The organism is Algoriphagus halophilus, from assembly GCF_041729275.1.
Lineage (GTDB): Bacteria > Bacteroidota > Bacteroidia > Cytophagales > Cyclobacteriaceae > Algoriphagus > Algoriphagus halophilus_A.
On sequence record NZ_CP146486.1, the window covers coordinates 3,772,501 to 3,887,843 of the forward strand.

A 115,343-nucleotide genomic window follows, 5' to 3' on the forward strand; every position below is an offset into this window, starting at 1 on the left:
AACTAGTACCGTGAGGGAAAGGTGAAAAGTACTCCGAATAGGAGGTGAAATAGAACCTGAAACCGTGCGCTTACAAGCGGTCGGAGCCACGCGATGTGGTGACGGCGTGCCTTTGCATAATGAGCCTGGTGCTCTCATCAGCGAGGTAAGGTATTCAGTACCGTACCGGGCAGAAAACGAGTCTGAAAGGGCGCTTGAGTCGGTGGGGGTAGACGCGAAACTTAGTGATCTACCCATGGCCGGGTTGAAGTTGTGGTAACACACAATACGGGGGACCGAACCGATAAACGTTGAAAAGTTTCGGATGGGCTGTGGGTAGGGGTGAAAGGCTTAATCAAACTGAGAAATAGCTCGTACTCCCCGAAATGTTTTTAGGACAGCGTCGGGAATTGTATGACGGAGGTAGAGCCACCGATAGGACTAGGGGAAGTCAAATCCTACCAAATCCTGACGAACTCCGAATGCCGTCATACAGAACCGGCAGTGAGGGCTGGGGTGCTGAGTCCCAGTCCGGGAAAGAACCAGACCTTCCGCTAAGGTCCCAAATCTATGTTAAGTTGAACAAAGGTGGTCCAGTTGCAGAGACAGCCAGGAGGTTAGCTTGGAAGCAGCTATTCCTTTAAAGAGTGCGTAACAGCTCTACTGGTCGACGACAGAGCGTCGATAATAATCGGGCATCAAACATAGTACCGAAGAAGCGAAGGATTGTCCGCCACCGGCGGACGGTGGTGAGGCATTCAACGGCGGTGAAGCTACAGCGTCAGCTGGTGAGGCACCCGGAAAAGCAAATGTAGGCATAAGTAACGATAATGCGGGCGAGAAACCCGCACACCGTAGGAGCCAAGAGTTTCCTGATCAACGCTAATCGGATCAGGGTTAGTCGGGGACCTAAAGGCCAGACCCGAAGGGGTAGTCGATGGCAAATGGGTTAATATTCGCCCTTTATTATACAGGTGATGGAGCGACAGGTGATGAAAGATCCCGCGCGGTGACGGAATACCGCGTTAAAGGTAGTAGGTATTGGACCCATAGTTAAATGCGTGGGTTTAGCCGAAGCTGATAGTACCGAGCGTTTACGGACAATCGGATAGTGATCCTAAGGGCAGAAAAACTGGCGATGGCGGTAACCGTTACCCGTACCGCAAACCGACACAGGTGGTCGAGGAGAGTATCCTAAAGGTGCTCGGCGATGAATCATATTCAGAACTCGGCAAAATAGCCCTGTAACTTCGGGAGAAGGGGCGCCCCGACAATCGGGGCCGCAGTGAAAGGCGGCGACTGTTTAACAAAAACACATGGCTTTGCAAAGGTTAACGACTAAGTATAAGGCCTGACACCTGCCGGTGCTGGAAGGGTTAAGAGGGGGAGTTATCGCAGAGAGAAGCTCCTGAGATGAAGCCCCAGTAAACGGCAGCCCGTAACTTTATAACGGTCCTAAGGTAGCGAAATTCCTTGTCGGGTAAGTTCCGACCTGCACGAATGGTGTAACGATCTGGGCACTGTCTCAGCCATGAGCTCGGTGAAATTGTAGTCGCGGTGAAGATGCCGCGTACCGCAACGCGGGACGGAAAGACCCCATGCACTGCACGCTGCAGCTTAGCATTGGTACTGGACAAATGATGTGTAGGATAGGTGGGAGACTATGAAGCGGGTTCGCCAGGATTCGTGGAGTCACTGTTGAAATACCACCCTTTGTTTGTTTGGTATCTAACCCCGAATGGGGACATTGCTTGGTGGGTAGTTTGACTGGGGTGGTCGCCTCCAAAAGGATAACGGAGGCTTCCAAAGGTTCCCCTCAGTACGCTTGGTAACCGCGAGGTGCAATAGCATAAGGGAGCTTGACTGTAAGGCCGACAAGCCAGGCAGGGTGGAAACACGGGTATAGTGATCGGCGGTTCTGAATGGAAGGGCCGTCGCTCAAAGGATAAAAGGTACGCTGGGGATAACAGGCTGATCTCCCCCAAAGGCTCATATCGACGGGGAGGTTTGGCACCTCGATGTCGGCTCGTCGCATCCTGGGGCTGGAGGTCCCGGGGTTGGGCTGTTCGCCCATTGAAGTGGCACGCGAGCTGGGTTCAGAACGTCGTGAGACAGTTCAGTCCCTATCTGTTGCGGGCGTGGGAAGTTTGCGAGGACCTGACCTTGGTACGAGAGGACCGGGTTGGACTGACCCGCTGGTGCGGTTGTGATGCCAGATGGGGGGGGGGGGGGGGGGGGGGGGGGGGGGGGGGGGGTAGCTACGTCGGGAAGAGATAAGCGCTGAAAGCATCTAAGTGCGGAAACTCCCTCAAGATGAGACTTCCAAATAGGGCCGTCAGGAAGACATTGGCGTTGATAGGCTACAGGTGTAAAGGCAGTAATGTCATAGCTGAGTAGTACTAATTGCCCAAAAATACACTGTTTGTTACAGTTTCTGCCAAGACATGTTATTAAAGTCAGAAGTAGGAAGTATCAAGTATGAATTACCTACTACCGAAGAAGAACTTAAGATATTAGATACAGGAAAAGCTGATCACAGATCACTGATGACTGTATACTTACAGATTAGGCGGCCTAGCGCAGGAGTCCCCTCTTCCCATCCCGAACAGAGAAGTTAAGCCCTGCAGCGCCGATGGTACTGGGGTTACACCCGGGAGAGTAGGTCACCGCCACATTATTCAAGCCCTTTGGATCACTCCGAAGGGCTTTTGTGTTTTCAGGGGTTTTCAACTCCTGCACAGAGCCATGAATGTGCATAGGCATCAGGTATCAGGAGCAATGAATCAAGAGCTGAATATAGTAGAAGCAACGGGATCAGGACTGAAGCCTGACCACTGACCACTGCATACTTGCAAATAAGGATTACCTCTTCCCATCCCGATCGCCTTGTCGGGTTAGCTCTGCTACACCAAGGATACCACACCCGGGAGAGAAGCCCACGATAACAATCGGGGGCCGCCACATTATTCAAGCCCTTTGGATCTGTCCGAAGGGCTTTTGTGTTTTTAGGCCCCCAAGAAACAAAACCGATCCTAAGGTCCCCTGTCTTCTTGCCAGCCAGATTGCTGGCTTTTTAGTTTATGCCCAGGCCTTCTGTCATGGATTCTTTCTATCCAATGACCTTATTTAAATAATAGTGAATGGATCCGGATCGCAGACCATTTTTAGAAGTGTTTTCGACTTGTTTAAGAAGTTTACCTAGGAGGATGGACTCTCTTTCTTACCAACAATTAAATTGGCCTAAGTGGTGCTTAAAATGCTTCGGGTGAAATAATTCCCATTCCTGGTGATTCATCATTCCAAAACGGGGATGATTCGTCAATCCATCAGGGTTTTCTTCAAAAAATGTATTGTATTCCCTGATCGCTTTGAACAACTGGATTTTTGCTTCCTGTAAGGAGGGATACTTTAAAGGCATTAATTCATGTGTTTTAATTCCAGGTGCCTTAATCCCCTTTGGAAATTCCATGGGAGTAAACAATAAAGCTTGCTTCCATTCCAATTGTTGTTCACTGGGAGTGAAAGGAGGATAGGCAATTCTTCCAGATGCCAATTTAAGAGTGATCGTGAGGTGCTCTACCATATGCTGGGCAGTCATCATTCCAAATTCTGCTTGACTTTCCTCATTCAATGAGGTAAGCTTTTGTTCTATAAGAGATAGGTCCATTTCTTTAATTTTAATTGGGAATAAAAAAAGCGTTTGATATAATCAAACGCATTTTATCATTTAACGAACTCTAAATATTTTAACTTCCACACATTTCGCATCCTTCCGGATCATCTAATGAACAAGAAATAGCATCTTGTTTTTGTGTTTTTGAATCAATTTCTACCTGCTGTGCTTTTTCTGCTTTTGGTTCCAAATTCGTTTTATCCAAGGTGAACTTAATAGCACTTGCTGCAGCTTGAGATCTCAAATAGTACATACCGGTTTTTAGACCTTTCTTCCAAGCATAGAAATGCATGGATGTAAGTTTCCCAAAATTCGGATCCTGAAGGAAGACATTCATACTTTGAGATTGACAGATATATGCTCCTCTATCAGCTGCCATATCAATCACCACTTTCTGAGAAATCTCCCAAACGGTTTTATAAAGATCTTTGATATTCTGAGGTACTCCAGGAAGAGATTGAACAGAACCATTGGTAGAAATCAATCTGTTTCTCATGGTGTCATTCCATAGACCCAATTGAATCAAATCTTTCATTAAGTGCTTGTTTACCACGATGAATTCTCCGGAAAGGGTTCTTCTTGTGTAAATATTGGTAGTGTACGGCTCAAAGCATTCGTTATTACCTAATATTTGAGAGGTAGAAGCAGTTGGCATTGGAGCTACTAACAAGGAATTTCTCATCCCGTTTTTCTTTACTTTCTCCTTCAACGAATCCCAATTCCAACGGCCTGATTTTGGAGTTACCCCCCACATATCAAACTGTAGAATTCCTTTAGAAGCTGGTGATCCTTCATATGTTTCATAGGTTCCTTCTACGGTAGCTAGTTCCATGGAAGTTTCTACTGCTGCATAATAGATCGTTTCGAAGATGTCTTCGTTTAGACCTTTAGCTTCCGCTGATTCAAATGGCATTCTCAACATGATGAATGCATCCGCTAAACCTTGCACACCTAAACCAATTGGTCTATGTCTAAAATTAGATCGTCTTGCTTCTTCAACAGGGTAATAGTTTACATCAATTACCTTGTTTAGGTTTCTGGTAGCGACCTTTGTAATTTCATACAATTTCTGATGGTCAAAGAATAGTTTTCCATCAGGTCCTGTCCTTACAAATTTTGGAAGAGCCAAAGAAGCCAAATTACAAACTGCTACTTCATCTGGAGCAGTATATTCAATGATTTCAGTACAAAGGTTGGAAGACTTGATAGTTCCTAGATTCTTCTGGTTTGATTTTCCATTGGCAGCATCTTTATAAAGCATGTATGGGGTTCCAGTCTCAATTTGTGATTCTAGGATTTCGAACCAAAGTTCCTGAGCCTTGATGGTCTCACGAGCTCTACCTTCTTTTTCATACTTTTCGTAAAGTCTTTCGAACTCTTCACCATGGCACTCAGATAATCCCGGTGCTTCATTTGGACAGAATAGAGACCAGCTTTCATTTTGCTCTACTCTTTTCATGAATAAATCTGGAATCCAAAGCGCATAGAATAAATCTCTCGCTCTCATTTCCTCTTTACCATGGTTTCTTTTCAATTCTAAGAAATCCTTTACATCAGCATGCCAAGGCTCCAAATAAATAGCAAAGCTACCTTTTCTCTTTCCTCCACCTTGATCTACATATCGGGCAGTCATGTCAAAGTTTCTTAGCATAGGGACAATTCCATTGGAAACCCCATTGGTTCCTTTGATATAGGAGCCTTTTGCTCTTACATGGTGAATAGATAGACCAATTCCACCTGCCGACTGGGAGATTTTAGCACATTGCTTTAAGGTATCATAAATACCATCAATGCTATCATCCTTCATTGTCAATAAGAAACAAGAAGAGAGTTGAGGCTTAGGTGTACCTGCATTGAAAAGAGTAGGGGTCGCATGCGTAAACCACTTTTCAGAAAGTAGGTTATAGGTTTCCAATACAGAATCCATATCCCCTTTATGAATACCTACAGCCACTCTCATCAGCATATGTTGAGGTCTTTCTACCACTTTGCCATCTAGACGGATCAGATAACTTCTCTCCAAAGTTTTATATCCGAAATAATCATACCCGAAATCCCTTTTGTAGTCAATGGCTGCATCTAGTTTTGCTGCATTCTTTTTAATAATACCGTAAACTTCCGGATCAATTAAAGATGCGTTTTCACCAGTCTTTGGATTGATATAAGTGTACAATCTCTTCATGGTATTAGAGAAAGACTGACTGGTGGTTTTATGAAGGTTTGAAATAGCAATTCTAGCCGCTAGAATTGCATAATCAGGGTGCTTAACGGTTAGAGATGCACAAACTTCTGCTGCAAGGTTATCTAGCTCAGTAGTGGTTACGCCATCGTACAATCCATCAATTACTTTTTTTGCTACCTCAATTGGCTGTATGAATTTTGGGTCTAATTCATAACATAGGTTTTCGATCCGAGTCGTGATTTTGTCAAATCTAACGGACTCTCTTCTTCCGTCTCTTTTAATTACTAACATATACTTTGGAGATTTAGGGTAGGTAGATTGATATTATTAAAAGTCCTCACCAATGGAGAATCTTGGGGATGAATCTGGTGCTTCAGTGGATTTCATCACCCCGGCTTTTTGGTAATCTCCAACCCTCTTCTCAAAGAAATTGGTTTTACCTTGAAGGGAAATCATGTCCATAAAGTCAAACGGATTAGTACTGTTCCAAACTTTTTCACAGCCTAGTTCCATTAATAATCTATCAGCAACAAACTCTATATATTGACACATTAAGTCCGCATTCATACCGATTAGTCTTACCGGGAGCGCATCGGTTACAAATTCTTTTTCGATGGTCACTGCATCAATGATGATTTCTTTTACTGTCTCTTTTGGCAATTGATTTACCACATGCTCCGTGTAGAGGTGACAAGCAAAATCGCAGTGTAGTCCTTCATCTCTTGAGATCAATTCATTGGAAAAAGTAAGGCCTGGCATCAAACCTCTTTTTTTCAACCAGAATATAGAGCAGAAAGAGCCTGAGAAGAAAATACCTTCCACAGCGGCAAAGGCAATCAGTCTTTCCTGGAAGGATCCATTATCAATCCATCGAAGAGCCCAGTCTGCTTTTTCTTCACACAATCTATATGTTCGATTGCATTCAAAAGTTTATCTCTTTCAGCGGCATCTTTAATATAGGTATCAATAAGGAGACTATAAGTTTCAGAGTGGATGTTTTCCATGGCGATTTGAAATCCATAGAAAAACTTAGCTTCAGTATATTGTACTTCAGCTACAAAGTGTTCGGCCAAATTCTCATTGACAATTCCATCACTCGCGGCAAAGAATGCAAGTACATGGGAGATGAAATGTCTTTCACCATCATTCAGACTTTTCCAGTCTACCATATCTTGGCCTAAATCAATTTCTTCTGCTGTCCAAAAACTTGCTTCAGCTTTTTTATAAAACTGCCAGATGTCGGCATGCTGAATTGGAAATAACACGAATCGGTTTTTGTTCTCTGATAAAATTGGTTCTTGCTGCATCGTTCTCTGTAAATTTGAATCCCTAATTAAGCTGTTTGGGTTTTCTATGTATTAGTTAAAACTCCCTTTTGATAGGAAAAGCTGCCCTTTCAGTACAGCCCATGAACAAATATGTGAACCAAATCGGACAAATAAAACCCCTAAAGACCTACTTAAAGGTTAATATTGACCGTTGGTCAAAAACTGTTTAAAATACAGTGTAACAATGAAATATAATTAGGTATATAAAGTAAAAGATAAGCTATAATGGCCGAAAATGGCGCTTTAAAATTTTTTGAGAAAGTTTAAAAAGTTTTTTTTACCAAAATTCAAGCTTGATTTTGAACGTTGGTCAAAAAATATTCTTTTCAAAAAAGAAAAATAATCAATTGATAATCAATCAATAGCCCGAGAGTCAGTTCAATTTTATGTCAAATGGGAAAGAAAATTTAGAAGGAATTTTTTATTCAAAATAGATCAGTTTATTTTAAGCGAATCCTACTTGACAAGACGAAGGTACAAGACTTTAGATATTTTTCTGCATTGTTTTTTTGTTCCAATCATCTTCCTTATATTTGCACTCCGATTTCGACTAAGAATTCAAAATACTCATGTACGCAATTGTAAACATCGCAGGAAAGCAGTTCAAAGTAACAAAAGATCAGTTCGTCTTCGCTCCAAAGCTGGAAGGTGAAGCTGGCGCTTCCGTGGAATTTGACCAAGTCTTGTTAGCAGAAGCTGACGGCTCTGTGTCTGTAGGAGCTCCCTTATTAGAAGGAGCCAAGGTATCTGGGAAAATCCTAGATCATGTAAAAGGTGATAAAGTCATCGTCTTCAAAAAGAAGCGTCGTAAAGGCTACAAAAGAAAGAACGGTCACAGACAAGACTTCACTAAAGTTTTGATCGAAAATATTGTACTATAAGTTTTCTCTCTGAAAACATAAAAGAATAAAACCATGGCACACAAAAAAGGCGTCGGTAGTTCCAAAAACGGTAGAGAGTCACATTCCAAAAGATTGGGTGTGAAGAAATTTGGTGGTGAGCAAGTAATTGCTGGAAACATCATTATTAGACAAAGAGGTACAAAGCATCATGCTGGAGAGAATGTTGGTGTTGGTAAAGACCATACCTTGTTCGCTCTTTCTGATGGAGTTGTAACATTCAAGAAAAAGTTTGATGGTAAGTCTTATGTAAGTGTATTACCTGCAGAAGCTTAAAATCATCTAATAGATAATGAAAGCCCCTTCGAAAGTTGGGGCTTTTTTTATGCCTTCATTTTTTTATTCTGCCGACAGTCATTTTTTTGAATGTTGTTCCAAAGACTTTTCCTATTTTTTGACTTGAAACCACCAAATTAATTCTTATGATTAAACTAATACGTTACGGAATACTATGTATTCTGATGGGAATAGCAGCAGTTTCTTCTGCTCAGGAAATCCCTAAAACCGAAATATACGAGGCCTTAGAATGGAGGCTGGTTGGACCTCATCGAGGAGGCAGATCTGACGGGGTTACCGGAGTAGAAGGGAGCGACCACACTTATTATTTCGCATCCACAGGAGGAGGTATTTGGAAGACTGTAGACTCAGGTGCTACTTGGAAGCCTGTATCTGATGGTTTCTTTGGAGGATCTATGGGAGCTGTAGCAGTTTCAAAAAGTGATACAAGTGTGGTTTACGCAGGCGGTGGTGAAAAAACCGTACGTGGAAATGTTTCTTTTGGCTATGGAGTTTGGAAAAGTGTTGATGCAGGAAAAACCTGGGAAAGAGCAGGGTTGGATAAAAGCAGATTTATCTCTCGAATGCGAATTCATCCAGAAAATCCAGATGTAGTTTATGCTGTAGTGCTGGGAGATATTTTTAAGCCTGATGCCACTCGCGGAGTCTATAAAACGACGGATGGAGGTAAAACCTGGAACCAGGTTCTTTTCGCTTCGGATGTAGCAGGAGCTGTAGATTTGGTGATGGATCCCAATAATCCTGAAGTCCTTTTTGCGACTACTTGGGACATTAAAAGAACTCCATATAGTTTAGAAAGCGGTGGGCCAAACTCTAAAATGTTTAAATCAACAGATGGAGGTCAGACTTGGGAAGACATGACCAAGAAAGAAGGCTTTCCAGAAGAAGATTACTTGGAATTATGGGGGTATCTATTTCCCCCGTCAATTCAGATAGAATCTACGCCATTATTGAAAATGAAAATGGGGGTGTCTTTGTTTCCAAAGATGGAGGAGAGTCTTGGGAGAAAACTAATGAAGATCGAAACCTAAGACAAAGAGCTTGGTATTACACCAGAATTTTTGCTGACCCTCAAGACGAGGAAACAGTTTATGTGTTGAATGTGAGCTACCATAAATCTACAGATGGAGGTAAGACTTTTGAAAGTGCCAATGCTCCTCATGGTGATCACCATGATCTTTGGATAGATTCGGAAAATAATCAACGGATGATTATAGCGGATGATGGAGGTGCTCAAGTTACAGAAGATGGAGGGACTACCTGGTCATCCTTGATGAATCAGCCTACTTCACAGTTCTATCGAGTGACAACGGACAATAGTTTTCCATACAGAATCTATGGAGCACAGCAAGATAATTCGACAGTAAGGATTGCACATAGAAATGATGGAAGAGCCATTACGGAAGCAGATTGGGAGCCTACTGCTGGAGGTGAAAGTGGTTGGATTGCACCTGATCCTTTGAACAATGATATTGTATATGGTGGATCTTATGGTGGTTATTTGACTAGGGAGAATCATGACAATGGTACCTCCAGAACTGTCAATGTGTATCCAAATAACCCAATGGGACATGGAGCTGAAGATATGAAGTACCGCTTCCAATGGAATTTTCCTATTTTCTTTTCTCCTCATAATCCTAAACTGCTTTACACAACCAGTAACCAATTCCATCGATCCACTAATGAGGGGCAAAGTTGGGAAGTGTTCTCGCCGGATTTAACTAGAAATGATAAAAGTAAGTTAGGTCCTTCGGGAGGACCAATTACGAAGGATAATACTTCTGTAGAATATTATGCAACCATCTTTACGGCTGCAGAATCTCCAGTAAAAGAAGGAGTTCTATGGGCTGGTTCTGATGATGGGTTGGTACACGTTACTCAAGATAATGGTGTTACTTGGCAGAATGTAACTCCATCAGAAATGCCAGAGTGGTTGCAAATTAATAGTATTGAAGCGAGTCCTTATGATCCTGCTGAAGCTTATTTTGCAGCTACTGGTTACAAGAGTGGAAATTATGAACCATACCTTTATAAGACCAAGGATTATGGTAAGACCTGGACAAAAATCACCAATGGAATTGATCCTGAGCATTTCACCAGAGTAGTAAGAGCAGATCCTGTAAAAAGAGGTATGCTCTACGCAGGTACAGAAACAGGCATGTATTACTCCAAAGATGATGGGGCCTCTTGGCATTCACTACAATTAAATCTTCCGATTGTTCCGATTACAGATTTGGCGATCAAAGAGAATAATTTGATTGCTGCTACCCAGGGTCGTTCGTTTTGGATTATTGATGATTTGACCGTGCTGCATCAAGCTGAGCCAGGAATGGAAAACAGTTCCTTGACTTTATTCAAGCCACAGGATTCTTATAGAATAGATGGTGTGAGTAGAAAAAGCGCCACTGCGGGAACGAATAGAGCAGGAGGGGTACTGGTTTATTACTACATCAAGGAAGAACCAAAAGAAGAGTTAAAAATCGAATTCTTTGACGCGAATGATATTCCTTTGAGAGCATTCTCTACAAAAGGAATTAATGGTGATACCTTGAAAGTCAAAGCCGGTAGCAATGAATTTAACTGGAACCTTCGTGTAGAAGATGCGGAAGGATTTGAAGGATTGATTATGTGGGGTGGAAATTTAAGAGGCCCAAAAGTTGTTCCTGGTACCTATAAAGTAAAAATGACCTTGGACGGGGAATCCCAAGAAAAGACATTCAAAGTGCTCGCTGATCCAAGATATGAATCTTCACAGCAGGATTTGGTCGCACAATATGACTATTTATTGGATGTCAGAGATAAACTGACAGAGACCCATCGAGTAATTAAATTGATCCGTCAATACAGAACTGAAATGGATAGCTTAGAGACGAAACCTGCCAACTTAGAATTGATCAAGGAGGAAATGGATGAAATTGAAAAAACCTTGTATCAGACTCAAAATCAAAGTCGTCAGGATCCCTTGAACTTCCCGATCAGATTGAATAACAAACTGGCTCATTTGAGCTCGGTAGTTGGAAATGGAGATTGGGCCCCTACGGACCAGTCGTATGAGGTGAAGGAAGAATTGACTGAGAAAATCAATGTTCAGTTAGCTCGCTTCAAGGAATTGGAACAAAACCAAATCTCCAAAATTTTCAATATTGATGAAATGAGGACCAAACTGGATATCAAGAAATAAATGAAAAAGCTCCCGATTTTTATCGGGAGCTTTTTTAAAATGGTCTATACGACTTGATTTGTGCTATAAATTGTAAAAGACTCTCGGGTGAAATAATTAATATAAATAAGATCCCGAAAATAGCTCCATACAGGTGGGCGTCATGATTGATCGCATCATCTGAATTTTTTCCTTTCACGTAGGAGTAGATTAAGAAGATTCCACCTAGAATAAACCCAGGAAGACATAAAATCCCAAACAAACAGATGTCTGCTAAAGGCATAATGATGATACTTGCAAACACCGTGGCCGCAGTCCCTCCAGAAGCTCCCAGAGCCCTATAGTAGCTGTTGTCTTGATTTTTTAAATAGGTAGGGATGTCAGAAACAATGATTCCTATTAAATAGAAAAGGACAAATATAATTCCACCTGTCATGCCACCAAATTGATAGGCCAGAAACTGTTCCACAAAACCTCCAAAAAATAAGAAAGTGAACATATTGAATAGTAGGTGCATGTAATCCTTATGGATAAATCCAGAAGTGATAAATCGGTCCCATTGTTTTCTGTTCTTTATCAAATAGGGGACAAACATCCATCGGTTGATAAACTCTGGTTTATTAAAACCAATCATGCTGGTTGCAACCGTGATCATAATCAGGACCACTGTGATAGATAAATTCATGCTTATTTTTCTCTGTGAATTAGATCTTCGGTGATCTGCTTGAGTTCTTCAAAGTAGGAGGAATGATTGCATTTGATGGAATCAAATAAATCAAACCCAGCTTGGAAATAACGATTCATTTCATCCTCTGCGATGGACTTAATTCCAAGTTGATGGTAAATGCCTTTCACTGCCTTTACTTTCTCTTCTTTATCAAACTCCTCCAGAGACAACCAATAAGCCAATTCCTTGGCATCTTTACCAGAAGCCAATTCCAAGGCTTTGATGAGTAAAAAGTCTTTTTGTTGGAGATGATATCTCCTCCTACCTGCTTGCCAAATTTGGCTTGGTCGGCGTACACATCCAGTAAGTCATCTTTGAGTTGGAAGCCTATCCCGATATTCACTCCGAAATCATACAGTTTATTGGCTTCTGACTCATTTGCTCCACCTAACAATGCTCCCATTTTCAAGGCACATCCCAAAAGTACTGCGGTTTTAAGGCGGATCATATTGATGTATTCCGCAACCTTTACGTTTGAAATACTTTCGAAATTCATATCGAATTGCTGTCCTTCACAAACTTCCGCTGCGGTCTTATTAAACAGCTGAATTACTTCGTGTAAAAGGCTAGGAGGGGTTTCCAAAGCAAGTCATATGCTCTTACCAACATGACATCTCCAGAAAGAATCGCGGTATTGGCATTCCATTTTTCATGGACCGTATCCTTTCCTCTTCGGAGCGGGGCTTGGTCCATGATGTCGTCATGCATCAGGGTGAAGTTATGGAAAACTTCAATGGCAGAAGCTTGTTTCAGGATCGATCCAGGATCATTTTTATACATCCCATAGGCCATCAGACTTAATAAAGGCCTAATTCTCTTTCCTCCAAGGCTTAAGATGTATTCTAAAGGTTCGTAAAGCTCTTTGGGTGATTCTCCAAAACGTTGTGACTTTAAAAAAGTCTCTAATTTATCTAATAGCTCGGCCGCGTGGCTTTTTTCCTTCATTGTCTGCAAATTCCAAATCTATTGTTCTACGGTCTATATCCGTGTTCACTACTCTGACCTTCACTTTGTCACCCAGAGTGATCATTTTCTTTGTTTTTGATCCGATCAATCTCATATTTTTCTGATCGAAATCATAATAGTCATCATCCATGTCTTGTACACGAATCATCCCTTCACATTTCGTTTCCGAAATCTCCACAAAACCCCCATTCAGTCACTCCACTCACGATTCCTTCATAATCCTTTTCTTCAGCAAGGGACATATACTCTACTTGCTTGTACTTGATAGATGCTCTTTCAGCATCTGCTGCCCTCTTTTCTCTTTCGGAAGAGTGAACGCATTTTTGCTCCCATTCTTCTGCATCTGGAGACTTCCTCCCTGAAGATAATGATCCAATAATCGGTGGACCATCATGTCGGGATATCTCCTTATGGGTGAGGTGAAGTGTGTATAATGTGCAAACGCTAACCCAAAGTGCCCTTTTGGCTCAGTGGTATATTTTGCTTTTGCCATGCTTCTTATAGCAAGTTGTTCGAGTACATTTTGCTCAGGCTTACCTTGAATCTCATCCATTAACTTATTCAATGCCGTGGAGATTTTTCGCTCGTTCTCAATGTCGAATTCATGCCCAAATCGTTTGGCAAATCCTGAGAAAGTATCCAAGCGCTCCATGTCCGGGAATCATGGGTCCGGTAAACAAAGGTATCAGTTCCTTTACCTTTTTTAAAGATAAATTCTGCTACATATTTATTTGCCAACAACATGAATTCCTCAATCAGTTTGTGAATATCTTTCCGCTCTTTGACAATCAGGCCTAAAGGGGTTCCTTTTTCATCCAGTTTAAATTTCACTTCAACGGTTTCAAAATTCACAGCGCCGTGATCAAACCTTCTTTTACGAACTTTTTTTGCCAAGTTGTTTAAGAGCGTCAATTCATTAAAGAAATCACCGGATTGAGAGTCGATATTTTCTTGTGCCTCTTCGTAAGCAAATCTTCGATCGGAATGAATAACTGTTCTACCTATCCAATGTTTAATAACATTGGCATCTCTGTCCATTTCAAATACACAAGAGAAGGTAAGTTTATCTTCGTTGGGTCTTAAAGAGCACAAGCCATTACTTAGTCTTTCAGGAAGCATTGGAATCGTTCTGTCTACCAAATAAACAGAAGTAGCTCTATTGTATGCCTCTTTTTCCAAAGCAGTTTTGGGGCGAACATAATGCGTGACATCAGCGATATGCACTCCTACTTCTAAATTGCCATTAGGGAGCACTTGATAAGATATGGCATCATCGAAATCTTTGGCATCGGCTGGGTCAATGGTGAAAGTGGGAATATCCCTAAAATCCTTTCTTGCTTTGATTTCCTTTGCTGTGATTTTATCTGATATGGCATTAGCCTCTGCATCTGGCTCCTGAGGGTATTCAAAGGGAAGACCAAATTCTGCCATTATGGAATGGATTTCCACTTCGTGCAAGCCTGCCTGTCCTAAAACTCTTGTAACTTTACCGGTTGGGTTTTTGTCACCATCTCTCCATTCGGTGAGTTTGACAACTACCTTTTGATTATGTTCTGCTCCTAAAAGATCCCCTCTGTGCACAAAAATGTCTTTGTGCATTTTTTTCCGAAATCCGGAACCACAAAAGCGAATCGAGGAGATATTTCTACTCTACCCACAAATTCATCCCGGTCTCTCTCAATGATCTCTAATATTTTACCCTCGGATTTTCCGAATTTCCCTTTTAGGGGCTTGACCATGACTCTCACTTTGTCTCCATCAAGAGCTTGCTTCATATCAGCTTCTTTGACTAGAATGTCTCCCTCGTTTTGAGTGGGATCATCTGGAATTACAAAGGCAAATCTCGGGTTGACATAATCAACTGTGCCTATTATAAAGTTTGGGTCTTTGGTAGAGGAATAATAGTTACGAGGGTTTTTTGAGACATGACCACTCTCTAACAGTTTGGAAAGCACAGAATCTACCGCTCCCTTACTGAGGGAATCCCGTATTTCTAATTTTTTGATAATCTGTTTCGAGTTGAACTCTTCTCCATAATTGGAGTCTAAAAATTGGACGATACGTCTCGTTAAATTTGCCGTATCGTTGCTATGTCCTCTTTTCTTATTTTTTGATTTTTTCTGTCTGATTTTCTTCCCATGTGTCGGGGTTGTTGTGTTAATCCAATGTATAAAGATTATCATGCCTTTTTGCATTAATCTTTATGATCTTTTGGTGAATCTTCTAAGTGTACCATTTCTAGCTCCATCTCGTCTAATTGTGGATGCATGGCTAAATAAACGCGGGCAGTAACTTCAACGTCTTTGCGACAGTACTTCTTGATTCGGTTAATGTCTTTTTCTAAATGAAAAGTGGTGTTGACCTGGCTGCCATCCAAGTCTTCTTTGGAAGTGGGGATGCCAAAAACTGCAGCTAAAAGTTCCAGTCGGGTGTAATGTTTGTAATCACCAAACTTCCAAAGTTCTAAAGTATCCAAATGCCTAATTTCCCAGGGCTTTTTTCCTGCTATTTGTAAGGGTTCAGGCAAGGAAACTCCTTGTACCAGCATTCTCCTGCAAAGGTAAGGGTAATCAAACTCTTTACCATTATGTGCACAAAGAATCCATTTTTCTTCCCTAATAAGCTATTAAATGACAAAAGAAGTTCCCGTTCGTCAGGATTTGCAAAAACTTTAGATCTAAAAATGAGCTTCTTGTCCTTTTTTTCCACTGAAAATACCCTACTCCTATACATATCACCTGGCCAAATTCAGCATGAATTCCAGCTTTATCAAAGTATAAGGCTCCTGGCTCTACTTTTCCATGTTCGTTCTGGATTAGTTTTTCTTTCTTGATCCATTCGTCCTGCAACCTCGAACTCAGGTCTTCAAATTTTTCTGTAAGAGATGCAGTTTCTATGTCTAGAAATAGGATGTCCCCTAATTGATCAAAAAAGTTAGCCATAAACGTTGGAGTTATGCGTGAAGAATCCCTTCTAAACCTAACTCAGGGATCATTTGAATGTTGGCAGGATCAAAGCTACCTGGAGTAAATATAAACTTTTTATCAAAAATTTGATCAAGGATGTAATAACTCACCCAAAATTCATTGGTCAACGAAAAGACTGCGGGATCAATCGGTTCAATCTTGGCCATTTCTTCTGGCCCCAACTCCTCAATTATATGACGCAAAGTAGAAGTTTGTCTTTTCTCTCCATCTAATATCCCATATCCTTTGGATGTAATCATGATGGTTTTCAATTCTATCAAATTCAGATTGAAAATATAAACGCCCCATTCTACCCCATTAGGGGTCTCTTGTTTAGCAATAGCAAGTTTTACCCCTGTAACCGGATGAAAATCGATATCCTTTTTCATGTATTAATCTACTAATTCCATCTCAAAAAGATTAATGAGATGATTTTTAACTTTTTCTTTTACTTCTTGAAGATTAACCTCTCTTCCTAATTCTTGGCTCAAAGAGGTTACTGCTTTATCATCAATCCCACAAGGAATGATGTTTCCAAAATAACTTAGATCTGGGTTGACATTGAAAGCGAACCCATGCATTGTCACCCATCGACTGGACTTTACTCCCAAGGCACATATCTTTCTTGGATTCTTTTGTTCTATATAGTCAATCCAGACTCCCGTTAATCCTTCAATTCTTCCTGCCTCTATTTGGTATTCTTTCAGAGTCAGAATGATGGCTTCTTCTAACAGCCTCAAGTATTTATGGATGTCAGTAAAAAAATTATCCAAGTCCAGAATAGGGTATCCTACAAGCTGCCCCGGGCCATGGTAGGTGATATCTCCACCTCGATTGATCTTATAATAGGTAGCTTTTTTTCTTCAAGACCTTTCTGATCTAATAATAAATTTTCCTCTTTACCACTTTTTCCTAATGTATAGACATGAGGATGTTCAACAAAAAACACATAGTTTTCTGTGGGTGTCTGTTGATCTACTGAAGATTTCCGGTTTTCAATTTTTTGGGCAACCGTTTTTGCAAATATTGATTCTTGAAAATCCCAGGCCTCCTGGTAATCCATCAACCCTAAGTCTCGGAATTTTACCTTTTTATTAATAATTTCGTTCATCTAGTAGTTTAATTGGTTTTCCTTAAAACCATTTTTGAACCTGTCTTTCAATATTTTTTCAAAATTAAGCAATTATTCAAGATGGCAGAACACAATAAATCAGGGAGAATGGCGGAGGAGCTCGCAGCTCAATGGCTCATTTCAAAAGGATATGAATTGAAAGAGATGAATTTCCGCCATGGTTATGCAGAAATAGATTTAATTCTTTCTTATCAAAAGCTGTTGGTTTTTGTAGAAGTGAAATATCGCTCTGGCACTGGTTTTGGTTATGCAGAGGAGTTTGTAGACTACACCAAAAGGAAGTTAATCATCAAGGCTGCGGATCAGTATATACATGATAATAATTGGAATTTTGATATCCGATTTGACATTATTGGCGTTTACAGGAACAAATCAGGCGAAATAAACTTCAAGCATTTTGAAGATGCCTTTTATTGAAAACAAACCATCTATTAGTTAGAAAAATGAAAAAGTTAGTATTCACCCTCAGTATGTCATTTTTAGCATGTGTTGCTTTTGCCCAAAATGACAAAGACAAGAAGATTATTGAAGATAGTGAAGAAGCAAAAGCTGCCTTTTTAAAAGATGATCCCGACATGCAGGAATTTTTCGATCAATCTTATGCCTATATTATTTTGCCAAATGTGGGTAAAGGGGGACTAGGAGTAGGAGGAGCTGCAGGAAACGGGGTTGCTTTTGAACAGGGAGAAATGATCGGATATGCTAGAATGACTCAGGTGACTATTGGATTTCAAGCAGGTGGGCAGGCTTATAGTGAAGTAGTTTTTTTTGAATCTGAGGAAGAGTTTGATCGATTTAAAGAAGGTAAGATTGAAATGGCGGCACAGGTTTCTGCTGTGGCAGCTGCATCCGGTGCTTCTTTAAATGCAGAATACATTGATGGTGTGGCGGTATTTACCAGAGCCAAAGGAGGGTTAATGTATGAAGCTTCTGTAGGTGGTCAGCAATTTAGATATAGAGAAAAATAAGGGATTACATCTCTTTTCTATAAACCAAGTTTCCGTCCTTATCCCATTCTGCACGAATATAAGGGCGGAAATTTTTTGTATAGGGCTCCTCCTGATATTGGATTTCTCGCTTTCGAATCGCTTTCGTATTTCCAGTGTCCCAATATTCTGTCCAAAGTCCCACTTTTTCTCCGTATTGATATTCCCCAGTTACGGCAACTTGTTTGTCGTCGTAGAAATAGAAATAATTTCCTTCCTCCAAGCCATACTGAATCGGGATGATTTCTTCGACGGTTCTTGAGCTGGATTCATAATAAGAGATTCTAGATTCTTTTGGCCAGCCTTCCGTATAATGGTTTTTGTCTTGAAGCACATTGTTAGAGTCGAATAGCATCCAGGTTTTATGCTTTGTCCCATAGTAGAACATGCCACTTTCTACCACCGTCTCATTGATGGTTCGCTCGTAAGGTCCATGCAATAAATAACCTTTTCCTTCCTCATATCCAGAAGTACGGATGCTTCTTTCTTGGGTATCGAACCAATATACATCTCGGATATAAGGGTCCGGTCTTCTAAAGTCTTCGGTGTAATTGAAGTACTCATAAATTTCCTGGCCTCTAATTTCTCTCTTGGCATACCCTCTTCTGGTTTTAATTCCAAACCAGATGTTTTTACGTTCCTTTTTCTTCTTTTCCTTTTTCTCTTCTTTTTCTTTGTTTTCATCAAATAGAAGAAGAGGCATCGTGGTAGGCAATAGACTGGAGTTGACTACGCCTGAAGAGTCAGGATCTGTGATGGAATCATTATTTTGAGTCCAGGCTACTTTACTGAGTAAAAGGAAGAATAGAAGAAGAAAAGAAAACTTGCTCATTATATGCAGAAAACGGAATTTCCTCCCGAGTATTTCATTTCAAAAATAACATTTCATTATCAAAAGCAGACAATTGTTTAGATTTTATAATCTTCTCTCTATTTTTGAGGGATTTTGAATAAACCACAGAAAATAATGAATTCTATTCTATCAGATCGGATTATTAATATGGAAGAATCAGCTACACTGGCAATGGCAAAGAAAGCCAGAGAGCTGAAGTCCCAAGGCATTGACATCATTGGATTGAGCCTCGGTGAACCAGATTTTAAAACACCTAAGCACATCCAAGAAGCAGCCAAAGATGCGATCGATGAGGGAAAATATTTCTCCTATCCTCCTGTGGCAGGTTATCAGGATTTGAGAGAGGCTATCGCAAAGAAATTAAGAGAAGAGAATGAAATCTCTCAAGCAAAAGCAGAAAATATAGTAGTATCTACCGGTGCGAAGCACTCTATTGCTAATGTCTTCATGTGTATGATCAATGAAGGAGATGAAGTAGTGATTTTTTCTCCTTATTGGGTAAGTTATGCAGAGATTATCAAATTGGCTGGTGGTGTTCCGGTATTGATTGAAGGAACTCTTGAAAACAATTTTAAGGCTACTGCCGCACAATTAGAAGAAGCGATCACTCCAAAAACCAAGGCAGTGATTTACTCTTCTCCTTGTAATCCAACTGGATCAGTATTCAGTAAAGAAGAATTAGAAGCAATTTCTGAAGTGATTTTGAAGCATGATAATATCATGGTGATCGCTGACGAAATTTATGAATTGATCAACTTCGTGGGTAGAAATTACAGTATTGCTTCTTTCCCTGGAATGTTTGAAAGAACAATCACAGTGAATGGTTTCTCCAAGGGATATGCAATGACAGGCTGGAGAGTGGGGTATATCTGCGCTCCTCTGTTTATGGCAAAAGCTGTCGAAAAAATCCAAGGTCAGTTTACCTCAGGAGGAACTGGTATCGCTCAAAGAGCTGCTTTGGCGGGAATCGCTGGGGATCAGACTCCATCAAAAGAAATGGCGGAAGCTTATTTCAAAAGAAGAGAATTGGTGATGGGATTATTGAAAGAGATTCCAGGAATCAAAACACATGTACCTGAAGGCGCATTCTATTTCTTCCCTGATGTTACAGCCTTCTTTGGTAAATCCGCTCATGGTAAAACCATCAATAATGCAGATGACCTTTGTTTGTATTTATTGGAGGTAGCCAATGTATCATTGGTAACTGGCGCTGCTTTCGGTGCACCTTCCTGCGTAAGATTGTCCTATGCTGCTTCAGAAGAGGAGTTAAAAGAGGCCTTGGGAAGAATGAAAAAGGCTCTGGGAGAACTAGCTTAAGAATTTGAATCTAGAAATATTAACCCTGAAGAATTTCAGGGTTATTTTTTTGCCTTGTCAGAAAGCCGTAATTTTGAACAAATCTTTTTTATGGTCAACGCGATTGTCATCACCCCCGTTAAAAATTCCATTGAAACCACATTGGATACTGCAAGAGCTATTGCAGCTTCATCTGTTCCTGTAAAGCATGTGATTTTTAATGATTTCAGTACCGAAGAAACGAAAATGAAACTCGAGGAGGAACGAGCTGAAATTGGTTATGATTTGATCCACATAGAAGACCTCACCGATCATCCTTCTCCGAATTACAAGTTGGTTTTGCAAATGGCCCAAAAGATGGGGCTTGAGGAGGAATTACCAGTGTTAGTGATAGAATCGGATGTGGTGGTAAAACCAACTACCATTGAAAGTTTATTGAGATTTCAAGCGACTCATCCGAAATCCGGTTTGGTAGGTTCCGTGACTGTAGATGAACAAGGGATTGTGAATTTCCCTTATTTGAAATTCAAAGGGGTGAAAGAGCAGGTTATTTCAACTCATCGAAGCCTAAGTTTTTGTTGTACTCTTTTTTCACTTCCTTTTTTGGAAGCGTTTGATTTTACTGAATTGGATGAGGCCAAAGATTGGTATGATACCTTTATATCAAAAAATCTATTGAGCTGGATTTTGAGAATTACGTCCTGATGGATTCTCCTGTATGGCATAGACCTCATGCGAGCAGGCCTTGGAAACAATTGAAATATACCAATCCTTTGAAGTACTACTTTTTGAAATTCTGGAAAGGCTTGGATAAGATCTGATTAAAGTTTTCCAAAGAATTTTAAAAGGGTGTTGTAGGGTTTTGACCAGGTCCTTTGAAAACGTAATGGGCCATTTAATTCCCGCTCAAAGAATTCAGGGTATTTGGCATTGAGATATGCGATTCTTTTCCTTTTTGCTTCATCAGAACCGGTACGCTTTCTCAGGCTATTTATTCCTCCCGTGAGTCGATAATAGAAGCCAATGAATGGCAGTTGGACAACTTCCCCTCCATCTTTAAGCATGTTGATCCAAAACTCCCAATCGGCCCTTCCGAGATTATAATCCTCTGCATATCCTCCAATCAATTCCCAGTCTTTTCTTCTATATAGTGCGGAAACAAAAATCATATTGTCTCTTGCTAGAGCATTGATGTCAAATGATTTCAGTTTCCAATATTTTTGCCCTTTGGGCCGAATTTCATTGCTTCACAATACACTACTTTTACTTGAGGATTGTTTTCTAAAACTTTTACTGCTTCACTGATGTAATTGGTTGAAATTAGGTCATCTCCATCTAAGGGTAGAATATACGTTCCAGAGGAAGCTTTGATACCGGTATTTCTAGCTATCTCAACTCCTTGATTTTTTTGATGAATATAACTTACCAATTCATGTTTTGAAGCTAGGTTTTTGGCGATTTCCTCACTTCCATCCGTTGATCCGTCATTAATAATAATTATTTCTAAAGGAGAATAATCTGACGCCAGGGCTGATAAAACTGTCTCTTTCAAATATTCAGCTTGGTTGTAGCAAGGGATAATAATTGAAACAAGAGGGGATGGGGTACTCATAGGGCTTTGATTGTAGTAAAAGAGAAAGGTTGGCGTTCAGTAAAATCAAATTGTTAATTATGCTATTAATCAAAGTTAAAGCCTTTTTTTATTTGAATAAACTAAAAAATCCAAACAATAATTTGTTTAATTAAATGAATATGATAAATTTATAGCGGTGATTAAACAACTTTTCTCTATTATTTGATTTTTTAAGACTTTGAATTCGAATAGAATTCCATTTTCAGAACTCTATCAGTTTTCAAAAATCCGGATTACGATCTGGATTTTTTTTTCAAAATTAAATAGAACTTTTAGGAATAATTCATTTGGATGGTTCGATTTCCTAAATACTTCATTTACTTATTTTTCAGTCTTGTTCCTGTTTTAGCTGTCACCGCTCAGGAAAAGAAACCTGGTTATGATTCTAGCTATGTAGAGCGTGCGTCTAAGAAAATGCTCTTTCGGCTTTATACCTCCCAAAAATATACTGACTTGGTGGTGAATGTTCCCGGAGGGATCGAGGTTATCGCTATAAGCCTAATTCAGGATTAAATTTGGGGTTGGGATTCACCTACCAAGGAGTCACCATTAATGTAGCAGCACCATTAGGTTTCATGAATCCTAACCGATATAAGAATTGGCCTAAATACCTGGATTTACAAGCACATACCTATCCTAAAAATTTCATTATTGATTTTTTAGGTCAGTTTTATAAAGGGTATTCAATAGACCCGGAATTCCTTCAAAATTCAACGGAACCTTATCCAAGGAGAGATATGAGGTTAATCACGGTTGGGCTAAATGTAAATTACCTGTTTTTTGGAGAGAAGTTGTCTCTTCAAGCATCTTTTACCCAAGAGGATATCCAAAAAAGATCAGCTTTTTCTCCATTTGTAGGTTTTGAAGCTTACGGCGGGTCAATTGAAGGAGATTCTCTTTTGATCCCTACCACTGAGCAGATAGACGCGAAATACAATTTTGGAAAATCCAGGTATTTCCAAGGAGGACCAAATGCAGGCTTAGCAGGAACCTTGGTTTTCGGAGGAGGTTTCTTTCTTACGGGAGTGGCTTCAGCAAACCTAAGTTTGGGATTCTCTGAATGGGAAAATCAAGATAAGGCAAAAAGTTGGGGGCTAGTCCCAACCTATTATTTGAGAGGGTTTTTCGGATATAATAATGACAGGTTTTCCATCAATGCAAACTATGTTTACAAGCAGTCCGATTTAGTGAAAGTGGCTGACTATAATAATTCAATCAATACTGGGAACTATCGAATCAATCTCATTTATAAAATTAATACTAGCGATAAATTTGATAGAGGGTTCAGAAAAATCAACCTCCTGTCCATCTTGGGGCTGAATTAAAGAGCAGGTTCGATAATGATTCCTTCAAATATTTTTAGCTTTGAAAGCATTAAATAAACAACCCAAATTATGACTGATCATTTTGGAATCCAAGAATCTTTAAAGAAGCTAGGGATTCAACCCAAAAATCTTGGTGCATCTACAGGTGTAAATTGGCTGGATTCAGGAGAAAAGTATATTTCTTCATATTCACCCGCTGACGGTAAATTGATTGCCGAAGTTCAATTGGCAAATAAGGATAGTTATGATTCTCTGATTGAAGAAGCGCAAAAGGCTTTTATCCAATGGAGGAAAGTTCCTGCCCCGCAAAGAGGGGAAATTGTTAGGGAGATTGGAAATGCATTAAGAGAGGTAAAGGCCGATCTGGGAAAATTGGTATCATACGAAATGGGGAAATCCTACCAGGAAGGGTTAGGAGAGGTTCAGGAGATGATTGATATCTGCGATTTTGCGGTAGGACTTTCCAGACAACTTTATGGATTGACCATGCACTCTGAACGTCCAGGTCATCGCATGTATGAACAATGGCATCCACTAGGGATTGTAGGGATTATTTCCGCCTTCAATTTCCCGGTAGCTGTTTGGTCCTGGAATGCTGCATTGGCATGGGTTTGCGGGGATGTATGTCTTTGGAAGCCTTCTGAAAAAGCACCTTTGTCAGGAATTGCCTGTCAAAAAATCGCCTCTGCTGTATTTGCAAAACATGGAATGCCTGAAGGAATTTGTTCCTTGATTATAGGGGATTACAAAGTTGGAGAAATGATCTCTCATGATCCTAGGGTTCCTTTGGTTTCCGCGACTGGTTCTACCCGAATGGGGAAATTGGTTGGTCAAGCTGTAGGGAGCAGATTAGGAAGGTCTTTGTTGGAATTAGGAGGTAATAATGCGATCATCATTACCGCGGAAGCTGATATTGATATGGCGATCAGAGGAGCCTTGTTTGGGGCCGTTGGGACAGCTGGGCAACGTTGTACTTCTACCCGAAGATTAATCATACATTCCTCTGTATTTGAGGAGGTAAAAAACAGGTTAGCAAGTGCCTATTCAAAACTAGTAATTGGAAACCCCTGGATGAAAAAAATCATGTGGGTCCATTAATTGATCAGGATGCTGTTAATATGTATCTGGCAGCAACCAAAAAAGTGATGGAAGAAGGAGGGAAGGTTGTGGTAGAAGGTGGTGTGCTGAAAGGGGAAGGCTATGAGTCTGGATGCTATGTGAAACCTGCAATCTATGAAGCTGAAAATCATTACCAGATTGTGCAACATGAGACTTTTGCTCCAATTCTATATTTAATCAAATATGAAACCATTGAGGAGGCAATTGCCATCCAAAATGGGGTGCCGCAAGGCTTGTCCTCAGCAATCATGACTTTAAATATGCGGGAAGCTGAAGCCTTCTTGTCTGTGGCTGGATCTGATTGCGGGATAGCTAATGTCAATATAGGTACTTCAGGAGCGGAAATAGGCGGAGCTTTTGGAGGTGAAAAAGAGACTGGTGGAGGGAGAGAATCTGGTTCAGATGCATGGAAGGCCTATATGCGAAGACAAACCAATACGATTAATTATTCTTCGGAACTTCCTTTAGCACAAGGGATAAAATTTGATATTTAAGAATCTGGAAAAAGGTCAATGGAGCAATTCATTGACCTTTTTTATTTAATTCTTTTCTACTTTTTCATAGTGTGTTTTGAATCTACCTAGGGTTTGGTCTCTATTAAGGTAGACTAGGACGAGTTCTTTATCGTTGATTTTCATGATTTTTGCCTGAAGAACTTTAGGGGCAAATTTTGATTGCCAAGTAATTACAGAGTCTGCTTCACGAATATTCCAGATAGACTTTTCCTGGATGATTTCGGTTCGATCCAAAATAGTGTTGGTCATAGAATCTCTGGCGTAAAAATTTTTGTAGCTCTGATCGTGAAGTCTGTCCATGAGCTCGTAAAACTTTTCCATTTCGTCTTCTGGTCTGGATTGAGCGTCTGGTGAGTTAATGAAGAACAAGTAGCCTTCGTCTTTGGTGAGTTTCCATTTTCCTAATAATTGATCCTGTATGTCTTGCGCATTTGATTTACTTGCAATTATTAAAATTAGAAAGATGAGGAGTCCTGTATACTGCTTCATTTAAAAAAAGAGGTTGGTTTAGTTAGTCAGATATATTGGTATTTATATGACAAAAAAAGTATTAGAAATTTAGTCTCCTAGGCAAAAGGAGGGGTTATAATAAGATGAAAAAGGCTTTTTGATACTAAGACAGTAATGGGTTAGAACAAAAAAAGCCCCAGAAAACTCTGAGGCTAATGTGGGAGTTGAGGGCCCCGTAACTATCGAGGGCGAACCCCGACCCATTAAATGAACTCTCATTTTCTAGTAAATATTTTATGTTCTTAGTGCGAGAGTGTATTGTAAACTAGTTTATAGAAAGGTAAGGCAATAGGATTTATTGATCCCTGAAAAAGGCTTTTTGATACTAAGACAGTAATGGGTTAGAACAAAAAAAAGCCCCAGAAAACTCTGAGGCTAATGTGGGAGTTGAGGGCCCCGATAACTATCGAGGGCGAACCCCGACCCATTAAATGAACTCTCATTTTCTAGTAAATATTTTATGTTCTTAGTGCGAGAGTGTATTGTAAACTAGTTTATAGAAAGGTAAGGCAATAGGATTTATTGATCCCTGAAAAAGGCATTTTAATACTGATACGGTATTGGGTTAGAACAAAAAAAAGCCCCAGAAAACTCTGAGGCTAATGTGGGAGTTGAGGGATTCGAACCCCCGACCCTCTGCTTGTAAGGCAGATGCTCTGAACCAACTGAGCTAAACTCCCAAGAAATGAACAATGCTTTATTTGAGCTGAATTTAAGATGTGGGAGTTGAGGGATTCGAACCCCCGACCCTCTGCTTGTAAGGCAGATGCTCTGAACCAACTGAGCTAAACTCCCATCTTTGTATTCCTTTCCTTTCGAAAGGGAATGCAAAGGTAGTTTGAAATTTATTTGTAGCAAATATTGGGTTGCTTTTTTTTAAGCTCTCTAAATAATTGCTTGATAATGAGAGCAAAAATTATTTTTGTAGACAACCCTTAATTGCCAGAGTCCAAATTCAACATAAACCCGGCTCGAAACCATCTTCCCGGCATTTGTATGGTGGCTGCTTCGATGTATTCGGTGTTTGTTAGATTAGATGCTTCGGCAAATAGCCCTATTTTTCCAATCCGATTATAGTCTACCCTCATGTCCATCAAGAAGTAAGGATCCTGATTCATCCTTTCTATGTATCGCATTTTGGTGTTCCATTCCAGTTTTTTTCCTATTCCTACCAATACCCCTCCGATCAATTGATTCTTTAAAGCAGTAAAGGCATACCTGGTTTCTACACCAGGCTGCTGGATTAAATCTGCATGGATATAGTTGTATGAAAAGTTGAATTCCTTTACCTGAATAGTGGTAGCACTAGGATTGACGCGATAGTATAAAGAAGCTTCTATACCATTAAATTTCACCTTATTAAAATTTTGTGGCTGCCATGGGGTTGCTTCATCCGGCCTGGTCCATTCGATCAAATTGTCGGTATTTCTTAAGAAATATACCAGTTCAGCTCTGAATCCAGACTTTGCCCATTTTGCCCCGATTTCAAAGTTTTGTGCTTCCTCGGGAGTAAGTTGCTCATTTCCGATATTCGTAGGTCCAACATAATAGAGGTCTGTGAATGTAGGAATCCTATAGCTAATTCCGTATCCAGTATAGAAACAGATTTCTTGGTTGGCCTGAAAACCAATTTCTGCCCCAGGGAAGTGTTTCCATCCATATCCTGTGTTATAATTGGAGTATATGCCCGCTCTAACATCTACTTTAGAACCCAGGTTGATTAATTGTTCCAAGAAAATTCCGCTCAAAGTTCTTTCACGATTACCTAGGTTATTGCTTTCTAGTTTTTCTGTTCTAGTCTCAATCCCAAATCCAGTAGTCCCGAACTTTGTTTGAAAATTGCCATTGGCTTCCAAGGCAAAAACGTCGGAGGTATGATTGTTTTGATAAAATTCAGGTTCATTTCTTCTCAATCTATATTCATCCGCATTGTATCGGTAGTACGCTCTTGTATTCAAATAGAAGTTAGATAGACTAAGGGTATGACTTAAGGAAGCCAAAGTAGTTTGGATACTTTCCCATTGATCTGGAAAAGAACTGGAGTAAAAACTATTTGCCCCAAATGTCCTGTCAGTATAGGCAATCATTCCTCTCAGGGCGTTTCGATTGTTTATCTCAATTCCACCCTCGTAAAAGACATTGCTGACTTGATAGTCTGTGTTGTATTGATATCCATTGGAGTCATCATAGGAGATAGAAAGGTTTTGCTTGTAGTTGCCAGTCGGCAAAGAACCCGCAAAATTGATCCCTTTCATACCAAAATCACCTGCGTAACCTTTCACTCTCAGATAACGCTCATCAGTTAGGCTGGTAATTACATTGATTGCACCGGCATAGGCATTTTGTCCAAAGATTCTTGATCCTGGCCCTTTCAATACTTCCACACGATCTATATTCACCAAAGGGACGGGGATATTCATCATATGATGCCCAGTTTGAGGGTCGGATAATTTAATCCCGTTCAACAGCATAAGGGTTTGTGCGAAAGAACCGCCCCGAATGCCAATGTCCGCTTGTACTCCAGTTACGCCTCTTTGCCTCACGTCTACCCCTGGTACAAACGATAAAATTTCTTGCAAACTCCTGGCAGGAGTAGTTTCTATCGCTTGCTTATCAACCAACGCTATGTTTCTACTCTGCTTAGAAAAGGGAATTTGAATACGATTTTCTTGAATGATAACTGTTTCAAGATTTTGGGTTGTGGTGTCAGTTTGGGCTTTTAATTGGAAGAACAAGCCAAAACTAGTAATACATAATAGTGTTTTTTTCATATGAATTTTTAAAAATCCAGCCCAAAGAAATGGTTAAAAAAGTCTAAATCCAACCCTAGAATAATTGTGAAATTTAGTTAATGCTGAAATGCTAGTGTAAAAGAAACTGGGTGTTCCAAAGGATATCCTTATTTTTGGTGCCTATTATTTGACAAGTAGTATGAAAAGAAAACTAATATTATCACTTCTTCTGGCCGGAATCGGTTTTGCAGAAGTGTCCAATTCATTTGCCCAAGAGGTAAAAGAAAATAATCAACGTGTTTTTGGAGAGTTTATGGACCGAAGAGGAACCTACTCAAGAACGGCATCTGGCAAACCAGGCGTTGGGTACTGGCAAAATGCGGCTGATTACCAAATTGAGGCTACTTTGGATGATCAGGCTCATACCCTTACAGGGCAAGTAACCCTGACCTATACCAACAATAGCCCAGAGAACCTGGATTTTATCTGGATGCAATTGGAGCAAAATCGGTTTAGGGAAGATTCAAGAGGAACCTTGACTACACCGATTCAGGGAAATAGGTACAATGGAGATACTGATGGAGGATTTGATATCAGCAATGTGTCCGCTAAAGTGGGTTCCAAAGGAGCAGTTTCCAATAAGCACATTATTTCTGATACCAGAATGCAAGTTTGGTTTGCGGAGCCTATTCCAGCAAAAGGAGGAAAAGCTACCGTTTCAATGAATTTTTCTTTCAAAATCCCTGAGAAGGGAATGGATAGAATGGGGAGATTGGATGTGGAGGATGGAACCATCTACGCATTGGCTCAATGGTATCCTAAAGTTGCTGTATTTGATCAAATCGAAGGATGGAATGTAGAGCCTTATCTTGGAGCAGGTGAGTTCTATTTGGAATATGGTGCTTTTGACTATAAAATCACCGTGCCTTATGACCACATTGTGGTTGGATCTGGGGAGTTGTTGAATCCAAAAGAGGTATTGAGTAAGGAGCTTCAGGATCGTTATGCAAAAGCAAAAGAAAGCGATGAAACAGTATATTTGGTTTCTCCCGAAGAAATCGGAAATACCGAACTAACAAGACCTAAGCAAGAAGGAATGGTGACTTGGCATTTTGCTATTGAAAACAGCAGAGACATAGCCTTTGCTTCTTCTAAAGCCTTTATCTGGGACGCAGCCAAGATCAACCTCCCAAGCGGGAAAAAGATATTGGCACAATCAGTTTATCCAAAAGAATCGGATGGAATAGAGGCTTGGTCAAGATCTACTGAGTATTCCAAGGCCTCCATTGAATACTATTCTGAAACTTGGTTTGAGTTCCCTTACGCTACGGCCACCAATGTAGCTGCAGAAATTGGAGGAATGGAATACCCTGGCTTGAATTTCTGTCATTTTAGATCCAAAGGTAGAGGTCTTTGGGGCGTGACTGACCACGAATTTGGTCATAACTGGTTCCCAATGATCGTAGGTTCAAATGAAAGACGATATGCTTGGATGGATGAGGGTTTCAATACCTTTATCAACCACTACAGTACCTTGGCTTTCAACAATGGAGAATATCCTTCTAGATTACAGCAAACCAGAAGGTCGTTGAATTATTTCAATAGCGAAACCAGAGAAGGAATTGATACCTACCCAGATGTAGCAAATACTTCCAATTTAGGAATGGTGGCCTATAATAAGCCTGCTATTGGCTTGATCGTGTTAAGAGAATATATTTTGGGTCCAGAGCGATTTGACAATGCGTTCAAATCCTATATTAAAACTTGGGCTTATAAACACCCACAACCTTCTGATTTCTTTAATCACATGGAAAATGTAGGTGGTGAAAACCTTTCTTGGTTCTGGCAAGGCTGGTTTTATGGAAACGGAAATATTGATTTAGGAATCAATGGTGTGTTCCCTTATTCAGGAAATTATTTGTTGAGCATTTCCAACAAAGGAGATATTCCTATGCCTGTTTTGTTTGAGGTGACCTATGAAGATGACTCAACAGAGCGGTTTACTTTACCAGTGGAGATTTGGCAAAGAGGTGACACTTGGAACCATATCATCAAAACAGATAAGAAAGTGAAATCTGTAATATTGGATCCTGATAAGATTCTTCCAGATGTCAACTTGGGCAATGATAGCTGGCCTCAGGAGATTTACGATAACTAAAAAAATAGCCCGATTATGATGAATCGGGCTATTTTTTTGCTTTCCTCTTTGGATCAATAATCATCGTTGATCTCCAACCACATTCCATCAGGATCCTGAATATAAATTTGTCTGATTCCATCCACTCGGATCGTTACCTTCCCTTTTTCGCCAACCCAGCTTTCAAAGGGGTAATTCGTGTCTTTCAACGTTTGAATAAAAGAATCCATGTCTTCCATACTGAAACAAAGATGATTGACTTTGGAGATTTCCGTAGGAGTATTTGGAGCTTCAATGATGTGAAGTGCGGCTCCACTGCCGATGTCATACCAAGCGTGAAGACCATCTTTAAAAGGTTCTTCAATTTCTTTGAGACCAACGATGTTTTCATAAAATTTTTTGCTGGCCTCTAACTCTGAAACATGAACCGCAATATGATTGACTTTGATCTGCGAATGTGAGGTCAGGATGATTCCAGAAAATAATAGGAAGGTTAAAAGGGCTTTCATTAGCTTATTGATTAGTTGAGGCTAAAATGTTTAAAGTGATACTGAAATTCAATGTCATACATTTATGAAAGGTTTGAAAGGAAAATTTGATATAAAAAAAGAGCAACCCTTTCGAATTGCTCTTTAATTGGCTGGATAGGCCCTTATTCTTCTACATTGCTTAAGTCTTTGGCCAAGGCTATTTTTTCTGCTTGGTCAAAAAGCTTTAAGGCTTGCATATAAACTTCATTGATATCGTTGACAACCATATAGAAGGCGCTATCATCATACAACTGTCTTCCTAAGTGAGCTTTTACCAAAATCTTCAAATAGTCTTTTGATTTATTAAAGTCTTCTTGGTCAAACTTAACTTTGTTTTTCTCTCCGATAGAAATAAGGTCTTTCAACATGGAATCACTCACTTCGAATTCATTTCTGTATTCTTCTACCGACATGTTTGCAAATTGATCCTTATGGTCATTGGCATATTCCAGCACAAATTCTCTATTGGAGTCTGAGTTGAATAATCTATTGATGTAAATACTGTTTTGAGTAGTGTCCAACGGAACAAAATAATCAGGCATGATTCCTCCGCCCCCGTAAACAGTTCTACCTTTGGCAGTTTCATATTTCAAACTATCGTTGAACGTAATACTATCTGCAGAGAAGAATTCTCCGTGTTCGAACCTCTTTACGAAGTCTTTTTCATAGTCTTCGTAATTGGCGCCATAAGGCTTTTGGATGGATCGACCAGAAGGGGTATAATACCTAGCAATGGTCAGTCTCAATTCAGCTCCATCTGAAAGATCTATTGGCAATTGGACTAATCCTTTACCGAAGGATCTTCTACCCACGATCAGACCTCTATCATTATCCTGAATTGCTCCGGCAAGAATTTCAGATGCAGAAGCACTTCCTTCGTTGATTAAGACGATGACTGGGCCTTCTTCAAAGAGACCTGGTTTGTATGCGAAGGCTTTTTGGCTGTATTGATCTACTTTTCCTTCTTGAGATACGATCAAGGCTCTTTGGCCTAGTAACTCGTCGGCCATGTTAATAGCAGCTCCCATATAACCTCCAGGGTTACCTTGAAGGTCAATGATCAATTTTTGCATTCCTTTAGACTTTAGATCTTCGATAGAAGTTCTGAACTCATCATAGGTAGTAGCTGCAAATCGTGTTACTTTGATATAGCCCACTTCATCATTGACCATGTAAGAAGCATTGATGCTGTACTGTGGGATTTTATCTCGAGTGATTTCATAAGGAATTAATTCACTCTGATTTTTTCTTTTGATATCAATGGTGACTTTTGACCCTTTTGGTCCTCTAAGAAGGTCAAAAACATCTCGATTGGTTACTCCAATACCTGCAACTGTTTTACCATCCACATTTATAATCTGATCTCCAGATTGGATGCCAAGTGCCTCTGAAGGACCACCGGTCAAAGGAGCGACCACATAAATAGTATCTCTAATGATCCCGAATTCAACTCCAATCCCATCAAATTCTCCATCCAATTGGGATTGAGCCAAAGATGCGTCTCGGGCAGGGATGTAGCTTGAATGGGGATCCAGGTTTTCAAGCATCTTTGTAATCCCATACTCTACCAGCTCATTGGTGTTTACACTATCTACATAATCTCGATTGATATATGTCATGATCTCCTGAAGCTTATATAGGGCAGCTCTCAGGTCATTTTGATTACTCTTGGGTTCGGCAAAAGTGGCCCCAATCCAGATTCCAGCCGAAATAGCCAGTGCCAATATGATTGGAAGTCTTATTTGCGCTTTCGTGTTTTTAGTATCGCTCACGTCTATGCCTTTCTTTAATTTATTGCTATTGATTTATAAACTAGCATAATAAGCTAGTGTTTTGAAAGTGACTTTTGATAAAGTTAACGAATGTTTATACGAGGGGGGATGATAATGATCCAAATTATTCCCCTTTTTTCTGTTAAAAAAAATTATTTTTGTGACATGGGAGCTGAAAATGGATTTAATAAAGCTTTAGTAGGTGATTTGGTCTCTGAAAACTATGTTTTTGCAGCTGTGTTGCATTATTTCGGGATTAGCTTCTATCAGTATCAAACACAGTCATTAGAGGCGGTCTGCAAAAAGCATAGAGTACATCCAAACCAATTAATTACGGAATTGGAGGAATGGGCTTTGAGAAAGGAGCCTACCAATGAAGAATTATACCTCAACCCAATTGAAGTTCTTGTCGCCTATTTGAAGCGAAAGCATTACTTTTGTAAGACAGGAGTTGCCTTTTTTGGCCAATATCATTTCAGGGATTACTCCTGAACCTGAATATTCCTCTCTGATTGCCGATTTGAGAATTATGTTCCCCTTATTTGTAGAAGACTTCATTCATCATATTCATGAAGAAGAGAGCGGTTTATTTAACCGGATCAAGCTTTTACAGGATGTAGAGGAAGGTAATTACAGTATTGTGGATGCAATCAAAGTGTTGGAGAAGGATCCGATCCATTTACTAGCAGAAATGCATGAGGTTCATGATGATGAAATGAAGGGGATCAGGAAATTAACCCAAGATTATTCGTTACCTGAAAATGCGCCCCTAACCATGAAGGTATTGTATCACGAGCTTCAAAATTTTGAGCGAGAGCTTACCATTCATGCCCAAATTGAAGATGAGTTACTGTTTCCAAAAGCCATTCAATTAGAAAGAGAGGCACTTAGAAAAATCCGAAATAAAATAAGGACCAACTGATGCCAAGAATTCTAGCAATTGATTTAGGAACCAAACGAACTGGTTTGGCTGTTACAGATCCGCTTAAGATGTTAGCAAACCCCTTGGAAACCATAGAGACCTCCAAGTTGTTGGACTATATCAAAACCTATATTACCAAAGAGGAAGTGGATACTTTGGTGTTAGGTTTGCCTACCCGCTTAAATGGGCAGGATAATGAGATGACACCTAGGGTGTTGGCAATGAAAGAACAATTGGAAAAAAGCTTTCCAAACCAAAAAATTGAATTAATGGACGAGCGATTTACTTCTAAAATGGCCATGCAAAGTATGATAGCCATGGGAAGTAAAAAGAAAGATCGTCGTGAAAAAGCTGGCAACCTGGATAAGGTGAGTGCAGCGATTATTTTACAATCGTATTTAGAAAGACAATGATTTACCCAATAGTTGCATACGGGAATCCCATTTTGAAGAAAGAGGCGGAAGAAATTAATGAGGGAACAGAGCTTGATTCCTTGATCAAGGATATGTTTGCTACTATGGATAATGCCAGTGGTGTAGGATTAGCAGCTCCACAGATTAATCAAGGAGTCCGACTCTTTGTGATTGATAGTTCTCTGATGCTCGACGAAGAAGATGAGGAAGTTGGGATTAGAAGAGCGTTTATCAATCCCATTATTTTAGATGAATATGGTGATGATTATAGTTTTGAAGAGGGCTGCTTGAGTATTCCCGAAGTTAGGGCTGAAATCACCAGACCTGAAAAGTTGACCATAGAATACTTTGATGAAAACTGGAACTTGAAAGAGGAAGAGTTTTCGGGAATGACTGCCAGAGTGATCCAGCATGAATACGATCACTTAGAGGGGATTTTGTTTGTAGATTACCTAAAAGGCTTGAAAAAGCGTTTGATGAAATCAAAGTTGATTGATGTCAGCAAAGGAAAAGTATCGACTGATTACAGAATGATATACCCGCTCAAATGAGCCGATCCCCCAATTATCCATAGCGCTGGTACAGACGGACTTGTTTTGGAAAGACAAAACAGCCAATATGGCCATGCTAGAAGAAAAACTCTGGGGGATTCCTACCGGTACAGATTTAATAATTCTTCCAGAAATGTTTCCTACTGGATTCAGTATGGATGCGTCTGAATTAGCCGAACCCATGAACTTATCCATTTGTAAATGGATGAAACAGATGGCAGCTCAATCAGGTGCAGTTATTACAGGGAGTGCTATTATTTCAGATAAGGGAAATTATTTCAATCGTCTTCTTTGGGTAACTCCCGAGGGAGAGATCTCCACTTACGATAAGAAGCATTTATTTCGAATGGCCAAAGAGGATGAAACGTTCTCTTCCGAAAAGAACCTACCTATTTTTAACTTAAAAGGTTGGAAAGTCTGTCCTCAGATTTGTTATGATCTCCGGTTTCCAGTTTACTCCAGGAATGTTTGGACAGAAGAGGGAGCTTCCTATGACTTTCTTTTTTATGTAGCCTCTTGGCCTGGAGCGAGGACTTCTGCATGGGATGCATTATTGCCTGCAAGAGCGATAGAGAATCTCAGTTATGTGGCAGGTGTAAATCGAGTAGGGCGGGATGGGAATGGAATTGATTACCTGGGACATTCTGCTTGTTATGATTTCAAGGGAGAGATAATTACCCATTTGGGAGAGTCCGAAGAAATCCAAACTTTTCAGCTAGATGCCGATGAATTAGAGAGATACCGGGAGAAATTTCCTGCGTGGAGAGACGCCGATAAATTCACAATTCGGTAAATTGCTTTGACAAAGGGTCCATCTCATAGTATGAACTGGATTTGAAACAAGGATATTTTCTGTAATTTAGCCGCAAAATTTTCTGACCCTGTCTATGTTTTCTTGATATCAAGAGAAATTGAAGCAAAATGAAATTCATGGAGCTGTAGCAAGGTCTTTCCAATCTTTTTAAGAATCCTGATCAAACCATGAGTAACCAGACTCCAAAAATCCTTTATACGCTAACAGATGAGGCACCAGCCCTAGCAACGTATTCTTTACTTCCAATTGTTCAAGCATTTACTAGCTCTGCTGGGGTGCAGGTAGAAACAAGAGATATCTCGCTTTCGGGAAGAATTATCGCAAACTTTCCAGAATACCTAAAGCCAGAGCAACAAATGAAAGATGCCTTGGCAGAATTGGGAGCTATTGCCAAAACTCCGGAAGCGAATATTGTCAAGCTTCCAAATATTTCTGCTTCAGTCCCACAATTGAAAGCGGCAATTAAGGAATTGCAAGCCAAAGGATATGCACTTCCAGATTATCCCGAAGAGCCAAAAACAGAAGAAGAAAAGACCATCAAAGGTAAATACGATAAGATCAAAGGTTCTGCAGTAAACCCAGTATTAAGAGAGGGCAACTCAGATAGGAGAGCTCCACAGGCTGTAAAAGCCTATGCGAAGAAACACCCACATTCCATGGGCAAGTGGTCTGCGGATTCAAAATCCCATGTGGATAGTATGGAAGAGGGAGATTTTTACGGAAGTGAAAAATCCCATACCATGACTCAAGCAGCTACTGTTTCCATTGAACTTAAAAAGAATGACGGTAGTACCGAGGTCTTGAAATCGGGTCTCAAACTACAAGAAGGAGAAGTAATCGATGCCTCTACTTTGAGTGTGTCTGCTTTGAAAGCCTTTTTAAAGAAAGCGAAAGCCGATGCGAAAGCGAAAGGGGTATTGTTTTCTATCCATATGAAGGCAACCATGATGAAGGTGTCCGATCCTATCATTTTTGGGCATGCTGTGAAAGTATTCTTTGAACCGGTATTCGAGAAGCATTCTACTACTTTTGCGGAGCTTGGTGTAGATGTGAATAATGGTTTTGGCGATTTGCTAGCAAATATTGAAAAGCTTCCTGAAGCTAAGAAAGCTGAAATTTTAGCTGATATTGATGCTTGTTATGCGGATAGCCCGGATTTGGCGATGGTAAATTCTGACAGAGGAATTACCAACTTGCATGTACCTAGTGATGTAATCATTGATGCTTCTATGCCTGCCATGATCCGTACTTCAGGGCAAATGTGGAATAAGGAAGGGAAATCCCAAGATACCAAGGCAATTATCCCAGATAGAAGTTATGCAGGGGTATATCAGGCAACCATTGATTTCTGTAAGCAACATGGGGCATTCGATCCTTCTACTATGGGGAGCGTTCCAAATGTGGGTTTAATGGCTCAAAAAGCAGAAGAATATGGTTCTCATGACAAAACTTTTGAGATCTCTACAGCTGGAACAGTAGAAGTAAAGGACGAAAATGGAGTGGTAATCCTTTCCCATCCAGTGGAAGCTGGAGATATCTGGAGAATGTGCCAGACAAAAGATGCTCCAATTCAGGATTGGGTAAAACTTGCTGTGACCAGAGCGAGATTATCTGACACACCAGCGGTATTTTGGTTAGATCCAAAAGAGGACATGATCAAGAGTTGATCAAAAAAGTAAATACCTATTTGCTGGATCATGATACCAATGGTCTGGAAATTCATATTATGTCTCCAGTGGAGGCTACCAACTTCTCTTTGGCCAGAATCAAGGAAGGATTGGATACAATTTCTGTAACAGGAAATGTGTTGAGGGATTACTTGACAGATTTGTTCCCTATTTTGGAAGTTGGAACCAGTGCAAAAATGCTTTCCATAGTTCCATTGATGAATGGTGGAGGTTTGTTTGAAACTGGTGCTGGAGGATCCGCTCCAAAGCACGTAGAACAATTTGTGAAAGAAGGCCATTTAAGATGGGACTCTTTAGGAGAGTTCTTGGCATTAGCGGTTTCTTTAGAGCATTTGGGTAGAACATTCCATAATGATAAAGCTTTATTACTTGGTGAAACCTTAGATGCAGCTACTGGTAAATTCTTGGAAAATGATAAGTCTCCTGCAAGAGTTGTAGGTAAGCTGGATAACAGAGGAAGTCATTTCTATTTGGCGCTATATTGGGCTCAGGCTCTAGCAGCTCAGGATAAGGATAAGGAATTGAAAGCAAAGTTTACTCCTTTTGCTCAAAAGATGACTGAAAGCGAAGAACAGATTGTAGCAGAGCTTAATGGAAGTCAAGGTTCTCCAAATGAAATTGGAGGATATTTCAAGCCCGATGAGGCCTTGACTTCGGCTGCAATGAGGCCAAGTGCAACCTTTAATGCAGTACTTGAGAGCTTATAAGCTTTCTAACTCAAAATTAACAGCCCTGATTATACTTAATCGGGGCTTTTTTTATCCCTCCTCGAAATTGACCTGATGCTTCTTGAGAAATTCCTTGATGACAGCCACATGAATACATTCTCCTAAATGGATAAAAGAGTAATCATTAATTTTCTTTTCTTTTCCGCGTACAAGGATAGATTTGTCCTCAATATCAAATCCCAGGTGTAAATGTTTGGTACGGCTTTGCATACCAATGATCCTTCCCTCTTTGTCAAAAAGTGGTCCCCCACTTTGTCCTCTTAGCCCAGGAGTGCTCATTTCAATTCCATAAACTTTCCCTTGATTGTCTCCCAAAAACCGGGTGACCATACCTTCAATAGGAAATCGGGGTGATCGCGCATTCCCGGTACTAATCCATTCCAAAATGTTTTGTTCCAAGTTGAGCTGGAAATTGGAAAACTCTGGAAAAGGAAAGCCTAACCTGCAGAGCATTTCTCCGGGGTGTATCGATTGAGTATCTTTTAAAAACTGTGGAGTGTTTGTGAATAATTTTTTATCAAATCCGTCAAATTTGATCAAAGCCAAATCGTATTCGGGATGAGTGTGGATTTTCAAGTTTTTGATGTGGTCTACACAGTCCACAAAAGTTACTCTCATTTCGGCGGTTTTATCATTGGCTAACCCCAGTTGATAGGCCAATTGCTTGGTTTGTTGACCATCATGATTCCCTTTTAAATACTGGGTATATACCTTGTTGATCTGGTCTGCTTGCGAAAGCCATTGAGCTACGTGTTTGCAGGTCAATGCATATCCTTGCTCATTGACAAAAAATAAGGTGGCAGAGCCACGTTGAACTTGATGGGAATTGAAATTTCTAGAAATAGAGTGAATGGCTCTTGTAAATCCAGCTACTTCTTGGATGGCTTTTGCAAACATAATGGGAAGTCTTTACCCGAAAATAGCCAATTCTTCCAATAGTGGGTTTTTCTACCTGTTTTGTAAAAATAATTGTGGCTCCGAAATCGATTGATTTTCAAAATGTGGGCTTTCTGTTTTCCTTGGTAAGCAATCTGTTTGGGCTAGCCAATTATTTATAATAACTTAGCCCTCCCTCAGCCACTTTTAGCCAAAAGAGGCATGCCTGAGGGGGAATGTTTGAAAAATCAAACCTATACGCTAATCAATATAAATTATGAGCAAAATTAAAGTTGGAATTAATGGATTCGGAAGAATCGGTCGACTAGTTTTTAGAGTGGCCCAGGAAAGAGATGATATCCAGGTAGTAGGTATCAATGACCTGATTGATGTGGATTACATGGCATACATGCTGAAGTATGACTCCACTCATGGCCAATTCAAAGGTACTGTAGAAGTAGTAGATGGTAAATTGGTAGTAAATGGTAATGCAATCAGAGTGACCTCTGAGAGAAGCCCTGCCAACCTTAAGTGGGATGAAGTAGGTGCAGATTATGTAGTAGAATCTACTGGTTTATTCTTGACCAAAGAAACTGCCCAAGGCCATATTGATGCCGGTGCAAAGAAAGTAATCATGTCAGCTCCTTCTAAAGATGATACTCCTATGTTTGTAATGGGTGTAAATGAGGATGCCTACAATTCTGATATGGTATTCGTATCCAATGCATCTTGTACCACAAACTGTCTTGCTCCAATCGCAAAAGTATTGAATGACAACTTCGGAATTGAAGAAGGTTTGATGACTACCGTCCATGCGACTACTGCAACTCAGAAAACTGTAGATGGACCTTCTGCAAAAGACTGGAGAGGTGGACGTGGAGCAGGTCAAAACATTATTCCTTCCTCTACTGGTGCTGCTAAAGCAGTAGGTAAAGTAATCCCTGAATTGAACGGTAAGTTGACAGGTATGGCATTTAGAGTTCCAACTCCAGATGTTTCTGTGGTGGATTTGACTGTTAGATTGAAGAAAGCTGCTACCTATGAGGAAATCTGTGCGAAAATGAAAGAAGCATCTGAAACTACTATGAAAGGAGTTTTAGGTTACACTGAAGATCAAGTAGTTTCCAATGACTTTATTGGTGATTCAAGAACTTCTATATTCGATGCAGGAGCTGGTATCCAGCTTTCTGACACTTTCGTGAAAGTTGTTTCTTGGTATGACAACGAATGGGGTTATTCCAATAAAGTTGTTGACTTGTTAGCATTCATTGCTTCTAAATAATTATAAGAGCCGGTCCTAGACCGGCTTTTTTGTTAAAATACTTTTAGAATAAAACTATCTAGGTGTTTTGTTGCGTTTATCCTAAAAAAGGAAAGCTATGATAATGCCCTTATTTCCCTTAAAGTTAGTTGCATTTCCCGGTGAAGAACTCAATCTTCATATTTTTGAACCTAGGTATAGGCAACTGATTTCCGATATCAGTGAGCATGATCAGACTTTTGGGATTTGTGTTTATAATGATAAATTAACAGGCTTTGGCACAGAAGTAAAGCTAGAGGCAATTCATCATCGTTATGATGATGGGAGACTGGATATAAGAACCATTGGATTGAAGGCTTTTAAAATCAAAGATTTTCAAAATCCAATGGAAGATAAGTTGTACGCAGGAGGTGAGGTGGAATACCTTGTAGATGACCCTAATCTCACAAATGTCCAATACTTCGAATTTCTATTTTACCTAAAAGAGATGCTTTATTTATTAAATCATCAAGTAGAAGTTGATCCAGAGACCACCACTTCTTTTACCTATGCTCACAAAGTAGGTTTAAAGTTGGAAGAGGAGCTTGAGTTATTAGTGATGCCTTCGGAAAGCTTACGAGTAGATTATTTAATCAGGCATTTCAAGAGAATGATTCCTGCCATCAAAGCCTTGGAAGAAGCGAAAAAGAAAATCAGGCAAAACGGGCATTTTAAGCACCTGGATCCCTGGATTTTTAATCGCTACTTCTTGCCAGCAATTTTCTGCACACGCATTAGATCGTCGGTTGCCTGAAGGATTTTATTTTTTAAAATAGGATTAAAGTCTGGGTGTTCATTTAGAAAGTTTTTAACATCATTTGCAGCTTGCTCAGAATTGTATTGGCCCACAGTACTGCTGATCCACCTTTTGGGAAAAATATATCACCAGTTTTCTGAATTTCCTCCAATAGTCCTAAAGAGAGAGGGACGTACTTTACACTATGTTCTTGGTGTAATGGGTGATGGATGTACCCACAAGCAGCCAGAACCCATGATTCTTTTTCTCGGTTTTTTGCATCTTTAAAAGTCTCAAATAACTGATCCCTTTCTTCCGGATTTTGGGATAAAGCAGGTCTCAAAAAGTCAAATCGGTTGAGTTTATCTGGATTGGAAATTCTAGCCCTCTCCTCTTCTAAAATAGCCTCTGAATCTGGATGCTTATATAGTGCCAACGTCATCGCCAAACTTGTATAGTTGTCTGGGTTCAACTTTAAGTTTTGAATCTCTTGATCCTGATGCCAAATACTATAAAGTTTTTCAGTCCCTAATTTAGAATATGCAATTCCACTATATAATGTGAATAAGCTTTTTTTGATGTTGGAGTCTAAGTCTGATTGTAAAAGGTCCCAGATTTGGCTTTCAAATTCAGATAAAATCTGTGTTCTAGAGTTTTCAGGTAGGTAGGTCCAGAAGAGACTGTTAGCTTCGGCGGACAATAATCTCATTAGGATTTCATTTTGCTCCCTTGCTATCCCTTCTCTTATGACATTTAAGGCATTTTCAGCAGGTATATTTCCTAATAGGGTGTTTTCATAAAGGTTGATATATGCATGGGCTCTCATGACTTCATCTTGAAGCTGAGCATATCGAAAGGTGGCTTTCTGGTCAAGAGGGAATACTCCATAGCCAAGACCGTTGCTGTTATATAGGATGGTCTCAGGTTTTTCAAGACCTTTAGCTTCCTCAATTACCAAGTTTTTACCTTCAATGGAAACCGGAATAGTTATTTGACGATCTGGGTAAACTAAGGTAATGTCAAACAACTGGGGCCAAAGTTTATTGGATCCATCCTCCGCTTGTTGAGAAATGGAAAGATTGGAAATAGTGCCGTCCTGGGCAAAGGAAATTTGTTCTGTGATAAGCGGTCTCCCTGATTGATTCACCCAAATGTCACTCCATTTTTGAAGGTCTAAGGGAGTCTCTTGGTCTAATAAACTGACGAGGTCATTCCAATTGGCATTGCCATTGGCAAAGGATTTAATATAGGCTTGAATTCCTTTTTGAAATGCTTCTTCTCCCATGGCTGTTTCGAGCTGTCTCATCATAATAGGAGCTTTGCTATAGATGATACTGCCATAAAGAGAACCCGCATCTTTCAGGTTTGGCAAATTTTGCCTAATAGGATTGGTTCCTGCTGTTCTGTCTTCTCCGTATGCTGCGGGATAGTTTGAAGTCAAAAATGCCAGATCGTGGTTTATTTTGGGGTAGTTAGGGTTTGCTATTTTTCCTGCCATGAATCCGGCAAATACTTCTTTCATCCAAACATCATTAAACCACTCGATGGAAACCAAATCCCCAAACCACATATGCGCGGTTTCGTGACCAATTAATTTTGCCCGGCTGAGCAATTCAGAGTCGGTGGCATTCCCATCCAGAAATAAAGCCGACTCCCTGTATTGGATTGCTCCAACATGTTCCATTCCTCCATATTGGAAAATAGGGATGGTGGCGAAATCTAACTTTTGAAAAGGGAAAGGATAAGCAGTATACTCCTCTAGAAACTCTTTGGATTTACGATGGAGCTCAAATACTTCTGGAATACTTGACTCAATTTTTTCAGGATTGGTTTCCCTGTATAGCATCTTTTGGGGAAAAGCTTCCGAGGTATTAGCGGTTTTGAACTCACCTGCCACGAAGGAGAATAGGTAAGTGCTCATTAGGTCTGTAGGGCTAAACTCATGTCTAATATAAGCTCCTTCTTGAGCACTATTAACCTCTGGAGCGCCTGCAAGTACTTCCCATTCCTTGGGGGCTGTAATGCTTAACGTGTACCTTCCTTTTAAGTCTGGCTGGTCGAAACAGGGATATAAGGTACTAGCCCTGTCAGGTACTAATAATGTATAGAGAAAATCCTCATTTCGGTTCAGAGAAAGGTTTCCAGCAATAAACTCAATGGTGATTTGATTGATGCCTGATTTTAGGAATTTGGGATCAATTATTATATGCTCCTGTTGATGAACAATTGGACTGCTATTTCCATTAACTGAAATAGATTGGATGTTTTCTGACTTTTCATTAAAGTCCAGAATCAGCGGATGCTCAAGATTAGAAAGGGATAGACTTAACTGTAATTCTGATTGGATAGGAGCGTCTTTTCCATTGGGGATAGAGAAATCCAAAGTGTATTGCAGGTCTGATATCTGCTGCTTTCTATATTTTGCCAGTTCCAGAGATATCCCCGGATCGTAAAAGTGTTCGTCTGAAACCGTTTGGGAGCAGGAAGAAAGAAATAGGATCAAAGGTAGAAATGCCAGCAAATTTTTCATAATCCAACATTCTACATAAATCCATGAATTCGCAAGAGAAAATCCATGAACCAAGTGACGATTTGGTTAGGCTGGAAACAAAAAAAGCAATCCTAAAGATTGCTTGCTTGTGATCCTGTCAGGACTCGAACCTGAAACCTACTGCTTAGAAGGCAGTTGCTCTATCCAGTTGAGCTACAAGACCTGGAAAATGTTGATTTAACCAAAAAAATCTAGCCAAAGCGACTAGATTTTTAGAGTGATCCCGCTGGGGCTTCCCGATATCGCTTTGCTTATCGGGACAGGCTTCTCGCCTTACCCATTGTTTTCAAATCAAGTGATCCCGCTGGGGCTCGAACCCAGGACCCATACATTAAAAGTGTATTGCTCTACCAGCTGAGCTACGGAATCATTTTTATTGGTACCTGATGAAATCATGGCAACAAATGCTTGTAATATCTATAAATAAAAAGCGGAACGTGATTCCGCTTATAAAGTGATCCTGTCAGGACTCGAACCTGAAACCTACTGCTTAGAAGGCAGTTGCTCTATCCAGTTGAGCTACAGGACCTGGATAAAATTTAATTATCAAATGATAATTAAAGGTAAATAAAGTCGGGGTGGCAGGATTCGAACCTACGACCTCCACATCCCAAATGTGGCGCGATACCGGGCTACGCTACACCCCGAAACTTTTTTATGAACTCAAATACGTTTTAACTCCTTGCAAGTTAAATCAAGTGATCCCGCTGGGGCTTCCCGATATCGCTTTGCTTATCGGGACAGGCTTCTCGCCCTACCCATTGATTTCAATTAGAAGTGATCCCGCTGGGGCTCGAACCCAGGACCCATACATTAAAAGTGTATTGCTCTACCAGCTGAGCTACGGAATCATGTTGTCTGAATTATTTCAGAAATTTTAACCACCAAAATGTGATTTTTATACTTTCAAATTGACTCCCTAGCCTTGCTTTTTGCCAGATCATTGTCGTAATTGGACTGCAAATTTAAGCTACTGATTTATAAATGCCAAACCCTAATTCAATCTTTCTCACAAAACTTTTCATATTTTTTATCTTCCTTTTGCAAAGCTTTAATTGTCAGGCAGATGTGAAAGGTATAGAAATAGCAGATTCTTTGTTTCAACAAAGAAGTTACAAGGAAGCGATGGAAATTTACCAGGAAAACTACCAACTAGGAATTTATTCCCCTGCGATGTTACTGAAAATGTCCTTCATTTCTGAGGGGATAGGAGATAAAGAACATGCCACACTTTATCTGAGTAAATATTACGATCTTAGTCCAAACACACAGACCATTACTAAGATCAAAAGCCTGACAGGACAGAGTAACCTAGTAGGCTATGAGGTAAGTGATTCCGAGCGATTTATTTTGTTTTTAGTGGAGTATCAGGAAATCATGGTGGGGCTATTGAGTGTATTCCTACTGATATCCCTAATTTTATTATGGACCAATAATAAAGGGGCTTCAGGATCCAGAGCTTACTGGCCTTCGCTACTATTGATCGTTTTGATTTTTGTTGCGAATAACTTTTTGAAGGCTCCGAAAACAGCATTAATTACCCAAAGTCCCACCATGATTGTTTCTAAGCCTACAGCTGGCGGGGAACTGGTGGATCGAGTAGAGCCTGGTCACCGAGTAAAAATTAAATCCAGTAAAGATATTTGGTATGAAGTGGAATGGAAAAATCAAAAAGCATACATCAAAAAGGATAACGTGACTAGGTTATAAAAAAAGCTCCCAAACTTAATTTGGGAGCTTTTTTAGGTTATAGCTTTTTGATTAGGAGGTTCTTGAAATAAACAAGGTCTCCATGATCTTGCAAGGCTATTCGTCCTTTCTTAAAAGTGCCAAAGCCTGGCATATCTTTGAATTTACTGTCAGCAATGAGTGCTTCCCACTCCGGAGTCCAAAGGGTAGTGCTTACCACAGTTGTTCCATTGAGGATTAGCTCAAGTTTGCCATGATCAGCAATAATTTCAGCGTGATTCCATTCACCATATGGTTTGACAGTCTCTTCGCTACTTACGATTAAGTCATATAAATCACCTGCTCTATGGCTAATGATCTTAGCATCTGGATGCCCTTCGTTGTCCAACACCTGCATTTCTGGACCTGTGTTCCAAGGATACTGGTATTCTGGTGCCTCATGAACATAAAACATGACGCCACTATTTCCATTCTGAGCTATTTTCCAGTCGTATTTGAAGTGGAAATTATCATACTCCTCATCCGTTACGATGTCACCACCATCTCCAGTTTGCCAGCCATCTTTGTTGACTGCGTCTAGGTATATCGCTCCTTCTTCATCAATTTTCCAGGCTTTCCCAACTTCTCCTCCTCCATATTTATGCCAGCCATCAAAGGTGGCACCGTCGGATAAGGAAATCCATTCAGATGTTTCTTCTTGAGCTTCAGTTGTCTCTATAGCTTCGGTTTCTACAGTTTTTTCTCCTGAACAAGAGGCTAAGATTCCTGCAAGTGCAGCAATTGCTAAATAGGTTTTCTTCATTCTTGAATTATTTTAGCAAAAGAACATAAGCAACCATGTCTTTTGCATCCTCAAGACTCAAATTAGGGTGAGGAGGCATTGGAACTTCTCCCCAAGTGCCTACACCGCCAGCAATTACTTTTTCAGCAAGCATGGTGATATTTTCATCAGTGCTCTCGTATTTTGCTGCGACATCTGCATAAGAAGGACCAACAATTTTTCTTTCAACCATATGGCAAGAGGTACAATCAGAAGCTTTGACCTTCGCGATTCCTTTGACGTAGATAGGGTCATCCTTGTACTTATCTTCCAGGCTCATTTCTTGTGCCGGCTCAGCTGGTTTTGTTTCAGTAACTGCAGTAGTTGAAGTTTCAGTTGACTTTTCTCCACCACCACAAGCAAATGCCAATCCTGCCAATGCGGCAAGTCCAAGGTTTAACGGTTTTGTGATTTTCATTTTTATATAATTAATATGAGTATTTAAATTCCTAAAATTTTCTTATTAAATGCTTCGTCGGCTCCTACACCTGCGAAATCATCAAATGCTTTTTCTGTAACTCTGATAATATGTGAATCGATAAATGGTGCTCCCTCGGCAGCTCCTTGCTCAGGGTGTTTGATTGCACATTCCCACTCGAGAACGGCCCATCCATCAAAATCGTATTGAGAAAGTTTGCTAAAGATACCAGCAAAATCCACTTGTCCATCTCCTAAAGAACGGAAACGTCCAGCTCTCTCTACCCAACCTTGGAAACCTCCATAGACACCTTGCTTACCGGTAGGATTAAATTCAGCATCTTTCACATGAAACATTTTGATTCTTTCATGGTAAAAATCAATGAATTGCAGATAGTCTAAACATTGCAGGACAAAGTGACTTGGGTCATAGAGGATATTAGCTCTTTTATGTCCATTGACTTTGTCTAAGAACATTTCAAAAGTCACTCCGTCATGAAGGTCTTCTCCTGGGTGAAGCTCATAACAAACGTCCACGCCGTTTGCATCAAACTCATCCAAAATTGGAGTCCATCTTTTTGCGAGCTCTCCAAAGCCTGTGTCGACCAATCCAGCTGGTCTTTGAGGCCAAGGGTAAACGGTATGCCACATTAAGGCTCCACTGAAAGTTGCGTGAGCCGTTAATCCCATGTTTTGGGAAGCTTTCGCTGCATACTTCAACTGTTGGATTGCCCATTCAGTCTTCCCTTGAAGATTTCCTTTTAACTCTGCTGGTGCAAAACCATCAAATAATTCATTGTAAGCAGGATGAACTGCCACCAATTGTCCTTGAAGGTGAGTAGATAGTTCTGTGATTTGCATTCCTGCATCCTCAACGATTCCTTTTACCTCTTCGGCATAAGTTTTACTTTCAGCAGCTTTTTGAAGATCGATTAAACGACTATCCCAAGTAGGGATTTGAACGCCTTTGTATCCTAGGCCTGCTACCCAGTTACAAATGTTTTCAAGATTGTTAAATGGAGCCTTGTCGTCTGCAAATTGTGCAAGAAAAATGGCGGGTCCTTTTATAGTTTTCATTATCAAATTTGGTTTTTTTCCAAGTCAGGATGTTTTATGAAGAAAGACTTGGGTGAAGGTTTGAATTTTTGAGTTTACTTAATTTTATTTTTCAACGATGAATGGAGTCCATTTTTGATCTGATTTATTGCTTTTTAAAACATGATCAATGAAGGCCATTCCTCTGATTCCGTCTTCTATTCCTGGGAAATCCTCCCATTCAGGTTTAGGAGTTTCTCCTTTCTGTTGAGCATAAATGCATCTAGCGAAATTTCGGTACAAGTTAGCAAAGGCTTCGACATATCCCTCAGGATGACCTGCTGGAGTTCGGGTATTTTCATTCGCCAAAGATCCTAAATAGCCTGTGCCAGCCCTATAGAATTGATCCGGTTGGTCTGGCCAACGAACAAGAAGAGAGTTGTTAAGCTCTTGTTCCCATTCTAAACCGCCTTTTTCCCCATAGATACGAACTTTTAAATTATTTTCTGCTCCCGTATCGGTCTGTGAAGCCATCAACACCCCAGAAGCTCCGTTTTCAAATCTCATCAAAACAACTCCATCATCATCAATTGGTCTGCCCTCAACTTTAATGTATAGGTCTGCACAAAGTTGACTGACTTTTAGTCCAGTAATGTATTCAGCCATATGGAACGCATGCGTTCCGATATCACCCATACAACCTGCTAATCCATTTTTTGTTGGGTCTGTTCTCCAGGCAGCTTGTTTGTTTTCTTCTGATTCAAGCAATTTCCAAAGCCATCCTTGTGGATATTCCACATATACTTTTCTTACTTCTCCAATTTGGCCTTCTGCAATCATTTGCTTGGCTTGTTTGATCATTGGATATCCAGAATACGTGTGGGTAAGCAGGAAAAATTTGTCAGAAGCTTTAACTGCCTTATAAAGCTCCTTAGCTTCTTGGTAATTTAAAGTCAAGGGTTTATCTAGAGCGACATGGAATCCATGTTTCAGTGCTTTTACAGTTGGGTCAAAATGCACATTGTTAGGAGTGACAATACATACCACATCAATTCTTTCAGATTCAGGAAGTTCTAACTCCTTTTCAAACATCTCATCATAACTCCCATACACCCGATTGGAAGGAAGCATTAATTCCTCTCCACGAATCCTGGACTTTTCAGGGTCTGAACTGAATGCACCTGCGGCAAGTTCAAACATTCCGTCCATCAATGCTCCATTTAAATGAATAGCACCAATAAATGATCCGGGGCCTCCTCCGACTAATCCAAGTTTAAGTTTTTTTGTTGTTGACATGGGTAAAAGAGCGTTTATTTGAGGGTTTAACTTTTTGAAATAATTGATTAAATGCTGAAATTCCTTGATACTTTAATTGAGGCGATCCATTAATTGATTAATTGCCTCATCGAGTTATGAATGGCTGTTAATAATCCCCATTTTAACCCGATGTTTGATTTATCAATCGGGGGCTTAAAATACAGCAAATTGCCAAAACTTTAAAATTCCCTTTCAAATAGAATCAACCCGTTTATCCCCAAACTTTCTCAAATGATACTCAAGACCAAGTTTCAGCTTTCTTTTATGATGTTTTTAGAATTTTTTATTTGGGGGGCATGGTTTGTGACATTAGGAACTTTCCTAGGAACGAATTTACAGGCAAAAGACTCGGAGATTTCATTAGCTTTTTCTACCCAATCATTCGGAGCCATCATTGCTCCCTTTATTGTTGGAATGATTGCCGACAGGTATTTCAATGCAGAGAAAATCTTAGGGCTCATTCATATTCTTGGAGGAATATTGATGTTTTGGCTTTACAAGACCAGTGACTTTGGCCTCTTTTTCCCGATTCTCTTGGGCTATATGATATTGTTTATGCCAACTTTAGCGTTGGTAAATTCCATCTCATTTAATCAAATGTCCAACCCTGAAAAAGAGTTTTCTGTCATTCGAGTTTGGGGTACCGTAGGATGGATTACGGCAGGCTTTATGATCAGTTTTTTAGGTTGGGATAGCCAAGAAGGATTGAGCCAGGGTATGCTTGGAAACACCTTTTTAATGGCTTCGGCAATGTCAATTCTTCTAGGAGTTTATAGTTTTTCACTCCCAAAAACACCTCCGAAAGGAAAAGACTCGGGTCCATTTGAGATTTCAAAGGCCTTAGGATTAGACGCTTTGTCCCTGTTGAAGCATAAGAATTTTGCAATCTTCTTTGTTTGTTCTATTCTGATTTGCATCCCCCTGGCATTTTATTATCAGAATACAAGTCCATTTTTAACTGAGATTGGTTTAGAAAACTCTACAGGAAAAATGGCATTAGGTCAGGTTTCTGAGGTCTTGTTTATGTTGGCTCTTCCCTTTTTCTTCTCCAAGTTTGGAGTGAAAAAACCTTGATGTTGGGTATGTTTGCCTGGGCTGTAAGGTATTTCTTATTTGCCTTTGGGGATGCAGAATCAGGAGTTTGGATGTTGTTAATTGGGATTGCTTTACATGGGATTTGTTATGATTTCTTTTTTGTAAGTGGACAGATTTATACCGACTCCCATGCAGGGGAAAAATACAAATCCTCAGCTCAAGGGATGATTACATTGGCTACATATGGTGTTGGGATGCTGATAGGGTTTTGGATTGCTGGTTTGATTTCTGAGAATTATGCAGATTTGGCGGGGAATCACGATTGGAAGTCAATTTGGTTGATTCCTTCTGGTATTTCTGTAATGGTTTTGTTACTTTTCATGGCACTTTTTAAGAAAGAGCGAGTTCAACCCTTACAATAATTCAAAATGACCAAACCTATTGACAACGGAAGAAGAGATTCTTTCAAAAATAATTCTGGGTGGTGCCGCATTTGGCTCCCTATCATCCTTTGAAATGAAACAAGAGCCCAAAGCTTTAAAAGGAAATATCAATCACGGAGTATGTCATTGGTGTTTTCGTGATTATAGTTTAGAAGATTTTTGTGTAGAAGTAAAGAAAATTGGAATCAAAGGTGTGGACCTAATAGGACCAAACGGATGGGATACCCTAAAGAAACATGGCTTGGATTCATCCATGTGTAATGGTGCTGAAATAAGTTTGACGGAAGGGTTTGGAGAAGAAAAATACCATGACCAATTGGTGGAGAATTATACCAAAATGATTCCAATGGTGGCAGAAGCAGGTTATAAAAATCTAATTTGTTTTTCTGGTAACAGAAGAGGGATGGATGATGAAACCGGTTTAAAAAATTGTCAAAAAGGATTGGAAAGAATCTTGCCATTAGCGGAAAAGCATGGGGTAATGATCCAAATGGAATTGTTAAACAGTAAAATAAATCATAAAGATTACCTCTGCGACAAATCTGCTTTTGGAGTAGAGTTATGTAAAAGATTGGATAGTCCTAATTTTAAATTGTTGTTTGACATTTACCACATGCAGATAGATGAGGGAGATTTGATCAGAAACATTAGAGATTATCATCAATATTTTGGTCATTATCATACCGCAGGAAATCCTGGTAGGAATGAACTTGGTGATGATCAGGAAATAAATTACCCAGCAGTAATGAGAGCCATCTATGAAACTGGCTTTGACGGATATGTTTCACATGAATTCATACCCAAAAAAGAAGATAAAATGGCCTCCCTTGCAGAGGGAGTTGCAATCTGTGATGTATAAACCAAATAACTAACAAAAACCATATTTATGGCAAATCAAGCATATGATGCAATTGTAGTTGGCTCCGGGATAAGTGGAGGTTGGGCTGCAAAAGAGCTTACTGAAAAGGGCCTCAAGGTGCTCCTATTGGAGCGAGGTCCCATGGTAGAACATGTTAAGGATTATAAATCGGCTACCCTACCACCTTGGGAGGTGCCACATAGAGGTAGAAGAACTCAAGAGCAGTTGGAAAACCATCCAAACTTGAGAAGGGACTATGTTCTGAATGAATTGAATTTGGATTGGTGGGCGCATGAAGATGAATCTCCTTATGTGGAGGAAAAGCCATTTACCTGGTTCAGAGGATATCAAGTGGGAGGTCGTTCGCTCCTTTGGGGAAGACAATCCTACAGATGGTCAGACCTGGATTTTGAAGGAAATGCTAAAGAAGGAATTGCAGTGGATTGGCCGATTCGGTACAAAGATATTGCACCTTGGTATTCCTATGTAGAGAAGTTTGCTGGAGTTTCCGGTTCTAAGGATGGTTTAGATGTATTGCCTGATGGTGAATTTATGCCTCCTATGCCAATGAACTGTGTCGAAAAAGATGCCGCTGCGAAAATTAAAGAACATTATAAAGGAGCCAGAACTTGGACTATTGGCCGCCCTGCCAATATTACCCAGCCACTTCCCGGAAGACCAGGCTGTCAATACAGAAACAAGTGTTCTTTGGGTTGTCCTTTTGGTGGTTATTTTAGTACTCAGGCATCTACTTTACCAGCCGCAGATGCTACTGGCAATTTAACCTTAAGGCCATGGTCAATTGTAAGAAGATTGATCTATGATAAAGATACTCAGAAAGCAACTGGAGTAGAGGTTTTGGATGCAGAGACCAATCAAACCATCGAGTATGATGCAAAAGTGGTGTTCTTATGTGCATCTGCATTTAACTCCACCGCGATCTTGATGAGAACGGCTACAGATATCTGGCCAGGAGGATTAGGAAGTAGCTCCGGAGAGCTTGGGCATAACGTAATGGATCACCATTTCCGTCTTGGTGCAAGTGGTACGATGGAAGGGTATGATGATAAATATTACTTTGGAAGAAGGCCTACTGGACTTTATATACCTAGATTCCGAAATGTCAATGGAGACAAGCGGGATTACTTAAGAGGCTTTGGTTATCAAGGAGGAGCTAGCCGAAGTGGCTGGAGCAGGGATGTAGCTGAAATCAATTTTGGAGCTCCATTAAAAGAAGCACTTACTAAACCAGGACCATGGTCAATGGGTATTACCGCATTTGGTGAAATTCTACCTTATCATGAAAATACCATCAAATTAAGTGATACAGTGAAAGATAAGTGGGGAATGGAAGCCTTGGTCATGAATGCAGAGATTAAGGATAATGAACTTAAAATGCGTAAGGATATGATGGCTGATGCAGCTGAAATGTTGGAAGTTGCTGGATTTAAGAATGTAAACCAATGGGATGCAGGATATACCTTCGGTCAAGGTATCCACGAAATGGGTACTGCCAGAATGGGAAGAGATCCTAAAACCTCTGTACTGAATGGAAACAATCAGGTATGGGAAGCGAAGAATGTGTTTGTCACTGATGGAGCTTGTATGACTTCAGCTGCCGCAGTAAACCCATCGCTTACTTACATGGCTTTGACTGCCAGAGCGGCTGCATTTGCAGTAGATGAATTGAAAAAAGGAAATCTCTAATTTAAACGACGGAAACTATGACTATGAATAGAAGAGACGCATTGAAAAGCGTTGTCCTAATGATGGGAGGAACAATGGTAGGTGCTACCGCCATCCTCACAGGTTGTACTCCTGAGCATCAAATCGAAGGACTTGATTTCATGCCAGAGGATATTGCTTTCCTCGATGAACTTGGAGATACCATTATCCCTACCACAGATACTCCAGGCGCTAAAGCCGTGGGTATTGGTTCCTTTATGGTAATGATGGTGAAGGATTGTTATGATGCAACCCAACAGAAAACTTTTGTCGATGGATTAAATACTATCAATAAAGAGTTTAAAGCTGAATATGGTAAAGCATTTGTAGAGGCCACTGCGGAGGAGAGAACAGCTTATTTGAATAAGATGTATGAAGCAGCCAAAGCCAGTGGGGATAGAAAACCTGAAATTATCTACATGTTGAAGGATCTAACTGTACTAGGTTATTTCACTTCAGAAATTGGTGCTACCCAAGCATTGAATTATGTTGAAGTTCCTGGAAGATACGATCCTTGTATTCCTTATAACCCAGGAGATAAAGCATACGCGATATAATATTTAAACAATTCCAATCATGCCTGCTCCAGAAAAGGGGCAGGCTTTTTACATGATGAACAACCCTAGAAGAAAATTCATTAAAATGGGAGCAATGCTTGGTGTGGGCTCTGCCTTCATGCCTTTACAGTTTTGTTCCCCCTCAAAAAAAGAAGAAAATGTAGCCTTAGAAACTCCTGAAGAGACCAAATCAAAACTGGAGTCTTTTGGAATCCAGCTCTATTCCGTAAAGGACGAAATGGCAGCGGACGCGAAAGCAACCATGACTGCATTGGCTAGTTTTGGATATTCCCAATTTGAAGGTTTTGACGGAGGGAAAGGAGTGTTGTGGGGGATGAAGCCAGCAGAATTTAAAACCCTGACTACGGATCTTGGAGTGCAAATGGTAGCCTCCCATGCCAATGTTTTTGAAAATCTAGATACCCAAGCAGAAGAAGCCAAAGAGGCTGGTTTGGAGTATTTGATTTGCCCATGGATTGGGGCCCAGAAAACCATTGATGAGTATAAAATGATGGCAGAGAAATTTAATCAAGCGGGAGAGACTTTAAAATCGCATGGGTTGAAGTTTGCCTATCACAACCATGATTATACATTTGAAATGTTGGAAGGAGTACTTCCCCAAGATGTGTTAATGGATAACACGGACCCTGCTTTGGTAGATTTTGAAATGGATATGTATTGGGTATATGTGGCAGGAGTAAATCCTGCAGAATACCTGGCTAAATACCCTGGAAGATTTAAGTTATGCCACTTAAAAGATGCAGAAGCTGATCAGGGAAATGGAGAAGAAAGAGGCGTTTTATTTGGCTCAGGAGAAATCCCTTATGGAGAAATAGTAAAAGATTCCAAAACGCTGGGGATGGAATATTTTATTATAGAACAAGAGCGTTTTGTAAATACTACTCCGATGGAAGCAGCAGAGAAAAACGCTGCCTACCTGCAAAACACCTTTATGTATTAATTAAGAAAACGTTTCTTGATTGGTACTAGGTCTTTTAAATAAGAAGATATAAATCACAATAATTAGAATGATCAGCAAAGCAACTTCGAATTGAGCCCAAATTTGGGAACGGTTAATTTGGACTTTTGCTTTGCTGATTAATTTTTCCCCTTCACTCATCTGGATTTTGCTCAAGTTCTCCAGGTCTTGTTTAGCCAAGGCAATTTTTTTATCATATAATTTTACCTGCTTTTCATTTACTCCTGAGGAATCTGTATACAAAAGATCGTAGTTTTTGATATTTAGATCATTTTCTATTATTCTTTTGAAATCCATTAAATAATCAGATTCTTCAACTGTCAAATTGGTTTGTTCAAAATCCACAATTAACTCCATGATTCCTTCTTCATGACCTTGTATTTCATTGATTACCCGAGTGTAGTCGTAATCAAGATTACAGTGGTCGATCAACTTTTGTATGGAGAAAAGACGATCTGATATTTCAAAAATATATCCTTCCACTACTAAGCGGTCCTGATAAACCTCTGTAAAAGTTTTGCTAATACTTTTAAAAGCTTGCCTCTCAGTTAAGTTTTTACCATAAATCAAAAGCAAAAGAACCGAGATAATAGCTATTGCCTGAAATCTTCTTTTTTCAAACCAGGGTTAATCATAATCTATTTTTTAATTCAAACTTTTAATTGAGGGGGTCTTATTATAAACCCGAACATAATCAATCTCCATTTTCTGAGGCCAGATTGTAGGGTCAATTCCTTGTTGACCTCCCCATCCGCCACCAACAGCAATATTTAGAATCAAATGAAAGGGTTGATCAAAAGGCCATTCCTTGTAATCTCCCCAGAATTCTCAAATGAGAAATAGAGTTGTTGATCAATATAGAAATCGATTTTCTCTTTTGTCCAATTGATGGCGTAAAGATGGAACTCAGAATCGAAATCAGCAACCATCAAGTAATTTCCTTTTTGGGTGCCGATTTTATGGTTAAATGCTTCTGTATGAACGGTTCCATGCACTTTCCCCGATCATATCCTACATGTTCCATGATGTCAATTTCACCATTTGCCGGCCAACCCCCATGGATGTTTTTTTCTGCCAGCATCCAGATGGCCGGCCAGGTTCCCCTGCCTGTTGGAAGTTTAGCTTTGACTTCTATATAGCCATATTTCCAAGAGGCTTTACCTTTGGTGACCAATCTTGCTGAAGTATATCCTTTTGGATAGGAAGGGTCTTTGATTGCTTCAATAATTAAAACACCATTTTCTACTCTCGCATTATCCAGATTTGCCTCCGTGTAATATTCTAATTCATCATTGCCCCATCCATGATCTCCAACATTATAACTCCAATTTTTAGGATTGGGCAACCCATCTTGATCAAATTCATCAGACCAAAGTAATTTTGCTTTCTGGGCTTGCACCTGATAACTCCAAATAAGAAGGATTATGAAAGGGATTTTTCTCATGGGTTTATTGATTACGGGAAAATACAAAAACTTAAATGATTAAGTAATGTTTTAATGGAAGGATAAATCTCATTTGCATGTTTCATCATTGTAAACACAATATTCGTAATTTAGCTAGTCTATAAACCCAAATAAAAAATGGCATATTATTATCGATTGGGAGAGATTCCGCCCAAAAGACATACTCAATTCAGACAGCCCGATGGAAGCCTTTACAAAGAGGAGTTAGTAAGCTCAAAAGGTTTTTCAGGGATCTACTCCAATTTGTACCATATTTTTAATCCCAATGAAGTAAAGTCCATAGGGAAGCCTAGAAAATATTCTTGGGAGCCGGTCAAAGAGCACGGTTTAAGTCAAACCCATCTAAAGACCTCTGGGGTGGAAATTACAGGGGAGGATTACCTAAGCGCCAGGAAAATGCTTATGATGAATTCTGATGTAATGATGGGAATTTGTACTCCTAGAAAACGCAAGATGGATTTCTTTTTCAAGAATGCAGATGGAGATGAATTAATCTATGTTCATGATGGAGAAGGAGTGTTGTATTCTCAATTTGGCAAATTACCTGTGAGGAAAGGGGATTATATTGTCATTCCAAGAACTACTATTTATCGATTTGAATTTAATGAAGAAGGACCATTAAGGCTTCTAGTTATAGAGTCGCATGGCCCAATTGAGACAGTCAAAAGATATAGAAATGAAGTAGGGCAGTTGTTAGAACATTCTCCTTATTGTGAACGGGATATTCGTACTCCCGAGGAATTGCATATTGAGCGTGAAAAGGGAGATTACCTGGTTCAAATAAAAAACAAGGGATGCTTTACCCCTATACCTATGGCCACAGTCCATTGGATATCGTGGGGTGGGATGGTTACTTATATCCCTATGCACTTTCAATTTTCGATTTCGAACCCATTACCGGAAGAATTCATCAACCGCCACCGGTTCATCAGACTTTCCAGGCATGGGGATTTGTGATATGTTCCTTTGTGCCAAGGCTTTTCGATTACCATCCATTGGCAATCCCTGCCCCATATAATCACTCCAATATTGACTCTGATGAGGTGTTGTATTATGCAGAGGGGGAATTTATGAGTAGAAAAGGAATTGATCGGGGTTCATTTACCATCCATATGGGTGGTTTACCGCATGGTCCTCATCCTGGTACAGTAGAAAAATCCATTGGTGCCAAAGCCACGGAGGAATATGCAGTCATGTTGGATACGTTTAAGTCTCTGCAAATTACCACCGAAGCCGTGGAATTTGTAGATAAAAACTATCCGATGAGTTGGACCGAATAAGTGAAAAAAAGGCCTGAATTATGAATTCAGGCCTTTTTTTAGTTTATTTTTGGTCAGTTATTTCGGTAATCGGGTTCCCTGTCGTGCCATTTGGTAGTTTGATGTCTAACATCATGGAAAGGGTAGGAGCAATATCGGTGATGGTCACGTACCGAGAAGTTTCACCAGCCGGGATATTCCAACCATAAAATACCATAGGTACGTTGGTATCATAGCTATAGCCTGTGCCATGAGAGGTCCCTTTGGCTCCACCTGTTAACCAGCCCGGCTCCAGAGTAATCAAAAGATCACCCGAAGATTTTTGATTATACCCCATCTGTAACCTGCCTGCTCTTCCAGTAGTGAACTCTGAATTTTTCATGGCATATGCAGTATAGACTTCTTTAATACCACGGAATCTTAACAAGAAATTAGCTAGGTCATCTTGCATATCTTTTAGATTCATGCCTTTTTCCCTGATCAATTCATGATTCAAGAATACTTGTTCATTTGAAAGGTTTTCTATCCAATCTCCTTCGCCAAAAGTAAGTTGAGTGTATCCCTTGAGCTGTGCATAGATATAGCTGTTGTTGAGATTGCCTGCGGGGATGTTTTCACTGATCATATGTGTAGCTACGTCTGCCACAGCATGGTCAGCAGTAAGAAATACAAGGTATTCACCTTCTCCGTATTTTTCGTCTAGGTAGTTTAGCAATCGCTCAAACTCTAAGTCAAGTCTAAGATAATTATCCTCCACCTCTTTGGACATAGGCCCGAATCGGTGACCTATGTAGTCAGGAGAAGAGAAACTCAATGCTAAAAAGTCTGTCTCCCCACGGTTACCAAGATCTTCACCTTCCATTGCCGCGATGGCAAAGTCTAGTGTTAAAGTATTCCCAAATGGCGTAGAGGCAATCAGCCCCAACTCACCATTGCCCTGTTTAAGAGAGTCTAGAACATATGGAAAAGTTGGAGTGTCTTTTCCAGCAAATGGTGCTTCAAAGTCGTTGTTATCAGCAATACTTTGAGTATAAGTCTCAATAGGATAAAGTGTATTCCAAGTTTGGCTTAAATACTTTTCAGCTAATTTTTTCTCATTGAAATTCTGAACCCAATCAGGTAAAGAATCATAGTAATAGGTGGAAGTCATAAATTCGCCTGTTCCGCTATCATACCAATAGGCGTCTCCTAGGTGACCTGCGGGTAAACTTGCCCCTCTGTCCTTAATGGCAACTCCCACTACTTTAGACCTTTTATTAGTGGCATACCTTAATTCATCTGTAATAGTCGTAGTCAATAAATTTCTTGGACTGATTTGACCACTTGCGGTAGAACCTCCGACCGCAGTTACTGTTGAATCTTCAGCGCAGTATAGAGATCCTTTTAGACTTCTGACATACCAGCTGTTACTGATGATCCCGTGCGTGGCAGGGGTAGTTCCTGTATAAACGGAAGCATGTCCAGGTCCAGTGTAGGTAGGGATGTAGTTGTAATGACCGTTTTTCATCATAAATCCATCGTTCATTAGGCGTTTAAACCCACCTTCTTTGTATCGGTCAGCAAACCTGTACAAATATTCCTGACGCATCTGGTCGACAATGATTCCTACAATTAGTTTAGGCTTTTCAGTTTTGGTTTGTGCCAAAATGGGCCCAAGAGCCAACACTGTAAGGAAAAGTAAAATCCCGATTTTTTCATAATCTGTAAAATTTGAACCTAAAGATAAGCATATGCTTTAATCTGTGTGTGCTGACTTTGTTAAATGGAGAAAACATGTGAGATTAGGTGTCTCAATTTTATTAACAATGAAAAATATTTTCGTCCTTCTTTCGGTTTTCCTCTTTTCACTCAGTATTCATGCCCAATCTTATTTTGAGGATGCCCTCAGCAGTGACTGGCACAAAGAAAGAAGAGCAATTCTAAGAAGTAAAATGCCTGCTAATTCAGCTGCCGTTATCTTTAATAATCCGGTGAAGAACAGGTCCAATGATGTCGATTATATTTATCATCCCAATACCGATTTTTATTACTTGACAGGATTGAGGGAGCCCAATGCAGTTTTGGTGATTTTTAGTGAGAAGAGGGAACTGAATGGGATTTTGAGCGATGAAATGATCTACGTTCAGCCAAGAGACCCTATGTCAGAGATGTGGAATGGAAAGAGACTGGGAGTGGAAGGAGTAAAAGAGAAATTGGGCTTTGAACAGGTTTATTTGTTCGAAGAGTTTACTGGGGACCAACAAATAGATTTTTCCTCATTTGATAAAATTTTGTCCTTTGATTTATCTGATGATATAGAAGGGAGTAGTGCCAATGCGGATTTGAAAAAGATGGTAGCTTCTTTTAAAACTTCTTCTGGTTACCCAAAGGAAGTTGCTCCGATTAACCTTCAGATGTATGAAATGATTAGGGCAAGCAACACAGATAATGCAGCAAATGTGGTACAAATCATCAACCGTGCGAAACAACGATATCCGGAAGTAGAGGATGATCCAGTTTTAAAAGATTTTGTGAATGCGGACTCTCCGGAACAAAGAATGGAAGTGAAAGGGAAGCTACCTCAACAAAAAGTGGATTTATTTCTATTGACGGAAATCATGGAAGGTCTCCGTGAAGTGAAGACAGTGGAGGAGCAAGAGTTAATGAGAGCAGCTGCCAGGATTTCAGCCATAGGCCAAATAGAGGTGATGAAAGCCGCTAAACCTGGTATGTCAGAGCGAGAGATTCAAGGGATTCATGAATTCATCTATAAAAGATATGGTGCAGAAGATGTAGGATATCCCTCTATTGTGGGTGCTGGAAATAACGGATGTATTCTCCATTACATTGAAAATGACATGGAGCATATCAGCGATAGATTATTGTTAATGGATCTTGGGGCAGAATGGAAAGGATATACCGCAGATGTTACCAGGACCATCCCCGTAAATGGGACCTTCAATGAAGAAGAAAAAGCCATTTACGAGTTGGTATTGAAATCTCAGGATGCAGGGATCGCTCTTAGTAAGATCGGAGTGGATTTTGCAACAATAGGCACTGAAACCAGGCGAATCATTGATGAGGGATTGGTCGAGCTTGGAATTATTAAAGCAGGACAAAGGCATACTTATTTTCCTCACGGAACCAGCCATCACGTAGGATTAGACGTGCATGATCGAGGGGCAAGAGGTCCGTTAAAAGAGGGGGCGATTATTACGGTAGAACCGGGGATTTATATACCTGATGGTTCGGATTGTGACCCCAAATGGTGGGGGATAGCGGTGAGAATTGAAGATGATATTTTAGTGACCAAAGAAGGACCGGTTAATTTGTCAGGAGATGCTCCTAGAACGGTGGCAGCAATAGAGCAAATGATGAAAATTCCAAGCGTGTTGGAAGAGTGGGTCTTGCCAGAATTGAAATAAAATTCATTCGGTTTCCCGCAAAGCTGCAAAGTCGCAACTTCTTTAGATTAACCTTAAGTCCGTTTACAACTCTCTTAATTCCATCCGTAAGTTGATTTTCATTGAAGTTTATCAACATCCCTAATTTCAAGTCAGTTAGTCTTAGATAGGTACGAACTTGTTTCGCATGGACAGGCATTAGCTTTTCTATTGACTTAAGTTCTATTAATACTTTCTTGTTGACGATGATGTCTGCCCTATACCCTTGATCGAATTTGATGTTGTCCCATAAAACAGGAATAGTTACTTGAGTTTCCACAAGTAATTCTTTTTGTCTTAATTCATAGGCAAATATTCCTTCATAAACTGATTCTAATAAACCTGGGCCAAGCTTTTTATAGATTTTAAAAGCGGTGTCAACTATGATTTTTGAAAGATCATTTTCATTCATAAAAATATATTAAGCCAAGAAAAAATAGCGCCTTTGCGCCTTTGCGGGAGCCTTATTTCACGAAAGTATAATCTAATTGATTAATCCTTCTTTTTCAAATCACCTCTCTTAATGGATCGGATAAATTGACCCCAAGCAAATGGATCCAGAAGCCTAAGGGGTCTAGGTCCATACAAATCCTGATTCTGAAGTACTTGGCCTTGCTGGAAGTATCTAAAATTCTCTCCTCCTGAAGCAGGCATGCTTTCAGCCCAACGAAGTAGCATCTCAGGGCTCATGTTGGCTCTACTGATCGACATTGGATCTACCACATTCATCGCAATTACCGCCTGCTTAAATTCCTCTTCGGTGGGGTAAGGTAAAACTTCCACCTCAGCCAGTGCGATTTCATCCACCTCCATTGTTAAAATCAGGCTGATTCTATCATTTTCAACTGACTCAGGAACTTTGAATGTCTGACGTTTCAACCCGATGAAGCTGAACACTACACTATCACCTTCCAACACAGGCATGGAGAAATAACCAAACCGACCACTACTTGTACCCCTTCCTTTCTTTGGCACGTATACGTTTACACCGGCTACCGCATCGGTACTATCCGCATTTAAGATAATTCCAGATAGCTGAATAACCTTCTTTTCTTGCTGATCTTGGGCAGAAGCAAACTGAACTGAAAAAATAAATCCCAGTAGGAAAATGAAAGTGGATCTGATGATTATTGAATTATTCACAAATAAATTAACTAATTGAACGACGAAAGGTTGGTAAATCGGACGCGATTATACCCTAATTTCGCCTGAAATTTTATTTAATAAGCATAAACTGAGTTAAAACTTACTAAATGAGACTTAAAAATATCAGTTTAAACTATGGACTCCGAATATTTAAAGCACTTTCTGAGGAGTCTAGGGTGAGAATCATCCATTTATTAATGTTGAACAAGGAATTATCCATTTCTGACTTGGAACATATCTTGGATTTCACCCAAACGAAAACAAGTAGGCACTTAATTTATTTAAAGAATGCAGGCTTGCTTGGAAGTAGGAGAGTAGATCAATGGATGTTTTATTACATCCTGGAGGAATACCTCGAAATCTTTCAGGCGGTTTTTAAGTTTATTCAAAAAGACTCCAGTTTGATAAAAGATCAGGAAACATTCGAAATCCTCAAATCCAACAGGGAACTTGCAATAAATAAAATTCAGAATAATCAATACAGAAGATAATTACCTTGAAGACTTACCAACATATATTCTTTGATCTGGATCATACCCTTTGGGATTATGATCGGAATGTCTCAGAATCCCTTTCCGAATTATATGAAATTTATAAACTGAAAGAACTGGGCATTCCAACTTATGAGACTTTCTTCAGTTCATTCCATCATGTCAATTTCCAGTTATGGGATTTGTACAATGTGGGAAAAATAGACAAGTATAATCTTAGGATTGAGCGGTTTAAACGCATTTTTTCACATGCTGGTGCACATGAAGACTCGGTGCCTATCCCTTTTGAGGAGGATTTCATGCATCGTACATCCTCCAAACCACATGTATTTCCTTATTCAAAAGAGATATTGACCTACCTCAAAAAAAGTATCCCCTTCACGTGATTACCAATGGTTTCAATGAGTCTCAAGCAAAGAAAATGAAAGCCTCCGGATTGGATCAATATTTTGACCTGATTGTCACTTCAGAGACAACGGGCCATAAAAAGCCAGATCCAAGGATTTTTTATCATGCGATGGAGACTCTTGGTACGGATCCGGAACAATGCATCATGATCGGGGATAATCCCAATTCAGATATTTTGGGAGCCCAGAATGCATCCATAGATCAAGTGTATTTCAATCCAGAAGGAAAAGCAATAGAATTGAAGCCAACCTATACGATTTCACATCTCCGGGAACTAGAAAGCATCTTATAATGCTTTTGTTATCAAAATCACTAGTCAATAAAATTCGGTTGGTTATCTTTGCCAACATCAGAAAATCATAACCCCAGATATCATGCTCAAAGGTTTTTTCAATGTACCCACTCCGGTTAACGAACCGGTAAAAGCATATGCACCCGGAAGCCCGAAAGAAAAGAATTGCAAGCAGCTTTAGCGAAGGCAAGAGCGACGCAAGTTGATGTACCCATGTATATCGGTTCAGAAGAGGTAAGAACAGGAAATAAACATCCTATGTCTCCCCTCATGACCATCAACATGTGTTAGGTCATTTCCACGAAGGAGATGCTTCCCATGTAGAGCAGGCAATCAATGCTGCGTTGGGAGCCAAGCATGCTTGGGAAAATATGGCTTGGGAACAAAGAGCTGCTATTTTCTTAAAAGCTGCTGACCTAATTGCTGGTCCATATAGAGCTAAAATCAATGCTGCGACTATGTTGGGCCAATCCAAAAATGCCATGCAGGCTGAAATTGATGCAGCATGTGAGTTTATTGACTTCTTGCGTTTCAATGTGAAATACATGACTGAGATTTATGCTCAGCAACCACCAGTTTCAGGAAATGGAGTTTGGAATAGATTGGAACAAAGACCTTTAGAAGGGTTTATTTTTGCCTTGACTCCTTTCAACTTCACCGCTATTGCCGGTAACTTGCCAGCATCCGCTGCAATGATGGGAAATACCATCGTATGGAAACCTGCTTACACCCAAATTTATTCTGCCAATGTGTTGATGGAGGTGTTCAAAGAAGCAGGAGTGCCGGATGGTGTGATCAACCTGATCTATGTAGACGGTCCAGTGGCAGGAGATATTATTTTTAAACATCCAGATTTCGCGGGTATCCACTTCACAGGTTCCACAGGCGTATTCCAACACATTTGGAAAGAAATTGGAGCCAATATCAATAAATTTAAATCTTACCCAAGAATTGTTGGTGAGACCGGTGGAAAAGACTTTGTGATTGCTCATAAATCAGCGATTCCTAAAGCAGTGGCTGTTGGTTTAGTGAGAGGCGCATTTGAATACCAAGGACAGAAATGTTCCGCTGCTTCCAGAGCTTATATCCCATCCAATATTTGGGATGAAGTAAAAGGGTATATGTTGGAAGATTTAGCATCCATGAAGATGGGAGGTACGGAAGACTTCACCAATTTTATCAATGCGGTAATCGACGAAAAAGCTTTCGATAAAATCTCCGGTTACATTGCGAAAGCAAAAGAAGCCCCAGGAGTAGAAATCATTGCAGGTGGGAATTACGACAAGTCAAAAGGTTATTTTATCGAGCCAACTGTCATTGTGACTCAGGATCCGATGTATACCACCATGTGTGAGGAGATCTTTGGCCCGGTTTTGACCATTTATGTATACAATGCTGAGAACTTTGAAGAAACCTTGGAATTGGTTGATCAAACAGGACCTTATGCTTTGACAGGAGCCGTATTCTCTCAGGATCGCTATGCGATTGAATTGGCGACCACAAAATTAAAAAATGCTGCTGGTAACTTCTATATCAATGACAAGCCAACCGGTGCAGTGGTAGGACAGCAACCATTTGGAGGAAGCCGAGCTTCCGGAACCAATGATAAGGCTGGTTCCATGATCAACTTACTTCGTTGGGTTTCTCCTCGGACCATCAAAGAAACCTTCGTTTCTCCAGAAGACTACAAGTACCCATTCTTGGGAGAGGATTGATTCTTTTGACCTTTGAGGTTTTCAAAACCTCGAAGGTCCTACTTACCTTTCATTAACACACAAAACCTTCGAGATGAAAAATACCTCAAAGGTTTCAAAAGCCTCAGATTTATTTCTGAGGCTTTTTTAGTTCAGATCGTTTCATTAGATTTAGTTTATCTATTAAATTTTCGTAAATGAATAAACTATCTCTAACTCTAATATTACTTATAGCGAGCTCTTGTGCTGATAAAATTTCGGAAGATATTTATCAAGGTCAGCTTGAGGAGTTGCTTTTGGAAGATTTTGCTTTGAAAAAAGACAATCAGACAAAAAGTTTTTATAGTGTAAAGTCAATCGGAAATGAGGGTGAGGAATGGCTTGTTTATTCATCAGGAGCAATCAAATTTAATGGGAGGGCAATAAATTTCGTAGATACTAAGTCTGGTGAAAAGATTTATCAAATTCAGATCCCCTCGGATGGACCTAATTCTCTCAAAGGAGCTTGGTTTAGTTATATTGATTCTCCAAATAAAATTATTGGTATCAGTGATTTAGGAGAGATTGGTGTTTTTGATTCTATTGGAAACAAAGTTAATCATGTTAAATCCAGTTTAAGAGAATCAAATAATATGATGGCAGATGCACATGTTCAAGCCGAAAATGGACTTATGCAATTCAATTCGCCATATCTCCAAATTGGTCAAAACCCGACTTATTGGGTTAATCTGGGGCCAGAGACTAAGCCTGGGGAAATGAGGACGGCATTTCCATTAGAGTTTAAAAGATGGTTAAGTCAGATAAATATTGAGACTGGAAAGGTTATGTCAAGCGAGTTTTCTATACCAGGAGGCTATGATCAATTTGAGGGTGATATGACAGCAACGCAGTTGTTTGGGGATTTTGATAAATCTAGAGGACAATATTTATTAGGTTGGCCTTATTCTGATACAATTTATGTCCTTAAGGATTTGAAATTGGTTAAGAAAATAGCTCCTCCAAGTAAGCAAAAGTTCAAGTATATGCCAAGTGAGATTATACCTTGGGGAAATCAATTTACCGTATGGGCTTTGCCAAAGGAAGCTTCTAAGCACTTGTTTTTAATTTACGATGAAAAAAGAGACCTAATCATTCGTGGTTCAAAAATCAATGAGTCAGGTATGGGAGAATCTAAATTTGAGCGTACCAAACATTATGTTTTAAGCATTTACTCAGGTGATTGGGAACCAATGGGTGAGTACTTTTTCGAATTTGAAACTGAGCTGGAAGTTGAAAACTGGTTCCTAACCTCAGAAGGTCTTTTTATCAACAAGCCCGAACAAGCCTCAGAGGATGTATATGAATTTTATAAAATTGACCTGAGTAGGTTTGCTGATTGATCTTGTAGGTGTTTTGTCTTTCGAATCCCTGAAATCAATAAAAAAGGCCAGCGATTGCTGGCCTTAGTCGGTGGGGTGAATTTAAACAACTTAGTTCACTTGTCCTCTTAACTCCCCACCAGGGAAATCGTCAGAATGAACATTGACATATGCATTTCCAGTTCTGAAAGCCTCTCTTAGGATTTCTAAATCTCCTCCTAGCATTTGACCAGAGAAGTAAGCAGGCATTATTTCGCCCTTTGCATAGACTCCAGAAACAGGACCCACCACTTTATCCATCCTTAAAGTATATACTACTCCTCCATTGATCCAGCTTTTGCTAAATGAATATGAGCAAACCGTACGTCTTCAATGCCATCAACATTTACTTGGAAGGATAAGGCACTTCCGTCGTTGGAAAAATTAAATTTTGCAACCCCTGTGGCGTCTGTCATTGCAGCGGGCACTTCATTAGCTCCGCTTAATTTGGTGCCATAATTTTTATTATCACTGGCTTCTACCATACTTACCTGTCCTCGAAGTTCGCCGCTGGGATTACCGGAGGTATGTAAATTGACATAGATATTTCCTGATTCAAATTCGGCTGTTAAATCAGCTATTGACATTCCAGCTAATGGCCCAACTAATTTGGACGCATCGATCATGCCTTCAGCAATCAATCCATTGGAAAGACCAGGAATTGGAGTGGTAAGTAAAGCAACCACGACAGGTCCATTGGTGCCGGCAGCTGCATAATGAAGGTGAGCAGCTGCAATATTAGAGGTATTGGCTACTCTAAGTTCAAATTTTAAAGTGCTTTCATCAATTTGAGAGATTTTGGCAGCACCAGATCCAGGAGAACTTACTAAAGGAACTTCTTCAGACCCTATTAGAAAGGCCCCGAATTCAGCGAGCTGCCCTTTTCTGGCGTTAAGATCTGATTCAGATGCGAAAGCGGATGAATTATCATCTCCAAGTTGATTCAAGGTTGGAGTCTCCTCCTGAAAGTTTTGGCAGGCAAATGCGAAAAATGCTAAAAAAGATAGCAATGCGAGTTTTTGAAAAGACATTTTCATAAGATGATTATTTAGGTTAGTTAATTGATAAAAGTATGTACGTAACCTAGTGTATCATCGGATTGTTTTGATAGTCAATTAATTATCAATTTCTTGAAATAAGAAGGGTTCCCTAATAAGAAGGGGGCAAAAATTACATGGTTCCATGTGGTGTTTCAGGAAAAGAGGTCTAGCTTCTAGTTCTTTTTGTATGAAAATCGGAAACAAAAAAACGGCTGAGTTTCCTCAGCCGTCCCTATTTCAAATTGCATGCTTCCTATTTCATAATTCCGATTTAGGTATACATTGCTCCATTCACATGAAGCACTTGACCTGAAATATAAGTACTCATGTCAGAACCCAAGAATACGCAAGCATCTGCAATTTCTTCTGGTTTACCACCTCTTTTCATTGGGATGGCATCTCTCCAGCCTTGTACTGTTTTTTCATCCAAAACTTCTGTCATCTCAGTTTCGATAAAACCTGGAGCAATGGCATTGCAACGGATATTTCTGGAGCCTAATTCCAAAGCTACTGACTTGGAGAAACCGATGATTCCTGCTTTGGATGCAGCATAATTAGCCTGACCTGCATTTCCTTTGGCACCTACCACAGAAGTCATGTTGATAATAGAGCCTGCTTTAGCTTTCATCATAGTTCGGGTCGCAGCCTTCACCGTATTGAAGCAGGATTTCAAGTTTACATTCATGATCTCATCCCAAGACTCTTCTGTCATTCTCATCAATAAGTTATCTCTGGTGATTCCAGCATTATTGATCAAAATATCCAGTCCACCGAAATCAGCTACTACACTGTTAACTAATTCCTCTGCAGCTTTGAAGTCTGATGCATCCGAGCGATATCCTTTCGCTTTGATACCAAAAGCTGCCAATTCGCCTTCTAGCGCCTGGCCTTTTTCTACACTGGACAAAAAAGTGAAGGCTACGTTGGCGCCTTCCTGAGCATATTTGATCGCAATGGCTCTTCCGATCCCTTTAGAGGCACCGGTGATCAAAGCAGTTTTTCCGGAAAGTAATCCCATTGATTCTAAAATTTTGTTTTGTCAAAATTAGAAAAAAACTGAAAGTTTCCGATTTGAAAAGTAAAGCCTTTTGGAAATCGGCTTTCTCCCTTCGTATTTTTTCTCAAAAATTGTTTTTGTAAAATAAAATTGGACAAAAGTCGACTTTGATGAAATTCTGTATTTTCACCTGGCTTTTGCTACAGGATTTACGAAATCATTTGCGTTTTTGTGAAGGGCTGCAAATTTTTTTCTGAAGCCAAAAGGTCTATTTTTGCATAGTTTCAATTCGTTATAAAACAATATTTAGATATGTCTTCGACCAAATTTGACTTGATCGTGGTGGGTAGTGGGCCAGGTGGCTACGTTGCTGCTATTCGTGCTTCCCAGCTCGGTTTGAAAACTGCTGTAGTAGAGGCGGCTGAACTAGGTGGTATTTGCCTTAATTGGGGTTGTATTCCTACGAAAGCATTGCTGAAAAGCGCTCAGGTATTTGAATACATCAACCATTCAGCTGATTATGGCATTACTGTAAAGGAGGCCAAAGCTGATTTTGAAGGAATGGTGAAGCGAAGTAGAGGTGTAGCTGATGGAATGAGCAAAGGCGTGACCTTCCTGATGAAGAAGAATAAAATCGAAGTGATTTCTGGATGGGGTAAAATCCAGCCAGGCAAGAAAGTTGAAGTTACTGACAAAGAGGATAAGAAGACAGTCTATTCTGCAGACAATATTATCATTGCGACAGGAGCAAGATCAAGAGAGCTTCCTTCTATGAAAATCGACGATAAAAAAATCATCGGTTACAGAAAGGCAATGACCTTGGAGAAGCAGCCAAAGAAAATGGTAGTTGTGGGTTCTGGAGCAATCGGAGTGGAATTTGCTTATTTCTATGCTTCCATTGGTACTGAAGTAACCATTGTGGAGTACCTGGATAGAATTGTTCCTGTGGAAGATGCAGAGGTATCCAAGGCTTTGGAAAAAATCTATAAGAAGGCAGGTATGACCATCATGACATCTTCAGAAGTGACTGCGGTGGATACCAAAGGATCAGGCTGTAAAGTGACCGTGAAAACCGCAAAAGGTGAGGAAACTTTAGAGTGTGACATCGTGCTTTCTGCCGCTGGTGTCGTTTCAAACCTTGAAAACATCGGTTTGGAAGATGTAGGTATTTTGGTAGATAAAGGTAAGATCAAGGTAGATGAATACTACAAAACCAATATGCCGGGTTATTATGCCATCGGTGACGTGATTCCGGGGCCTGCTTTGGCACACGTTGCTTCCGCAGAAGGAATTATCTGTGTTGAGAAAATCGCAGGACATTCTCCTGAACCATTGGATTATGGCAATATCCCAGGATGTACCTATTGCTCTCCAGAAATCGCCTCAGTAGGGATGACGGAAGCGAAAGCCAAAGAAGCCGGGTATGACTTAAGAATTGGTAAATTTCCTTTCTCAGCATCTGGTAAAGCTTCTGCTGCTGGAGCAAAAGACGGTTTTGTGAAATTGGTATTCGATAAGAAATATGGAGAATTACTTGGAGCGCACATGATCGGAGCCAACGTTACTGAAATGATTGCCGAAATCGTAGCCATCCGTAAACTGGAAACTACAGGGCATGAGTTGATTAAAACAGTTCATCCTCACCCAACCATGTCAGAGGCGATTATGGAAGCTGCTGCTGCTGCATATGATGAGGTGATTCACTTGTAAAAACCCACATTTTTGAAAATAAAAGGCACAAGACTGAAAACATTCGGTCTTGTGTTTTACTTTAGGGTAAACCCATTGTAAACAACCAACTTTTGGAGGAAGAACAATTAATATCCGGACTCAGGGCGAAAGACAAAAAAACTACGGAATACCTCTATGAGAAATATTCCCGTGCGCTTTTTGCAGTCATATCCAGAATAGTCCATGATTCCGATATAGCCGAAGAGGTTTTTCATGACGCATTTGTCAAAATCACCAAAAAATAGATCGCTACGACGAGTCAAAAGGCCGTTTATACACGTGGATGGCAAATATTTGCAGGAATTCGGCGATTGATAAGTTGAGGTCCAAGGAAATTTCTCAATCTAGTAAGACCAACGCAATTGATGACTTCGTATATGGATTAGAAAGCAAATCAGGGACAGAGGCAATGACGGATGGAATCGGTGTCCGCGAGTTAATGGACGAGCTTAATGAAGATCAGCGCTTCATTATTGAGTATATTTATTTCAAAGGATATACACATTCGGAAGTTTCCGAGGAATTTGAAATTCCTCTCGGCACCGTCAAGTCCAGAGTAAGGGCTTCATTACAAGTTTTGAAAAAGAATTTAGACAGAATCTAGTGGATATTCAATCATACATAGCATCAGGCAAATTAGAGCTATTCCTCTTAGGAGAGCTCAATGAGCGCGAGCGTGAGGAGGTTCTGACCTTTGCGAAATTGCATCCGGAGATCAAAAAGAACTGGAAGAACTAGAGCAGACCATGTTTGCCTTCGATGAGTTGACCGGGACCCAACCTTCCAAAGCGGTAAAAGATAAAATCTTTGCCAGTTTGGAACCGGAGTTTAGATCGACTAAAGAGACCACTACGGAAGTAGAAGAACCTAAAGTTGCCAAAGTAGTTAGACTTTCCCTTTGGAAAGCCTATGCAGCAGCAGCTTCTGTAGTGGCAGTATTGGCAGTAGGTGCAGCTATATTTTATGCGAATAAGTTCTATGAAAAAGACGAGCAGTTTACTGCATTGCTTCAGGAACAAAGCGTGATGGCTGACAATTTGAACCAGGTGAAGATGGAGTTTGAACGGAAGGAAACCCAACTGGATAAAATTGTTGCCGGAGATTACAAACGGGTAGAGATGAAAGGCGAAGGTTTTGACATGCAAAAAGACGCGAAAGTAGATGTTTTCTGGGACCAGAATGCCCAGGAAGTCTTTGTAGCAGTCAATAACCTTAATTCTCTTAGTGAGGAATACGATTATCAATTGTGGGCCATAGGAGATGATGGGCCGATCGGGATTGGTTTGGTAAATCCAGGAGAAAAATTCACCCTACAACAAATGGAAGCGGTGGCACAAGCCGGAGCATTTGCTATTACCATTGAACCGAAAGGTGGTTCCGAATCACCAACCCTTGAAAAATTGGTAGTGCTAGGTGAGGTGGCATAGCTAGGTGAGGTGGCATAAGTAAGTAAAAGAAGATTTGAAAAAGAGCCTGTTCGAAAAGGACAGGTTTTTTTTCATTTAAAGGTTTTTGATTGATCTTTAGTAAGCTAATTTAGGCCTATGGAACTTCAACTTTCTACACCCGCCTTACTTTTTTCAGCCATTACCTTACTCATGTTGGCATTTACCAATCGTTTTTTAGCAATAGCCAGTTTGATTCGAGGCCTTCAAAGAACTACATGGATGCACCTGACAAGGAAATGATCGTGGATCAAATCCATAACTTAAGGAAGCGATTGACATTGATCAAGAATATGCAGCTCTTTGGAGTATTTAGCTTTTTATTATGCATCGTCTGTATGTATTTATTGTTCCATGGAATTATAGAAGCGGCCAACTGGGTGTTTGTAGGTAGTATGGGGTCATTATTGATTGCTTTGGCTTTATCATTAATAGAAATTCAGATTTCTACCAAGGCATTGAATTTGGAATTGAAGGATATGGAAGAAGTTTTTAACAACCGAAGTAGTGGGTTGGATTTTATCTTTAAAAAAGAGACAAAAAAAGATGAGAAATAGCCTTCTTTTAACTTTTCTGTGGCTTGTTGGATTACCTGGTTGTAATTCTAAATCAACGGTTGAAACCGCAACTGTGGAACAAAATACCACCAATGCGACTGTAGATGGGTTTTACATCGATTTGGAAGGAGTAGGGACTGCCTACGATTTTTATACTTGGACTTCTGATCGGATTCCTATGGTTTCGGCTCATAGAGGTGGACCCTATCCTGGATTTCCTGAGAATGCCATTGAAACATTTGAAAATGTCTTGAATTATACTCCATCCATCATCGAACTGGATGTGGCAATGACCAAGGATTCGGTATTGGTATTGATGCATGATGACGACTTGGACCGAACCACCAACGGAACGGGCAAGGTGGAGGAGGTAACCTATGAATATATTCAATCCCTCTTTTGGAAGATGAAAATGGGCAGTTGACTAGCTTTCGGGTACCGACTTTAGAAGCGGCATTAACCTGGTCTAAGGGGAAAGCGTTATTGACCGTAGATATCAAGCGATCTGTTCCTTTCGAAAAGATCATTGAGGAGGTTCGCAGTACAGATTCTGAAGGACATGCAGCTTTGATCACCTATACCTTTCCGGCTGCGAAGAAATTGCATTCTATGGCTCCGGATTTAATGCTTTCTATAACCATCAGAAATGAAGAAGAAATCAAAAGGTTAGAAGAGACAGGAATTCCCTGGACCCGTGTAATTGCCTTTACAGGTTTGGCCGAAAGGCCTAGGGAATTTAACCAGGCTCTCCACCAGAGAGGAGTTTTTACCATATTGGGAGTGTTGGGCAACTTGGATCAAAGTGCAGTTAGTCGAGGAGATCAAATCTATGCTAGTTTTGTGCAAAATGGCGCAGATATCTTGGCAACTGATAGACCCATTGAAGCTGCAGAGGCTATTAAAACTATGACTCCATCGCAAAGTTCTAAATCTAAGTATTTCATAAAATGATCATTGACCTACGTAGTGACACTGTCACAAAGCCTACTAAGGGTATGAAAGAAGCCATGTTTTCAGCTCCTGTAGGAGATGATGTCTTTGGAGAAGATCCTACGGTTTCGGCTCTGGAAGAGAAAATTGCGAGTCTTTTTGGGATGGAAGCTGCGATTTTCTGCCCTTCCGGTACCATGACCAACCAGATAGCAATACGTCTTCATACCCGAATTCAAACTGAGGTAATCTGTCATAAATATTCCCACATCTATTTGTATGAGGGAGGGGGATTATGTCAAACTCTTTGGCTTCCGTCAAATTATTGGAAGGGAATCTAGGTAAAATTACCGCCTCTCAAGTGGCAGCCTCTATTAACCCAGATGATATCCATGCTCCTGAGACCACCATGGTTTCTCTGGAGAACACGATGAATAAAGGAGGAGGTAGTATTTATGAATTGGAAGAAGTCATCCCGATCAAAAAGGTTTGTGAAGAGTATGGGTTGAAATTGCATTTGGATGGAGCGAGATTGTTCAATGCATTGGTAGAAACCGGAGACAATCCAAAAGACTGGGGTAGCCAGTTTGATACGATATCCATTTGTTTGAGTAAAGGCTTGGGTTGTCCCGTAGGCTCTCTTCTACTCGGCTCAAAAACCGATATAAAGCGAGCAAGAAAAGTACGGAAAGTGATGGGCGGAGGAATGCGACAGGCAGGATTTCTGGCAGCTGCAGGAATCTATGCTTTGGATCATCAAGTAGCGCGTTTGAAAGAGGATCACGGAAGAGCAAAAGCTTTAGGAGAAATGTTATTGAAAAAATCCTTTGTTCCTGAAGTATTGCCAGTTGCTACCAATATCGCTATTGCCAGGTTGGATGGAATCACACCAGAGTTCTTTTTGGAGAAGTTGGGAGAGAAGCACATTAAAGCGGTTAAATTCGGTCCAGACTTAGTCCGGTTTGTTACCCACCATGATTTTGGGGATGATCACTTGGAAGAGTTTGGAAAACGAATTGGGGAATTATAATTCGAAGACAGTTTTTGTCATAAAAGGGGGCTTTGCGGTCCCTTTTTTCATTTCTCTGTATCTTGCCGATAGAATCTAGATTCCAACAAATGAATAATACACCACTGGCAGAGCGAATGCGCCCAATCCGCTTGGAAGATCTAATCGGTCAAGAGCACTTGTCTTCACCAAATTCATTTTTATATAAAGCCATCAAGTCGGGAAATGTCCCTTCATTGATCTTATGGGGCCCTCCAGGGGTTGGAAAAACGACCGTTGCCAATATCATTGCCAATGAAATCAAGGCGCCATTTTATACGCTTTCAGCGATTAGCTCTGGGGTCAAGGATATCCGTGAGGTGATTGAAAAAGCAAAGTTTCAAATGGGAGTGGTGCTTTTTATCGATGAAATCCATCGCTTTAATAAATCCCAGCAAGATGCGCTATTAGGAGCTGTGGAAAAAGGGATTATCCGCTTAATAGGTGCAACTACAGAGAATCCTTCCTTTGAGGTCAATGCTGCTCTTTTATCAAGGTGTCAAGTATTTACCCTTAATTCCTTGGGGAAACCAGAACTGGAGGCGATGATCCATCAGGCTTTGGAAAGGGATTTGGAGCTGAAGAAACTGGATGTACAGTTGAAAGAGACGGATGCCTTGTTGAGAATCTCTGGTGGGGATGGAAGAAAGTTGCTAAATCTGTTAGAAATAGTCATTGATGGGATCAACGAAGATCCTTGCGTGATCACAGATGAAAAAGTGATGCAAATTGCACAGCAAAAAGTGGCTTTGTATGATAAATCCGGTGAGCAACATTACGATATAATTTCTGCTTTTATCAAATCAATCCGAGGTTCAGATCCAAATGCAGCCGTGTATTGGTTGGCTCGAATGATCGAAGGAGGGGAAGATGTGAAATTTATTGCTAGGAGATTGGTGATTTTGGCGTCGGAGGATATAGGTAATGCCAATCCTAATGCCTTGCTGTTGGCGACCAATTGTTTTGAGGCGGTCAAATTAATCGGGTACCCCGAATCCCGAATAATTCTATCGCAATGCGTGACCTACTTGGCCAGCTCCCCCAAAAGCAATGCCGCCTACATGGCCATCAACCAAGCGCAGTCTTTGGTGCGTGAAAAAGGAGATTTGACTGTTCCACTCCATTTGAGAAATGCACCTACCAAGTTGATGAAAGATCTGAATTACGGGAAGGCATATAAATATTCCCACGATTACCCTGGCAACTTTGTGGAGCAGGAATTCATGCCTGATGAAATCAAAGGAACCAAATTATATGAACCTGGAGAAAATGCCCGTGAGAATGAACTGAGAAGGTATCTGGGAAGTAAGTGGAAGGGGAAATATGGATACTAAAGTCAGAAGTTTGAAGTGAGAAATCTGAAAAGCTAATTCGAATTCTTCTTTGAATTTATAAGCATAGTTGTAATAATTGCTGTCAATTCATTCGCCTCTTTTAAAATTGGTTTAATTCGATCTTCTAAAAGCAAATTAGACTCGGATATCAATTCTAGCTAAAAAATAGTTTTATCAGCTTCTTCCTGTACCACTGATAGTTTTGAAATAAATTCCGCCCTTGATCTTCCTCTTTGAGATGATCTGTAATTTGCTTTAATGGAAGTTCCAGAACGAATAAGATGATTTCCTAATTCGAACCCTACGGTAGTTTTGGGTAAATCGGAAACTAGTTTTATAATTTCTAAAGCAAACTTTTTGGTTCTTTCTTTTAAATCTCGATCCATAACCGAATTTACAAAAACAGCATTTGATTAATATCTTAAAAATTAGAATTTAGTTTTGGATTTTATTTTCAGATTTCTCACTTGAGCTTTCTGACTTAAATAGATTTGACCAGTTCTTCAGCTACATTAAATCTTATGTCTTATATCATAAATCATAAATAAGGTTTTTTGAATCCAATCTAAATCGTTTTCCATAAATTCCTTCTGGAAGTCCTTTGCCGCAACCTATAATCATGCAGATTTCGGATCCTTTGGGAAGATTTAGAAGTTTCGATACTCGTTTGGAGTCATAGCCTTCCATCGGGCAAGTGTCATAGCCGGAGGCTTTCATCCCCAACATAAAAGTCATAGAGGCTAAAGCAGCGGACTTATGAACGGAGATTCGTACGTCCGTTTCGCTGACTTCACGGACCATCGGTCTTTTTAAACCTACCCACCAAGCAATAATTTTTTTGATGGTAGTCCAGCCAGGAAAACGGGAATATAGTTTGGGAATTAAGTTTCCATAATAACTCAATGCCTGTTTTTGTTTCTTTTCAGATTGGTTTTGAACCGTGGTCTTGATGTAATTGTAATTGGCATCAGCTCTAGACTTCCAAAGATCTCTTCGGGTCACCACTACCACCAATTCTCTGGCGGTGACTGCTGCCTTTTGGCGCATGCATAGGTTGGCCAGTGGAGCTTTAATAGAAGAGGTTTCCGGGATACGGATAAATTGATAGAGTTGTAGATTGGAGCTGTTTGGAGAGAGGATAGCTGCTTCCAAGCATTTTTTGACTATTTGGTGATCGAATGGGCTTTCTTGATCAAAAATTCTCACCGACCTTCTTGCCTCTACAGCTTCAAAAAACCTAATTCATTTAGTAATCCCATCAATTAACTATATTGTTTATTCAAACAACAAAAATTTATGTTGATTGATTATTTTGAAGCAAATTTAGAAAGAATTACCAACTACCATTTAAATGATTTTTGAATTAATAAGGCTACAATTCTTAAAGAGTGTCCGATCTACCTCTTTTGCCAAGAGCTTATTGATCACCATATTTCTGGCTTTTCTTGCATTACTCTTACTCAGTTATATTTTGATGGCAGGGATTTTCTTACAAAAAATCCTTGGAGTAATAGCTGAAGGGCAAGATCCATTAGAGGTCCTCTGTTCAGGGCTGATCTTTTTCTTTTTGACGGAGTTTATGTATCGTTATTTCCTGCAGAATCTCCCAGTAATCGAACTGGAAAGCCTCTTGCATTTACCGATTGGTAAAAGGAAGATTATGCACATGCTGCTGGTGAGGTCCTTTATCTCACCTATCAGTGTGATTGCGTTATTACTTTTTCTACCATTTGGAATTCAAGTGATATTGCCTTCAATGGGGATGGCTTCTTTGATCTTCTGGATAGGTAATATCTTAATGATCAGCTGGTCACTTCATTGGTTTATGCTTTGGTTTAAGCAACGGTTTGAAGATAGCCTGATTGGAGTATTTATCGTTTTCGCAGTTTTATTGCTTGGTGGAGGATCTACCTATATGGGCTGGTTTAATCTAGGGGATTTGGTGGCTCCATTTTTCACTTGGTCGCTTAGGAGTATAGTTCCTTTGATTATTAGCACGACCTTTTGTGTGGGGCTCTATTACATTGCCTATACATTTTATCTAAACAATGCTTATCTAGAAGATTTATCCAAAGAGGAGGAAGTTAAATTCGCCAATAGAAGCTTTGGTTTCTTTTCAAGATTCGGCTTGGCCGGAGAGATGGCAAATCTAGAATGGAAATTAATTATCCGTCATAAGAAGAGTAGGACATTTTTAATGCTCAGTGCCTTCTTTTTGTTGTACGGAATGATTTTCTATAATAATCCCCAATACCAGACAGAGGGAGGAGGCTTTAGCTTCATCTTTATTTTTGTGGGGGTATTTATCACCGGGATATTTATGATTCAATATGGGCAGTTGTTTTTAAGCTGGAACTCCGGAAATTTTGATTTTTTCATCAATCAAAAGGATGGAATAGCGGCGCTGATCCGAGGCAAGTATTTATTGCTCATTGCCGTTTCTTGCCTTTGTTTCTTATTGTCAGTGCCCTATGTGTATTTTGGGTGGAAGTTTTTATTGATCCATTTGGCTACATGGCTTTTTAATGCAGGGGTGTTGATTCATTTAATTGTCTATTTAGCCCTATGGAAACCTAAACCAATGGATTTAAATAAAGGAGCCATGTTCAATTACGAAGGGGTGGGTGCTGCTCAGTTTTTGATGATCATACCGATGATGTTAGCCCCTTACGCGGTATACTTGCCTTTTGCTTTGTGGGTCAATGAATATGCAGGCCTAGCTGCATTGGCTACCATTGGAATCATTGGCATTCTATCATTTAAAAAATTATCCCAAATCAATATTAATCGAGTTCTCTCCCATAAATACGAGATTTCATCTTCATTCCGTCAAGAGTTATGATTCAAGTAAAAGACCTTAAAAAACGATATAAAGAAGCGGTTGTCCTGGATGTTCCAAGTTTAGAAATTCCTAAGTCGGAATGTTTTGGATTGGTAGGTAATAATGGAGCTGGTAAAACCACCTTGTTTAGGATCATGTTGGACTTGGTTCGCGCCACTACAGGATATGTAACGATTGACGAAGAGGATGTGAGTAAAAGTGAAGCTTGGAAAAGTGTGACAGGTGCGTTTTTAGATGAGCATATGCTCTTGGCCTACTTAACTCCAGATGAATACTTTGAGACGCTAAGAAAAATTTATGGAATGTCGGAGGCCGATCTCCAAAACCACTTAGCCAAGTTCACGGATCTGTTTAATGAAGAAATCATTGGAAAAAAGAAATACATACGAGATTTGTCCAAAGGAAATTTGAAGAAGGTAGGAATAGCTGCTGCTTTGATGGGAAATCCTCAATATGTGTTTTTGGATGAACCTTTTGAAAACCTAGATCCGAGTTCGCAAATCAGATTAAAGAAATTAGTGCTTCAGGAAAAGGAAAATTCACAAGTGACATTCTTGATTTCCAGTCATGATTTGAACCATGTGACGGAAATTTGCGATCGTATCGTCTTGTTGGAAAAGGGAAAAATCATCAATGATTTGAGGGAAAAATCAGCGATGATGTCTGAATTAGAAGCGTATTTCACAGGTTGATTTAGAATACATATTCGAAAAGAAAGCCCCTTAGGAACATCCTGAGGGGCTTTTCTGTAAGCTATCCCATACTCACTGCTAAGGATAGCAATTCAACCTTTATTCAACTTTAACTAGTACCAACCGCCGCCAAGTGCTTGATATATATTCACTTTGGCATGCATTTGTTTCATTTTGGTTTCTATCAGATCAAATCTTGATTCTAAGGCATCTCTCTGTGTCAATAACACTTCCATGTAATCAGCTCTTGCTGATTTAAACAGGTCATTGGAAATATCTATAGATTGAGTCAACGCATTTACTTGTTGCGTTTTCAAATCATAGGTTTTTTCTAAGTTGTCAATGTTGGAAAGTTGATTTGCTACTTCGATGTATGCATTCAAAATCGTTTGCTCGTAATTATAAATCGCCTGAATCTGCATGGCATTGGCAGTGAGGTACCTGGCTTTGATCGCATTTCGATTGATCAATGGAGCTACCAACTCACCCGCGAGCGAATAGATCAGGGATTGAGGAGTGGTGAACAAATAAGAGGGATTGAATGCATTAAAACCTAATCCAGCAGAAATCTCCAATTTAGGATAGAAGTCTGCTTTGGCCACTTGAATGTCAATCTTCGATGCTGCCAATTCAAGCTCTGCTTGTCTGATATCCGGTCTGTTTTGTAATAACTGAGAAGGAATCCCCGCATGAACCATTTCAGGGACCAAGTCGGTGAAAACACGGTGATCTCTTTCCACTCTTTGAGGGAATCTACCTACCAAGAAATTGATCCGATTTTCAGTTTCTATAATTTGCTGCTGAATGTCGTATTGAAGACTTCTGGTATCTAGCACTTGTGCTTCAAATCGTTTTACTGCGAGTTCGGTGACTCTCGCAGCATTTTTCTGATACTTGACAATTTCCAAGGCATTGTTTTGGATCTCGATGTTCTGTTGAACAATCTCCAATTGATTATCCAACGCCAGTAGTTCGTAGTAAGAATTGGCAATTTCAGCGATCAAGTTGGTAACCATGAAATTTTTACCCTCTACACTACCTAGATATCGAGTCAAGGCTGATTTTTTTGCATTTCTGAGCTTTTTCCAAATATCCACTTCCCAGGTGGCAAATGCACCGACCACATAATCTTGCAACGGATCTGGCATTTCTTCCCCAGGTTTGATTTCAGTATTGGCATCATTGGCCCCTTGACTGGTGTACCGACCCACTTTATCCACACCTGCACCTACTCCGATATTCACAGAGGGTAAAATTTCACCCTTTCGGACACGGACTTCATTTTGAGCAATCTGTATCTCCTGCAAGGTAATATTCAACTCCTGATTCTTGCTCAGGGCCGTATCAATCAGGGTTCGAAGGTATGGGTCGGAAAAGTATTCCTTCCAATCCAAAGTAGCGGTATTCGTAGTGTCCTGAGAGCCATTATAGCTTTCTGGAACTGTATCATTTATGGCTTTTTCGGCCAATTCTTGAGTCTTACAAGAGGTCACCGCAAAGGAAAGGCTTGCTACTCCAAGACTTATATAAAGGATTCTTTTAAGCATGTTTGTGGTGAGTTTGTTCGGATAAGGGACTTTCGTCTTCATTCTTGATTAAATGACGGCCATCTGCCAAAGACCCGAAAATGTAATAAAGGCCAGGGACAATGATTACCCCGAATATGGTACCGAAGAGCATTCCTCCCATGGCAGAAGCACCGATGGTTCTGTTTCCAATTGCACCTGCTCCGGTTGCTAGTATCAATGGAACCAATCCAGCAATAAAGGCAAAGGAAGTCATGAGGATAGGTCTAAATCGAACCTTAGCACCTTCTATTGCTGCCGCAAGGATGGTCGCACCTTCCTGTCTCTTTTGTACAGCAAATTCTACAATCAATACCGCGTTTTTACCCAACAGCCCCACTAACATGATCAAACCAATCTGGGCATAAATATCATTGTCAAGTCCCATCATCTTTAGCAAGAAGAAGGATCCAAAAACCCCGACAGGTAAAGAGAAAACTACGGCAAGCGGAATAATAAAGCTTTCGTATTGTGCTGCTAAAACGAAGTAAACAAACACAAGTACGATGATAAATACATAGAGTGCTTCGTTACCTCTGCTAGCTTCATCATAAGACAAGCCTTCCCATGCAATATCATATCCTCTCGGTAAAGTTTCAGCGGCCACTTCACGAATGGCTTGAATGGCATCAGCCGTAGTATAGCCTGGAGCCGGAAGACCTCTGATTGCTGCCGAGTTATACATGTTGAAACGGGTAACCTCATTAGGACCTTGTGTTTTCTTCATCGTCATGAAGGCAGAATAAGGCACCATTTCGCCTGCTTCATTTTTAACAAAGAGATTCAGAACATCAGAAGGTAATCGTCTGAAGCTTGGATCAGATTGCACATAAACTTTGAAGAATCGGCCAAATCGGATAAAACCTTGTTCGTAGGTACTTCCAATCAGAATGTTTAAGTTCTCCATGGCCTTACCAATGGATACCCCTTTCTGCATGGCTTTATTATTGTCTATCTCCAATTCGTATTGTGGATAGTTGGCCGCGAAGAACGTAAATAGACCAGTGATCTCTTTACGTTCTCTTAGGTGATCCATGAAGTCTTTGTTGATCTTATCAAACTCCTGATAATCTGTATTGGTAGTTTGATCCAATAATCTCATGGAGAAACCGCCAGATGAACCGAAACCCGGAATAGCTGGTGGTTCGAAGAACTCTACAATTGCACCAAGCCCCTTAGATTCTTCTTCTAGTTCTTCCATGATTTCTTTCACCGTGTGCTTACGCTCACCCCAAGGCTTCAAGTTGATCAAACAAGTACCGGCATTGGAGCCACGACCCTCTGTCATGATCTCATATCCTGCCAATGAAGAAACAGATTCTACTCCATCGATTTCCTCGCAAATCTTTTGAAGCTTTTGAGAAACCTGATTGGTTCTTTCCAAAGTTGCTCCTGGAGGTGTCTGGATAATTGCATATATGGTTCCCTGGTCTTCACTAGGAATAAATCCTGCTGGAAGAATCTGGTTTTCGAAGAAAATTCCAGCTCCGAATAGTAGAAGGATTCCAAAGGTTAGCCACCTTCTGCTCACCATGGATTTCAAAAGTCCAACATATTTACCTGTCAACTTATCGAAAACGCTGTTAAAGCTATCCAGTGATTTGGTCAAGAAGTTCTGCTTTCTTTCATGTCCATGGTGATTTTTGAGCAGCATGGCGCAAAGTACAGGAGTCAAGGTTAATGCGATCACCGCTGAAATCACAATGGAACTGGCCATGGTGATAGAGAACTGCCGATAGAAGGTGCCTACTGGGCCTGACATGAAGGAAATTGGAAGGAATACTGAAACCATAACCGCAGTAATGGCGATGATGGCTCCACTGATTTCTCCCAACACTCTTTTTACAGCCTGGTAGGGAGTCAGGTGAGGGAAATCCTCCATTTTGGCGTGTACGGCTTCCACCACTACGATCGCATCATCGACCACAATACCAATTGCCAACACCAGAGCAAATAAAGTGACCAAGTTGATCGAGAGACCAAAGAATTGGATCACAAAGAAAGCTCCAACCAGCGAAACCGGTACAGCTAGAATAGGAATTAATGTAGACCTCCAGTCCCCTAGGAAAATAAATACTACGAGGGCTACAAGGATAAATGCGTCGCGTAATGTATGAACTACCTGTTCGATAGATGCATCTAGGAATTGAGAAACGTCATAACTGATTTGATAATCCATTCCTGGAGGGAAGGATTCTTTCATGGCTTCCAGTCTTGCTTTCACCTCTGCGATTACATCACTGGCATTACTGCCATAGTTTTGCTTCAATACAATCGCCGCGGAAGGATGACCGTCTAGGTTGGAATAAATATCAAAGAATTCACTTCCTAATTCAGTTCTAGCGATGTCTTTGAGTTTGATGCTTTCACCATCAGGGTTTGCCCGGATGATGATGTTATCGTATTGTTCAGAGGTATTGAAACGGCCCTTGTAGGTCAAAACATATTCAAGAGACTGGGCTGCGATACCGGAACTTTGACCGATTCTTCCTGGGCGTCCTACGATACTTTGCTCTTGCATCGCTTCCATGACATCTTCTACAGAAAGGTTGTAGGCACGCATACGGTCTGGATTTAACCAAACCCGCATGGCATAAGTTCTACTGCCCAAAATTTGAGACCTTGCTACCCCTTTGATCCGGTTGATCTCCGGAATCATATTCACGTTGGCATAGTTGTACAAGAATTTTTCATCCATGCTTTCACTCGTCGAGAAAAGGTTGACGTACATCAACATACTTGGCTGGATAGGAGTGATAATCACACCTTCTCGCTGAACCAATTCTGGTAGGAGAGGCATAACCTGATCCACTCTGGTCTTGACTCGTATGACGGCCTGGTTGGGGTCGGTGCCTGGTTCGAAGATTACGTTAATGGTTGCCTCACCCGCACTAGTTGCATCTGTGGCCATGTATCGCATGCCTTGTACCCCATTGATGGAGTTTTCAAGCGTAATAAGCGTGGACTTTACCAGCACGTCAGCACTGGAACCTGGATAGGCAATAAATATACTTACCGTTGTTGGAGCGATTTCCGGAAACTGTGAAATAGGCATCTGCTTCATGGCCAGAGAACCTACAAACACAATGATAATGGAGATTACAATCGCTAAAACTGGTCTTTTTATGAATTTTGTAAACATCAGTTTGTTGTTTTAGGATTGGAATTACTCGGCATAAAGATCCAGACTCGAAATCACTGATTTCGGTTCCAGAAAATCATACTGGATTTCTTCGTTTTCTTTTATTAGTCGAAGACCTTCCAAAAGTATTTTGTCTGTAGGCTCTAATCCTCCTACTACTGCATAAATGTGTGGTAACTCTGCAGAGATTTCGATTTCTCTAGAGTGGATTACATGATCTTCATCAATGACAAATACATACTTCTTATCCAACACTTCGAAGGTTGCCTTTTGAGGGATTAATAAGGTCCCTTCGAGAGGGATTGTCATTTGGATGTTTCCAGTTTCCCCATGTCTTAACAACCCATCAGGATTCGGAAAAGTCGCTCTAAAAGCGATGTTACCAGTTTCATTGTTGAAATCCGCTTCAATAGTTTCCACTACTCCTGGGTATTCAAACATTTTGTGGTTGGCCATTTGGAAGGCCACTTGCACTTTTTCATTGGATTTGACCTGAGCTTTATAATCTAGGTATTCCGCTTCAGGCACGTTGTAATAAATCCACATTTTACTGTTGTCGGAGAAGTTGGTCAATAACTCTCCTTCTTCTAGCAAACTGCCTTCTCTGACAAGGAACTTGTCAATAATTCCGTCAAATGGAGCTCTGATTTCAGTAAACTGTAAATGTGTTTCTGCCAAAAGTCGTTCGGCATTGGCTTTATCCACCTGTGCTTTAGCCATAGCTAATTCATTGGGGGCAACGATATTTCTGTCTGCCAAAGACTTGGTGTTTTCATATTCAATTCTTGCAAATTCAGCTTCAGCTTTTGCTCTTGCAAGCTCTGCTTCGTAGACATTCGGCATGATTTTGAAAAGCAAGGTGCCTTTTTTCACAAACTGACCTTCATCTACATAGATTTTTTGTAAGTAGCCTCTTTCAAGAGCTCTAAGCTCAATGTGCTGGATCGAATGGACCTGAGACACATATTGTTTGGTGATAGTTGTGTCCATGGGTAATGGACTGGTTACCTGAAAGGTAGTTTCTGCTTCATGGTGCTCCTCTCCGTGAGAGTTACAGCCTGTGTGGAATAGTAATGCACACAAGCCTGCGAGCATGATAATTCTCGATTTCATAAAATAGATGTTAAACGGTATTTATTCTTGGATTTTAGAAACGTGTAAAGAATTGATACACGGGATTGCGTCCTTCATTTTGGAAATTGAAGCAACACAAGAAGGGTAGGGTAAGAAGAGCTATGGATTATATAGCCTACTTAAAAAGTAGTATCATATAGTAAACACCTGGTTGATGAGGTGCATCCTATAGGACGATACAAGGTAGAAATGCTTACTAAGGAATAAGCGTCTTTGAATAAACCGGAATAAAAATCCGAGAATTAGGTGCAAAAAATAGCAATAAAGTAATTGCTATTTTCTACATACTTTTTAAATGAAAAAAGGATGTCATCTTCCTCCTCGATTTCAGTAGGATCTAACTTGATTTTACCGGACTCGTGAATTTGAATGATTGGGACTTGTTCGGAGTTGCTTTGGGCTATGTGAGAATTTTCTAACCTGGAAAAATTTTCTTCCTGAACAAACTGATGACCCTCCTCCATTTCATGGGCGTATAGTTGACTATACCCGCTTGAAAGTAGGATGCAAAATGAAAGTACAATTCTTGTAATCAACTTTGTCATCAGGGTGCGAAATAAATAAAGTTTTTCTCCCAGTCAAGAAAACTTCAGTTAAATCCTGTTAACGATTCAAATTTTCCTCTCAATCCAATATAAAATTTAAAAGGCTTTTGAATCAATGGTACTAAATCAAATTTTATTTTGGTTTAGTTCAATGCTTAACATTTTTTTATAAAATTCTGTATTTTATTGAGAATCTTCAAACTATTTGGGGTAATTATTTTTGTTTTTTTATTTAACGAGGCGAGTAATGTGGTTTTTGCTTTGCTAGAAAAGGTTTTTACTTCATCAATAACAAGTCATTTTCCCAATATGAAAAAGAAGAATGATCCCTATCTCAAATTAGCTGATTTTGTAAACCACTTTATTTTTTTCAGTCTTAAAAGTGGTTTACAAATGAGCTTTATATAGTGATTCCATAAAAAAATCATCACGTTTATATAATTATCAGTAAATGAATAGGATAGATTTTTAAATTGAAGATTCTGTAAATACCAATAAATCATGAACAATAAACCCTTATTTCTAATTCTTTGTATGGTGCTAGCCTCCTTTCAGGTGATGGCACAAAATACCTATAATCTTGTCGTAGAAGGCTTTGACTGGGGTCCGGCGGTAAACAAAGTGATTTTGTCCAAAGGCAGCACTGATTTAAGTGTAGATCCATCAGTTTACCATGTTTACGCTACAAGAAGTTCTGAACTTTCAGAAGGTCCTATTAATCCTTCTGGAGGAGAGAGAACGGTATTATCTGCTTATCCTTCGGATGGTCAAGGAAACAGGCAGGAGGGCGGAAGTTATGTCACATTGAATCTGGCAGTAGCTCCTACTATTCGTGTGAGTTCACCCTTTCAATACATGCGTGGTCATGGCAACGTCTGGGTAGACTACCAATTGTTAATTACCAATACAGAGACCTTGGAAGTCTGGAACAAAGAAAGTGACCGGATCATGCCCTTGATCGATGAATTTGATTTGAATGGTACATTCACTCATTCCAATGTCGAACTAACCTATGCCTCATTTACACCGGATACCGATCAAGATAAGGCTCCATTGATTATTTGGTTACATGGAGGAGGTGAAGGAGGGACAGATACCACCATTCCATTGCTAGGAAATCGGGCTGCCAATTATGCATCTCCGGAAATTCAACAATATTTTGATGGGGCTTATGTGTTGGTTCCACAAACACCTACTCGTTGGATGGATAGCGGGGATGGTTCTACTAGTGGTCAGGTAGATGATATTTACTTTGAGGCGTTGAAGGGTTTATTTGATGATTTTGTAGCGAAAAACCCCAATGTAGATACGGATCGGATTTATGTAGGTGGATGTAGTAATGGGGGGTATATGAGTTTGAAATTGATCTTGGAATACCCTGATTACTTTGCTGGAGGGTATATCAGCGCTTTAGCCTATCGGGCAGCTTATTTATCAGATGAACAAGCTAAAAGTATCAAAAATGTACCGATCTGGTTTGTGCACTCCAAAGATGATTCGACCACTGTCGCGGATCAGACTGTATTACCAGTGTATGATAAACTAATCAAAGCTGGAGCAAAAGATGTTCACTTGACTTTATATGACCATGTGGTAGATATCACAGGCTTATTAGGAGGAGAGGATTACCATTATCCGGGGCACTGGTCATGGATTTATTCACATGCAAATAAGAGCCAAACAGATTTTGATGGTAGTCCCGTGAAAGTAGATGGAGTTCCCGTGACTATTATGCAATGGCTTTCTTCCCAATCAAATTAGTCATCAGTAAGTAATAGAAGTTAAGGATTTATAGAGGCTGCTAAAAACCTTGCGATTTCAACTTGGAGTAAGAGAACCAGTTGGAAAAGCGGTTTAGGCAGCTTCTTTTTTAAATTAGTCTAGATTCCTTCTTTTTACATATAGGGAAAATAATTCAGGAGTTAGAAAAATAAGTAGGAGATATGTTGTTGATTATGGTCTTGGGACTTCCCGGTTCCGGAAAAGCTATTTTGCTTCTAAACTTTCAGAACGGCTTAAGGCAGTCCATTTGGAAAATGATGTGATCCGAAAAGAACTTCATAAAATGGGGAGCTATACGAGGGAGGATAAAATGGAGGTGTACCGAGAACTGTGTCAACGTACAGAGTTGTTGGTCAAGGATGAGAAATCGGTGGTAATGGATGCTACCTTTCAATTGGAGGAATATCGAGAGTTGATTTATCAACTTTCATCTAGATATGAAGTTCCTTTAAGTACCATTTTGGTGGAAGCAAGTGAATCACTGGTAAAAAAAAGGCTGGAAAAGCCAAGAAAAACAGTGAGGCAAACTATGAGGTGTACTTGAAGTTGAAAGAGAATTTTGATCCTGTCCGTCCGCCTTTCATTGCTATTACTTCCAGAGAATCAAATCTGGAATCAATGCTTCGGCAGGCGATGGACTATATTAATCCTGATCAATGAATTCTTCCGAAATCAAAAGCTTATCGCAATTGGGCTCTTTCAAAGGGCTGGCCTTAAAGGGAAAATTGATAGAGACTCATATTTCTTGGGTCATCCTATCCGGAGACCATGCTTTTAAAATCAAAAAGCCTGTTCACTTGTCTTTTGTTGATTTTTCCAGTTTGCAAAAGCGGAAACATTACTGCGAAATGGAAGTGAATCTCAATGCAAGGTTTACTGATATCTACTTGGGAGTGGAACCAATTTATTTTGAAGAAGACCATTGGTCCATTGGCGGGGAAAAAGGATTGCCTCGGGATTTTGCTGTGGTGATGAAGAGGATGGATGAGGGAATGCGGATGGACCGACTTTTGGAGAAAGCAGAGGTGTCTTCAGAAGCCATAGAAAAATTAGCCCATCAGGTGGGGAGTTTCCACAAAAGAGCCCGAGTGATTCATCGGTCTTTTGACTTGCAAAAATCGAAAGAGACCTTCAATGATATTTTGAGTATAGAAAAAGTATTGGAAGAGCTCCCTAATTATGATGAACTCAAAGAGCAATTACATAGGGCAGTTAGGTTGAGCGACTTGTTTTTGGAAAGTAATTCGGAACTTTTAAAACAGCGAATAGAAGAAGGGTTTGTGAGGGATGTTCATGGGGATTTGCATGGAGGCAATGTTTTTTTGATGGAAAGCCCCGTCATTTTTGATTGCATAGAGTTTAGGGAGGATTTCCGACAGATTGATGTGCTGTATGAGGTGGCTTTCCTCTGTATGGATTTGGAAAGTTGGGGAAGAGAAGACTTGTCGAAGGTTTTTTGACTACCTATTTTGAGCAACAAGGGACGTCCATTTCTGGTCAGGAAGAAAAATTGTTCAATTATTATAAGTGCTTGAGAGCCAATATTCGTGCAAAAGTTTACGCCATCGAGATTTCCCAATCGAAAGATGAAAAGTCTAAACAAAATTACATTAAGGAATTCAAGAGATATTTGTCTTTGATTGTGGGGTATTTGGATTTGCTTAATGAATAAGACAATAAGGGGATATAGAGAGTAGAAAAAAGGATGAATTTAAATATGTCTATCTATGGGACCGAACAGGTGCGTAGTATTCAATAATCTCGATCATGAAATATAGTATTAGAATTCTTTTTTTCATTTCATCTTTCCAATTTCAAAATTGTGGAAACAAAGATTCTCCAGATTCACTTCAATCTACAAAAACAATTGAAATCAAGATGGATTTTTTGAAGGGTGATTCACCGGAATTTATCATTGAATTACTTGACACTATAAATCTTGAGATTCCTGGAAATCCATCTCTTACTTCGGTCCAAGATTTGGCCTTTTCGCAAGATTTCTTTGTTCTCTTAGACAGAAAACAGGGTCCATTAAAATTTGACTACAATGGTAGGTTTCTCGGGAAAATCGGGGAGATGGGAGAGGGGCCAGATGAATATATAATGCCATATGCGATTCACTTAGACGAAAAGGAGAATGTTGTCTTGGTGGCAGATTGGCAAAAAATGACCGTGATTTCCTATAACCCCAAAGGGAAATTTGAATCAACAAGCAGTAAACTTCCTGGGCATCCGATCTCTTTTTATAAGGATAGTGATACTCTACTGGTTGTTCAGGAGACAATCAATGGCACAAAAGAGCAACCTCGTCAGGTGTTGATAAGCTCTATTGAACCCAAAACCTTTGAAATTAAAAACTGGGAAAAGCCACTTTACGGCTATCATTCAAAATTCACTATTATCCATCCAATTCCTAGGATAATAAGTCGGGTAAACAACGCAAATTTATTTTATATGCCAGTCTTTCGGGGAGACATGTCATCGCATAACGAGAAGGATACGATTTTTAAAATAAAAGAGGGGCGATTGACTCCAGAATACCTACTTCATTTTATTGGATTTGACAACACAATTCAATTGGTAGTAAGCCAAATGGTGATGTCCGATAAAAATGCATTTTTACGTGTTTTATATGATCATCGTTCCTATTTTATAGTAATTGATTTGGAAAACAATCGTCCTCTAAGTCATATAAGGCAATTATTTGACCAAGAGATGACAGATGAAATGATTCCAAAGCTATTTAAAGGAAATGTGTATTACTCCATTCTTAGGGATAAGGAAAATGCAATAGAAAAAAATCCTCAATTAGTGTTTTACCGTTTTCCATCGGTAAAAAATTGAATAGAAAATAGTGGTGAAAACCACCTTCCCTTTTTCAAACAATTCGACCCCATAGATTTCGGTTCCACTTGCCTGAGAATCATAGCGAAGCACAAAGGCAAATCATTCTTCAAATAGAAATACGAGAGATCTCTGTTGTAAGATTTTTAAGGAGGTCATGTTATATTGAGGGGGATCATATTGTATGGTCTATTCACTCAATAGTCGGTTTTATTTCTTTGGTTACTCTCAAATTGTAGATGCCTATGGATGATTTTCATAAGTTAAAACTTTGGATCTATATAAAACATAAGGGTATTTTGGATTTAATTGGTTAGTTGGTTAGTTAAATATTTTTATATTTATTGAACTAATAATTTGAGTTTTTTGAAAATTTCTTTGTGTCAATTAAGTTTTATGCAAAAAATTATATTGGTTATTCTTTTCGGTTTTTTGGTGTCCTTAAATGCATGTAGACAAGTTGAACCTGATACAACAGTAATAATCACTGAGCAGATTCTTTACTCGAGTAGTGAAAAACTTAGAATGTTGGGAAGGTTGATTACCAACCAACAAATAGAATTAATTGATCATGGTTTTTATATTTCAGGCGATGAAATTTTTCATCACCAATTATTATTTCTCTGGGGAGTAAAGTAGGGCCAGGGAGATTTATTGGTGAAACCGATGGTTTGACAAATTCAAAAACATATTACGCGAAAGCATTTATTGAAATTGATGGTGAGATTCAATTTGGGAATGTTATCCAAACAGAAACTTTGACTCCTACTATTAAAAGTTTCAGTCCTGATTTTGGGACCGAAGGAGACGATTTTATTTTAAAAGGTACAAATTTCACAAAAGACACTCAGGTGTTTTTTGGAGATACTCAAGCTACAATTACATCTATTGTTGATGAATCAACAATTCATCTGAAAATCCCACCTCCTATTGCAGTAAATGTGCCAATTAAACTGTTAAGTCAAAATGTGAAGTTGGAATTCCCTCACTTTTTGAATATAAAACTGGTGCCTATGAGTTAATTAGTAATTATCCGGATCCTTTTAGGTTGGCTGGTTCGGCCTATTATTCAAGGGAGGGAGATTAGTGATAGGATTAGGAAACATGTCATTGTTTGCGCTATACCCAAGAATGAAGAAGTTTGACCTCGAATCCCGTGAATGGTTAGATGTTCCTTATAATGGACCTAACAGATCCTATGGGTTTTCGACAGAAAATTTTTAGGAGGAGGGACTCTTAACTTAGATACTCTTGGTTACAAACATAACAACACATTTTTTAAAATAACTGATAGTGGATTTGAACCACTAGAGGATCTAAGTTTTGTTTCAAGAGAGTCAATTGCTTTTGAAATAAATGAGGAACTCTACGTCATAGGAAGTTTGGACGTTGATTTCTTCGGGGTAAGAAAATATAATCCCAATGGAAAAACTTGGACTCGGATCACTTCAACACCTACCATGCTTTCTCAGACAAATCCTTTTTTTGTTTATGATAGTAAGTTCTATGTGGTAGACTCGGATAAAATCCTCTGGGAATTTGAGCCCAACTTAATTTCTTGGAGAAAGGTTGCTGTATTTCCTGGTGACATAGGAAAAGGTTATGGAATGGGACAAGTAATTGGAGACAAGGCTTATGTGGGGCTCTACCAACGAACTACCGAAATATGGGAATTGAATATGTCAGATTTGTCGTGGAAAGCAAAACGAAATATACCAGGTTCCACTGCTGAGGTAACTGTAGCTCATTATTCTTATGGAGGATATCTATACATCATGAGGACCCCAGAGAGAATAATTCCCGGCAATTTCCCGATGAATTTGTACAAGTTTGACCCCAACGGATTTTAATCTCAGCATATGAAAAAACATTTACTCATTTTCTTTTTACTGGTTAGTCAGTTGGGATGGGCTCAGACTGAAGTGAAGCGGGAGGTATTTGGGAGAGATATAGGCCAACTGATAGGAATACGGTTTACAGGCCGGATCATAGATGAAATTACAGAAGAAGCATTGGTAGACCAGTTACCTACCCAGATGGCAAGTTTGATTATTCAGGAAACAATCTTGCTTAATTCAAAAAAGAAATGAACAGCGATTCCCTGATAATCATAGATTGGAACTTTCTGTCAACTTTAAACTTCCAGGCAAGGGCAAATTCTTCGATGGGGATTGGGCTTTCTCAGTATTGAATGTGTATGGACGTAAAATTCCATTCTCGCTCTTCTTTTTGGATGAGTTAGGAGCACCTCCACAAGCGTTAAAACTTGCCGTGTTAGGTGTACCTCTTCCAAGTATCAGCTACTCTATTAAGTTTTAATAAGATGCTAAAAAATTTATTTACCTGCTCTTTATCTTGCCATTGGCAGCATGTATCACACCTTATGAAATAGAGGTGGATGAAGGGGAACAGCTGTTGACAATAGAAGGGATGATCACAAGTGGACCGGGGCCACATACTGTAAAACTATCTAGGAGCTCTACTTATGGTAGTATTTATGAAGGTGTTGTACTTCCAGAGCGAAGCGCATCTGTATTTGTTCGAGACGAATTGGGAGAGATAACTTACTTTGTTGAAAACCTAAATGAAAGAGGAACTTATCTAAGTCCGGATAATTTTACCGGGATAGTTGGTAGAACCTATACCTTAAATATTCAATTAAGGAACGGAGATAGGTATACCTCATTTCCCGAAAAAGTAAATATTGCTGTGCCTATTGAAAATTTTCAAATTCAAGCAGAGGAGATTCCTGTAGAGGGGGAGGTGTTAAATGATTCTGGAGTAGGTGTTTATGTGGATTTTAAAGATCCCGATGGAGAAAATAACTACTATTTTTGGAGAAATGATCCTGCTGTATACGAATTGAATACCAGGCCAGACCTTTATTATCCGCCGAAATCTCTAACTCCTGAGCCAAAGCCTTGTTGTTATACATGTTATTTGGAGGAGGAAGTTGGTAATTATGAAGTTTTTTTGACCAATGACGACTTTTTTGATGGTTTAAATACTCGATTTAAGGCAGCTTTTATTAAAGATGATGGACTTCGATTTATTTCCACATTTAGGGTTGACCTCAACCAGTTGAGTATTTCTGCCGATGCTTATCGTTATTTGAGGTTAGTAAAACAACAAATAGAGCTCACTGGGTCTGTATTTGATCCTCCTCCAGCAAATATTAGGGGGAATATGATCAGTTTGGACGACCCAAATGAAATTGTATTAGGGTTCTTTATGGCTGCAGGTGAATATAAAGAGAGGATTTATATTAACAGAGAAGATTTACAGTTTCGCCAACCAGATATTATCATAGCGGATGATTGTAGGATTGTGGAAGGAGCTACAGTTGTCCCTCCTTCTGATTGGAAACCTTAGATAGTTTTCATGATAAGGGTTTTATCCAAACATAATATTTTTAGCTATGGAATTTTTGTCTAACCCCGCTAGGAGTAGAATAGGATTGGTTTAAAAAATAGTTTTGGCTAGGAGTGTATTTGATATTAATCATGGCTTTACTTTCGGATTTGCAATTCGGGCTTGACCTATTGCAAATTGGTTTAGATAGTAGGAAGGAATTACAAATTCCTCCTAGCAAGGGGAGTGTTAAAAAAGTCAAATAGTCGCCATTTTAAGATTTAAAAAGGAAAAGCCTTCCATAATCGATTGATTACAAAAGGCTTTTTGTGGAGCTGGCGAGATTCGAACTCGCGTCCAGATAAGGAAACACCGTACCGTCTACATGCTTAGTCACCTGTTAGGTTTTCGACCGAAATATGCTGGATGACACACCTTGTTCCGGCTTAGCTATTGATCTTAGACTTGCTTAATAGCATCACAAGCCGCAACCCGGTCAAGTCGACACCTCAAATCCGTCCGGACCAGATAACGGACGGTGAGATGTGGCTGGGGAATTACTCTAGTAACTCAACCCTTTAAGCGATCTATCCTAAGAGGGTAGATTAGGCAGCCATGGCGTAAGAATTTTCGCCAATTATAGTTCGTATGAATCTTTCAAGGCCGTACATACTCCAGCCTGCATGCGAGCCCGATCTTTACACTTACTGTCAATACCGGTCAGCCCCATTTGTTAAGGATGACAAAAGTAATAGATTTTTGGTTCCAAGAGTACATAGTTTTTTGTTTCTCCTCCTCCAATCGGGCTTTTTTAAAATTCTTGAATTGGAAATCAACATTTTATCAGAAATTGTCGCAGATCACATACATTTAGGCTTCCCGAATATGGAGTTTTTTATATCTTGCGGTGATGGAAAACTTCGTCGTTTCGGCAAGAAAATACAGACCAGCAGATTTCAAGAGTGTGGTTGGGCAGCAGCACATTACCACGACTCTTCAAAATGCGATTAAAAACAATCACTTAGCTCAGGCTTTCCTTTTTGTGGACCTCGTGGTGTAGGTAAAACTACCTGTGCCCGAATTTTGGCAAAAACCATTAACTGCGAAAATCGGCAGGCAGATCAGGAAGCATGCGGTGAATGTGAATCCTGTGTTTCTTTTAAAAACAACAGTTCTTTTAATATTTATGAGCTGGATGCGGCCTCCAACAACTCGGTAGATGATATTAGAAACCTGGTGGACCAAGTGCGCTACGCGCCTCAAAAAGGTCAATACAAGGTATATATTATTGATGAGGTTCATATGCTTTCCAATCAGGCCTTTAATGCCTTTCTGAAGACCTTGGAAGAGCCTCCGAAATATGCGATTTTCATTCTTGCTACTACAGAGAAGCATAAGATCATCCCCACGATACTTTCCCGATGCCAGATTTTTGATTTCAACAGAATTCAGATCAAACATATTGCTGAGCATCTAAAATACATTGCAGAGAAGGAACAGGTAGACTACGAAGAAGAAGCTTTGAGATTGATAGCCACCAAAGCGGATGGTGCGCTCCGTGATGCCTTGTCTATTTTTGATTTGATCGTCACCTATTCTGCGGGCAAGAAAGTCACCTACCTGGAAACTATCGACAATCTTCATATCCTCGATTACGATTACTATTTCAAAGTAGTTGATGCCTTGATTGAGGAAGATTTATCCAAGGCATTGTTGATTTTTGATGAAATCCTAAAGAAGGGGTTTGATGGTCATAATTTCATTGTTGGTCTATGTGAGCACTTTAGAGATTTGTTGGTGGCAAAAGATCCCGCTACCGTTGAGTTAATCCAGGTTTCTGAAAGCGCAAAAGAAAGATACTTACAACAGACGGGAGCCACTTCCGTGTCCTTTTTGTTATCAGCTCTAAATATCGCCAACCAATGCGATATCAATTATAAGACCTCCAAAAATCAACGCCTCCATGTAGAACTGGCATTGATGAAAATGGCCAAACTGCCCCAGGTCTTCAAATTGGCAACTCTGGCTGCCGAGGAGTCAAAAAAAGTCTGAGTAAATCAGAGCCTAAAGTAGCTCCTTCCGATTCAAATTCTACCTCAATAGCTAAAGCTAAGCCTGTTCCTGTTCAGAGGACGATGTCTATTCCTACCAGCTTGTCTCATACCAAGAAGATTTTGGAGGAGAAAGCTAAGGATGAGGAAAAAAGAAATGAGCAGCGGAAAGCGGAGGCAAAAGTAGTGGAGCCAGTGAATACCCTCCAATTAACTCAATCCATGTTGGATGAGGTTATGCCAAAGGTTTTGGATCATTATAGGCTGGAAGGGAAAGTATTGGAACATGCGATTTTGAACCAACCAATCAAGATGGAAGGACATGAAATTTGTCTGGAAGTCATGGGGCATGTTCAGGAAGAAATTGCGCAGAAAATGAAGCCGGAATTATTGACTTTAATCAGAGACTTGACTGGAGCGGGTAAACTGGCCATCAAATTAGTGGTAAAAGAGGAGCTGGAATCCGCTACCAATAAACTCTATACCAGTTCCGATAAGCTTCGATTCCTGAAGGAAAAGCATGCGGCATTAGCTGAGTTTCAGAGAAGATTTGGTTTGGAAACAGACTACTAAAAATCTAGAGAAATCCCAAAATTTATCAAATTCTGGAGCTGTACTGCCTGTTTGGAACTGCCGTCATCTTGTTTGATAAACACCTCCTCATCGTAGATAATTCTGGTTTCCATCCTGGTTGAAATGTACTTGTTTACTTTCATTCGAATGGTGGAGTTGAAATTCACGACCATGTTTCCAAACCGTTCGTAATTCGAGAAAAGGTTGAGATCTGCTTTCCAGGTAATATTTTCCATGAGCTGAATATCTGCCACGGAAGTTGCCAATGACATACCTGCCTCGGCACGTACATTTTCTCCTGGAACTACCCCAAATGCTCCGGCACGGCTCAATGAATCGTCCATTACAATCGTAAAACGACCCGTAAATGGAGATAGAATGACGGACAATTTGCTTTTATCTGAATAGGTCCTTCTGTAGTTCAAACCCGTAGAAGATTGAACATAGCCAGGTGAGAGTAAATCCGATATTTTGGTTCTTACATCCTGATCACTTCCGGAGGGTCTGGAATATTTATACCCTGCCAGCAGTTGCGTTCGGGCATCCAATTGGGTAGAGAGGTAAAATTTTTCAGAAAGCTCCCGTCCATAATTACTGACGAAAATAAAGTTGTCATTACTTTTCCGGTTTTAAAATCACGATCATCTTGACGATTCATCCCCAAGTTAATGGTGACTTGTGTGTCCCAGACTTTTTATCTTTCTTATAATTCGCAAAAATGGAAATCCCAGAATTGAGTGCAAAAGAGCTTGCTCCACCCGCTGCCCAGTTACTTATTGTCACTTGTTGGATGTTCAAATTATAATTACCTCCGGTCTCCCAGAAAATTTCTTTTTGGGTTCTTCTACCAACAAGGAGTCGCCTAGCATTAATAAGGTGTCCCCATTGATCAGAACTGTATCAGGGATAATCAGACGATCTTGAGCCAATACCTGATGACTCATTCCAAACAAAAGAAATCCTATAAAAAGGAGGTAATTACGCATTCAAAAATGAAGATAATAGGATCAGGGCGTGAAGATAACCAATTTCTGACCGATGCTAATGATGTTTTGACTGCCAATGTTATTCCAGGATTTTAAGTCATTGACTGTAACCCCATATTTTTTACTGATCGCAAAAAGCGTGTCACCTTTGCTTACCACATGGGTAATCTTTCCCTTGGAACTTGAATTGGATGTGGAGGTTCTTTCTTGCTTTGAAGGTCCCGTGGAGCTTGAGTTACTGGCAACTACCGCCTTCTGGGCTGGAGGAGCTTTCTTGATATTGACAACCCGTATATCCTCCCCACGTTTCCGGTGATCTTGAAGATTCAATACCATGCCTACTTTCAGGTCAGAATCTTTTCTGATGCGGTTTTTAGATTTCAAAGAAGAAAGCTTGATTCCATACTTTTGAGAGATGCTCCAAAGTGTTTCTCCAGGCATCACTATATGGTGCTCAACTTCAGCTTTGGATTTCTTTTTCTTGGTATAGTAGTATTCTCCCGCTTCAATTCTTTCTCCAGGATCAAGATCATTGAGTCTTCTAAATTTCTTCTCCTTGATACCAATCTTATCAGTGAAGTTACTCTGTGTAGTAGTCTGTGAGGCTAGAACTCCTTCGATATCATTGACGGTGATCTGGTCTGGCTGACTCGCCTTTGTCGTATTGCCGCTGATCCTTGGATAGGAGTTAGCCTGCTTATAAGCTGGTGAATTGGCGAACGAATTGTTACTGTTAGAACTGTTTTTGGATGGACTACTTTTAATAATAGCAGGTTGTACCGGTAGTGTTCCATCCTGGATATATACTAATCCATAGGTTCTATCGCCTGGGATCTTACCATTAGAGGTCCATTTATTGTATTCTTTTAAATGCGACTCAGATACTCCATATTTTTTGGCCAAGGCAGCTAGGGTAGTTGGACCTTGAATAGGGACTTCTACCATTCTAGAATTCGAAGTGAGTACACCAAGTTGGTTTTCAAAGGCAATTTTATGGGCCAAGAACTTTTTGAAATACCAATGCGTATTCCTGTCTACATCCACCACGCGCTTTCCATTATATCTTGTTCCAAAATAGGCTTTTGCACCACCTAGTCCCATTTGATAGGAAACCAAAGCACACATCCAATTGTCAAAAGTGTTGTTATGCTTTTTTAAATACAAAGCCGCACCACGGGTAGAGGAAACAATATTCTTTCGTTCATCGATCTGATTGTCCACGCGAAGAAATACTTCCTCTGCAGTACCCTGTTTGAATTGCCAAAATCCAACGGCGTTGGAGGTAGAAACCGCATCGGCTATGAGGGAGCTTTCTTGGATTACCAGGTATTTTAAATCTTCAGGAACTTGATTGTCTCGGAGTATATCTTCGATAATCGGCATATATAAATTGACCCGTTCCCGCTTGATTTTGAAATATTCGGGGTTTCTATATTGAGCATCTACATCCAGTTGAATTTCCCTTCTCGCTTGTGGATTAATTCTTACAATTAAATCTGCAAACTCCAATTCAGCAGGTACTTGCGGAATCTGCGCAAGCAAAGAAAAGCTACTGAAGAGCGTGAGGATGAAAAGAAGGCTTGAAAATTTATGTTTACTCATTCCAAAAAGGCTTTAATCTGGTGCTCAGCCTCTTTTTAGCAAAAATGATTCCCTTTTTGAATATGCTATAATTTTCTCGCCATCATAATGCCATCCCGTATTGGTAATAGCACATTTTCTACCCTTGGATCCTGGGTTATTTTGGCATTAAAGTCCAGAATTGCCTGGGTGTCTTTATCGATTTTCTTTCCCTCTTCAACCAATACTTTTCCCGACCAAAGTACATTGTCAGCCATGATGATCCCTCCGGTGTTCATTTTCTCCAGAATCAGCTCGTAGTATTTTTCATTATTGATTTTATCGGCATCGATAAAAGCCATATCAATTGGTCCATCCACGTTTGGAAGCAGGTCCAAAGCATTGCCTAACCGGTAATCAATTTGATCTGCCAAGCCACTTTCCTCAAAAATCCTCTGACCATGGTTTCCAATTCATCATTGATGTCCATGGTGATCAATTTGCTGGATTTACTTAATCCCCTTGCAATACAAATGGCGGAATAACCGGTATAGGTCCCCACTTCCAAAGCGATTTTTGGATTGATCATTTTGGTAAATAGTTCCAGCATTTTCCCTTGAAGTTGACCGGAAAGCATTCTCGGTTTCAAGACTTTCAGCTGAGTCTCCCGGGTGATTTTTTGAAGCAATACATCCTCTTCAGTGGTGTGGTTTTCGCAATATTGTAATAAGTCATCGGAGATAAATTCCATGATTATTGGGGCTTATACGTTAGAAAACTCATGTTTTCAGGATTGAAAATCTCATTGGCAATCTCCTGAAGTTCATCAGCTGTCGTGTTCTTTATTTTTTCAAAGATACTTTCCAAAGGGTCTACTTTGTCATGATCTAGGAGGCTTTTTCCATATACCAGCATCAAACCTGCATAATTCTCTTCGGCCATGGCCATTTGCCCGATGGCTTGTTCCTTGGCCATTTGAAGCTGAATTTTCCCAAGTTTTTTCTTTTGAAGCGTAGCCATTTCTTTCATGACCAGACTTTGGGCTTTTTTCAAGGTTTTCTCTTCTGTGCCGAAATACACTCCAAAAAACCGGTATCCGAAAAAGGAGAGTAAGTAGACTCGATGTTGTACACATAGCCATATCTTTCTCTTAGAGTCAAATTCAATCGGCTATTCATACTGGGCCCACCCAGAATATTGTTAAGTAAAAACAGCTTGTATCGATTAGGGTCATGTAAAGAATACGCGGGTCTGCCTATGGCACAAAGAGACTGAGAAATTTCACGCTCAATGATTTTGGTTTTTGGCAGGTAGCTATGAAAGCCATTTCGCACATAGAGGCTTCGCTTTTCCTGAATTTCATTTAAAGGACCTTCTATGGATTTCAATACTTTGGAGAAGGGAATATTGCCAACTACCGAAAATATGACCTGATGGGTATCCAGTCGGGTAGAAATAAAATCGATGAAGTCCAAATGTGAAAAACTACTTACAGTCTCCTCATTTCCCAGAATATTTCTTCCAAGAGAGTGATTTTCAAATACCAATTCGTCCAGTTCATCTTGAATAGAATCCTCTGGAGAATCCCGGTACATGGCCATTTCCTCTAAAATGACCTGCCGTTCCTTTTCTATCTGTTTTTGAGGGAAGGTACTGTTAAAAGTGATGTCATAAAGCAAATCTGCTGCTTTGGAATAATGCTCCTTCAAGGTAGAAGCATAGAAGCAAACTTTCTCTTTGGTGGTATAGGCATTTAACTCCCCACCCAGCGATTCCAGTCTATTTAAGATATGGAATGTTTTTCTTTTCTTGGTTCCTTTGAAGGCCATGTGTTCCCAGAAGTGGGCTAGGCCTTCCTGCTCTTTCGTTTCATCTCTGCTGCCTATGTTCAATATAAAGCCACAATGTACCAATCGGGTATGTGTGACTTCCTGATGAACGATCCGGATTCCGTTCTTTAATTCCTTGAATGTTTAAATCCATTTTTGAATACCTTCTCGGTAAAATACAAAGAAAAGCATCAATTTGTTTCCCGCCTTGTTTTCCTCTCCTTTTGAAGCAGATTTTAGTAACTTCGGCTTTGAAAAAATCAGAAAGGATTTATGAAATATCAACCATTACCCCAGAGTTTATACATAAAAAATAGAGCCAAGTTTGCAGCTAAACTGAAAAAGAACAGTGTAGCCATTTTCAATGCAAATGACATCATGCCTACCAATGCAGATGGGACGATGAAATTTCGTCAAAATAACGACCTATTTTATCTCTGCGGCATAGATCAGGAAGAAACGATTTTATTATTGGCTCCTGATTGTCCCAATCCAACCATGAGAGAGGTCTTGTTCCTACGAGAAACCAGCGAGCTGATCGCTATTTGGGAAGGTCATAAGTATACCAAAGAAGAGGCTGAAGCGGCTTCTGGTATTCAAAATATCCAGTGGCTTTCCAGTTTTGATCAAATTTTCGGAACAGTCATGGCGCTCTCCGATCAGGTGTACCTGAATACCAATGAACATCTGAGAGCAGGTGTGGTGGTCGAAACCAGAGATGCCCGATTTATCAAGACCTGTAAGGAACAATTTCCATTGCATGAATACGAGCGAGCTGCCCCTATTATGCATGAATTAAGAGGGGTGAAGGAGCAGGAGGAAATCGATCAGCTACAGATTGCTTGTGATATCACCAACAAAGGATTCAGAAGGATATTGTCTTTTGTAAAGCCTGGGGTGACTGAATATGAAATTGAGGCGGAGTATCTGCATGAATTCGTCAGAAATCGAAGCAAAGGTTTTGCATACGAACCGATCATTGCCTCAGGCGGTAGTGCCTGTGTGTTGCATTATTTGGAAAATAACAAAGAGTGTAAGGATGGTGAATTGATTTTAATGGATGTGGGAGCGGAGTATGGAAACTACAATGCAGACATGACGCGTACCATTCCTGTGAACGGAAGATTTACCAAGAGACAAAGAGCAGTGTATGATGCGGTTTTAAGAGTGAAGAACCAAGCTTCCAGTATGCTTATCCCTGGCCAAAATATACAGGATTATCATAAGGAAGTGGGGTTGATCATGCAAAGCGAGTTAATTGGATTGGGATTGATTGATCAGACGGATGTAAAAAACCAAGACCCAAATTGGCCAGCCTATAAAAAGTATTTTATGCATGGGACTTCCCATCATCTGGGATTAGATGTGCATGATGTAGGGACGATGCATGGACCGATCAAGCCAGGAATGGTCTTTACTGTGGAGCCAGGAATTTATATTCCTGCCGAGGGAATGGGAATTCGATTGGAGAACAATATTGTAGTTCAGGAGAATGGGTATCTTGACTTGATGGGAGATATTCCGGTAGAGGCGGAGGAGATAGAGGAGTTGATGAACTCTTAAGTTCAAAAGGAGAAATAAAAAATCCCCTTCAAAATTAATTGAAGGGGATTTTTTTATGGAGTTATTTCCTCAAATTTCAGCAATTCAAAATTCATTTCATCTTCTTTATTCTTATGATTAAGAGGATGATTAATGGAAAGGTAGATACCATTTTCTGTGATAAAATAATCGAAGGGATGATACTGATTGGCTTCGAATGCAGTTTCTGATATCAAGTTCAATTCACTGTCAAAAACCTGAATGGAAAATGGCCCGGAATAATTTCTCATATCGTTTATGGCAATTGACTCGTCGGGCTCGAATTCATGAAAAGCAAAACGGATAAATACATTTCTGTAGGGATCAATGTCCAAAGATTCATAGTGGGGACTATAGTTAAGAATATTTGCGATATGTAAAGCCATCAGCATTAGGAGGGAAGTAGGGGAACTTTTCAGGAAGGAATTCACTATTTCCATTTTTTAATTTCAAGGAATCTCCAAATTCATCTACATAAAATAATCGATGGTCTCCAAAAGAGAATAAACATGTTTATTGGCACCATGGGTGATTGATCCTTCAAAATGTTTGACTCCTTCAGGCATGTAATCCTTTGGAAAATGAAAGTCAAGAAAATTTGGTTCCCCTGTATTTAAGTCAATTTCATAAACCAACTCTTTGTCTTGTAATGACGGAAGTAAGAATTGAAAATTAAAAGCAGGAGAATTTTCTCCTGCTATTTTTTACTGTTCTGGTGGACATTCGCGATCGAGACAACTTCCTATTCCTTGTGGATCACAATATTTGGAAGGATAGGTTACGCCATAATATCCAGGTTTTGTGCATTCAGCTTCTGCTCTTTCAGGTATGGCAAAAAAGCAATGCCAAATCCCAAAGCACATCCAAAAATGATTTTTTTAAACTTTTCATAAAGAATAATTAAATAAATAAAAAAACTTCTGGACAAAAGCAGCTAACTGCCTAGTTAGTTGGGTCAATTATATTATTATTACCCTAATTATTTAGAAAAAATATTCAGGTGTCTAATGAAATAAAAAATCCCCTTCAAATTTATGATGTGGCCTATAGACCGCAAATTCGAAAATTTCAGGAGGAACTACTTCAAAAAGCTCAGAAAGTAGTGGATTATTTAGGTCAATCCAATTAAGAATCCTCCTCCCTGGTTTAAGTCTCCTCAAACAGCAAACAAAAATATGACTGAAGGCACTCACCTAGGCGGTACGGACAACCTTTGAGGTTTTCAACACCTCGAAGGTTTTATATATAGCCCCTCCTTCCTAGTTTTAGTCTTCAAAAACAGTTAATAAAATCTGAGCGAAGGCACTCACTTAGGCGAGAGAGTTTTTACCATGCTGATCTACAAATTCAACCAATAGGTCATCTTAAATACCAAAGCACGGGATTTGGACCCGCCAAATTGAATAAATCCTTCCTGTGTTTCTGCCAGGTAATTGTCCGTATACACCAAGAAGATATCTGAAACCGGTGCAAAACGCCATTGCAAGCGTGAATTGATGTTTACATTATCAATTTGACTGTTGTACTGGACAAAGGTGGTCCAAAAGAGTTTTTTGCTGAAGGTAAAATCAAAGCGCGGTCCGATCAAAAAGAGGTTGGCATCGTTATAGGGATCCGGCAAGCGGATGCCATTGTAGGCAAAGTCAATGCTGGTAAAACCCAATGGCTGGTAGCGCCACTGAATGCTACCCTCGAGGTTCCATCGCATCCCATTGTAATATTCCCCTGAGCGGGTGCTCAACTCAAAGGATATTTTTTTCTTGCGTCAGACTGGTACCGCGCGATCAACAGGTTATTGGTGTATTCGGTGTTGGCCTCCAAAGGAAGTCCACCTGTACCACTGGGATCAAAGGATCTAAACAGGTAGGTGTATTGTCTTCGTAGCCTAGCGGAGAACTCAGCAGAGGTGCGCCAAGTGATATCATATAAAATATTCACGTCCCAGTCGAGCAATCCATAGGTTTGGTTCCCTTTCAAATCCACATCAAAGCCAGGACCATGTCGCTGGACTCCTCCACTCGTGGGGTAAAACCTTTTTCGATAGGTCATGGCGAGTTGTTGAAGATCCGTCCGTCGCACAAAACCTACTTCGGGGCATAATTCGCTCCGACCATCTGGGCTCGCATATTAAATTCCCACTCCGGCACACTGTATAGGAATTCCATCCCAGTTGCAAAGGCGCTATCCACCTTTACTTGATTGATATTTTGATGGTAGAAAAACTTTCCTGTGATTTTATTATCTGCCGAAGCCAGGTTATAATCGAATCCAAAGGTCCGGTCCCATTCATTATATAAACTATCGCTGTATTCCTTAGGATCTTCAAAGGTTTGTTTATTGACCAAAAAGGCCGAAATATTGGATCTAGAAAAGACTTTTTGCTGTAAGGAAATCATGGAGTAATTGTAAGAAGGCAATTGGGCCGTTTGATTATCTGCCACTTGCATACTTAAGACCCCCACTCGAAGATTGTCATTTACTTTCCCGCTCAATCTCAAGCCCAGGGGAATACGGGATTGAATGTTCTGCCCGGTATTTTCATCCCGGGAAACTCCAATTCTTCTACTAAAAAATGGCCGTGTATCTCTCAAGCCATAATCCGAAAACAAGTCTGCATTCTCCAGGAAAAACTGCCTTCTTTCAGGAAAGAATATCTCAAAGCGGTCCAAATTGGTTACTTGCTGGTCTACCTCCACCTGAGAAAAATCAGGATTGACGGTGAGGTCCAGATTCAGTCCTGGGGTAATGCCATATTTCACATCGAAACCCGCACTCATCCCAGTATTGGCCTCTAGCCCTTCCGCAAAATTTTGATCATAGTTTCCCGATACAAAGGGTATAAAAGAGAGATTCTTACCACTTCTTTTGGTTGGTTGTTCCCACTCAGCTACCCTGGATGAAGCTAAATTATAGAGACTAAAATTCCGTTGAATCGGTGCCCAAGTGGATCGTTCTGCGCTTTCACTATCTACCCGGTAAAAATTGAGATTCCAAAATTTTTGTCCTTCATTAAATCGTAGGGAATTCAAAGGAATGGCGATTTCAGCCACCCAGTACCCTTGATGGGGCTTGGCCTCTCCCCCCAAACATTGTCCCAGTCCAGACTGAATGATTCGCGGCCACTTCCTCCATTTACCACCAATCCCTCTCTTCGAACCCCAAAGGGATTGATCCCGAAAGAAAAGGCATTCGTTCTATCTTGAAAGGTGTCAAAAATCACGGTAAAATTATCATTGGCAGCCCCTCTAAAGTCCCGTCTGAGAGAGGGGGTCACATAGGACCGGTCATCTGTGGCATTGTACATGATCCCAAGCACATACACATTCTTATCATCGTACAGCACCTTGGCAACGGTCTGATTCACTGCCAAGGAGGAATCGTAGGGAAATTGCTGCATCCAATTATAGGCAGAATCCGCTTCGGCCCAGATTTCATCGATCTCCCCATCAATCACAATAGGAACATCTATTTTCTTAAAAATGATATCCTGTGCAATGGAAACCCTTGTACATAGAAAGAGGGCCAAAAGGAAAATTGCCTTTCTTAACATTTTTTTTACTAGGTAAAGTCGGAAAGCCACTGAGTTAAAGAGCTGTGGCTTTTGGTTGGTAGATTACAATGTTAACCTGAAGAATTGATACTGGTTTCATGGAGACAGTTTTTTTATGTGAGCGGCAGATAATTGCTTAAGGAAAGCTCCATGAATAGGTAGTTTCTGGAACAATTCAATCACTGCCGCTTTAAATTGGTCAGAATTTAAACCGGGTATGCTCGTCTGATTACATTTCATTTTTGGTGCCCTATAAAGCTAAATTTGACTACAAGCGATTTAGAAAAAGTATGCAGCCATCAAAAACCTAGGCATGATTTCAAGGATCAATTCACTTAAATTCTTATTTTGTACTTGAAAGCGCTGTTATCTTTTTGTAAATCAGAAAAATACAGTTCAGTCGGAGCTGTATGTTTTACAATTTTTAAAATGAATTTTTTACCTAACCATCACATCATGCACAGGCACGCTGACCAAACTCCAAAGAATCCCAAAGCTACGGGAAGAAAGGCAACTCATTCTGTGAAGCATGCTGTCTCTTCTCAACAAAGTGGGGTTGAGTCTGCTTTTCCCTGGGTGGATAATCGGTCGGAGGCAGTAGCCCAACGGAAACTGAAAAAAATGGCGAATTCCAGCCTACAGGTTCAAGCATCTGTTCCATTGCATAGGATGGAAGGCAATCATTTATCGCCCAAATCTCCTCCTATCCAGAAGAAAGAGAATAGGACGGGCTTACCTGACTCTCTTAAATCGGGAATTGAAAATCTCTCAGGTTTCACTATGGATGATGTGAGAGTGCATTACAATTCCAGTAAACCTGCTCAACTACAGGCTCATGCCTATGCTCAAGGTAAAGATATTCATATAGCATCCGGGCAAGAAAAGCATTTGCCTCACGAGGCATGGCATGTGGTACAGCAAAAGCAAGGAAGGGTAAAACCGACCATGCAAATGAAAGAAAAAGTCAATATTAATGATGATGCTGGCTTAGAGAAAGAGGCAGATGAGATGGGATTAAAAGCATTTCAAAATCAGTCTATAGTTCCCAATTCTTCCTTGCAAAACACCTCTTTTCCAAAGACCACAACTCAACGATACCTTATTCCTGAAAATGAAGTTGATGGTAGTTTTACTTCCCAAGTATCTCGTGAAAAGGAGGGAGGAGGAAAAACATTTTTAAATCAATTCGGAACTGGGGCCCAGCTAGAATCAAAAACTTCAAGTAAAGTTCGAGTGGCTGTTACAGGAAAAATGGCAATTGAAGATTCAGACAAAGGAGCTCGACAAGCCAAATTTTTCTACGCAGACAGTGATATTTTAAATGAAGCTAATCAAGCGATGGCAAAGATTAACTCACCAATTTCTTTTGAAGAAGGGACTCAAGTGATCACTGTTCAAGACCAAGAAGGTAATGATCATCAATTAAGTCTTATCATTCCTGTTAAACATGCCGGGACTGAAAATCAGGAAACAGGCACCAATGTAAAGATTCCGAAAATTGTAATGATGCGGCATGTGCTATTACTAAAATAGGCGGTGGGGGACAAAATAGATTTCAAGGAAAATTCAAACCCGGAAGCGAAACTATGGATCCACCTTCTGGAGATTTAGGGTTAGAACTAGTGGGTAGACTAGCTAGTTTTTTACCTGCCTATTTAAAGGCAAAAGAATATGAGCAATCTTCCGGATTCAGTCGATTCTTTCAATCCGAGCCTATCGAAGAAAAAATTAATGGAGATCACACGGGATCACTCTTTAGATTCAAGAGATAAGATTACAGGGTATCAAGATGGTTTGAGCGAATCGAAATTAACAGCGAGAATGGAGGACATGAAAGATAGAATTGGAGGCTATTATTCCAATGAATTTTTAAATAAACCCAATTCCAAAGAAATCATTGATCAATTGGGGATTAATGAAAGTGCTGCCCCAGATGCTGGTGATGCCATGGCTATTTTTTCAATAGGAAAATCAATTGGAGATGTAAGTGGTGATTTTAGTGTGATGGATTATCGCACAGGTAAAATGATCAATAAACCAGCACCTTATCATTTTGCAACAGTCATTGCCAGAAGTGGAGCAGATTATATCACGATGGAAAACTACGTTAGAAGAAATGAAGAAGCTGACGACCATGCGCCTGCAGATTTAGATCCCAGGTATTTCTTTAGAATGTATGGGCCAGAAGCCCAATCTTTTCATAGCGAAAATGTAAGTCGTTACCCTAACGCAATGACTTTGGCATTCAATAAACCTGTACAACAAGTAACTCAACTAAAGAGCAATGCACCTGTCCAGTTTAATCCCGAAGAAGAAAGCGCTAGAGAAGTATTAGATCATTTGCCTGATGGTCCAGGCAACTTGACCTCGAGTTCGGAAGAGGCAAAGAAACGTTTCCACAGAGCCACTCGATTGGAACAAATGTTACTTAAAACAAATAACTCTGTTGACAATTCCCCAGAAAATCAAGATATGAAAGAGTTGGCGAGAGATGCTCTTTATAGAAAAGAGTTTATGACTGAGGAGGGAGATAATCAAATGTCTGTCAGTTCCCATGTAGGAAAAGACAACAATTTATATCAACCAATCAACGGAGAAAAATATAGAGGTGTGTTGAGAAAAGAGAAATTAGATGACATTAAAGAATTAATAGAAATAAATAATGATTTTGGAAATTTAATTGAGATTGTATGGAGAGATTTTGTTTTAAAGAAAACAGGGGAGGATCCTGTGACCATATCTCTGCATCCACCTTTTTAAGCCTTGTAGAAAAAGGAAAAGAACCAGTACTTATCAGTTATGAACCTCAAACAGATAATGAGTATGAAATAAATCCACCTAATGAAAAATTAAATAAACATAGATCAGTCCTAGTTCAAGAGGGAAGTCTTGGCAAAGAGGTAGACCCATGGTTCCCTAAAGAAAATAAAGTGAATTTGTTTGAATCTGCTGAAGAAGCGCAAGACAAACTAATAAATGCAACTTTGATATGGCAGTGGAGACCTGATGATAAAGAATTTGTGACAGCGGTACAAAATGAATTAGAAATAAGATATCAGATGCTCCAGAAAGAAAATGAATTAAATGACGAAGGAAATGCAGAAGCCATTAAAGCTCTTTGGGAAATAAAAAAAATAGAACATTAATGTTTATTCGCAAGAATGGTATTGATACCCACCTATAACTTGCGGCGTAAGAATTCAAATTTGAGTAAACTAGATTTAACTTTTGCTTTTGATGATTTATAACCTTGTGGATCAAAATGTAAATTAGGGACCTTTAAATTCAGTAAATCGAAGTTTAATCAAGGAAGAGGTGAGAAGATTTTAGTAAATCATTACTCTAAAAAACTTCCATTTTCCAGTCTTAATGGAGGAAAGTAGCGGAATCCTCTCTCTATTTTAGCCCTTGAATCCCTAATCTTTCAAGATGAACGAAGGATCATATCACTTAAATTCTTATTTTGTATTTGAAAGCACTATTATCTTTTTGTAAATCAGAAAAATACAGTTCCATCCGAGAAGTATATTTTGCGTCAACCAATTTTTAAAAAGGAAATTTTTTACCTACCCATCACATCATGCAAACACACGCCGAGCAAACAGAAAAACATACAAATTCTACTAGAAAAACGGTAACCAATCCATTACCTTCTCATCCAAGCAATTCGGATTCCACGCTTCAGCTGGTAGACAACAGACCTGAGACGGTTCATATGAAAGATTTACAAAGTATTGCAAATAACAGATCCACCACTAATCTACTCCTCCAAAGAAAATCAGTGAGAGATCCTTACCTATCCAGGCAGGAATCTGTGATTCAGCAAAAATCAGGAAGTCATGGCAAAAAAAGAAATTAAATGTTCAAGGAAGTTATACAGACAATGGTGAAACACAGAACTTCAATGACAGAGATGAAGACATTTCCATTGTGAAAGGTCATGGTGGATATGAAGATCAAGGGGCTCTTGCAGAGCAATGGGTAAGAAAGGCATATCGTCTATCCCCAAATGCTGTAGTCACTATCACGAATTACAGTTTCTATACAGCAAAATAAACTAAGCTATGCTTTCAAGGTTAGCACCTGCTGATCTGGTAGAGAAAACCACGTGAATGCCATCCTGCACCTAAATCCTAGGATTTTAAATTCGCGTTTTTAAAAGCCCAATATTTTTCATCTTAAACATTTAACCACGAAGTTCACCAACCATTTGATTATTCTTTGGGATTACCACCACCATATGAATGGGGTGTCAACTAGCTTAGTCACTAAAGTCCATTGCCCACAGTCAACTTAAATCAAATCAAGCATCCTACAAATTTGAAATAGGACATTTTCATCAATTAGAAAGATATCCTAAATTTTGAAATCAAAAACTTTTGGAGCCAGTTCGTGAAGTACCCCCTAAAATCCTTATTTTGAGTTCAATACCAACTAACCCACTATCATCCCACCGACATGTTCATCCAGGGAATAGTTGAACTCGGCTAATACAAGTGAAGTGCTTCATTTTACTAATGAATAATCAATGATAAAATTCTTCCGAAAAATTAGACAAAACTTGCTGGTAAAGGGTCAGACGGGAAAATACCTAAAATATGCCCTTGGGGAGATCCTACTCGTTGTCATAGGAATTTTAATAGCACTTCAGATCAACAATGCAAATGAAAGTTTTAAGCAAAATCGCAAAGCCAAAAACTACGAAGTGACCTTAATTGCAGAGCTGAACGCTGATTTGATGAGGATTAATCAGCTAGATACCTTATGTCAGAAAATGCAGAAAGACATCAATGATTACCTCTCCTATTTCAAAAATCCAGATAAGGAATATGAGGTAGTCATTCAAGAAATGGAAAAAGTGAACTATTACGGTGATTTCTACCAAAGTATTGCCTATACCATCGATGATATTATTAATACGGGCAACCTAGAGCTATTTAACCAAGAGATAAAAAATGCCATTTTAGAATATAAAGCCACGCAGGATTTTTATGAAAAAAACAGGGAAGAAGTGGTCCAAAAATATGTCTTAAGTGATCTCGAATTTGAAAATGCGGTAGATATTCTTTCGTTTAATGATCTCCCATCCGACGAATCCAAAACCCTCAATAATTGGCTATTTGACTTCAAATCAGAACAATACAGGTTGTTCAACAATAGAGCGCTTTCTATTTTACGGACTTATTATTTCCGATCCGACCAAAACACCAAAATGAGACTCAGTATTGAAAACCTGCTAACTGTACTAAACAAGAAAAACAGCAATGAAGAGTAAATTAATTTTATTATCCATCCTCTTATTAGTTGCATGTTCCAGTAAAAAAATCGAAGCGGATTTTATAGAGATTGAAAATAACAATGCTCGATTTGAAATTGTGAATAACAGCGAGGAAGATATTAGTAAAATCACCTTTGAAATACGATACTTAGACAGTTCAGATGGCATCTTACTTTTAGATACCGTATCCTATCAAATGAGTAATGAGGGGCCAAAGGAGCCCCTTCCTTTTTTAAAAGCGAACGACAGAACCTTTATCGTTCAACGTGCACCCGATCGATGCAGCAGAGCAGAAATAATGGTAGTGGAGATTGATCCTTGAGTTGAAACTTCTCAATTGAATACGTTCATCTTACCCCCAGAAAGCAAACTGACTTCCGAACACTGACCACTGAGAACTAATTCAATATACCACTAACCTAGTGACCAAAAACTCTTGGGATCAAAAAGAGATGGAAGACATTGAAATCCTTATTTTGGATTATTAAACACTGAATGAATACAATTGAAAACCATGTAGATAGCTTTGAACAGGATTTAGATGATTAGGTTTACACGCGTGTTGCCTACAATAAAAAACGATATGAAAGGATTACTTGTATTTGGATTGATTTTAATTTCTCAGTTCTCGATGGCTCAAGACACGATCTGTATCAACAGAACCATTGAGCACAAAATACATTCTGAATACTTACAAGAAGAACGAAGCTATTGGATAAGCCTACCGCTAAATTATTCAGATACATTAAGCTACCCTGTCATCTATGTCTTAGATGCTGAATGGAGGTTTGACTTAATAAGAAACATCACTTTTTATTTAGGTGCAGACGGGAAAATTCAAAACTCAATCATCGTTGGTATTCCCCATATTGACTGGGAAGAAAAAAGAGGTCGAGACCTAACTTTTAGTCAATCAAGAATTGAATATGATGGTGAGAAAGTTGATTCAACTTGGTACAATGATTCAAATTCTGGACAGGGCATGAAATTCTATGATTATTTTATTCATGAATTGATTCCTGAAGTAAATAACAACTATCCCACCAATAATTACGAAACGTTGATTGGTCACTCTTATGGAGGTTATTTTGGGGGATATATCTTATCCTTAAATCATCCTTTTGAAGTGATTCATATTTACGACCCATCAATTTGGTTTAGCAATGGAGAAGTTATTCATAAACTAAAAAACAGTAATTTACAGAAGGAGGTAAAAATTCATTTAACCTATCAGCCTATCCCAGAATTCCACAAAAGCAAAATTGAAGAATTCATATCAGAGCTAAAGAAGAACCAGAAAGTAAGTTTGACCACTGAATTTTATAAGAATGAAACTCACAATTCTTTGTTTCTAGATAGTTTTTACCAAGGAATTACGAAAACCAATAATTGACCTGATTTCACTACTGCCAACCTACCTCCGGCAGGCAAGCTGCCAACTGCGATTATCTAATTGAAATAAAACCTTCGAGGTTCCAAAGACCTCAAAGGTTATCCTTGCAATTCCTTGCTGTTCAGGATTTGTAATCCTGAACTTATCACTAATTTTTAAAATCCAACTGTGGACCCTTCTAAGTACTTGGACTGTAGGAAGACTATCCTTATTATTGAGCATTAAAAAGTTCTACATTTTGGATGAAAGGGACATTTTAATTTCAAAACTATTGTTGCTTAGCCTAGCTTCAATTTTGACCCATTTTGTAAAACCAAATTAAATCACCGGGGTTCAGAAAAAAGTGAAACTAGAAAACTTAAAAATATCAGGCATACTTGGCAAAATGACATCCAGTCAAAAAGATGATTGTTATGCTGTTTGCTGGATTAAAAATGGAGTTAAGGGAATAAAAATCAATGATTCTGTCTATACAAATGTGTCTAATGCTATCTTTTTTCTCAACCCAACTTATGATTGGGAAATATTGAAAAAAGATACTTCCGCCTTTTCAGGATACGTGCTATTAATTCCTAAACAGATTTTGAATAACCCTATTTTCAAAAATCTTCATATTACAGAGGTCAGGCTTTTTAATGTAGATGAAATACCCAAAATAAACCTTTCTCCAGGCATCGAATTAAGAGTACAATCCATATTGGAAATGCTCGATGAATTGATCAGTACCAACTTAAAACATCGGGAGGAAGCCATTTTATCCTTGCTGAATACCTTCTTTGTATACTGTGATGGAAAATGCAATATCAAATCGGTCATTACCGACAATAATGCAAAATCTGCTTTGGTGTATAAATTCAAAAAAAGTATTGACCGAAATGTAACCCAATACCATGAGGTGGGTTATTATGCTAACTCCCTCCATATTTCAGATAAATACCTGAACGAATGTGTAAAGGAAGTTTTGGGAGTCAATGCCAAACAACTGATTGATGAACAGTTGGTCATGCGTTCAAGGCAAAATCTGAAATTCACAGACAAAACCATCAAAGAAGTGGGCTATGAGCTAGGGTTTTCATCACCGGATTATTTTAGCTACTATCTCAAAAAAATGACGGGGCTCACTCCCTCCCAGATCAGAAAAAGTTGATTAGGGTAAAATTCTAAAGGATTACCGAGTTTTTCACAATACCCTAGGGGTTAAGGAATTCTATTTTTGTCCAAACTACAAACGAAAAAATTTAACCATGGACAGAAAAAAATTCATTAAAACATCAGGTTTAGGACTTGGACTGGCAATCATTCCAGGAATTTCTAAAAGCAATATTCGATCTAAAAAAACGCTTATTCGGATAAGCTCGATCCAAAAATCATCAAGGATAAAAAAGGAGAAGTGCTCAACGTACTCGGAGATATTCAGACCCATAAATTGATCGGAAGCGAAACAGCAAATCAAATAGTGGAATGGGTAGACGATGTAGATCCTGGAGTGGGTATTCCTCCACATATCCATACCAAGGAAGATGAGATTTTTCGAGTGATCAAAGGCCAGGTTGAAATCATGGTCGATGGAGAAGTTTCTGTACTTGAAGCTGGAGACATTGCTTTTGCCCCAAAAAACATCCCTCATTCCTGGAAAGTAGTGGGAACAGAAAAAGCCAAAATGATCACAAGTGCTTTTCCGTCTGGAATAGAACATATGTTTAGGGAATTGGCAAAACTACCTGCAGGTCCACCTGACTTTGAAAAAGTGGCCAAAATCTGCGGAGCCCATGGGATTTCATTTGTCTAAAGCTATTAAACATAAAAAAGTTAAAAACCTTTGAGGAGTTTCCTATCTCTGATCTAATTCGACTTCAAATAGGATTCTCTTCAAAGGTTTTTTTGTGTAAAGTTAGTCTTGAACTTCCTGCCCAAAGGCTAGCAACCGAACACTGAACACTTAGACCTACCTCCGGTAGGCAAGCTGCACACTGCGACTATTTTCAGCTTTCTGACTTCTTATTTTAGATTTTTGTATCGAATCCTCTTCGGCGTCACATCACCCAGTCGTTTCTTCTTGTTTTCCTCATAGTCGGAGAAGTTTCCTTCAAACCATACCACTTCAGAATCTCCTTCAAAAGCCAGAATATGCGTACAGATTCTATCCAAGAACCAACGGTCGTGGGAAATGACTACGGCACATCCTCCGAAGTTCTCCAGAGCTTCTTCCAAAGCTCTCAGGGTATTCACATCCAAGTCGTTGGTTGGTTCATCGAGTAACAACAAGTTGCCGCCTTCTTTTAGTGTCAATGCCAAATGAACCCGGTTACGCTCTCCACCGGAAAGTACTCCCACTTTCTTCTCTTGATCTCCTCCACCGAAGTTGAATTTAGATACATAAGCTCTTGAATTCACTTCCTTGTTACCTAGCTTCATCAGCTCATTTCCTTCAGAAATGGTCTGATAAACCGTCTTATTAGGGTCCAAAATATCGTGTCCCTGATCTACATACGCTAGTTGTACAGTCTCTCCTACTTCGAAATTACCGGCATCTGGTTTCTCCTGTCCTGTAATCAATTTGAAAAGGGTGGATTTACCTGCACCATTGGGGCCGATCACTCCGACAATCCCACCTTGTGGCAAAGCGAAAGTCAGATTTTCGAACAAGAGTTTATCTCCATAGGCCTTAGAAACACCATTTACCTCAATCACTTTGGCACCCAAACGTGGTCCTGGTGGGATAAACAATTCCAGTTTCGCTTCTTTCTCCTTGGCTTCCTCTCCTACCAATTTATCATAGGCACTCAAACGTGCCTTTCCTTTGGCCTGACGGGCCTTCGGAGTCATTCTGATCCATTCCAGCTCCCGTTCCAAAGTCTTCTGACGTTTGGACTCTGTTTTCTCTTCCTGCTTCAATCGGTTTTGTTTTTGGTCCAACCAAGAAGAGTAATTGCCTTTCCAAGGAATACCTTCCCCACGGTCCAGTTCCAAAATCCATCCTGCCACATTATCCAAGAAATAACGGTCGTGTGTCACGGCAATGACCGTTCCTTTGTAATTCTGTAAATGTTGCTCCAACCAGTGTACCGATTCAGCATCCAGGTGGTTGGTCGGTTCGTCAAGTAACAAGACATCCGGTTCCTGTAATAAAAGTCGACATAGTGCCACTCTTCTTTTTTACCACCTGAAAGGTTGGCTACGTTGGCATCACTAGGAGGAAGTCGCAAAGCATCCATGGCTTTGTCCAGCATGACATCGAGCTCCCAAGCGTTGGCAGCATCCAGTTTTTCCTGTACCTCTCCTTGTTTGGTGATCAGTTTATCCATGGCATCCGGGTCCTCCATCAAGGCAGGATCCATGAACTTCTCATTGATCTCTTCAAATTCTTTTAGCAAAGCAATCGTCTCGGCTACAGCCTCTTCCACCACCTCTTTCACAGTCTTAGAAGGGTCTAATTGAGGTTCCTGCTCCAGCATTCCTACGGAATAACCTGGAGACCAAACTACTTCACCTTGGTATTCTTTATCCTTCCCGGCGATGATTTTCAGCAAGGAAGACTTACCGGAACCGTTGAGTCCGAGGACCCCAATTTTGGCTCCATAAAAAAATGAGAGATAGATATCTTTTAATACTTTTTTCTGCGGCGGATAGATTTTTGAGACTCCAGCCATAGAAAAGATGATTTTTCTGCACTCATGTGGTATATTTTGCGTTACAAATTCACTAAATGGTAAAGATGGCAAAAAAACCCCTTTCTTAGGATAAGTGCTTTTGAATTAATTAATTTGCCAAAAATTGGAAACGACCACCTAACCTACTGTAGAGCAATGGAGCATCC

At 39.8% G+C, this 115,343-nt stretch carries 97 protein-coding genes, 7 tRNA genes, 2 rRNA genes, 1 other RNA gene and 19 pseudogenes (2 of these 126 only partly in view); 70 read left to right on the forward strand and 56 right to left on the reverse strand.

Annotated elements, in window-relative coordinates; genetic code table 11:
- Both V8V91_RS20205 and rrf read left to right on the forward strand, forming a co-directional pair.
- Positions 1-2,402, forward strand: a 23S ribosomal RNA gene (locus tag V8V91_RS20205); it begins 462 nt to the left of the window's first position.
- A 142-nt stretch (positions 2,403-2,544) separates the two neighbouring features.
- Positions 2,545-2,654 (forward strand): 5S ribosomal RNA (rrf, locus tag V8V91_RS20210).
- Between the two features lie 545 nt (positions 2,655-3,199).
- Here rrf and V8V91_RS20215 read toward each other — a convergent pair.
- From V8V91_RS20215 to V8V91_RS20225, 3 genes and pseudogenes are all read right to left on the reverse strand, one after another.
- Positions 3,200-3,646, reverse strand: a complete 447-nt coding sequence (locus V8V91_RS20215; protein ID WP_373396939.1) for a DUF1569 domain-containing protein — start codon at positions 3,644-3,646, stop codon at positions 3,200-3,202.
- A gap of 79 nt (positions 3,647-3,725) precedes the next feature.
- Complete coding sequence (locus V8V91_RS20220) at positions 3,726-6,125, reverse strand: ribonucleoside-diphosphate reductase subunit alpha (protein ID WP_373396940.1); 2,400 nt, start codon at positions 6,123-6,125, stop codon at positions 3,726-3,728.
- A gap of 36 nt (positions 6,126-6,161) precedes the next feature.
- Positions 6,162-7,141 (reverse strand): annotated as a pseudogene (locus tag V8V91_RS20225) (ribonucleotide-diphosphate reductase subunit beta).
- A 590-nt stretch (positions 7,142-7,731) separates the two neighbouring features.
- Between V8V91_RS20225 and rplU the strand changes: the two are divergent.
- The 3 genes and pseudogenes from rplU to V8V91_RS20240 all read left to right on the forward strand — a co-directional run bounded on the left by rplU (position 7,732) and on the right by V8V91_RS20240 (position 11,539).
- Complete coding sequence (gene rplU, locus V8V91_RS20230; protein WP_373396941.1) at positions 7,732-8,043, forward strand: 50S ribosomal protein L21; 312 nt, start codon at positions 7,732-7,734, stop codon at positions 8,041-8,043.
- A gap of 33 nt (positions 8,044-8,076) precedes the next feature.
- A complete protein-coding gene (rpmA, locus tag V8V91_RS20235) occupies positions 8,077-8,337 on the forward strand; it encodes a 50S ribosomal protein L27 (RefSeq protein ID WP_074222821.1) in 261 nt (86 codons plus the stop codon).
- A 146-nt stretch (positions 8,338-8,483) separates the two neighbouring features.
- Positions 8,484-11,539, forward strand: a pseudogene (locus V8V91_RS20240) (glycosyl hydrolase).
- Positions 11,540-11,573: 34 nt separating this feature from the next.
- On the opposite strand, the gene V8V91_RS20245 reads toward V8V91_RS20240, so the two are convergent.
- The 7 genes and pseudogenes from V8V91_RS20245 to lipB form a co-directional block, all read right to left on the reverse strand.
- A complete protein-coding gene (locus V8V91_RS20245) occupies positions 11,574-12,203 on the reverse strand; it encodes a rhomboid family intramembrane serine protease (protein WP_373396942.1) in 630 nt (209 codons plus the stop codon).
- 2 nt (positions 12,204-12,205) lie between these two features.
- Positions 12,206-13,190 (reverse strand): annotated as a pseudogene (locus V8V91_RS20250) (polyprenyl synthetase family protein).
- Positions 13,153-15,394: pseudogene (gene rnr, locus V8V91_RS20255) on the reverse strand (ribonuclease R). The pseudogenes V8V91_RS20250 and rnr overlap by 38 nt, the downstream one beginning before the upstream one ends.
- 11 nt (positions 15,395-15,405) lie before the next feature.
- Positions 15,406-15,759, reverse strand: coding sequence for a hypothetical protein (locus tag V8V91_RS20260; protein WP_373396943.1), 354 nt, complete (start codon positions 15,757-15,759; stop codon positions 15,406-15,408).
- 67 nt (positions 15,760-15,826) lie between these two features.
- Positions 15,827-16,153 carry a hypothetical protein gene (locus V8V91_RS20265; protein ID WP_373396944.1) on the reverse strand — a complete coding sequence of 109 codons (327 nt, stop codon included), beginning with the start codon at positions 16,151-16,153 and terminating at the stop codon, positions 15,827-15,829.
- A gap of 11 nt (positions 16,154-16,164) precedes the next feature.
- Positions 16,165-16,566, reverse strand: coding sequence for a hypothetical protein (locus V8V91_RS20270; protein WP_373396945.1), 402 nt, complete (start codon positions 16,564-16,566; stop codon positions 16,165-16,167).
- Between the two features lie 3 nt (positions 16,567-16,569).
- Positions 16,570-17,288 (reverse strand): annotated as a pseudogene (gene lipB / locus V8V91_RS20275) (lipoyl(octanoyl) transferase LipB).
- An 81-nt stretch (positions 17,289-17,369) separates the two neighbouring features.
- Here lipB and V8V91_RS20280 point away from each other — a divergent pair.
- Together V8V91_RS20280 and V8V91_RS20285 are read left to right on the forward strand one after the other, a co-directional pair.
- The gene (locus tag V8V91_RS20280) at positions 17,370-17,726 is read left to right on the forward strand and encodes a YraN family protein (protein WP_373396946.1); all 357 of its coding nucleotides are present in this window, start codon (positions 17,370-17,372) and stop codon (positions 17,724-17,726) included.
- A 26-nt stretch (positions 17,727-17,752) separates the two neighbouring features.
- On the forward strand, positions 17,753-18,277 hold the full coding sequence (locus tag V8V91_RS20285; RefSeq protein ID WP_373396947.1) for a YSC84-related protein: 525 nt from the start codon (positions 17,753-17,755) through the stop codon (positions 18,275-18,277).
- Positions 18,278-18,281: 4 nt separating this feature from the next.
- On the opposite strand, the gene V8V91_RS20290 is transcribed toward V8V91_RS20285, so the two are convergent.
- Positions 18,282-19,127: a toxin-antitoxin system YwqK family antitoxin gene (locus V8V91_RS20290; RefSeq protein ID WP_373396948.1), complete on the reverse strand. Its 846-nt coding sequence runs from the start codon at positions 19,125-19,127 to the stop codon at positions 18,282-18,284.
- Positions 19,128-19,262: 135 nt separating this feature from the next.
- On the opposite strand from V8V91_RS20290, the gene V8V91_RS20295 reads away from it, so the two are divergent.
- On the forward strand, positions 19,263-20,465 hold the full coding sequence (locus V8V91_RS20295) for a pyridoxal phosphate-dependent aminotransferase (RefSeq protein WP_373396949.1): 1,203 nt from the start codon (positions 19,263-19,265) through the stop codon (positions 20,463-20,465).
- 90 nt (positions 20,466-20,555) lie between these two features.
- The gene (locus V8V91_RS20300; RefSeq protein WP_373396950.1) at positions 20,556-21,149 is read left to right on the forward strand and encodes a glycosyltransferase family A protein; all 594 of its coding nucleotides are present in this window, start codon (positions 20,556-20,558) and stop codon (positions 21,147-21,149) included.
- 116 nt (positions 21,150-21,265) lie between these two features.
- On the opposite strand, the gene V8V91_RS20305 is transcribed toward V8V91_RS20300, so the two are convergent.
- Complete coding sequence (locus tag V8V91_RS20305) at positions 21,266-21,613, reverse strand: hypothetical protein (protein WP_373396951.1); 348 nt, start codon at positions 21,611-21,613, stop codon at positions 21,266-21,268.
- 35 nt (positions 21,614-21,648) lie between these two features.
- A complete protein-coding gene (locus V8V91_RS20310; protein WP_373396952.1) occupies positions 21,649-22,056 on the reverse strand; it encodes a glycosyltransferase family 2 protein in 408 nt (135 codons plus the stop codon).
- Positions 22,057-22,368: 312 nt separating this feature from the next.
- Between V8V91_RS20310 and V8V91_RS20315 the strand changes: the two genes are divergently transcribed.
- The 3 genes and pseudogenes from V8V91_RS20315 to V8V91_RS20325 all read left to right on the forward strand — a co-directional run bounded on the left by V8V91_RS20315 (position 22,369) and on the right by V8V91_RS20325 (position 25,015).
- Positions 22,369-22,590 carry a hypothetical protein gene (locus V8V91_RS20315; RefSeq protein ID WP_373396953.1) on the forward strand — a complete coding sequence of 74 codons (222 nt, stop codon included), beginning with the start codon at positions 22,369-22,371 and terminating at the stop codon, positions 22,588-22,590.
- A gap of 8 nt (positions 22,591-22,598) precedes the next feature.
- The gene (locus tag V8V91_RS20320) at positions 22,599-23,402 is read left to right on the forward strand and encodes a DUF4421 family protein (protein WP_373396954.1); all 804 of its coding nucleotides are present in this window, start codon (positions 22,599-22,601) and stop codon (positions 23,400-23,402) included.
- Positions 23,403-23,471: 69 nt separating this feature from the next.
- Positions 23,472-25,015, forward strand: a pseudogene (locus V8V91_RS20325) (aldehyde dehydrogenase family protein).
- 45 nt (positions 25,016-25,060) lie between these two features.
- Here the strand turns inward: V8V91_RS20325 and V8V91_RS20330 are convergent.
- From V8V91_RS20330 to V8V91_RS20345, 4 genes are all read right to left on the reverse strand, one after another.
- A complete protein-coding gene (locus V8V91_RS20330) occupies positions 25,061-25,525 on the reverse strand; it encodes a hypothetical protein (protein WP_373396955.1) in 465 nt (154 codons plus the stop codon).
- 626 nt (positions 25,526-26,151) lie between these two features.
- Positions 26,152-26,226: transfer RNA gene (locus V8V91_RS20335), tRNA-Val, on the reverse strand.
- Between the two features lie 40 nt (positions 26,227-26,266).
- Positions 26,267-26,341: transfer RNA gene (locus V8V91_RS20340), tRNA-Val, on the reverse strand.
- 140 nt (positions 26,342-26,481) lie between these two features.
- On the reverse strand, positions 26,482-28,317 hold the full coding sequence (locus tag V8V91_RS20345) for a TonB-dependent receptor plug domain-containing protein (RefSeq protein WP_373396956.1): 1,836 nt from the start codon (positions 28,315-28,317) through the stop codon (positions 26,482-26,484).
- Positions 28,318-28,477: 160 nt separating this feature from the next.
- On the opposite strand from V8V91_RS20345, the gene V8V91_RS20350 reads away from it, so the two are divergent.
- A complete protein-coding gene (locus tag V8V91_RS20350; protein WP_373396957.1) occupies positions 28,478-30,436 on the forward strand; it encodes a M1 family metallopeptidase in 1,959 nt (652 codons plus the stop codon).
- 53 nt (positions 30,437-30,489) lie between these two features.
- Here V8V91_RS20350 and V8V91_RS20355 read toward each other — a convergent pair whose 3' ends face one another.
- Together V8V91_RS20355 and V8V91_RS20360 are read right to left on the reverse strand one after the other, a co-directional pair.
- Entirely contained in the window at positions 30,490-30,924 is a 435-nt protein-coding gene (locus tag V8V91_RS20355; RefSeq protein ID WP_373396958.1) for a VOC family protein, read from the reverse strand.
- A gap of 143 nt (positions 30,925-31,067) precedes the next feature.
- The gene (locus V8V91_RS20360; RefSeq protein ID WP_373396959.1) at positions 31,068-32,717 is read right to left on the reverse strand and encodes a S41 family peptidase; all 1,650 of its coding nucleotides are present in this window, start codon (positions 32,715-32,717) and stop codon (positions 31,068-31,070) included.
- Between the two features lie 165 nt (positions 32,718-32,882).
- Between V8V91_RS20360 and V8V91_RS20365 the strand changes: the two genes are divergently transcribed.
- From V8V91_RS20365 to V8V91_RS20390, 6 genes and pseudogenes are all read left to right on the forward strand, one after another.
- The gene (locus V8V91_RS20365; protein ID WP_373396960.1) at positions 32,883-33,209 is read left to right on the forward strand and encodes a hypothetical protein; all 327 of its coding nucleotides are present in this window, start codon (positions 32,883-32,885) and stop codon (positions 33,207-33,209) included.
- The gene (locus tag V8V91_RS20370; RefSeq protein ID WP_373396961.1) at positions 33,178-33,639 is read left to right on the forward strand and encodes a hypothetical protein; all 462 of its coding nucleotides are present in this window, start codon (positions 33,178-33,180) and stop codon (positions 33,637-33,639) included. Before V8V91_RS20365 ends, V8V91_RS20370 begins: the two co-directional genes overlap by 32 nt.
- Positions 33,639-34,052: a Holliday junction resolvase RuvX gene (gene ruvX, locus V8V91_RS20375; RefSeq protein ID WP_373396962.1), complete on the forward strand. Its 414-nt coding sequence runs from the start codon at positions 33,639-33,641 to the stop codon at positions 34,050-34,052. Before V8V91_RS20370 ends, ruvX begins: the two co-directional genes overlap by 1 nt.
- Positions 34,049-34,603: a peptide deformylase gene (gene def / locus V8V91_RS20380; protein ID WP_074222839.1), complete on the forward strand. Its 555-nt coding sequence runs from the start codon at positions 34,049-34,051 to the stop codon at positions 34,601-34,603. Before ruvX ends, def begins: the two co-directional genes overlap by 4 nt.
- Before the next feature lie 19 nt (positions 34,604-34,622).
- The gene (locus V8V91_RS20385) at positions 34,623-35,396 is read left to right on the forward strand and encodes an amidohydrolase (RefSeq protein WP_373400762.1); all 774 of its coding nucleotides are present in this window, start codon (positions 34,623-34,625) and stop codon (positions 35,394-35,396) included.
- 188 nt (positions 35,397-35,584) lie between these two features.
- Positions 35,585-37,812 (forward strand): annotated as a pseudogene (locus V8V91_RS20390) (NADP-dependent isocitrate dehydrogenase).
- Between the two features lie 51 nt (positions 37,813-37,863).
- Here V8V91_RS20390 and V8V91_RS20395 read toward each other — a convergent pair.
- Positions 37,864-38,730, reverse strand: coding sequence for a serine protease (locus tag V8V91_RS20395; RefSeq protein ID WP_373396963.1), 867 nt, complete (start codon positions 38,728-38,730; stop codon positions 37,864-37,866).
- A gap of 256 nt (positions 38,731-38,986) precedes the next feature.
- On the opposite strand from V8V91_RS20395, the gene gap reads away from it, so the two are divergent.
- A complete protein-coding gene (gap, locus tag V8V91_RS20400; RefSeq protein ID WP_373396964.1) occupies positions 38,987-39,991 on the forward strand; it encodes a type I glyceraldehyde-3-phosphate dehydrogenase in 1,005 nt (334 codons plus the stop codon).
- Between the two features lie 103 nt (positions 39,992-40,094).
- On the forward strand, positions 40,095-40,763 hold the full coding sequence (locus tag V8V91_RS20405) for an LON peptidase substrate-binding domain-containing protein (RefSeq protein ID WP_373396966.1): 669 nt from the start codon (positions 40,095-40,097) through the stop codon (positions 40,761-40,763).
- A gap of 43 nt (positions 40,764-40,806) precedes the next feature.
- Here V8V91_RS20405 and V8V91_RS20410 read toward each other — a convergent pair whose 3' ends face one another.
- From V8V91_RS20410 to V8V91_RS20435, 6 genes are all read right to left on the reverse strand, one after another.
- Positions 40,807-43,275, reverse strand: a complete 2,469-nt coding sequence (locus V8V91_RS20410) for a M1 family metallopeptidase (RefSeq protein WP_373396968.1) — start codon at positions 43,273-43,275, stop codon at positions 40,807-40,809.
- 110 nt (positions 43,276-43,385) lie between these two features.
- Positions 43,386-43,459: transfer RNA gene (locus V8V91_RS20415), tRNA-Arg, on the reverse strand.
- A gap of 133 nt (positions 43,460-43,592) precedes the next feature.
- A tRNA-Lys gene (locus V8V91_RS20420) sits at positions 43,593-43,665 on the reverse strand.
- Positions 43,666-43,751: 86 nt separating this feature from the next.
- Positions 43,752-43,825: transfer RNA gene (locus tag V8V91_RS20425), tRNA-Arg, on the reverse strand.
- A gap of 44 nt (positions 43,826-43,869) precedes the next feature.
- Positions 43,870-43,943: transfer RNA gene (locus tag V8V91_RS20430), tRNA-Pro, on the reverse strand.
- A gap of 131 nt (positions 43,944-44,074) precedes the next feature.
- A tRNA-Lys gene (locus tag V8V91_RS20435) sits at positions 44,075-44,147 on the reverse strand.
- A gap of 217 nt (positions 44,148-44,364) precedes the next feature.
- Between V8V91_RS20435 and V8V91_RS20440 the strand changes: the two genes are divergently transcribed.
- Positions 44,365-45,006 (forward strand): SH3 domain-containing protein, encoded by a 642-nt coding sequence (locus tag V8V91_RS20440; RefSeq protein ID WP_317045198.1) that lies wholly within the window; start codon positions 44,365-44,367, stop codon positions 45,004-45,006.
- Between the two features lie 37 nt (positions 45,007-45,043).
- Here V8V91_RS20440 and V8V91_RS20445 read toward each other — a convergent pair whose 3' ends face one another.
- The 4 genes from V8V91_RS20445 to V8V91_RS20460 form a co-directional block, all read right to left on the reverse strand.
- Positions 45,044-45,787 (reverse strand): DUF1080 domain-containing protein, encoded by a 744-nt coding sequence (locus V8V91_RS20445; RefSeq protein WP_373396969.1) that lies wholly within the window; start codon positions 45,785-45,787, stop codon positions 45,044-45,046.
- Between the two features lie 7 nt (positions 45,788-45,794).
- Entirely contained in the window at positions 45,795-46,223 is a 429-nt protein-coding gene (locus tag V8V91_RS20450; RefSeq protein ID WP_373396970.1) for a c-type cytochrome, read from the reverse strand.
- Positions 46,224-46,246: 23 nt separating this feature from the next.
- Positions 46,247-47,299 carry a sugar phosphate isomerase/epimerase gene (locus tag V8V91_RS20455; RefSeq protein ID WP_074222849.1) on the reverse strand — a complete coding sequence of 351 codons (1,053 nt, stop codon included), beginning with the start codon at positions 47,297-47,299 and terminating at the stop codon, positions 46,247-46,249.
- A gap of 84 nt (positions 47,300-47,383) precedes the next feature.
- Complete coding sequence (locus V8V91_RS20460) at positions 47,384-48,553, reverse strand: Gfo/Idh/MocA family protein (protein WP_373396971.1); 1,170 nt, start codon at positions 48,551-48,553, stop codon at positions 47,384-47,386.
- Between the two features lie 252 nt (positions 48,554-48,805).
- Here V8V91_RS20460 and V8V91_RS20465 point away from each other — a divergent pair.
- The 5 genes and pseudogenes from V8V91_RS20465 (at position 48,806) to V8V91_RS20485 (ending at position 54,154) form a co-directional block, all read left to right on the forward strand.
- Positions 48,806-50,031, forward strand: a pseudogene (locus V8V91_RS20465) (nucleoside permease).
- Positions 50,032-50,125: 94 nt separating this feature from the next.
- Complete coding sequence (locus V8V91_RS20470; protein ID WP_373400764.1) at positions 50,126-50,911, forward strand: hydroxypyruvate isomerase family protein; 786 nt, start codon at positions 50,126-50,128, stop codon at positions 50,909-50,911.
- A 27-nt stretch (positions 50,912-50,938) separates the two neighbouring features.
- Positions 50,939-52,618: a GMC oxidoreductase gene (locus V8V91_RS20475; RefSeq protein WP_074222853.1), complete on the forward strand. Its 1,680-nt coding sequence runs from the start codon at positions 50,939-50,941 to the stop codon at positions 52,616-52,618.
- A gap of 17 nt (positions 52,619-52,635) precedes the next feature.
- Positions 52,636-53,193, forward strand: coding sequence for a gluconate 2-dehydrogenase subunit 3 family protein (locus V8V91_RS20480; RefSeq protein ID WP_373396973.1), 558 nt, complete (start codon positions 52,636-52,638; stop codon positions 53,191-53,193).
- A gap of 19 nt (positions 53,194-53,212) precedes the next feature.
- Positions 53,213-54,154, forward strand: a complete 942-nt coding sequence (locus V8V91_RS20485; RefSeq protein ID WP_373396974.1) for a sugar phosphate isomerase/epimerase family protein — start codon at positions 53,213-53,215, stop codon at positions 54,152-54,154.
- Here the strand turns inward: V8V91_RS20485 and V8V91_RS20490 are convergent, their stop codons facing one another.
- Positions 54,155-54,769, reverse strand: a complete 615-nt coding sequence (locus tag V8V91_RS20490) for a hypothetical protein (RefSeq protein WP_373400765.1) — start codon at positions 54,767-54,769, stop codon at positions 54,155-54,157.
- 48 nt (positions 54,770-54,817) lie between these two features.
- Positions 54,818-55,616, reverse strand: a pseudogene (locus V8V91_RS20495) (family 16 glycosylhydrolase).
- 138 nt (positions 55,617-55,754) lie between these two features.
- Between V8V91_RS20495 and V8V91_RS20500 the strand changes: the two are divergent.
- Positions 55,755-56,917: pseudogene (locus V8V91_RS20500) on the forward strand (homogentisate 1,2-dioxygenase).
- Positions 56,918-56,960: 43 nt separating this feature from the next.
- Here V8V91_RS20500 and pafA read toward each other — a convergent pair.
- On the reverse strand, positions 56,961-58,562 hold the full coding sequence (pafA, locus tag V8V91_RS20505) for an alkaline phosphatase PafA (protein WP_373396975.1): 1,602 nt from the start codon (positions 58,560-58,562) through the stop codon (positions 56,961-56,963).
- A 139-nt stretch (positions 58,563-58,701) separates the two neighbouring features.
- On the opposite strand from pafA, the gene V8V91_RS20510 reads away from it, so the two are divergent.
- The gene (locus V8V91_RS20510; protein ID WP_373396976.1) at positions 58,702-60,300 is read left to right on the forward strand and encodes an aminopeptidase P N-terminal domain-containing protein; all 1,599 of its coding nucleotides are present in this window, start codon (positions 58,702-58,704) and stop codon (positions 60,298-60,300) included.
- Here V8V91_RS20510 and V8V91_RS20515 read toward each other — a convergent pair.
- Together V8V91_RS20515 and V8V91_RS20520 are read right to left on the reverse strand one after the other, a co-directional pair.
- Positions 60,221-60,730 carry a GxxExxY protein gene (locus V8V91_RS20515; RefSeq protein WP_373396977.1) on the reverse strand — a complete coding sequence of 170 codons (510 nt, stop codon included), beginning with the start codon at positions 60,728-60,730 and terminating at the stop codon, positions 60,221-60,223. The two genes, V8V91_RS20510 and V8V91_RS20515, sit on opposite strands and share 80 nt — an antisense overlap.
- 80 nt (positions 60,731-60,810) lie before the next feature.
- On the reverse strand, positions 60,811-61,446 hold the full coding sequence (locus tag V8V91_RS20520; protein WP_373400766.1) for a carboxypeptidase-like regulatory domain-containing protein: 636 nt from the start codon (positions 61,444-61,446) through the stop codon (positions 60,811-60,813).
- A gap of 125 nt (positions 61,447-61,571) precedes the next feature.
- On the opposite strand from V8V91_RS20520, the gene V8V91_RS20525 reads away from it, so the two are divergent.
- From V8V91_RS20525 to V8V91_RS20540, 4 genes and pseudogenes are all read left to right on the forward strand, one after another.
- A complete protein-coding gene (locus tag V8V91_RS20525; protein WP_074222860.1) occupies positions 61,572-61,955 on the forward strand; it encodes a metalloregulator ArsR/SmtB family transcription factor in 384 nt (127 codons plus the stop codon).
- A gap of 5 nt (positions 61,956-61,960) precedes the next feature.
- A pseudogene (locus V8V91_RS20530) lies at positions 61,961-62,655 on the forward strand (YjjG family noncanonical pyrimidine nucleotidase).
- Positions 62,656-62,737: 82 nt separating this feature from the next.
- Positions 62,738-64,370, forward strand: a pseudogene (gene pruA / locus V8V91_RS20535) (L-glutamate gamma-semialdehyde dehydrogenase).
- A gap of 176 nt (positions 64,371-64,546) precedes the next feature.
- Positions 64,547-65,728 (forward strand): hypothetical protein, encoded by a 1,182-nt coding sequence (locus tag V8V91_RS20540; RefSeq protein ID WP_373396978.1) that lies wholly within the window; start codon positions 64,547-64,549, stop codon positions 65,726-65,728.
- 90 nt (positions 65,729-65,818) lie between these two features.
- Here V8V91_RS20540 and V8V91_RS20545 read toward each other — a convergent pair whose 3' ends face one another.
- The 3 genes from V8V91_RS20545 to fabG form a co-directional block, all read right to left on the reverse strand.
- Complete coding sequence (locus V8V91_RS20545; protein WP_373396979.1) at positions 65,819-66,007, reverse strand: CHRD domain-containing protein; 189 nt, start codon at positions 66,005-66,007, stop codon at positions 65,819-65,821.
- A gap of 14 nt (positions 66,008-66,021) precedes the next feature.
- On the reverse strand, positions 66,022-66,783 hold the full coding sequence (locus V8V91_RS20550) for a CHRD domain-containing protein (protein ID WP_373396980.1): 762 nt from the start codon (positions 66,781-66,783) through the stop codon (positions 66,022-66,024).
- A 274-nt stretch (positions 66,784-67,057) separates the two neighbouring features.
- Positions 67,058-67,804 (reverse strand): 3-oxoacyl-[acyl-carrier-protein] reductase, encoded by a 747-nt coding sequence (gene fabG / locus V8V91_RS20555; protein WP_074222864.1) that lies wholly within the window; start codon positions 67,802-67,804, stop codon positions 67,058-67,060.
- Positions 67,805-68,095: 291 nt separating this feature from the next.
- Here fabG and lpdA point away from each other — a divergent pair, with 291 nt between their 5' ends.
- The 9 genes and pseudogenes from lpdA (at position 68,096) to V8V91_RS20600 (ending at position 74,828) form a co-directional block, all read left to right on the forward strand.
- Positions 68,096-69,493 (forward strand): dihydrolipoyl dehydrogenase, encoded by a 1,398-nt coding sequence (gene lpdA, locus V8V91_RS20560; RefSeq protein ID WP_373396981.1) that lies wholly within the window; start codon positions 68,096-68,098, stop codon positions 69,491-69,493.
- 92 nt (positions 69,494-69,585) lie between these two features.
- Entirely contained in the window at positions 69,586-69,759 is a 174-nt protein-coding gene (locus tag V8V91_RS20565) for an RNA polymerase sigma factor (protein WP_373396982.1), read from the forward strand.
- Positions 69,760-69,797: 38 nt separating this feature from the next.
- Positions 69,798-70,118 (forward strand): sigma-70 family RNA polymerase sigma factor, encoded by a 321-nt coding sequence (locus V8V91_RS20570; RefSeq protein ID WP_373396983.1) that lies wholly within the window; start codon positions 69,798-69,800, stop codon positions 70,116-70,118.
- A gap of 142 nt (positions 70,119-70,260) precedes the next feature.
- Positions 70,261-70,941: an anti-sigma factor gene (locus tag V8V91_RS20575; RefSeq protein ID WP_373396984.1), complete on the forward strand. Its 681-nt coding sequence runs from the start codon at positions 70,261-70,263 to the stop codon at positions 70,939-70,941.
- Positions 70,942-71,058: 117 nt separating this feature from the next.
- Positions 71,059-71,516: pseudogene (locus V8V91_RS20580) on the forward strand (DUF2721 domain-containing protein).
- Positions 71,517-71,589: 73 nt separating this feature from the next.
- Positions 71,590-71,940, forward strand: a complete 351-nt coding sequence (locus tag V8V91_RS20585) for a glycerophosphodiester phosphodiesterase family protein (RefSeq protein WP_373396985.1) — start codon at positions 71,590-71,592, stop codon at positions 71,938-71,940.
- Positions 71,916-72,467 carry a glycerophosphodiester phosphodiesterase family protein gene (locus tag V8V91_RS20590; protein ID WP_373396986.1) on the forward strand — a complete coding sequence of 184 codons (552 nt, stop codon included), beginning with the start codon at positions 71,916-71,918 and terminating at the stop codon, positions 72,465-72,467. The genes V8V91_RS20585 and V8V91_RS20590 overlap by 25 nt, the downstream gene beginning before the upstream one ends.
- A pseudogene (locus tag V8V91_RS20595) lies at positions 72,464-73,476 on the forward strand (low specificity L-threonine aldolase). Before V8V91_RS20590 ends, V8V91_RS20595 begins: the two are co-directional and overlap by 4 nt.
- An 89-nt stretch (positions 73,477-73,565) precedes the next feature.
- Positions 73,566-74,828: a replication-associated recombination protein A gene (locus V8V91_RS20600; RefSeq protein ID WP_373396987.1), complete on the forward strand. Its 1,263-nt coding sequence runs from the start codon at positions 73,566-73,568 to the stop codon at positions 74,826-74,828.
- Positions 74,829-74,986: 158 nt separating this feature from the next.
- On the opposite strand, the gene V8V91_RS20605 is transcribed toward V8V91_RS20600, so the two are convergent.
- Both V8V91_RS20605 and V8V91_RS20610 read right to left on the reverse strand, forming a co-directional pair.
- On the reverse strand, positions 74,987-75,214 hold the full coding sequence (locus V8V91_RS20605; RefSeq protein WP_373396988.1) for a four helix bundle protein: 228 nt from the start codon (positions 75,212-75,214) through the stop codon (positions 74,987-74,989).
- A 145-nt stretch (positions 75,215-75,359) separates the two neighbouring features.
- On the reverse strand, positions 75,360-76,070 hold the full coding sequence (locus tag V8V91_RS20610) for a nitroreductase family protein (RefSeq protein WP_373400767.1): 711 nt from the start codon (positions 76,068-76,070) through the stop codon (positions 75,360-75,362).
- Positions 76,071-76,179: 109 nt separating this feature from the next.
- On the opposite strand from V8V91_RS20610, the gene V8V91_RS20615 reads away from it, so the two are divergent.
- Together V8V91_RS20615 and V8V91_RS20620 are read left to right on the forward strand one after the other, a co-directional pair.
- The gene (locus tag V8V91_RS20615; protein WP_373396989.1) at positions 76,180-77,670 is read left to right on the forward strand and encodes a DUF5687 family protein; all 1,491 of its coding nucleotides are present in this window, start codon (positions 76,180-76,182) and stop codon (positions 77,668-77,670) included.
- Positions 77,667-78,362: an ABC transporter ATP-binding protein gene (locus V8V91_RS20620; RefSeq protein ID WP_373396991.1), complete on the forward strand. Its 696-nt coding sequence runs from the start codon at positions 77,667-77,669 to the stop codon at positions 78,360-78,362. The genes V8V91_RS20615 and V8V91_RS20620 overlap by 4 nt, the downstream gene beginning before the upstream one ends.
- Before the next feature lie 113 nt (positions 78,363-78,475).
- On the opposite strand, the gene V8V91_RS20625 is transcribed toward V8V91_RS20620, so the two are convergent.
- From V8V91_RS20625 to V8V91_RS20640, 4 genes are all read right to left on the reverse strand, one after another.
- Complete coding sequence (locus V8V91_RS20625; RefSeq protein WP_373396992.1) at positions 78,476-79,909, reverse strand: TolC family protein; 1,434 nt, start codon at positions 79,907-79,909, stop codon at positions 78,476-78,478.
- Positions 79,902-83,069 (reverse strand): efflux RND transporter permease subunit, encoded by a 3,168-nt coding sequence (locus V8V91_RS20630; RefSeq protein WP_373396993.1) that lies wholly within the window; start codon positions 83,067-83,069, stop codon positions 79,902-79,904. The genes V8V91_RS20625 and V8V91_RS20630 overlap by 8 nt, the downstream gene beginning before the upstream one ends.
- A 24-nt stretch (positions 83,070-83,093) precedes the next feature.
- Positions 83,094-84,182 carry an efflux RND transporter periplasmic adaptor subunit gene (locus tag V8V91_RS20635; RefSeq protein WP_373396994.1) on the reverse strand — a complete coding sequence of 363 codons (1,089 nt, stop codon included), beginning with the start codon at positions 84,180-84,182 and terminating at the stop codon, positions 83,094-83,096.
- Between the two features lie 263 nt (positions 84,183-84,445).
- Positions 84,446-84,748, reverse strand: a complete 303-nt coding sequence (locus V8V91_RS20640; protein WP_373396995.1) for a hypothetical protein — start codon at positions 84,746-84,748, stop codon at positions 84,446-84,448.
- A 501-nt stretch (positions 84,749-85,249) separates the two neighbouring features.
- On the opposite strand from V8V91_RS20640, the gene V8V91_RS20645 reads away from it, so the two are divergent.
- The 10 genes from V8V91_RS20645 to V8V91_RS20690 all read left to right on the forward strand — a co-directional run bounded on the left by V8V91_RS20645 (position 85,250) and on the right by V8V91_RS20690 (position 92,746).
- Positions 85,250-86,509: a prolyl oligopeptidase family serine peptidase gene (locus V8V91_RS20645; RefSeq protein ID WP_373396996.1), complete on the forward strand. Its 1,260-nt coding sequence runs from the start codon at positions 85,250-85,252 to the stop codon at positions 86,507-86,509.
- 169 nt (positions 86,510-86,678) lie between these two features.
- The gene (locus tag V8V91_RS20650) at positions 86,679-87,074 is read left to right on the forward strand and encodes an AAA family ATPase (RefSeq protein WP_373400769.1); all 396 of its coding nucleotides are present in this window, start codon (positions 86,679-86,681) and stop codon (positions 87,072-87,074) included.
- 112 nt (positions 87,075-87,186) lie between these two features.
- A complete protein-coding gene (locus tag V8V91_RS20655) occupies positions 87,187-87,990 on the forward strand; it encodes a phosphotransferase (RefSeq protein ID WP_373396997.1) in 804 nt (267 codons plus the stop codon).
- On the forward strand, positions 87,987-88,202 hold the full coding sequence (locus V8V91_RS20660; protein ID WP_373396998.1) for a hypothetical protein: 216 nt from the start codon (positions 87,987-87,989) through the stop codon (positions 88,200-88,202). The genes V8V91_RS20655 and V8V91_RS20660 overlap by 4 nt, the downstream gene beginning before the upstream one ends.
- Before the next feature lie 206 nt (positions 88,203-88,408).
- The gene (locus V8V91_RS20665) at positions 88,409-89,374 is read left to right on the forward strand and encodes a 6-bladed beta-propeller (RefSeq protein ID WP_373396999.1); all 966 of its coding nucleotides are present in this window, start codon (positions 88,409-88,411) and stop codon (positions 89,372-89,374) included.
- Positions 89,375-90,045: 671 nt separating this feature from the next.
- Positions 90,046-90,396 carry an IPT/TIG domain-containing protein gene (locus tag V8V91_RS20670; RefSeq protein ID WP_373397000.1) on the forward strand — a complete coding sequence of 117 codons (351 nt, stop codon included), beginning with the start codon at positions 90,046-90,048 and terminating at the stop codon, positions 90,394-90,396.
- Positions 90,397-90,756: 360 nt separating this feature from the next.
- Positions 90,757-91,224 carry a hypothetical protein gene (locus V8V91_RS20675; protein ID WP_373397001.1) on the forward strand — a complete coding sequence of 156 codons (468 nt, stop codon included), beginning with the start codon at positions 90,757-90,759 and terminating at the stop codon, positions 91,222-91,224.
- A 9-nt stretch (positions 91,225-91,233) separates the two neighbouring features.
- The gene (locus V8V91_RS20680; protein ID WP_373397002.1) at positions 91,234-91,464 is read left to right on the forward strand and encodes a hypothetical protein; all 231 of its coding nucleotides are present in this window, start codon (positions 91,234-91,236) and stop codon (positions 91,462-91,464) included.
- A 25-nt stretch (positions 91,465-91,489) separates the two neighbouring features.
- The gene (locus V8V91_RS20685) at positions 91,490-91,693 is read left to right on the forward strand and encodes a hypothetical protein (RefSeq protein ID WP_373397003.1); all 204 of its coding nucleotides are present in this window, start codon (positions 91,490-91,492) and stop codon (positions 91,691-91,693) included.
- 36 nt (positions 91,694-91,729) lie between these two features.
- Entirely contained in the window at positions 91,730-92,746 is a 1,017-nt protein-coding gene (locus tag V8V91_RS20690) for a DUF4249 domain-containing protein (RefSeq protein ID WP_373397004.1), read from the forward strand.
- Between the two features lie 306 nt (positions 92,747-93,052).
- Here V8V91_RS20690 and ssrA read toward each other — a convergent pair.
- Positions 93,053-93,453, reverse strand: a transfer-messenger RNA (tmRNA) gene (ssrA, locus tag V8V91_RS20695).
- Between the two features lie 182 nt (positions 93,454-93,635).
- Between ssrA and V8V91_RS20700 the strand changes: the two are divergent.
- A pseudogene (locus V8V91_RS20700) lies at positions 93,636-94,777 on the forward strand (DNA polymerase III subunit gamma/tau).
- A gap of 83 nt (positions 94,778-94,860) precedes the next feature.
- Entirely contained in the window at positions 94,861-95,349 is a 489-nt protein-coding gene (locus V8V91_RS20705; protein ID WP_373397005.1) for a hypothetical protein, read from the forward strand.
- On the opposite strand, the pseudogene V8V91_RS20710 reads toward V8V91_RS20705, so the two are convergent.
- From V8V91_RS20710 to V8V91_RS20725, 4 genes and pseudogenes are all read right to left on the reverse strand, one after another.
- Positions 95,346-96,335: pseudogene (locus tag V8V91_RS20710) on the reverse strand (DUF3078 domain-containing protein). The gene V8V91_RS20705 and the pseudogene V8V91_RS20710 overlap by 4 nt on opposite strands.
- A 21-nt stretch (positions 96,336-96,356) precedes the next feature.
- Positions 96,357-97,937, reverse strand: coding sequence for a LysM peptidoglycan-binding domain-containing protein (locus V8V91_RS20715; protein WP_373397006.1), 1,581 nt, complete (start codon positions 97,935-97,937; stop codon positions 96,357-96,359).
- A gap of 65 nt (positions 97,938-98,002) precedes the next feature.
- Positions 98,003-98,571 (reverse strand): annotated as a pseudogene (locus tag V8V91_RS20720) (O-methyltransferase).
- A 77-nt stretch (positions 98,572-98,648) separates the two neighbouring features.
- A pseudogene (locus tag V8V91_RS20725) lies at positions 98,649-99,844 on the reverse strand (M16 family metallopeptidase).
- A 153-nt stretch (positions 99,845-99,997) separates the two neighbouring features.
- Here V8V91_RS20725 and V8V91_RS20730 point away from each other — a divergent pair.
- Positions 99,998-101,287, forward strand: a complete 1,290-nt coding sequence (locus tag V8V91_RS20730) for an aminopeptidase P N-terminal domain-containing protein (RefSeq protein WP_373397008.1) — start codon at positions 99,998-100,000, stop codon at positions 101,285-101,287.
- A 53-nt stretch (positions 101,288-101,340) separates the two neighbouring features.
- Here V8V91_RS20730 and V8V91_RS20735 read toward each other — a convergent pair whose 3' ends face one another.
- Both V8V91_RS20735 and V8V91_RS20740 read right to left on the reverse strand, forming a co-directional pair.
- On the reverse strand, positions 101,341-101,745 hold the full coding sequence (locus V8V91_RS20735; protein WP_373397009.1) for a DUF4221 family protein: 405 nt from the start codon (positions 101,743-101,745) through the stop codon (positions 101,341-101,343).
- A gap of 30 nt (positions 101,746-101,775) precedes the next feature.
- Positions 101,776-101,940: a hypothetical protein gene (locus V8V91_RS20740; protein WP_373397010.1), complete on the reverse strand. Its 165-nt coding sequence runs from the start codon at positions 101,938-101,940 to the stop codon at positions 101,776-101,778.
- 365 nt (positions 101,941-102,305) lie between these two features.
- Between V8V91_RS20740 and V8V91_RS20745 the strand changes: the two genes are divergently transcribed.
- Positions 102,306-102,434: a hypothetical protein gene (locus V8V91_RS20745; protein ID WP_373397011.1), complete on the forward strand. Its 129-nt coding sequence runs from the start codon at positions 102,306-102,308 to the stop codon at positions 102,432-102,434.
- Positions 102,435-102,644: 210 nt separating this feature from the next.
- Here V8V91_RS20745 and V8V91_RS20750 read toward each other — a convergent pair whose 3' ends face one another.
- From V8V91_RS20750 to V8V91_RS20765, 4 genes are read right to left on the reverse strand one after another with little or no spacing between them, the layout of a single operon-like run.
- The gene (locus V8V91_RS20750; RefSeq protein ID WP_373397012.1) at positions 102,645-103,046 is read right to left on the reverse strand and encodes a hypothetical protein; all 402 of its coding nucleotides are present in this window, start codon (positions 103,044-103,046) and stop codon (positions 102,645-102,647) included.
- A complete protein-coding gene (locus V8V91_RS20755; RefSeq protein ID WP_373397013.1) occupies positions 103,043-103,384 on the reverse strand; it encodes a hypothetical protein in 342 nt (113 codons plus the stop codon). The genes V8V91_RS20750 and V8V91_RS20755 overlap by 4 nt, the downstream gene beginning before the upstream one ends.
- 5 nt (positions 103,385-103,389) lie before the next feature.
- Complete coding sequence (locus tag V8V91_RS20760) at positions 103,390-104,355, reverse strand: DUF5916 domain-containing protein (RefSeq protein ID WP_373397014.1); 966 nt, start codon at positions 104,353-104,355, stop codon at positions 103,390-103,392.
- Entirely contained in the window at positions 104,331-104,855 is a 525-nt protein-coding gene (locus V8V91_RS20765; protein ID WP_373397016.1) for a hypothetical protein, read from the reverse strand. The genes V8V91_RS20760 and V8V91_RS20765 overlap by 25 nt, the downstream gene beginning before the upstream one ends.
- 456 nt (positions 104,856-105,311) lie before the next feature.
- Here V8V91_RS20765 and V8V91_RS20770 point away from each other — a divergent pair, with 456 nt between their 5' ends.
- From V8V91_RS20770 to V8V91_RS20820, 11 genes are all read left to right on the forward strand, one after another.
- Complete coding sequence (locus tag V8V91_RS20770) at positions 105,312-106,388, forward strand: DUF4157 domain-containing protein (RefSeq protein WP_373397017.1); 1,077 nt, start codon at positions 105,312-105,314, stop codon at positions 106,386-106,388.
- Positions 106,389-106,441: 53 nt separating this feature from the next.
- Positions 106,442-106,627, forward strand: coding sequence for a hypothetical protein (locus V8V91_RS20775; protein ID WP_373397018.1), 186 nt, complete (start codon positions 106,442-106,444; stop codon positions 106,625-106,627).
- Positions 106,587-107,615, forward strand: coding sequence for a hypothetical protein (locus V8V91_RS20780; RefSeq protein ID WP_373397020.1), 1,029 nt, complete (start codon positions 106,587-106,589; stop codon positions 107,613-107,615). Before V8V91_RS20775 ends, V8V91_RS20780 begins: the two co-directional genes overlap by 41 nt.
- Entirely contained in the window at positions 107,546-108,001 is a 456-nt protein-coding gene (locus V8V91_RS20785) for a hypothetical protein (protein WP_373397021.1), read from the forward strand. The genes V8V91_RS20780 and V8V91_RS20785 overlap by 70 nt, the downstream gene beginning before the upstream one ends.
- 434 nt (positions 108,002-108,435) lie before the next feature.
- Positions 108,436-108,714, forward strand: a complete 279-nt coding sequence (locus tag V8V91_RS20790) for a hypothetical protein (RefSeq protein WP_373397022.1) — start codon at positions 108,436-108,438, stop codon at positions 108,712-108,714.
- A 71-nt stretch (positions 108,715-108,785) separates the two neighbouring features.
- Positions 108,786-108,911, forward strand: coding sequence for a hypothetical protein (locus V8V91_RS20795; RefSeq protein ID WP_373397024.1), 126 nt, complete (start codon positions 108,786-108,788; stop codon positions 108,909-108,911).
- Between the two features lie 505 nt (positions 108,912-109,416).
- A complete protein-coding gene (locus V8V91_RS20800) occupies positions 109,417-110,130 on the forward strand; it encodes a DUF6090 family protein (protein WP_373397025.1) in 714 nt (237 codons plus the stop codon).
- Positions 110,120-110,455 (forward strand): hypothetical protein, encoded by a 336-nt coding sequence (locus V8V91_RS20805; RefSeq protein WP_373397027.1) that lies wholly within the window; start codon positions 110,120-110,122, stop codon positions 110,453-110,455. The genes V8V91_RS20800 and V8V91_RS20805 overlap by 11 nt, the downstream gene beginning before the upstream one ends.
- A 261-nt stretch (positions 110,456-110,716) precedes the next feature.
- Positions 110,717-111,526, forward strand: a complete 810-nt coding sequence (locus tag V8V91_RS20810; protein WP_373397028.1) for an alpha/beta hydrolase — start codon at positions 110,717-110,719, stop codon at positions 111,524-111,526.
- Positions 111,527-111,911: 385 nt separating this feature from the next.
- Entirely contained in the window at positions 111,912-112,673 is a 762-nt protein-coding gene (locus V8V91_RS20815; RefSeq protein WP_373397029.1) for a helix-turn-helix domain-containing protein, read from the forward strand.
- Between the two features lie 243 nt (positions 112,674-112,916).
- Positions 112,917-113,315: a cupin domain-containing protein gene (locus V8V91_RS20820; protein ID WP_373397030.1), complete on the forward strand. Its 399-nt coding sequence runs from the start codon at positions 112,917-112,919 to the stop codon at positions 113,313-113,315.
- Between the two features lie 209 nt (positions 113,316-113,524).
- Here V8V91_RS20820 and ettA read toward each other — a convergent pair.
- Positions 113,525-115,176 (reverse strand): annotated as a pseudogene (gene ettA, locus V8V91_RS20825) (energy-dependent translational throttle protein EttA).
- A 156-nt stretch (positions 115,177-115,332) separates the two neighbouring features.
- Between ettA and V8V91_RS20830 the strand changes: the two are divergent.
- A protein-coding gene (locus V8V91_RS20830; protein ID WP_373397031.1) for a DUF349 domain-containing protein crosses the window boundary here: on the forward strand, positions 115,333-115,343 show its beginning. The gene runs 907 nt beyond the window's last position; 11 of the gene's 918 nt are visible here — the first part of the coding sequence; its start codon is at positions 115,333-115,335; the stop codon falls past the right edge of the window.

Coding starts and splice junctions, on each gene's coding strand:
- V8V91_RS20215 (WP_373396939.1), bottom strand. CDS start 3,646: ATGGACCTATCTCTTATAGAACAAAAGCTTACCTCATTGAATGAGGAA.
- V8V91_RS20220 (WP_373396940.1), bottom strand. CDS start 6,125: ATGTTAGTAATTAAAAGAGACGGAAGAAGAGAGTCCGTTAGATTTGAC.
- rplU (WP_373396941.1), top strand. CDS start 7,732: ATGTACGCAATTGTAAACATCGCAGGAAAGCAGTTCAAAGTAACAAAA.
- rpmA (WP_074222821.1), top strand. CDS start 8,077: ATGGCACACAAAAAAGGCGTCGGTAGTTCCAAAAACGGTAGAGAGTCA.
- V8V91_RS20245 (WP_373396942.1), bottom strand. CDS start 12,203: ATGAATTTATCTATCACAGTGGTCCTGATTATGATCACGGTTGCAACC.
- V8V91_RS20260 (WP_373396943.1), bottom strand. CDS start 15,759: ATGCTGGTACAAGGAGTTTCCTTGCCTGAACCCTTACAAATAGCAGGA.
- V8V91_RS20265 (WP_373396944.1), bottom strand. CDS start 16,153: ATGGCTAACTTTTTTGATCAATTAGGGGACATCCTATTTCTAGACATA.
- V8V91_RS20270 (WP_373396945.1), bottom strand. CDS start 16,566: ATGAAAAAGGATATCGATTTTCATCCGGTTACAGGGGTAAAACTTGCT.
- V8V91_RS20280 (WP_373396946.1), top strand. CDS start 17,370: ATGGCAGAACACAATAAATCAGGGAGAATGGCGGAGGAGCTCGCAGCT.
- V8V91_RS20285 (WP_373396947.1), top strand. CDS start 17,753: ATGAAAAAGTTAGTATTCACCCTCAGTATGTCATTTTTAGCATGTGTT.
- V8V91_RS20290 (WP_373396948.1), bottom strand. CDS start 19,127: ATGAGCAAGTTTTCTTTTCTTCTTCTATTCTTCCTTTTACTCAGTAAA.
- V8V91_RS20295 (WP_373396949.1), top strand. CDS start 19,263: ATGAATTCTATTCTATCAGATCGGATTATTAATATGGAAGAATCAGCT.
- V8V91_RS20300 (WP_373396950.1), top strand. CDS start 20,556: ATGGTCAACGCGATTGTCATCACCCCCGTTAAAAATTCCATTGAAACC.
- V8V91_RS20305 (WP_373396951.1), bottom strand. CDS start 21,613: ATGATTTTTGTTTCCGCACTATATAGAAGAAAAGACTGGGAATTGATT.
- V8V91_RS20310 (WP_373396952.1), bottom strand. CDS start 22,056: ATGAGTACCCCATCCCCTCTTGTTTCAATTATTATCCCTTGCTACAAC.
- V8V91_RS20315 (WP_373396953.1), top strand. CDS start 22,369: ATGGTTCGATTTCCTAAATACTTCATTTACTTATTTTTCAGTCTTGTT.
- V8V91_RS20330 (WP_373396955.1), bottom strand. CDS start 25,525: ATGAAGCAGTATACAGGACTCCTCATCTTTCTAATTTTAATAATTGCA.
- V8V91_RS20345 (WP_373396956.1), bottom strand. CDS start 28,317: ATGAAAAAAACACTATTATGTATTACTAGTTTTGGCTTGTTCTTCCAA.
- V8V91_RS20350 (WP_373396957.1), top strand. CDS start 28,478: ATGAAAAGAAAACTAATATTATCACTTCTTCTGGCCGGAATCGGTTTT.
- V8V91_RS20355 (WP_373396958.1), bottom strand. CDS start 30,924: ATGAAAGCCCTTTTAACCTTCCTATTATTTTCTGGAATCATCCTGACC.
- V8V91_RS20365 (WP_373396960.1), top strand. CDS start 32,883: ATGGGAGCTGAAAATGGATTTAATAAAGCTTTAGTAGGTGATTTGGTC.
- ruvX (WP_373396962.1), top strand. CDS start 33,639: ATGCCAAGAATTCTAGCAATTGATTTAGGAACCAAACGAACTGGTTTG.
- def (WP_074222839.1), top strand. CDS start 34,049: ATGATTTACCCAATAGTTGCATACGGGAATCCCATTTTGAAGAAAGAG.
- V8V91_RS20395 (WP_373396963.1), bottom strand. CDS start 38,730: ATGTTTGCAAAAGCCATCCAAGAAGTAGCTGGATTTACAAGAGCCATT.
- gap (WP_373396964.1), top strand. CDS start 38,987: ATGAGCAAAATTAAAGTTGGAATTAATGGATTCGGAAGAATCGGTCGA.
- V8V91_RS20405 (WP_373396966.1), top strand. CDS start 40,095: ATGCCCTTATTTCCCTTAAAGTTAGTTGCATTTCCCGGTGAAGAACTC.
- V8V91_RS20410 (WP_373396968.1), bottom strand. CDS start 43,275: ATGAAAAATTTGCTGGCATTTCTACCTTTGATCCTATTTCTTTCTTCC.
- V8V91_RS20445 (WP_373396969.1), bottom strand. CDS start 45,787: ATGAAGAAAACCTATTTAGCAATTGCTGCACTTGCAGGAATCTTAGCC.
- V8V91_RS20450 (WP_373396970.1), bottom strand. CDS start 46,223: ATGAAAATCACAAAACCGTTAAACCTTGGACTTGCCGCATTGGCAGGA.
- V8V91_RS20455 (WP_074222849.1), bottom strand. CDS start 47,299: ATGAAAACTATAAAAGGACCCGCCATTTTTCTTGCACAATTTGCAGAC.
- V8V91_RS20460 (WP_373396971.1), bottom strand. CDS start 48,553: ATGTCAACAACAAAAAAACTTAAACTTGGATTAGTCGGAGGAGGCCCC.
- V8V91_RS20470 (WP_373400764.1), top strand. CDS start 50,126: ATGAAACAAGAGCCCAAAGCTTTAAAAGGAAATATCAATCACGGAGTA.
- V8V91_RS20475 (WP_074222853.1), top strand. CDS start 50,939: ATGGCAAATCAAGCATATGATGCAATTGTAGTTGGCTCCGGGATAAGT.
- V8V91_RS20480 (WP_373396973.1), top strand. CDS start 52,636: ATGACTATGAATAGAAGAGACGCATTGAAAAGCGTTGTCCTAATGATG.
- V8V91_RS20485 (WP_373396974.1), top strand. CDS start 53,213: ATGCCTGCTCCAGAAAAGGGGCAGGCTTTTTACATGATGAACAACCCT.
- V8V91_RS20510 (WP_373396976.1), top strand. CDS start 58,702: ATGAAAAATATTTTCGTCCTTCTTTCGGTTTTCCTCTTTTCACTCAGT.
- V8V91_RS20515 (WP_373396977.1), bottom strand. CDS start 60,730: ATGAATGAAAATGATCTTTCAAAAATCATAGTTGACACCGCTTTTAAA.
- V8V91_RS20525 (WP_074222860.1), top strand. CDS start 61,572: ATGAGACTTAAAAATATCAGTTTAAACTATGGACTCCGAATATTTAAA.
- V8V91_RS20540 (WP_373396978.1), top strand. CDS start 64,547: ATGAATAAACTATCTCTAACTCTAATATTACTTATAGCGAGCTCTTGT.
- V8V91_RS20545 (WP_373396979.1), bottom strand. CDS start 66,007: ATGGATAAAGTGGTGGGTCCTGTTTCTGGAGTCTATGCAAAGGGCGAA.
- V8V91_RS20550 (WP_373396980.1), bottom strand. CDS start 66,783: ATGAAAATGTCTTTTCAAAAACTCGCATTGCTATCTTTTTTAGCATTT.
- fabG (WP_074222864.1), bottom strand. CDS start 67,804: ATGGGATTACTTTCCGGAAAAACTGCTTTGATCACCGGTGCCTCTAAA.
- lpdA (WP_373396981.1), top strand. CDS start 68,096: ATGTCTTCGACCAAATTTGACTTGATCGTGGTGGGTAGTGGGCCAGGT.
- V8V91_RS20570 (WP_373396983.1), top strand. CDS start 69,798: ATGGCAAATATTTGCAGGAATTCGGCGATTGATAAGTTGAGGTCCAAG.
- V8V91_RS20575 (WP_373396984.1), top strand. CDS start 70,261: ATGTTTGCCTTCGATGAGTTGACCGGGACCCAACCTTCCAAAGCGGTA.
- V8V91_RS20600 (WP_373396987.1), top strand. CDS start 73,566: ATGAATAATACACCACTGGCAGAGCGAATGCGCCCAATCCGCTTGGAA.
- V8V91_RS20605 (WP_373396988.1), bottom strand. CDS start 75,214: ATGGATCGAGATTTAAAAGAAAGAACCAAAAAGTTTGCTTTAGAAATT.
- V8V91_RS20615 (WP_373396989.1), top strand. CDS start 76,180: ATGATTTTTGAATTAATAAGGCTACAATTCTTAAAGAGTGTCCGATCT.
- V8V91_RS20620 (WP_373396991.1), top strand. CDS start 77,667: ATGATTCAAGTAAAAGACCTTAAAAAACGATATAAAGAAGCGGTTGTC.
- V8V91_RS20625 (WP_373396992.1), bottom strand. CDS start 79,909: ATGCTTAAAAGAATCCTTTATATAAGTCTTGGAGTAGCAAGCCTTTCC.
- V8V91_RS20630 (WP_373396993.1), bottom strand. CDS start 83,069: ATGTTTACAAAATTCATAAAAAGACCAGTTTTAGCGATTGTAATCTCC.
- V8V91_RS20635 (WP_373396994.1), bottom strand. CDS start 84,182: ATGAAATCGAGAATTATCATGCTCGCAGGCTTGTGTGCATTACTATTC.
- V8V91_RS20640 (WP_373396995.1), bottom strand. CDS start 84,748: ATGACAAAGTTGATTACAAGAATTGTACTTTCATTTTGCATCCTACTT.
- V8V91_RS20645 (WP_373396996.1), top strand. CDS start 85,250: ATGAACAATAAACCCTTATTTCTAATTCTTTGTATGGTGCTAGCCTCC.
- V8V91_RS20655 (WP_373396997.1), top strand. CDS start 87,187: ATGAATTCTTCCGAAATCAAAAGCTTATCGCAATTGGGCTCTTTCAAA.
- V8V91_RS20665 (WP_373396999.1), top strand. CDS start 88,409: ATGGATTTTTTGAAGGGTGATTCACCGGAATTTATCATTGAATTACTT.
- V8V91_RS20680 (WP_373397002.1), top strand. CDS start 91,234: ATGAAAAAACATTTACTCATTTTCTTTTTACTGGTTAGTCAGTTGGGA.
- V8V91_RS20705 (WP_373397005.1), top strand. CDS start 94,861: ATGTCTATTCCTACCAGCTTGTCTCATACCAAGAAGATTTTGGAGGAG.
- V8V91_RS20715 (WP_373397006.1), bottom strand. CDS start 97,937: ATGAGTAAACATAAATTTTCAAGCCTTCTTTTCATCCTCACGCTCTTC.
- V8V91_RS20730 (WP_373397008.1), top strand. CDS start 99,998: ATGAAATATCAACCATTACCCCAGAGTTTATACATAAAAAATAGAGCC.
- V8V91_RS20735 (WP_373397009.1), bottom strand. CDS start 101,745: ATGGAAATAGTGAATTCCTTCCTGAAAAGTTCCCCTACTTCCCTCCTA.
- V8V91_RS20765 (WP_373397016.1), bottom strand. CDS start 104,855: ATGTTAAGAAAGGCAATTTTCCTTTTGGCCCTCTTTCTATGTACAAGG.
- V8V91_RS20770 (WP_373397017.1), top strand. CDS start 105,312: ATGCACAGGCACGCTGACCAAACTCCAAAGAATCCCAAAGCTACGGGA.
- V8V91_RS20775 (WP_373397018.1), top strand. CDS start 106,442: ATGGATCCACCTTCTGGAGATTTAGGGTTAGAACTAGTGGGTAGACTA.
- V8V91_RS20780 (WP_373397020.1), top strand. CDS start 106,587: ATGGAGATCACACGGGATCACTCTTTAGATTCAAGAGATAAGATTACA.
- V8V91_RS20785 (WP_373397021.1), top strand. CDS start 107,546: ATGGAGAGATTTTGTTTTAAAGAAAACAGGGGAGGATCCTGTGACCAT.
- V8V91_RS20790 (WP_373397022.1), top strand. CDS start 108,436: ATGCAAACACACGCCGAGCAAACAGAAAAACATACAAATTCTACTAGA.
- V8V91_RS20805 (WP_373397027.1), top strand. CDS start 110,120: ATGAAGAGTAAATTAATTTTATTATCCATCCTCTTATTAGTTGCATGT.
- V8V91_RS20810 (WP_373397028.1), top strand. CDS start 110,717: ATGAAAGGATTACTTGTATTTGGATTGATTTTAATTTCTCAGTTCTCG.
- V8V91_RS20815 (WP_373397029.1), top strand. CDS start 111,912: ATGACATCCAGTCAAAAAGATGATTGTTATGCTGTTTGCTGGATTAAA.